Origin of the sequence: Ohtaekwangia kribbensis, from assembly GCF_042676245.1 — a bacterium.
Lineage (GTDB): Bacteria > Bacteroidota > Bacteroidia > Cytophagales > Cyclobacteriaceae > Ohtaekwangia > Ohtaekwangia kribbensis.
Window position 1 is genome coordinate 288,357 of the sequence record NZ_JBHTKA010000015.1, and the last position, 115,343, is coordinate 403,699.

Here is a 115,343-nt window from a genome sequence, read left to right on the forward strand (position 1 = left end):
CGATATAGTAAAGAGTGATCCGTCCGTTAGCTTTATCACAACCGAAAAAGATATGGTAAAGCTGGCCGATCGCAAGTTTGCTGATGAAACCCGGAGCCTTCCGTTATTTTATATTCCGATCGAAGTGAAATTTCTAAAAAATGGACAGGATTTTGATGCGATGATTTTAAATGCAGTTCCTGAATGAGCATAAACCATCTCAAATCATTTAAAAGTCTATTTTTGCGCGTGCGTTTTAAACAGGTAATACTTTTCGTAAGTCTCATAACCATAGGCCCGTGGGCTTATGCGCAGATCGATGCTCCCCGCAGAGGTTCGCGTGTTATCGATGATACTACCAAGCAGGTTTACGGTCCCAAGACTTCGCGCTATTTTTATGAGGAGGACGTGTTGCTGAACAAGCAAACGTATCATTTCATTGATACGACTCCCCGTAACTTCCATCGCTATACCTACATACAGCAGCACGAGAATATGTACCAGGACCTGGGAAATATAGGTACCGCTATGAACCCCATTTTTTACCAGGTGCCCGATGTGATTGGAGTCAGTTCCGGCTATCATCAATACGACCTCGTATGGGATACTGAGCAGGTAAAGTATTACAATACCCGCTCGCCTTATTCGAACATGAAAGTAATTCTGGGAGGAAAGGGCAGGTCTATCACGCGTGCAAATTATAGTCGTAACATCAATCCGCTTTGGAATGTAGGCTTTAATTACCGCGGACTATTTATAGACAAACAGGTGCAACGGGCCGGTAAGGGAGATCGTAACGTATTGTCTAACTATTATGATTTGTATACGGCCTATCAGTCCAAGGACAGTACCTATAGATTATTCTTCAACTTCAGAAGAAACATGCTGCAGGCTGATGAGTACGGAGGTATATTACGAAACAGTACAGACTTTGCGTATGCCGATTACTTCTTTACCAACGCGCAACCGAACCTGACGGAAGCAACCACCAAAGAACTTCGCATGAACCTGCACCTCTTTCATCAGTATGAAGTGGGGAAGGCGCTGCAGGTATATCATATATTTGATCGCTATCGTCAGGCGAATTACTTCCGCGACACACCTGGATCGGAGCCGGAAGATTACTTTGACTATACAGATTTTGATAGCACGCATGTGGATGATGGCGCGAGGTTCAAATTTGTTCGTAACGAGGTGGGTATAAAAGGTAATCTGCTGAAGCTGTTTTACAACGGATACTATGCACTGCGTAACTATAACATGTCCTATAACTATATCAATGCTGGTATGGATTCGTTGGACAATGTTAAGCTGAAAGGCACCGAGAGTTATCTGGGTGGACGCGTTGCGCTTCGACTCGATTCGCTGGGTGAGCTCAGTGGATTGGTTGAAGTAATGCAGACGGGTAATTATCGTCTCGAGGCTAGTCTCAAAAGCCGATGGTTCGAAGCTACGCTGAAGCAGGCGCAATATGCACCTTCATTTATGCAACTGGCATACCGTGGTAGTCACGATGTGTGGTATCCCGCCTTTTCATACTCGACAGACTTCAGTGATGTAAGTGTAACGCAGATAAACGGGTATATACATTATCGGTCCAAAACATTGTCGGTCTCTCCGGGGTTAACCTTTACGCGACTCGGTAACTATATATTTTTCAAGCAGGGAGATTTTGGACTTGACCAAACGGTGCTGCCCGTGCAAACGCCCACGGCCCAGGTTTTTGTAGCACCCGAGATTAATTTGTCGCTGTTAATTGCCGACCATATTCATGTAAAGGGTAAAGCTATATATACCCGTGTACTCGAAAATCCCGAAGATGCTATACAGGTGCCTGACCTGTTTATAAACGGACAACTTGCCTACGAGAATATATTCTTTAACGGTAACCTGGATATGCAGGCCGGTGTAGATGTGCACTGGAAGTCATCGTACTTTGCGCAGGGTTATGATGTACCCACGCAACAGTTTTATGTGCAGCAGAGTTTTACATCACTTCAGTTTCCGCAGATTGATATCTTCCTGAATGCGCGTATCAAACGCGGTCGTATATTTCTGAAGTATAATAACCTGATGCAGGCCATTACCAAAGAAGGATATCTGCCTACGCCTCATTATCCGGGGCAGCGGAGTATATTGGACTTTGGTTTTGATTGGTCGTTTTATGACTGATTATCAGATTTGGAAAATTTGAAGATTGTAAGATTTCAAGATTACAAGATTTAAAGATTATGGTGGTGGGCATAATAATTATGAGGTATTGAATTTTTTAATATCAACGGGATGGAAGCAAAAGATAAATTTACGTTGGGGCTTGAGTTGCCTACGGATCCGCGGTGGATCAATATTGCTGAATTGCATCTTGAAGATATACTGGTAGATCATGCTTATTGTGAGCAAAAGGCTGCCTCATCGGGTATATCGCTCATCATTCAATATCCTGAAAAAGATATACTGGTTGAACGTTTAACGGCTATTGTGGCGGAGGAGTGGGGGCACTTTGAACGGGTGGTTGCCGAGCTTCGGAAGCGCGGCTGGAAACTGGGCAAGCAACGTAAAGATGAATATGTTGTAAAGCTTAATGAGGTAATTCAGAAGGGCGGATCGCGCGAGCAACAGTTGATGGAAAAATTGTTATTGAACGCGTTGATCGAAGCGAGAAGCTGTGAACGTTTTAAGATTCTCTGGAAGAATATACCCGATAAGGAACTGGCGGAGTTTTACCACGAGCTCATGATCTCGGAAGCCGGCCACTATAAAAACTTTCTGCAACTGGCGAAGGAATATATGCCGGAAGATGTAGTGATGAACCGCTGGCACGAGTTGCTGGAGCAGGAAGCGAAGATTGTAGAAAGTCTTGCTGTGCGGGGAGACCGCATGCACTAAGTATATATATTATTTTTATACGTTGCTATAAAGAAAGAAGGGTTGCCGATGAGCAACCCTTCTTCTTTATATTCTTTTAATGACTATAGCTTATTTCGAGCTATCGGCAGGAGCAGTAGTGCCGTCTGCAGGTACTTCGAGAGCAGGAGCCTGGTTAGCAGGAGCTTGTTGTTCGCCAGCTCTTTCCAGGATGCCGTTGTTTGTACCGCTTCTGTCAGCCGTGATAAAGTTTGTAGACAGGCAAAGAACCATGATACCGATGATGAAACTCCAGGTAAGTTTCTCTAAAAGATCGCCTGTCTTTTTTACACCGATGATGTTGCTTGCTGCAGAACCACCGAATTGGCTGGTCAAGCCACCTCCTTTAGAATTCTGAGCCAGAACAACCAGTACTAACAGTACCGAGAAAAGGATGATTAAACCGATAACTAATGCGTACATATTTTATTTTCTTAGATCTTCTATTTGAGCCGCAAAGTAAGCCTTTTTTTGTGGAAACTTCCAAATCAGCTTTTTCAGAACCTCAATTGCCTTGTCTTTTTTTCCTTGTTTTACAAGAATTTCCACCAGGGTTTCAGATACCACGTTGTCTCCGAATTCACCTGTTTTTATAGATGACAAGTCTCCGGAAGGAGGCGTAAAAGGTTTTTCCTTGGTTTGTGTTATGGAAGGCTGCGTCTTGATGAATTGTTCGATGATCTGAAGCTGCTGTTTTTGCTTTTCTCCTTCAGGCGTAAGTTCTTCTTTATTGGCAATTTCCTCAATCAGCTCTTCCCCGGAGTGTTCGGCCTTTTTTTTTCTGCCCTTGCTCTTTGATTCCGGCTCTTCACTGGCTTCGGCTTCATCTTTAGCCTGCGCTGCTTTGGCAAGTTCAATGATGCGTTCTTTCCTGGATTTGGTTTCTTCCGGTTTGGCCTCTTCCTCTTCCTTCGCTTGCATGGCTTTCGCCAATTCTTTAATTCGTTCCTTCCGCGTTTTGGCGGTGCTTACAAACTCAGATGCTTCGTCCTCTTCTTCTTTCTCAGTTTCCTGTACAGGTAATTCCGGCTCTGCATGCTTTGCAACGGTATGACTATCATCAAATAACATTTCGAAATTATGCCTCGCCTGGTTCAGTTTTTCCAGGTCGTGCATTACTTCTTCGGCTAAATCATGTGTCGAAGTGCTGGAAGTATAAACAGGAACGGTAACAGAAACAGGGCGTTCTACCGGGGTAACGTCTGCTATACCAGCGGATGTTGTTGTGTTGGTATAATTAAGAACGATCGTCTCTTCGGTCATTACTTCCTTTAACACACCACGGTCGGCTGCATATACTGCAGCTAATTGTAATTCAGCTTGTTGTGTGCTAAAGCCATGGTCTTTCGCCAAACGGGCCGAGAGCGCGTGCAGCAGTTGGCTATAGGGAAAATTCTCTTTTAACGAGAGTACTTCCCTGGCTTCTTCTACCGAACTATCAGCGTAGTGATTTAAAACTTTTATGAACAGATTTTTTTCCACAGATGTCATGCCTTAAGGTAAAAATACTAAATTTTACCAATTGGCAACGGAAGCATTGAAGATGTCATTGATTATTCGGTCGAAAATCTCTTTAGTCAGCTGTTCTTCTATGTCAGTGAAGTTTTGATCGTTGGTAAAATCCTTGTAAAAAGAGAACGACTTATCCTTAAAGCTCATCGTTTCATCCAGTGTATTCACATAGGTAACTTTCACCGTAATGGTGAGTCGGGTTGAAGAGGCGTTGTTGATCTGGTTCTCGTTACCCGTTGATACCGGAGATATAGGCGTAAGTCTGAAATCAGTGATTTCGCCATCCATTTGAAGTTCGCCACTTTCCTGAACCACGGTCAGGTCAGAGTTCTGAATCAAGTAGTTTTTTAAACTGTTGGTAAACGTCTGGCCCATATTCGCCTGCCCGAGATCGGCATTATTATAGAACTCGGTCATAGATATAGTCTTGGCTGTGGTGCTGGTGCCTGTAAAAGAATATACTCCGCACGACTCCAGTAACACCGTTGCCGCGAGGAGTGTAATAGAAAGTATAAATGATACCGGGTGAATGTTGAGCGGGGTAAGGCGCTTGCCTTTTACATTAATCTTCAAGGTCGTACTGTTTTATTTTTCGGTATAGGGTCCTTTCGGATATACCCAAATCGCGTGCCGCATATTTACGTTTGTTATTATTTTTTCGAAGGGCACGTACAATTAGTTCTTTTTCTTTCTTCTCGATGGAGAGTGAATCATCTTCCGCTTCGTGTGTGATGTCGTGAACATCCTCAACATGTTCGTTGTCATCAATGTGATGATTACCTGCCGGTAAGTTGAGCACGACTGCTTCCGATGGCGATCCGTTCGAAGGCTCCGGATGCATATCTTCAAATAAACCCGGGTGATCTTTCACAAGCTGTGAAGCTTTGGATGGATTCGAAAATGTATCCAACACCAGTTTCTTCAGATCGTTAAAATCCTTCTTCATGTCGAAGAGTACTTTATAGAGTATATCTCGTTCCGACATGCCGTCTTTTTCCGGAGTGGCTCCTTTATAAAGCGCAGGCAAACTTGTTTCTTTGGGAAGATAGCGCTGCAGTATATCTGCATCGATCTCTTTCTGATCAGTCGATAAAACCGAGATCTGCTCCACCAGGTTTTTCAACTGACGGATGTTCCCCGGAAAGCGATACTTCAATAATATATCTTTCGCGTCATCAGTTAACGAGATTGGCTTCACTCTGTATTTTTCAGCAAAGTCGGTCGCAAATTTCCGGAACAACAGTTCTATATCCCGGCCTCTTTCGCGCAGGGGTGGTACATATATAGGTACCGTACTTAAACGATAGTACAGGTCTTCGCGAAATTTACCTTCTTCCACATTGCGCATCAGGTTAACATTGGTGGCGGCTACAACACGCACGTCCGTCTTCTGAACTTTGGAAGAACCTACTTTGATGAATTCGCCATTCTCCAATACACGGAGTAAACGTGCTTGCGTTCCCAGCGGCATCTCGCCAATCTCATCGAGAAATATAGTACCGCCATTCGTTACTTCGAAGTATCCTTTGCGCGCTTCATGGGCACCGGTAAACGAGCCCTTTTCATGACCGAAGAGTTCAGAGTCGATTGTACCTTCGGGTATAGATCCGCAGTTGATCGCAATGAACTGTCCGTGCTTGCGCGGACTGAGGTGATGAATAATTTTGGAGAACGATTCTTTACCGCTTCCACTCTCACCCGTAATTAACACCGACATGTCAGTCGGTGACACCTGTATCGCTACACTAACAGCATTGTTCAGCAACGGAGAATTGCCGATAATGCCGAAGCGTTGTTTTACACTTTGTATCTCTACATCTGAAATTGCCATGAGTCATTATCCGTTAAAAGTATATACTATATTTAAACAACCCAGAGAACACATGGCCGGGTTAGCCGTTGGTAAAGCTGTTGGCAGCCACGGATAATTAGCTGTTCACAACTCGTCCGATTAGTGTTCCTCCGGTGCATTCTTCTACAAATACGTTAACATATTCACCCTTGCGGTGTGTTCCCCTCGGAAAAACAATCACTTTGTTAGATGAATTTCTTCCCTGCAGGTCATCTTCCGAACGTTTCGAAAATCCTTCGATGAGTACACGGTGTACTTTGCCAACATCAAGCTGATTACGGAGTAAAGAGTGTTCGCGTTGCTTGGTTACAACTTCTTCAAGTCTGCGCTTCTTCACATCCAGCGGTACATCATCCTCGAATTTTTTCGCAGCCAATGTACCGGGGCGTTCCGAGTAGTAGAACATATAGGCGAAATCGTATTGTACAATATCCATCAGGGTAAGTGTATCCTGGTGATCTTCTTCTGTTTCGGAGCAGAAGCCGGTAATCATATCAGAAGATATACCACAGTCATCACCCAATATATGACGGATGCTTTTTGCTTTCTCCAGGTACCACTCGCGCGAATAGCCGCGGTTCATCAATTCGAGAATGCGCGTGCTTCCGCTTTGCATCGGTAAATGTATATTCTTGCAAATGTTCTCGTACTTCGCCATGGTATACAGCACCTCGTCCGTAATATCTTTCGGGTGTGAAGTAGAAAACCGTACCCTTAAATCCGGATGAATCTGTGCTACCATTTCGAGCAGGTTGGCAAAGTTCACAACGTTACTGCTGCCATTCTTTTCGAGCCATGCTTTGTTGTTCTCTTCCGGACTCCACTTATAGGAGTCTACATTCTGACCGAGCAGCGTAACTTCACGATAGCCTTTTGCAAACAGATCCGTTGCTTCCGCAACAATAGATTTCGGATCGCGACTGCGTTCGCGCCCGCGGGTGAGCGGCACCACACAGAATGTACACATGTTATCGCATCCGCGCATGATCGATACAAAGGCTGTTACGCCATTGGAGTTCAATCGTACCGGACTGATGTCTGCATACGTTTCTTCGCGCGATAAAAATGTATTAACCGCTTTTTGACCGTCATCAACCTGGCTTATGAGTGTAGGCAGATCGCGATAGGCATCGGGGCCTGCCACCAAGTCTACTATCTTTTCTTCTTCCAGGAACTTGGCTTTCAGGCGTTCAGCCATACAACCCAGCACGCCCACCAATAATTCCGGCTTATGTTTTTTAAGACCGTTGATGTGCACCAGGCGGTGGCGCACTGTTTGTTCTGCCTTCTCGCGGATGGAGCAGGTATTCAGGAAAACAACATCTGCTGTTGCTATGTCAGAAGTGGTGTCGAAGCCCTCCTTTTGTAGAATGGACGCTACGATCTCGCTGTCAGCGAAATTCATTTGACATCCGTAACTCTCTATATATAGCTTCCGCTTGTTTCCGGTATTTCCATCTTTCGAAACATGAATGGTCTCACAGGTTTCGGTATCCTGAGGATTTAAAACATCAAGGTCTCCAATCAAATTCTCCATCGTGCTCAGATTAAGTCGCAAAAGTACAACTTTTAGTCTTTTATGGTGACATGTTGTCATGGGGATTTACAATTTTCGATTTACGATTGTAGATTTCGTCCCACTTAAAAATCAGATTATGGCCTTGATCAAAGCTGTACGCGGGCACGAGCCTAAGTTTGGGAACAATTGTTTTCTGGCAGACAATGCGACTGTAGTTGGGGAAGTAGTGATGGGAGACAACTGCACCGTATGGTTCAACGCGGTAGTTCGGGGCGATGTGCATTCGATAACCATCGGTGATAACACGAATATACAGGATGGAGCCGTGATCCATTGTACCTACCAGAAGGCGAAGACCACCATTGGCAGCAATGTATCCATCGCGCACAATGCCATTGTACACGGATGCACGATCCACGACAACGTACTGATCGGCATGGGCGCTATTGTGATGGACGATGCCGTAGTAGGGGAAAACTCGGTAATTGCCGCGGGAGCCGTGGTGTTGGCCGGAACCGTGGTGGAACCCGGCAGTATATATGCAGGCATGCCGGCCAGGCGTGTTAAAGATATTGGCGATGAGATGAAAGCAGTCATTCAGCGGACTGCCCGTAACTATCCGATGTATGCGGAATGGTTTAAAGTATAGTTAAGGTTTGCGGAAAAATAAACCGTATACACTTCATTTTCTTAACTATATAATTGTGTTTTTTTGAGCTTTTATTTTTAAATTAAAGAACGATTAAGTCGAGTTATGGCAGCAGTAGAAAATCTAGGTTTCAATCCTAAAGTCGTTGAAGATTACCAGGCACGCATGACTGCCCTGGGAAGAACTTATGTATTGGATGAGGAGGACGAAGCTTCGGATGAATATGCACACTTCTATTTCATCGGTAAATTTGAAGGAAAGGATGTCATCTACGATGCCGTTATCTATACCCTGCGTCTGCAACATGAAAGCGAATTATACGAAATTGCTGAACACCGCGCTGCCAAACATTTTCCGGAGTATAAGAAGATAACGTACGATGAAGACGAGAACGGCAATCTCGAAACGCTTGATCCGTTAGAAGAAGAGATCGGTCTCTTTATGGCTGAAGTCATTATGGAGCTCGAGGAGGATGAAACGGTGAAAGTAAAGGAGCATGTAGACATGGACGAGAATGCTGAATTTGGTGTGAGCCTCGATGTTGGTCTTCACGTTGAACAGATCACCGACAAGATCATCGAAAAATTCATTCGCGATTTTAACGAGGATACATTGAAACTCGATCCCACACTTTATTCCTACCAGACTGAGGATCAGGAAGCTGGTTAATTTCATGGCGCACAGTACGGTAAAAGATTTTGTGTAAATTATCAGGATGTCGTATCCTGCCTCCAAAATTTCTGTACATATTTGCGCCCTGAACTCTGATCCTTAAAGAATGAAGAATCTTTCGTTGATTTTAAACATCGTGCTGCTGGTAGCAGTCGCGGTACTATTTTACTTACATTTCTCATCGGCCAAGCCGGCAGCAGCTGAAGGTTCTTCAGTAGCACCAGGCGAACTTACAGTGGCCTATATCAACTCCGACACGGTATTGAAATACTACGATTACCTGAAGGCGCAAAAGACAGTGCTTGAAGACAAGTCGAAGAAGATTGAGCAGGAGTATCGTAACCGCGCCATCGGTCTTCAGAACGAGATCGAAGCATACAAGCGCAATGTAAACAGCATGACACTTGGCCAGGTACGTGCAACAGAAGAAGATCTTGGTAAGAAACAACAGAACCTTCAACTATATCAGCAGAGCCTCGGCCAGCAATTGATGGAAGAAGAAGCAAAACTGAATCGCGAACTATACGATCGCATTACCAAGTTTTTGAAAAAGTATGGTACTGAAAAAGGTTTACAGGTTGTATTGAAGTACGACCCTACCAGTGATGTACTCTTTGCAGGAGAAGCTATCAATATTACCAAAGACGTTATCGATGGTTTGAACACCGAGTATACACAGGAGAAAACAGGTGTACAGGCTGATACTACTGCTGCTAAAAAGTAAGTAACGATAAAAAATCGCAACAGAAATCCGGGCCCGATAAACTATCGGCCCGGATTTTTTTATATTTGACGACTACCTTATGGCAAGTCGTATAGCAAATGTGCTCCGCATCAAGAGCGAAGAACAAAAGCAAATCATCGTGATGCTTTGCACCGGCTTCTTCATGGGGGTGTTCATAGCAACCTACCAGGTAACAGCCGACTCGCTCTTCCTTAACCGCATGGGCGCGTACCTCGACAAAGCCTTTCTCGCGGCCGGTGCGCTGGGTATCATTACAACATCAATCTTCGCGTTTTTTCAGAGCTGGATCCGGTTTACAACGCTAGCCCTGGGCGCAGTTGTTCTTATATTAATATTTACCCTCGGTGCATACTGGCTGCTGCAACATGGCGATCCTGCCTGGCACAACTACTTTGTGTTTGCTTTGTATTGCATGACGGGCCCGATCACCGCCATTCTGCTCTTGAGCTTCTGGGGTATATTTGGTCGCTTGTTCAACTTCAGGCAGTCCAAAAGAATTATCGGGTGGATTGATACCGGGCAATTGATTGCCGCGATCCTCGCCACACTCATTGCCATTCCGTTTACGTCCAAGATCATTCATGATACTGCTGATTACCTGCTGGTGTGTGCCATCAGTATAGCGATTGTATCGGTGTTGTTATTCTTTATATCATCGTCATTCACATTATCAAAGAACAACCCGCGCGAGTTTGGTGCAGGCGTCAGGAGAGAGACCCGGATAAACAAGTTGCTGCGCGATCCGTATATCCGCATGCTCTCTATATTTCTGCTCATCTCCATGGTGATGTTCATGTTCACGCAGTATTCTTTCCAACAACTGGTGCAGATCCAGTACCCAAAGGAACGTGAGCTTACAAACTTTAACTCGTTCTTTACCGGTGCGGTATATGGTATCAGTCTCATCATGCAGACGTTTATCAACCAGCGTATCATCAGCAACTACGGTTTGCGTATATCACTCTTTGTATTGCCGCTTGTCGTTATACTCTTCGCGATCGGGTCGATCCTTACCGGTGGTATTTTCGGATACGAGAAGGTGCTGGGTACAACGGGGTTCCTATACTTCTTCTTATTTGTTGCCTTAACACGTCTCTTCAACTGGACACTGCGTGATTCATTAGAGAACCCGGTGTTCAAATTGTTCTTTATACCTCTGGACAACCGTCTGCGATTTAATATTCAATCCAAAGTAGAAGGGTTGATGAATGAGAGCGCACGTTTCGTAGCAGGTTTGTTGATCTTTGGTCTGGCATTCGTGCCGTTCTTTAAAGTTATACACATCGCTATATTTCTGTTGTTGCTGGCCGGTGCATACTTCTATGTTGTTAACCACATGTATAACGGCTATCGTAACAAGATCCGTTTGAAACTGGAAGGTACCGACATCCAGCAGGAGAAACTTGAAAAAGGTTTATCGCAGGTAACATCGCGACTGGAAAATATGCTGGGTGTTCCCAATCCTTCCAAGGCTGTGTTCTCGTTCAAGTTGCTGGAGAAGATCAACGCAGCGCACGTACCCGCGTGGGTGAACAACCTGATGAAAAACGAGGAGGAATCGGTACGGCTATACGCACAGGACAGAATGAATGAGCTGAAGGGACTTTCCGTTTCCGACAAGTATGTTATCCGTATGGATACTACCAGGATGGATGGTTCCGAAAAGAATGTACTGAGCAAAGAAGATCTTGAACTGATTATTCAGAATGGTGGCGATATAACCAAGACGCGTATCCAGAAGTTAACGCGTTCTGCCAATCCGAATGATCGCCACTATGCGGCCGAGTTGTTGTTGCATACTTCGAAGGAAGAGTATACTTCCTTTCTGATGGAATTGCTGCTGGACAGCGAGCCGCAGGTACGCAACACCGCTATAAAAACATCGATCAAGAAACATAATGCGGAGATCGTCAATGCCATCATTGAGAACCTGGGCAACCCGGTATATAGCAACCAGGCGATGAATGCACTGGTGCAGATTGGTGCTATAACTTTACCGGCTCTTGATACTGCTTTTTACCGCAGTGGCCAGAGTACACAAATGATGTTACGCATCATCCAGGTAATCGGCAGGATAGGAGGGCAGCGCGCCCGCGAAATACTCTGGAACAAAATGGACTATCCCAACAAAGTGATTGTATCGCAGGTGCTGTTGTCGTTGGGTGAGTGCGGGTTCAAGGCGGGTATATCGCAGATCACACGTATCAAATATGTTATCGAATCCGATATTTCGGATATAAGCTGGAACCTCAGCGCCCTATACGAAATTGGTGATGATGGATTCAGCGAGCAGATCAGAACGGCACTGCGTTTCGAAATTCAGAACGACATCGAGCACATCTATACCTTGCTTACCATGCTATACGATACGCGGTCTATCCAGCTGGTGAAGGAAAATATAGATAGTGGTACAGCGGAAGGTATTACCTACGCCATCGAGCTGCTGGATGTATTCTTGTCGGAGCAGTTGAAGCAACGTGTTATACCGATTCTTGATGATGTATCCGATGCCGAGCGCATCAGTCGCCTGGAGTATTTTTACCCGCGGGTAAAACTTGATTCACGATTGGTGTTGAAGTTCCTGATCAACCGCGACTTCACGCAGTCTAACCGCTGGACGAAAGCATGTGTGCTCTTCCAGATCGGTATACGCAAGATCGAAGATTTCAAGCTTGATCTCATTGCGCAATTATTCAATCCTGATCTTTTAATTCGTGAAGTATCGGCCTGGGCGCTTCACAAGATCAGCCCGACTGAATACGAACAAAATTCACGCAGATTAGGTTCCGATGTCAAGTACGAACTGGATACGCGGATCATTCACGCACGCAGAATTATGCGCTTTGAAAAGGTGTTGTTCTTTCAAGACATCAATATATTCAATGGGGTGCCGGGCTTGACGCTTACATACCTGGCCGATCTGAGTGAGGAACTGCGCATGAGGAAAGACGAATCGCTGGTGCTGGACGAACGTTCAAACAATTACTTTTATGTACTGAATACCGGTGTAGTACATCTTTATCAGCGCGGTGAGCTTACATCTGAATTCAAGCAGGGCGAATTTATAGGAGAGATGCTGGGCGTGCATCATTTTATTAATACCAACCTGATTGTTGCCCAGACCGATGTAGTAATTCTGAAGTTTAACAAAGACCAGTTCTACGAGCTGTTGTCTGATAACGTGGCGCTGGCCGATAAAGTGCTGGAGTATATCTGAGTTATACCATGACGAGAGGTAAGAAGATATTTAGTTTGTTTGTAGTGGCATTTGTTATTCTGATTGCGTACGCGAGTTACGACATCAGCCGAAGAACCACTTTTCCGGGATCAAAATCGCAGCTCCCTCAACGCATCAAAGACACTTACCTGCAGGCCGATTCCGCAAAACAGGATACAACTCAAAAAAGGTAACCAGAAAATTTACACTTTTTGATTTTTTTTCAGTGCAACCGGTTGATTCAACGAAAAAAAATTCTACCTTTGATACAGATTAAAGCCAACTATAGACATGACAATCCCCCTTAGTCGAGAACTTCGGGGGATTTTCATTTAATAGCAGTGCAAACACTGGCCCATCCATCTGCAAATAATCCCATTCATCTGCTATATTTTCATATGATCGATTCAGGCATGGTACTTTTTTACTAGTGCTATACCTTTGACTCAAGATTAAAGCCAACTATAGACAGTGATTATCCCCCGGGGTCCAGGACTTCGGGGGATTTTCATTTTTAGTCGAGCCCATAGCTATAGTGAAACCCAACCTGGCCAGTACACGTACCGTTGTGCCACTTGCTTTCCCGGTATCATTGCCCAATATTCTTCGCGAACGTATTTTTATCGCTGATTTTGTCTATCTTTTCTTATGATTAAAAATATACTTAGACCCTCGTATACGATCACTCTCCTGATTCTCGTTGTCGCGGCTTGTGTAGATCATAACCTGAGTTCGTCCTTTATTGTAGAATGCGACAATGGTACAGCAGTGAGTTACTCGAATGTTGTTGCACCTATTATTCAATCCAAATGTGTAATATGTCACAACAGTAGTTCAGGCCTGCCAGACTGGTCTGTGCTGAACAACCTGCAGGAGCATGGTGCCGAGATACAGCGCAGGATAACCTTGCCCTTGACAGATCCTGATAAAATGCCGCGTTCGGGAAGTATAACACAGGAAGAACGCGAAGCCATTTACTGCTGGATTCAGCAGGGAGCCTTAAACAATTGATATACTATATATAGCATGAAGATTGGATACCTTGTGTTGCTGTTCCTGTGTACAGGAGTGTTATCGGCAGCCGCCCAGAATTATACCACGGAAAAAAGTTTTATCTCGTTTTATTCACATGCACCGATCGAAGATATAAAAGCGGAGAATGTGAAGGCCGTAAGCCTCTTCAACACCGCTACCGGTGAAATTGCTTTTTCGGTTCCCATCAAAGAATATCAATTCAGAAAATCATTGATGCAGGAACACTTCAATGAGAAGTATATGGAGTCAGAGAAATATCCGAAGTCTACATTTCAGGGAAAAATTACCGGGTTCAACCCCCAGGCAAAGGGTATACAGCATGTATCAACTTTGGGTAAGCTTACTATACATGGTGTAACTAAAGAGGTAAATATAAAGGGCACCATTGAAAAACTGGTCGATAAGCTGAATATGAAGTCAAGCTTTATCGTGAAGCTGGAAGACTATAATATAGTGGTTCCGCAGCTGCTTCGTAACAATATTGCCGAGCAGGTAGAAGTTACCATTGATTTCGTTTTTAAACCTCAATAATTTTTTTGTTGTTTGCTGTATGAGGATAATTCTGGTATTTACTCTTCTGTTATGGGCACAGGTCGGAAAAGGCCAGCAACGCTTTTTTGTTGACAAAGCTTTGGTAACTTTTTTCTCAGATGGGGTGATCGAAGATATAGCAGCCGAGAATAATAACGTTACCAGTATATTCGATGCAGGGCAGGGGGAGATTGCCTACCTGATGAACATCAAGGATTTTCAATTTGAAAAGAAACTGATGCAGGTGCACTTCAATGAGAAGTATATGGAGTCGGAAAAATATCCGAAGGCATCTTTTCAGGGTAAGATTGTTGGTTTCAATAATACCATTTCCGGTGTACAAAATATAAAGGCCGTGGGCAAGTTAACGATCCATGGTGTTACGCGCGATGTTGAATTACCGGGCACGGCTGAAATGAAGAACAATCAGCTATCACTCAAGTCGAAGTTTACTGTAAAACTTCTAGACTATAACATCAAGGTACCGCAGATCGTGTGGCAAAATATAGCACAGCAAGTAGAAGTGACCGTGGATTTTAATTACAGACCGCTTTAAGCCTGCATTATGAAGAAACTATTTTTACTTCTTTTACTCCCCACCATTTCTTTCGCACAGGATGATCTGCTGAAAGAACTGGAAAAGCAAGATCAGAACACAGACTATACCATTGCCACTTTTAAGGGCACACGCCTGGTAAATGGCCATAGTGTTGAAACAAAAAATGGCGGAACGCTCGAGTTTATATTCGCACACCGCTTCGGAAAATTGAACGAAGGTCTCTATGAAATGTACGGACTTGATCAGGCCTATGTTCGTCTCGGGCTCGACTATGGTATAACCGATAATCTCTCCGTAAGTATAGGTCGTAACTCGGCCGACAAGATCATGGACGGATACCTGAAGTATAAATTGCTGAGGCAAAGCTCCGGGGAGAGAAGTTTTCCGTTCACCATGACATTGTTGGGAGGTACCGCATATAGTATATCTCCGAAAAGAGGCAACGAGCCCGAAGGTTTTAAAACTGTAGATCGACTGGCCTATACAGCACAAGCGTTGATTGCGCGTAAATTTACTCCCAGCCTTTCGTTGCAGATCATGCCTACCTATATTCACAAGAATGCTGTAGATCAGTCGCGGGAAAAGAATGATCAGTTGGCTATTGGTATTGGCGGGCGCATCAAGCTCACACGCAGTGTAGCATTAACCAGTGAGTATTACTATCGCCTTGATCCACCCGATAATGATTTGTTTGAAGCGGGAAGCAAGCGGTATAATTCACTCGGCTTTGGTATAGATATAGAAACAGGTGGGCACGTGTTTCAAATCGTTCTTACCAACACATCCAGTCTTACAGAGCGTACCTTCATTACTGAAACGAAAGGCGATTTCTTTGGTGGCGATATTCACTTGGGTTTCAACGTTACGCGCACCTTTCAGTTGAAGAAGAAAGATGCGAAATAGTCTGCTGCGTTTTTTACTTTTAGGCTCACGAACAGTTTAAACTGTAAAAGCGAATTGTTACTTCTTTCTATCATCCTATACCTCATTGTTACCGTAGCGATTGGTTTCTGGGCGTCACGCAGAGTAAAAAATTCAGGCGATTTTATGCTTGCCGGCAGAAGTCTGCCCATCGTGTTAAGTTCTGCGGCACTCTTTGCTACCTGGTTTGGTTCGGAAACTGTATTCGGTGCCTCGGCTGAATTCCTGGAAGGAGGACTATATGCCGTAATCGAAGATCCATTTGGTGCCTCGCTATGCCTGCTCATCTTCGGGGTATTCTATGCCCGCAGGCTATACAACATGAACCTGCTCACCCTGGGCGATTTTTTTAAAGTACGCTATAATAAAGTTACCGAGTTAACCGCCAGCCTCTTTCTCGCGTTACCGTACCTCGGCTATATAGCCGCGCAGTTGGTGGCCATGGGGTTGATACTCAATGTAGTGATACATATACCCGTGTGGCAGGGCATTGTTATCAGCTCGGTGATTGTTACGTTATATACCTATGCCGGTGGCATGTGGGCTGTATCCATTACTGATTTTGTGCAGAGTATAATCATCATCGCAGGCATGGTGGCGCTGGCGTATATCTTGTCAGAAAAGGCGGGTGGTGTGTCCGTTGTAATCAGTGAGATGCCCCAAGAAGATTTGAAGTTTCTTCCTTCATTCGAGTTCAAAGAAATTGCTGCGTACCTGGCCGCATGGTCGGTGCTCGGCTTAGGTTCTGTGCCTTCACAGGATGTATTTCAGCGGTCCATGTCTTCAGGCTCGGCACGAACCGCGGTGTGGTCGTGTTATATAGCAGCCGGTCTGTACCTCACCATTGCCATGCTGCCGCTATATATAAGTTTATGTACCAAGCATTTATACCCTGATCAGATTACAGGCGATACACAACTTACCTTGCCGAACATGGTGTTGCAGCACACGTCATTGCCTGTCCAGATTCTGTTCTTCGGTTCATTGCTATCGGCCATTATGAGTACAACCAGTTCGGCTATACTGGCACCGGCCGCTATATTTTCAGAGAACCTGGTACGGCCGTTGGTAAAGCACCGCTATACCGACAAACAGTTTTTGATGCTCACCAAAATATGTGTGGTGATTTTTGCCATACTCGCAACTATTATGGCCTGTTTTCGGTCTAATATATACGAACTGGTAGGAGAGTCATCCATACTCAGCCTGGTTTCCCTGTTTATACCGCTCACATTAGGTTTATACTGGAAACGTTCCAGCAGCAAAGGAGCTTTGCTCGCTATGGTGGCAGGTATGATAACTTGGATTATCTTTGAGGCCATTGAAACATCGTGGCCAAGTTTAATGCCGGCAACAGTTGTTAGTTTGCTGGCAATGATAGCAGGCAGTTATGCCTGGCCGCAGGAGGAAGAAAAAGCTGTATGATAAAAATTGAATTAAGTCGTTTGAATGATGCCTTCCACATGGAAGCGCGTAATGAAGCCGGTAAAACCGTGCAGATGGATTCATCACCCGAATCAGGAGGCTCTGACCTGGGCATGCGCCCGATGCAGATGTTGCTCGCAGCCATGGGAGGGTGCAGTGCGATTGACGTTATTACCATTCTGAAAAAGCAGCGGCAGAATTTGAAGGATATCAAGATTACGGTAACGGGCGAGCGTGAGAAAGATGCTACGCCTTCACTATACACCGAAGTGCACGCACATTTTAAATTGTATGGCGATATCGATACGGAGAAAGCGGAGAAAGCGGTAAACCTTTCCATTGAAAAGTATTGCTCCGTAGCAAAAACGCTGGAGAAGACCGCGAAGATTACCTATAGCTTTGAGGTGATCCGGTAACATTTATCACATTATCTGCGTAGCAGTTCACATTTCAGATTCATTTTATTTTCATGGAAGAGAAAAGAAATTTCGAGACCGATGCTATACGTGCGCAGCACCAGCGCACATCCTTTCGCGAACATTCTGTGCCGCTATACCTCACATCAAGTTTTGTATTTGATGATGCAGAGCAGGCACGCGCTATGTTTGCTGACGAAATTCCCGGTAACATCTATAGTCGTTACTCCAACCCGAACACGAACGAGTTTATTGAAAAACTTTGTCGCATGGAAGGAACGGAAGATGGTATCGGTACAGCTTCCGGTATGGCTGCGATGTATAGCAGCATGGCAGCGTTGCTGAAGTCTGGCGACCATGTATTGGCATGTCGCTCGGTATTCGGTTCAACACATCAGATCCTGAATACTATATTCCCGAAGTTTGGTATATCGCACAGTTATGCCGATGTAAATGAACCGGAAACCTGGGAGAAGAAGATACTGCCGAACACACGCATGATCTTCGTAGAGACACCATCGAACCCTGCTCTGGATCTGATCGATCTCGAGTGGCTTGGTAAACTTGCCAAGAAGCACAACCTCATTCTGAATGTAGACAACTGTTTTGCTACACCGTACCTGCAGCAACCTGCCAAGTGGGGAGCGCATATCATTACACACTCGGCTACTAAATTTATGGATGGCCAGGGCCGTGTAATCGGTGGAGCTATATTAGGCAAGAAAGAACTGATCAAAGAGATTCGTTTCTTCACCCGCCACACCGGGCCATCGATGTCACCCTTTAATGCGTGGATCTTATCGAAGAGTCTTGAGACACTGGCGGTGAGAATGGAACGTCATTGCCAGAATGCATTGACACTGGCACAGCATCTTGAAAAACATCCGGATGTTTCGAAAGTGAAGTATCCGTTCCTGCCATCACACCCACAACATGAACTGGCTAAAAAGCAGATGAAGCTGGGCGGTGGTATTGTTACGTTCGAGATCAAAGGTGGCCTTGACCAGGGACGCAGATTCCTGAATTCATTGCAGATGATTTCGCATACACCAAACCTCGGCGATACCCGTACCATTGCTATACACCCGGCATCTACAACACACTCGAAGCTTACGGATGATGAGCGTGCTGCGGTAGGCATCATGCCCGGACTTATTCGTATAGCCGTAGGGTTGGAAGATATCAACGACATCATTGGTGATGTTAACCAGGCCATCGAAGCATCACGCTAAACTATATATTTACGCACGATGAAAAGACCCATCCTAGCGCCATCGATACTGGCTTCTGACTTTGCCAACCTGCAACGCGAGATTACCATGCTCAACGAGAGTGAGGCCGATCTCATTCACGTTGATATCATGGACGGTGTATTTGTACCAAACATCTCCATGGGGTTGCCGGTAGTAGAAGCTGTGAAGCGCCATGCGCGTAAGCCACTGGATGTACACCTGATGATCGTGCAGTCCGAGCGCTATGTAGAGGCTTTTCATAAGGCAGGAGCGGAGATCATCTCCGTTCACGTAGAGGCGTGTCCGCACCTGCACCGTAACATTCAGCAGATCAAAGCGCTGGGTATAAAAGCAGGTGTTGCCATCAACCCGCATACATCCATTACCGAACTTGAAAATATTATAGCGGACATTGATATGGTATGTGTCATGTCTGTAAACCCGGGCTTTGGTGCACAGAAATTTATCGAGCACACGTATACGAAAGTTACTGCGCTCAAGAAGATGATCATTGAATCAAAATCAAATGCTTTGATTGAGATTGACGGTGGTGTTAATCAGCAGAACGCAAAGGCATTACTTGATGCCGGTGCCGATGTGCTGGTAGCCGGTAATTTTGTTTTCAGTGCTGCCAATCCGAAAGAAGTGATCAGCAACCTGAAAGCGGTGCTGGCATAATACATTGAAATGTAGGGAGAATGACGCGCCTATAGCGTAACAACCCGCTGGCTTTCTGCGTATCTTTCGGCAAGATTTTTGAAGTTTGCTACAAAACTCACTGCCATGCAAAAATTCTCCCTGATCATTATACTCGTTGTACTCTGCAGCGCATGCTCGCGCACCGTTACCCGCGTTGATCCTTCACAACAAGTTGATCTGAGCGGACGCTGGAATGATACCGACTCGCGCACCGTTGCTGATAAAATGATATACGATCTGTTCGACTCCGAAACTTTCAAGAATTACGCCAGGCAACTTGGACGTAAACCTGTTATCGTGGTCGGTCCGATTCGTAACAAGACTTCCGAACACATCGATGCGGATAATTACGTAAAGAAGTTCGAAGTTGTGATTCACAACTCTGCTATAGCCGAGATTGTAGAGTCGGGTGAGTTCAGAGATAAACTTCGTACCGAGCGCAGCGAGCAACAAGACTTTGCTTCATCCGCGACAGCGAAACAATTTGGAAAAGAGATCGGGGCGGACCTGATGTTGTTTGGTGAGATGACCTCCGAAACCGATACCTATAACAAGAAGCGTGTGGTAAACTATGTAACCACGTTGTTCCTCACCGACATTGAAACCAGCAAGCGCATCTGGTACGGTCAGGATGAGATCAAGAAGATTGTCAAGAACTGATTGCGTTATCATTGTCTTGCACACATCATGGACAATCTATACCAGCAGATAAAAGCGATTCGCCTATCCGGTACGAGCGTTATCGGACGGATTGTTCTGCTATATATTCCGGTTGCACTACTCATCAGTGGTTGCGCCACCTATTACCAGAAGAACTTTGATTTCAACTATGAGTTTGAGCGGGGCGATCTCCAACGCGCACTCGCTACGCTGGAGAAGAACAATAAGCAGGAGCATGGCCGGTCGCGGTTCATTTACATGGTAAACAACGGCTTGCTACTGTCGATACTCGGTCGCTACGAAGAGAGTAATGCATACTTCGAAAAGGCATTTCTCTTTGGTGAAGATTATCACATCAATTACCTCAACGAAGCGGCTTCCTATTTCACCAATCCGTCTGTAACCATTTATCACGGAGAAGATCATGAGCATTTGATGTTGTTATATTACAAAGCGCTCAATTACCTGAAGATGAACAAGTACGAAGAGGCGCTCGTGGAGTGCAGGCGGCTCAATATACGCCTGAATCAACTCAGTGATAAATATACCTCGGAAGAGAAGTATCAGCGCGATGCGTTCGTCAACACACTGATGGGAATTATATACCAGGCCGACAAAGATTACAACAATGCATTTATAGCCTATCGCAATGCCCTTGAAGTATACGAGAATGATTATGCGAAGATGTTTGGCATGAAGGTACCTGAACAACTGAAGTATGATCTGATCAACACAGCTACCTGGACAGGGTTTACCAAAGAAGCAGATGAGTATAAAGAACGGTTCTGCATTCCGGAATATAAACCGACTACACCCGAAGCTGATCTCGTATTTTTCTGGCACAATGGATTAGCTCCTATAAAAAGTGAATGGAGTATAAATTTTGCCATTGACAAAGGATCGAACAACGGAGTTGTATTCAGCAACCCGGAACTCGGACTGGTGTTCCCCTTTGAGTTAGGGGAGGATGAAGATAAGAAACGATCTGATCTTACTGATCTGCGTGTATTTCGTGTTGCGTTTCCACGATACATGGAGCGCCCGGTATATTACAAAAGTGGCGACCTTACGCTGGGCGATAAAAGTTATCCGCTCGAACTTGTCGAAGACGTTAACCAGGTAGCATTCTATAGTTTGAAGAAACGCATGGTACAGGAGTTTAGTAAAGGTTTGCTGCGGGCTGCACTCAAGAAAGTAACGGAGCAAAGTCTTCGCAAAGAAAACGAAAGTCTGGGGGCTGTGATGGGACTTGTAAACGCCATGACTGAAAAAGCCGACACGCGTAACTGGCAAACCCTGCCGCATAGCATTTACTATTCGCGTATATCACTGAAGGAAGGTGCCAACGAAGTGAAGCTATCGCTGAAGACTGCTGACGGACAAATTACTCCGCATGATTTTACATACCAGGCGAAGAAAGGTCAAACACTTTTTCATACCTTTTCATCGTTAGAGAGTACATCGGCACCATACCGGTATTATTAAACTATGATCATGTATACTTCTGAAGTAAACGATAGCCTGTTCACACATCATAAAATTACCCGCATATACCGGCAGATAGTCCTTGAAGTTGTTAATTCATTCCCTCAAATCGGCAGATTGGCTGTTCAATACGCACCTACCTTTAGGATGATTGGTGAATTTCGTTTACCTTTAATCCCAAAAGCCAGAGTATGAATGGCTTACATTTTTTAACTTTACGCGCCTTAATTCTATTTTTTTGAAGCGTTACGCTGCAATAATCGCCCTGCTCACAGTGATGCTGACAACAGCCTCGGATGTGCTCGCTCAATACGAGAACGAGAAGGACGCTTCTATTCCGCTGGAGTATTTCTATGTAAAGCGCCAGGGGCCCAGCGGACTTCGCAAGATCTTAAGCAAAATTACTTTCGGCTTAAGCACAGGTTACGGTAACACAACGTTCAAGCACAGTCTTGATGGGTTTGGTGTGTTGCAGAATCCGGATTCAATGCCGAAACTATTTCGTCCGGCCAGTACAGCATCCGGATATTCCAATTGGATAAACCGCGTGCAGTCTTCCGGTAACACCGTACAGCCCGGAGCATTTCTCGCGAACTCGGATACAACCGAACTGGGTTTTAAAAGTAAAGCGTTCAACATTCCGATTCGTGCTACCTTACACGTTGAGATCAGTCGCTACAAGATACGTTTAGGTGGAGGTTACTCGTTCGAGTATACCAACGTTGGTGATTTCAAACCGACCAATTACTCCGATCAGATCAGTACATACTCATCCGAAGTATCGAGCTTCTTTCTGAAGAAATACTTTTTGATGGTGGGTGCACCTGTATACCGTTACAACGAATACCTGCTGGTGGTTGATGCCAACGTAGGTGGCTACAAGCTCGGCAGCAAGTTCGACAATAGCGTGATCAAGAAAGGAATATACTTCAACTTTGGTGTAGCGGTTGAACGTGAGATGTCGGAATACTTCAGGTTGTTTGTTCGCCCGTCATACGAGATCAAAGGCTATAAGATCAGCATGCCCGAGAGTGGTCCGAGCATCAGTCACAAACTCAATGCATTCTATATCAACGTAGGGGCTACCTACAGAATACCGGAGCTTCGCAGATGTTTTCTCAAGACTTGTCATGCGCAGATGAATCACGCACATGGTAATCGCGAGTATCGCAGCCGCAGGCATCCGATCTATAAAAAACAGAATCCACATTACGGAGAAAACTATCCGAACCTGATCAAGTATAAAGGCAAGAACAAGAAAAAGCTCAATCCTTACTAAAGCTTTTGATAGGTATATATTTGATTTTTAGCGGTATACATTTACACGTCTTTTGTTGTGTTTCAAGTTTGAAAAACCATCACACCCGCGTGATGAAATACAGTGTGAGTATCGTCCGTTCTGTTTACAAAACACAAACTATAGCTTCGTTGGTAAAGGCTTTTACGCTCGTGTAAAAAAGTCAATATTAACCCGCTTTTTTGAGCCTTAAAGTGGTAACTTTTACTATCTTGCGTGGCTTTAAAAAACGCTTAATTAAGCTAAAAACAAACGATTTTAGATGGCAGAAGAAACTGGTGGTCTGACCCCTGGAAGGCAGAGTATAATCCCGATTAATATCGAAGATGAAATGCGCGGTGCGTACATCGATTATTCGATGTCGGTAATCATTTCGCGCGCGCTTCCCGATGTACGGGATGGATTGAAACCTGTACACCGAAGAGTGTTGTACGGAATGTTGGAGCTGGGTGTAAACTACAATAAGCCCTATAAAAAATCAGCCAGAATTGTAGGGGAGGTATTGGGTAAATATCACCCGCACGGAGATGCATCGGTATACGATACGATGGTGCGTATGGCACAAGACTGGTCGCTTCGCTATACCTTGGTTGACGGACAAGGTAACTTTGGTTCGGTTGACGGAGACTCACCGGCAGCGATGCGCTATACCGAAGCACGTCTTCGCAGAATTGCGGAAGAAATGCTTTACGATATCAACAAAGATACCGTTGACTTTCAACCTAACTTTGACGATTCATTAACAGAACCAACTGTATTACCTGCGAAGATTCCGAACCTTTTGGTGAACGGTTCTTCCGGTATAGCGGTAGGTATGGCTACCAACATGGCTCCCCATAACCTGCGCGAAGTTGTAGATGGTGTTATAGCCTATATAGATAACAACGAGATCACGATACCCGAGCTGATGAAGTTTATCACAGCTCCTGATTTTCCTACAGGTGCATTGATCTATGGTTACTCCGGAGTGCAGGAGGCTTTCCTCACCGGCCGTGGTAAAGTATTAATGCGTGCCAAGGCAGAGATTGTTACATCGCCTACCGGTAAAGATCAGATCGTTGTAACGGAGATACCGTACATGGTGAACAAGGCGCAGATGATCGAAAAGACTGCTGCGCTTGTTAACGATAAAAAGATTGAAGGTATATCCGATCTGCGCGATGAATCAGATCGTGAAGGGTATCGCATCGTGTACGACCTCAAGAAAGACGCGATTCCAAATATAGTCTTAAACAACCTTTTCAAATATACCCAGCTTCAGTCTTCATTCGGTGTTAACAACGTGGCACTTGTAAAAGGCCGCCCGATGACACTGAACCTCAAAGACCAGATCAAGTACTTCGTAGAACACCGTCATGATGTTATTGTACGAAGAACAAAATTCGAACTGGCAGAAGCGGAACGCAGAGCACATATACTCGAAGGTTACCTGATAGCACTCGATCACCTCGATGAAGTGATCACCCTCATTCGTAACTCCAAAGATCCGGATACGGCACGCGAAGGATTGATGTCACGCTTCGGCTTGTCTGAAATACAGGCGAAAGCAATTCTCGACATGCGTCTGCAGCGACTCACGGGTCTGGAACGCGATAAGATACAGCAGGAGTATAAAGAAGTAATGGAACTCATCGATCGCCTGAAAAGTATACTTGCCAACGAACCGTTGCGTATGGAGATCATCAAAAATGAGTTGCTGGAGATCAAAGAACGTTATGGCGATGAGCGCAGAACTACGGTAGTTCACAACGATGATGACATCACGTTGGAAGATATGATACCGAACGAGGAGATGGTAATTACAATTTCCAACCAGGGGTATATCAAGCGTACATCACTATCGGAATACAGAACACAGGGCAGAGGAGGAGTTGGTTCGAAAGGTGTAACCACCAAAGATGACGACTTCACCGAACACTTATTTATAGCGCAGGCGCATAACTACCTGCTCATCTTTACCGATCAGGGTAAAGTATATTGGAAGAAAGTATACGAGATACCGGAAGGTAATAAAACGTCAAAAGGAAGAGCGGTTCAGAACCTGATCAATATAGAGCCGGGTGATACAGTTCGTGCGATCATTAACGTGAAGAACCTGTCGGATGAACAGTATATCAATAACAACTATGTAATTCTGTGTACCGAGGGCGGTACCATCAAGAAGACATCGCTGGAAGAATACTCTCGTCCACGTCAGGGCGGTATCAACGCGATTACCATTCACGAAGGCGATCGCCTGCTGAATGCATCGCTTACCAATGGAAACAACCACATCATCATTGCGAAGAGTGAGGGTAAAGCAGTACACTTCCATGAATCAGATGTTCGTCCGATGGGACGTAATGCATCCGGTGTACGCGGAGTGAGTCTTGATTCTGATACCGATAAAGTTATAGGCATGGTATGTATTAGCCGTGCGGATGCAAACCTGATGGTGGTATCGGAAAATGGTTATGGTAAACGTTCACTCATTGACGATTACCGTATCACGAAGCGTGGCGGTATAGGAGTAAAGACGTTCATGATCACCGAGAAAACTGGCAAACTTGTTGCCATTAAGGAGGTTGTTGATGACGATGAATTGATGATCATAAACCGCTCCGGTATTACCATACGTATCAAAGTCAGTGAATTACGCGTGATGGGACGTGCAACCCAAGGTGTACGCCTCATTAAACTGAACGATGATGACCGTATCTCATCTGTGGAGAAGATACAACAGATTGTAGAGGTTAAGAACGATGCGAGTGATGCGCCTCAACTCCCTCCGCCAAGTGAAATGCCTCCCGCTGTATCCGATGAAGATATAGACGATGATGCGCCTGAAGCGGAAGACGACAACACTGAAAACAATAACCCACAATAAATAAAACCAACAATGAAAAAGATAGCAGTTTTATTACTTCTGGCTATACCAGGAATGGCGTTGGCACAGAAAGAAGCAAAGCCGAATATTAATAAAGCCATGACGGCTCTTAAGTCCGGTAAACTTGACGAAGCTAAATCCATTATCGATGCAGCTACTACCTATGAAAAAACAATGACCGATGGTAAAACCTGGTTCTACAGAGGTGTTATATACGGTGCACTGGATACTACATCAAGCTATAACTCTACTGAAAACCTCGCATCCGTAGCTGCTGAATCTTTAAAGAAAGCAGATGAACTGAGCAAAGGTAAATCATCTACATACTTTGTACAGGATAACAACGGTGGTATGCTGTTGTACGATCAGGCAATTACCAGCATCAGCAACTCTTACCTGGTGAAAGGTGATAAAGCTTTTAACGGTGAAGATTTCAAAGGTGCGTTAAAGCAATTTGAAAAAGGTATAGCTTTCAAAGCAAACAAGCCTGATACTACATTCTATGAGTATGCCGGTTATGCTGCTTACAATGCAGAAGAAAGAAAGAAGGCTACCGATTACCTGGCTAAATATGCTGAGCTGGGCGGAAGAAGAACACAGGCGTTGACGATGCCTGCATTGCTTGCATACGAAGATCAGGACTACGAGTCTGCACTTACCAACGCACAGGCTGTGTTGAAGATCATTCCTAACCACAAGGATATGAAAGCCGTGGAGTTGAACTCACTGATCCAGTTGAAGAAATATGATCTGGCTGCTCAGAACCTGGAAGCAAGTGTAAAAGCAAATCCGAACGATGCACAAAGCTTCTACCTGTTGGGTGTATTGAACACCGAGCTTGGTAAAATGGAAGATGCAAAAGCAAACTTCGAAGCAGCGCTGAAAGTACAACCCGATTATTTCGATGCTCAGTTTAACCTGGCTAACTATTACCTGGTTGAAATTGATAAGACTTCAAAGGCTATCAACGAACTCGGTATAGCTGCAGCAAACGCAAAGAAAAAGCAGGCACTTGTACAGACTCGTGTAAAGCAGAGCGAAGCTGCTATACCTTACCTCGAGAAAGCTGAAAAGATGAAGATACCTTCTAAAGAAGCTGAGATCGAATTACTCCAGAAGCTGAGCTTGTTGTACTACTATATAGCAGACGATAAGAACAACGAACGCGTTACGAAGCGCATGAAGGCTTTGGGTGTTGAAGACTAACCAATAGGAGTTACTAACACTAACTATAGTTATAACTATATAAGGGGGAAGGAGCGAAAAGCTTCTTCCCTTTTTTAGTGACATATAGGATGGTTGACTCATTTTCTACTATCTTTCTAGGAAGTAGAAACCAAACACCCCATGTCAGAAACAGTTATTACCAAAGAACAGAAAAAAACACTTTGGTTCGTTATCTCAGCCTCTTCGGTAGGCACACTCATTGAATGGTATGACTTCTATATATTCGGAAGTCTGGCGACCATATTATCTGAACAGTTTTTTCCCAAGAGTAACCCGACAGCCGCTTTTCTGTCCACACTGGCAACTTTTGCTGCGGGATTTATTGTACGCCCTTTTGGTGCCATTGTCTTCGGGCGATTAGGTGATATTGTAGGAAGGAAATATACTTTCCTGGTAACGCTCATTCTTATGGGCGGCTCCACGTTCGCTATTGGTCTTGTGCCGGGATATGAATCCATCGGTATATTTGCTCCTATACTCGTGCTCGTTCTTCGCCTGTTGCAAGGTCTGGCCTTAGGAGGTGAGTATGGTGGTGCGGCTACCTATGTTGCTGAACATGCGCCCGCTTCCAAACGCGGCTTCTTTACAAGCTTTATACAAACCACCGCTACTCTCGGACTTTTCGTTTCGATCGGTGTGATCCTAGCAGTGCGTGAGTCGATGGACATCGTTGAGTTTAATGATTGGGGATGGCGCATTCCATTTATACTCTCCGCTATATTGGTGGGTGTGTCGGTATTTATACGACTGCGCATGAACGAGTCGCCTTTGTTTGCCAAGATCAAGGCAGAAGGTAAAATATCGAAGAACCCGATCAAGGAAAGCTTTGGTAATAAAGAGAACCTGAAGCTGGTGCTCATCGCTTTGTTTGGTGCAGCAGCAGGGCAGGGTGTGGTGTGGTATACCGGCCAGTTCTATGCCATGACCTTCATTGAAAAGACCTGTAACGTAGAGTTCGTACAAACGCGTAACATCATTGCCATTGCGTTGCTAATAGGCACTCCGTTATTTATATACTTCGGCTGGCTGTCTGATAAAATTGGCCGTAAAATCATTATGATGATCGGGATGATACTGGCGGTTCTGTTATACCGCCCGGTATACAGACAGATGTACCTGCTCACCGACATCCAGTATAAAACTGAAATCCCTTCGGAGAAGAATATCACCAAGACCATTCGTGTTACGGATGCGGGCGATTCGGTTACGGTAAAGAAAACCATTCATGTTTATGATGATGGCAGCAACCAGATATTGACCAACACTGCCATTAAGAGAAAAGCAGGAGAGAAGACTGTTGAAGATAAAAAAGAAGTTACCCTGAGTGGCGAACCTTACTATGCACTCATCGGCCTGGTGCTGGTACAGCTTGTATTGGTTACCATGGTATACGGACCGATCGCTGCGTTCCTGGTAGAATTATTCCCGACACGCATTCGCTATACATCCATGTCGCTGCCGTATCACATTGGTAACGGTATCTTCGGAGGGCTCACGCCATTCATTGCCACGATTTTATTCGAGAACAGTAAGACTGCTTCTACCCCCGCAGGTGATCCGCTGGCAGGATTGTGGTACCCGATCATCGTAGCGGCCATTACATTTGTGGTTGGTATGATCTTCCTCTCGAATAAGCCGAAGGCAGACGTTGACGAATAAATTATCGTTTGGTAACTTAGTGTCTTCCATGTTCTTTGTGCAAGAGATTTAAAAGTCCAATTACACGGAGAACTCAAAGAAGGCACGAAGTTTCTCAGTGTAATTACGGTTAACAGAACGAATAATCGATAACCAATAACGGACAACGAACCAAAGGATGCCATTCACGCCAGCCCATCCCGCCATTGTACTTCCGTTCCTCAACTGGAGGAAGCTGTCGGCAACGGCATTGGTGATTGGCAGCATGTCTCCCGACTTTGAATACTTCTTCAAACTCAGCGTGAACAGTACGCATAGTCACACCGTTGGCGGCATATTTTACTTTGATCTTCCCGTGGTCATTGTGCTGTCCGTAGTGTTTCATTTGCTTGTCAAGCAGAACCTGTTTGCCAACCTGCCTGTATTTTTTCAGCTGCGTTTTCACGATGCCCGTTCGTTTGATCTTATACCGTACCTGCGCAAGCATCCCATTCAGTTTCTGGTCTCCGCTATACTGGGAGCCGCATCCCATTTATTCTGGGATTCCTTCACGCACAACAGTGGATACTTTGCCCGTAACCTGTGGTTCTATAAAGGCACCGCTATACCGTTCGATGGTGTTAACTACCCGCTGTTCTATGCGCTGCAGCATATCAGTACCATTGTAGGGTTGATCTCCATAGCCTGCTATATATACTTTCGTGAACCGCAGCAGCACACTGTTATTACACGGCCTTCTGTCGCATATTGGCTGTTACTGCTATTGATTACTGCAGCGATCGTGCTGATTCGTTTTGCTATATATCCCGATGATTATAACCTGGGCAATGTGGTGGTGAGCAGCATCAGTGGTTTATGTTTGGCGTTGATCATCAATGGTATGTTCCGGTTTCGAAGTATAACAACAGCCTGATGGCAAAGAAACAATCACAATGGGCGCAGGTAGGTAAACGCAAGGTGGAGTTGTCCAACCTCGAAAAGATTCTGTTTCCGGAAGACGAGATACTCAAGGCTGAAGTTATTCAATACTATCTATCCGTTGCGCCTACTATCCTGCAGCACATCAAAGGACGGGCGCTCACGCTGATTCGTTTCCCGGATGGTATACATGGAGAAAGTTTTTACCAGAAGAACAGACCCGATTGGGCTCCTGACTGGCTGGAGTTTGTTACGCTTGGTAAAGAGAAGAAAGACTATATCATTGCTACCGAGCCGGCATCGCTGGTGTGGTTGGCGAATCTTGCCTCACTGGAATTACATCAACTACATGGGCGCAAACCAAATTTTGATTGCCCGGATTACATGGTGTTCGACCTGGATCCACCCGAAGGATATGATTTTAAAAAACTGGTTCCGATCGCGCTTCAGTTGAAAGCCACTATCGAAGCGTACGGATATACTCCCTTTGTAAAAACCACGGGAGGTAAAGGTATACATATATGTTGTCCGATCGAGCCGAAGTGGGATTTCCACACGGTGTTTGAAGCCGCCGAAGCAATCGCAAAACCTTTTGTAGAAGACCTGTCATCGAGTGTAACGCTACAGATCAAAAAGGATGCTCGCAAAGGGCGGGTGTTGGTCGATATATTCCGAATCCGTTCCGGGCAAAGTATAGTATCGCCCTATAGCTTGCGCGGTCGCGTGGGCGCACCTGTGTCCATGCCCCTTACGTGGGATGAACTGACAGAGCTTACCGATCCTAAAATATACTCCATCAAAAATGCCGTGGACAAACTCGAGCGCGATGGCGATGCATGGGAAGGTATAGATGCTTATGCAGTAGAGCTGCATACACACCGAAAGAAAAAGGCAGCGCCTAAAAAATTACCGCCTTCCAAAAAACATAAATCACCCGAACAACTCGAGACCTATACCAAGAAGCGCGATTTCGAAAAGACACCCGAGCCTTCGGGGACTAAACCGGATATAGCAGGAAACAGTTTTGTAGTACACCGCCATCATGCATCGCGACTGCATTACGATCTGAGACTGGAACAGGATGGTGTGTTAAAGTCATGGGCTGTACCGAAAGGACTTCCACCGTATCCCGGAGTAAAGCGACTGGCCGTACAAACCGAAGATCACCCGATGGAATATTTAACCTTCGATGGCAGAATTCCGAAAGGACAATACGGTGCCGGAGAGATGTGGATCTATGCGCTGGGTAAATATCAGATCACCAAAGACAAGAAGGATGGCTTTTACTTCCGATTGAGCAGTAAAGAGATCAGCGGGGAGTATCGCATTCACAAGATGAAAGATAAAGAATGGTTACTCGAACGCGTGGATGAACCGCAGGTCAATTACCTGAAGCAGACCATCGAACCCATGCTTTCAGAGACTGCCGAGAAACCACCGAAAAGCGATGACTATATATTTGAAATGAAGTGGGATGGTATACGTGCGCTCATTGTACTGGAAGACGGGCAGATCACCATGCGCACGCGGAATCATAACGACATCACCAACCAGTTTCCGGAACTGCTGGATGGTAACAAAGCCTTTCGTGCGACTAACGGATTATTTGATGCCGAGATAGTTTGCCTCGATGACGAAGGTAAACCTGTATTCAAACGCGTCATCAACCGGATGTCGAGCACTGGTGAAACGAACATACAGAAACTCACCAGGAGCAACCCGGCCTATTGCTATATATTTGACTGCCTGTACCTGGATGGACGGTCACTCATCCATGAGCCTTTGCTGAAGCGGAAGGAGTGGCTCAGAGATGCTATACGCCCGGAGACCCCGTATCGCATCAGTGAATTTGTAGACGATGGCGATGCACTGTTTGAAGCCGCGAAGCTTCACACACTCGAGGGCATCATGGCCAAACAGAAAACCAGTAAATACTTTCCGGCCAAGCGTAACGACTGCTGGCTCAAGATAAAAGTGCGCCAGACGGCCGAGGTGGTCATTATCGGCTATACCAAAGGCAAAGGCGAACGAGCTGTTACATTCGGAGCGTTGCAAATTGCCGAGCGTGTAGGCGATGCGTTGGAATACAGGGGCAAGGTGGGCACCGGCTTTGATGATGCCACGGTCAAAGATATACTTAAGGAATTGAAGAAGGTCGAACGCATAAAGAAGTCAACAGCCGTAGGAAAATTTGTAGACGCCAACATAACCACGTGGCTCGAACCCATCGTGCTGATGGAAGTAAGCTATTCCAAATTTACGCCTGACCGCATGTTCCGTGAGCCGGTATTTGTACGACTTCGTCCGGATCTTTCGGTGGTAGACTGATATTTACTTATTCACGCAGATCTTGTCCTTTAATTTTGCTTCGGCTTTTAGTCCTAACGCCTCAGCTTTCTTCAGGTCTTCACACGCTTCGGTATATTTGTTCAGGCGGTAGCGTGCAATGGCGCGATTGTAGTAAGCAGGGGCGGAGTCTGGTATATAGATGAGTGCAGCCGTATAGTCTTCAATAGCATCGGCATAACGTTCCTGCTTCAGCAGAACATTCGCGCGGTTGATCCATGCTTTCACAAAGCTCTCCTTCAGATCGATCGCTTTGGTATAGTCTGAAAATGCACCGGTATAGTCTTTCATCCGTTCTTTCACAATGCCCCGACTCAGCCAAATCTCCGGATCTTTCGGTTCGATCTCCAATGCCTTGTTATAGTCATCAAGTGCGCCTTTCAGGTAGCCACCTTCCATTCGCTGATACGCACGTTCGAGGTAAGGCGCCAGCATACTCGAGTCACTGTCGATGGCCTCCTCAAGCGGATCTTCTGATGCTTTTCGTTCTCCCTTTAACCGCTTGAATACAGCGATGTTATGCAATGCCACCGGGTGTTTAGGATTAATGAATAAAGCCTTGTTGAAGTCGTCTAGGGCAGCCGTTGAGTCCTTCATACTTTGCTTCGAAAGACCGCGATTCACATAAAAGTCTGCTTCTTTCGGAGACAGTCGTATAGCCGAATCCAGCCACGCTACCGAACGCTGCAGGTTGTTCTGCTTCTGATCAATAACACCGAGGTAATTATAGATCAGCGGGCGATTGCCACTTTGTGCAGTAGTGATCGGGTTGTTACCGCTGGTACCGGGCGAACGGTTGAAATATAGGGTTTGCGTTGCTCCGGGCGGAACCTTGAGGTAACGTGTGAAGTCTTCGTAAGCCTGATCGTATTTCTTCAGTTGATAACGGATCAGTCCGCGGCTGAAAAGTGCCTCCGGGTTATCGGGCTTGCGTTCCAGATATATACTATAATCGGTGAGCGCTCCTTCGATGTCCTTTAATTGTTCGCGGGTAGATGCGCGGATAAAATAAGCCTCGGTAAACCCGGGGCGTTCAGTAAGACACTGGTTGAGTAATGCGAGGGCTTTGCTATACTCGCCCGCGTCATGCGCTTCCTGTGCCTGTTCAAAAAGTTCTTCGGGACGAACGTTTTTCTGTTGAGCAAACACCACGGTAGTGGCGATGAAGAGGAAGAAAAATGAAAACACTTTCATGACGTGAAATATAACGAAAGAATCATCGCTTTCTTGCAAACCCTTTAGCATCAAATCCTGTTTAATTGATCATGGAAACCACAAAAAAGAGCACTCGAAAATCCGAGAGCAAGGCTTCGGATGAAAAAATAAAGTCAGCATATATAACCTATCTCTTAACAGAAGGTCGCCAGCCGGCATCGATCTTTAAATTCTGCCTCGACAACGGTATGAAGGAGGAAGAGTTCTATAACCACTTCGGGTCGTTCGATGCACTTGAGCGACATATCTGGAAAGGCTTTATTGACAAAACCATTGCCCGACTGCAATCCGATAATTCTTTCAACGAGTTCTCTACACGCGAACAGGTCCTTGCATTCTATTTTACTTTACTGGAAGAACTGCGCGCCAACCGAAGCTTCGTGCTGCAACAACTCTGTCACATCAAAAGGCTTGAGTTAACGCCTGGTTTCCTGAAAGGCTTTAAGGAATCATTCGAAACCTTCTTCGGAAATATACTGAACCAGGGCAAAGGAAAAGGGGAGGTTGCCACTCGCCCGTATCTCGACAAGCGCTATCCGCAACTCTTCTGGCTGCACATGGGTTTTATACTCACCTTCTGGAAAGAAGATGACAGTACAGGTTTTGAAAAGACCGATGCCGCCATCGAGAAATCCGTTAACCTGGCGTTCGATCTGATCGGCAAAGGCGCTGTAGATGCTGCGATTGACTTTGGGAAGTTTCTGTACCAGAACAAAAGATAGAGCCGCGCTGTTAAATACCTGCATGCACACACCTCACTTATAAACAGAGCCTTATTTTCTCTCCCAATATTTATGAAAGAATTTGAGCGTATACCCGTAACCAAAGTCCAGCGGGCCACAAAATTTATAACCACCGGAGCCAAGATCGGAACCAACTACCTGAAGCATTATGGTAAGAAGCTGATCAACCCGGATGTTTCCAGAGATGAGCTGCATGCTGATAATGCGAATGATATATATAATTCACTGAGCGAACTGAAAGGTGGTGCGTTAAAAGTAGCGCAGATGTTGAGCATGGATAAGAACCTGCTGCCAACGGCCTATCAGCAAAAGTTTGCCATGGCGCAATATAGTGCTCCTCCATTATCGTATCCGCTGGTAGTAAAGACTTTCCAGAATCATTTTGGAAAAAGTCCTGAGCAGATTTTCGAGACGTTTACGAAGAAAGCAGTGAACGCAGCTTCGATGGGACAAGTACACCAGGCCACACTCAACGGAAAGAAGCTGGCGGTAAAGATTCAATATCCGGGTGTAGGGGATAGTGTGAAGTCTGATCTCGCGATGGTAAAACCCATTGCACTCTCCATGTTCAACCTGAACCCGGTGGAGTATGACGAGTTCATTAAGGAGGTTGAAGAGCGCATGCTTGAAGAGACGGATTACAGTCTTGAATTGAAACGCTCCATCGATCTGTCGCAGCGAAGCCGCGATGTAAAGAATATAGTCTTCCCGCATTATTATCCTGAATTCTCCTGTCCGAAAATACTTACCATGGATTGGCTCGAGGGTAAAATGCTGGGAGAGGTGATTGGTAAAGAATTACCGGCAGGTGCTGCCGATAAGATCGGTCAGGCTATGTGGGACTTCTATCATTTCCAGATGCACCAGTTGCGTGCTGTGCATGCTGACCCGCATCCGGGTAATTTTATTATTACCAATGACTACAAGCTGGGCATTATCGATTTTGGTTGCGTGAAAGTTATACCGCAGGAGTTCTACAATATATACTTCCGCCTGCTGGATGGAGATTTACTGACGGATAAGAAGAAACGCGATTTTGTATTTGAACAGTTGCGTTTCGTTTACCCGAACGATACACCGAAGGAGCGCGAGTTCTTTATGGGCATCTTTACGAAATTAGTTGAGTTACTGGCGCGACCATTCCGCTCTGAAAAGTTTGACTTTGCCAACGATGACTACTTCAACGAACTGTTTTCATTTGGAGAAACGCTCGCGAATATGAAAGAGCTGCGCGAATCCAAAAAAGCGCGCGGTGTAGGAGAGGCCATCTATATTAACCGAACCTACTTCGGACTTTACAACATTCTGCACGATCTGAAAGCAACCGTAAAAACCGGTTACTAAAAAACAGATCTTTATTCATAAAGTATACATTCTTCACTGATCAAAGAATGTATACTTTTTTCATTTTCAGACTACAGCAGAAACGCATCTGTTTTCTGGAAGAACCACGTGGGCTCATCGTAGAATATAAAATGCTTGCCCGTGTCGGTGATCTCAACCGTAGCATGCTTCACGTTGCTTACCTGTGCCGTATACATGGCTACTGCAGATTCGTGCGTAACGCTATAATTTTTGTAGGCAATCCATGCACCCATTAGCAGCACAGGACATTTGATGGAAGCAACGGTTTCGCGCAAGTCGGTGGACATCATCTCGTACATGACCTTGGCCTGTGTTTTTACATCGGCCTTCTTCGCGATGGCCATCACTTCGTCAATGTGCTGCGGACTTGTGATCATCGAACCCAGAAACATGCGTGTGTTGGCTTCGAATTGTTCCTGTGTTTGTGCGCTCATCATTTTATACATGTTGTCGGCCATTGGCTTGGCGCTTTCAACAGTAGCACCGGGCATTTGTAAGGCGGGCATGAAGGGAACTCCGTCCACCGCGATTACTTTTTCAAACAGGTCGGGAGCGGAAGCGGCAGTCCACAAAGCAATGAAGGCTCCCATACTATGTCCGATGATAACAGGTTTCTTCAGTTTTTTCGTGCGTGTATAGTTGATCACATCGTCTTTTACAGCAGCCAGGAAATTGTCGCGTGTAGCCGGGGCGTTGCCTCCGAAACCCGCCAGCGTTATAATGTGGCATTCGTATTTATCCTGGTAGTGCGCAACGGTTTCCTTCCATACATCACCACTGCAGGTTAAACCGTGAATCAGGATCATCGGCTTGCCACTGCCTTTAACATCTACAGTAAAAAGAGACTGAGCGAACGATGCAATCATGTTGCCCAACAAAAAAGCAATCAGTAATCCAATGGCAGGAAGGGAGAAGATACGTTTCATACGAATTTGTTTTAGTTGATGCACCAAAACAACGCACAGACTACCGGCTCTTAAACTATTATTGACTAACGGTATATACTTATTGACAACCGTAGGGCGAACAGTCCAAGGTGAAGCATCACAGTTCAGGCAACGCCCTGTTCCAACACGAAAAACGGCTGGTCAATGCTTTCGAGCTCTTGGTCAATGAAATGTGAAGTGTAGAGGCGATCTACTTACCTTGCATCACTATGAAATCGAAATCCTCTTTGGGCCAGGTGTTTCTTCGCTACAAGCTTCATCATATCCTGTTCTGGATTTTCTATTTTGTTTTCTGGCTGTCGATATACTCCAGGAGTTATCCGTTTCCGTTGTTGCTGGTCAATACTACCTTATATGCTGTCTTTACCGCTGCTTCGTTTTACCTCATTATATATGTACTGCTACCTCGCTACCTGAACAAGAGGCGATACCTGGCTTTCTTCAGTTTATCCACTATAATTCTCGTAGTTTTTTCAGCGATGCTGGGCGCGGGCCTGTATTGGAACATGCACGACTATGTAACGCAATACAAGATTCAATACGTTCAAACGTCCCTGTATGGCTTTATTAGTATATTCTCGATGGTATGCATGTTGGGAGGAGCGAAGATGTTCAGCGACCGGTTGCGTTCTGAACGACAGCGCCTGGAAGCCGAGCTTCGATATTTGAAAGCTCAGGTTAACCCGCATTTCTTATTCAACGCTATCAACAGCGTATACTTTCTCATCAAGAAAGATCCTGATAAGGCTTCAGAAACATTGATCAAACTTAGCGACCTGCTGCGCTTTCAGTTGTATGATTGCTCGGATGAGAAGATACCCGTTGAGAAAGAACTCGACTACATTCAAAATTATATTGAACTTGAAAAGATACGGAAGGGAGCGCGTGTAAAAGTTGAGTATAGCTGTGAAGGCAACATGAGCGGTTTTCTGATTGCTCCCTTTATGCTGATTCCGTTTCTTGAAAATGCCTTCAAGTATGTGTCCAATTATGCAGACTATGCTAACGTGATCCGGGTAAAACTGGTGCGCACGGAAACAGAGTTTCTGGCAACCTTTATGAATACACACGAAAATGTTCAGCGAAGTGAAGTAGGAGGGATCGGTCTTGCCAACGTAAAGCGCAGGCTGGAGCTGGTATATCCCAATCAACACCACCTTCGCATCGATGAACAACGGGATACCTATACGGCAACCTTATCCTTAAAAGTAGCATGAACCGAAAGATACAAACCCTGGTAGTAGAAGATGAACCGCTGGCGCGCGAAGGCCTGATCAACTATATAAAGGACATTGACTTTCTGGAAGTGAAAGCTGCGTGCGAAAATGCATTGGAAGCCAACCAGGTTTTAACGAGCACGCCCATCGAACTCATGTTCCTGGATATACAGATGCCCAAGATTACTGGTATAGATTTTCTGAAGTCTATCAAAGAACCTCCTATGGTGATCATGACTACGGCCTATCCGAACTTTGCCTTGCAGGGTTACGAACTGGACGTGCTCGACTACCTGGTGAAGCCTTTTCCGTTTGATCGCTTTCTGAAAGCCGTGAACAAAGCGCGCGACTTCTTTGAACTGAAAACAAGAAGTTGTGAACCGGCCACCACCCGCGAAGATTACTTCTTTGTGAAATGCGATTATCGCTACGAGAAGATTCACTTTGACGATGTGTTATATGTAGAAGGCATGGAGAACTATGTTGTGATCCACACCGTCACCAAACAATTTATGACGTTATTAAGAATGAAAAACGTGGAGGAGACGTTGCCGCCATCTTCGTTCATTCGCATTCATAAATCCTATATCGCTTCCGTGAAGGCAATCTCGGCTATTGATGGTAATGAAGTTGTGGTGGGTAATAAGAAGTTGCCGTTGAGCAGGGAGAAGAAAGCCGAGATACTTGAAAAGCTACTCAAGAATTGAACTGGGCCGTTGTCGGGCACGGAATTTTTACTTTACCGTTTAAAAAAAGATGCTGTTTTTGTTTTGATAATAATATTCATTATCAGTACTTTAGTATCGTTCATTTCATTTTTTAAACTAAGTACCCTATGCGTGCCATCTGGAAAGGACACATTCAATTTTCACTCGTAACAATCCCGGTAAGAATTTATAATGCTATAGATTCTGGTCAAAGTATAAGTTTCAATCTGCTATCGAAAGAAGGCCATAATCCGGTGAGTTATGAGAAGAAAGATAAAGTAACAGGTCAGACGTTAAAGACAGAAGATATCGTGAAAGGGTATCAATACGAACCTGGGCAATATGTAATCATCGACCAGGAAGACCTGAACAAAGTAAAACTCAAAAGTGAAAAAGTAATTGAGATTGAAGGCTTTGTAGATACATCGGAAGTTAGTCCTACCCTTTATGAAGCTCCATACTATATTGGTCCAGACGGAGATGTAGCCGCGAAGACCTATGGTTTACTCAGTCATACATTGAAAGAAACCGGAAGAATTGCTGTTGGTAAAGTAGTGTTGCGCGATCGTGAGACACCGGTATTACTGGCTCCTATGGAAGGTGGGATGGTGATGTATCGCTTACGCTATCCAAATGAAGTTCGCAGCATGCGTGAGGTACCTCAGCTTCTGGAAGTTAAACCGGATAAAGAACAACTGAAGCTGGCGAAGACACTCGTGGATTCCATGACCACCAAGTTTGCCAACATCGAAATGAAGGATCATTATACTGAAGCTTTGAAGACTATTATCGATGCCAAGGTAGAGGGTAAAGAGGTTGTTACACGCATCGAAGAAACTCCGAAAGTGGTTGATATCATGACGGCTCTCAAGGCAAGTATAGATGCTGCGAAGAAACCAATGGAGAAAGCCAAAGGCGAAACGGCAAAAAAAGCAAAAGCCGAAAAAGAAAAACCAGCCAAGACTGCCAAACGAAAAGCGAGCTGATACTGTTACTCTGCCACAACACGTTATGCGCTATCAGTTAAACGAAAGCGATACAATAATTACGGGCTGATCCGGTTAGCTAATAAGGAAGCCTGATAACTGTCAGCTAAACAATTAGCAGATAACGTTTAACTTTACACCCGTGGCAAAAATAATCCAATTCAAAGTAGACCATGTTCCGGAGAAATTCGGACCGCAGCCTGCGCGCAGCAACAAGCAGCGCAAGCCGCAGGGTAAGGGTAAAGAATTGGAGAAACTTGGCCAGCTTAATCTCTTCACCGGTGGCAAGGTTGTTCGACTGAATCAGATCTCTGTATTCGAAGAAGCGTTGATGCTCGATGACCAGGGAGACCGCACTACTGCCCGAACTCGCTATATGAAAGCGATCGAAGAACACGACTCGATTGCCGATGCTTACTGTAACCTGGGCATTCTCGAATTCAAGGAAGGCAACAATACCAAAGCCATCGACTTCTTCACGCTGTGTCTGAAAGAAGAGCCACGCCATTTTGAAGCACATTATAATTTAGCAAACCTCTATGCGGAGGTGGGTAATTTTGCCTTGGCAAAAGTACACTATAGCGTATCCATCGAGATCGAACCCAACTTCCCGAACAGCCATTTCAACTTAGGGCTGACGTTAGCCATGAACAAAGAATTTGCCGAAGCTATCAACGCGCTGAAGCACTACCGGCAACTCACTCCAAAAACAGAACATGGCCAGGTAGATGAACTTATCCGTAAGCTGATAAGCACGTAGGAGACCCGCAGATATACACGGATTTATAATTCTTTTTCTATAGTTCCGTTCCAATAACTATCGGGACTGGAAAAGATCACATCGTCCAGATGGTGATGAAGAAGAGGAAGAATCGATACGCCTCCAACGCCAGGAACAATCCAAGAATACCGGCAAAAGCTTTTAGTATTAAACGCTTGCCCTTCTGACCATAAAATGTTCGGGCTGCATAGAATATAAAGTATAGATTGGTAGATACGAAGATGATGGTGAGTGTAAGGTCATTCAGATATACACCATAGGTTGCATGACTCACACGAAAGATTTTGTTGATAAGCGCGAACAGCAACGATAGCCCGATAGCATTTACCGCCAGGTTAAAACTTGTAAGCTCCACAGCAAATGCCACGTGATCGGTAAAGTAACGGTTCTTCTTTCGGAATATAACACTGAGTGGTAAAGAGGCAAGTACGACAAATACTACGATCAGCAGCTTGGCCAGGCTTGTGGTCTTGTCGTTATACATCAATTCGAAACCGGCCATGGTCATACCATCTTTTTTAAGGATGCCGGCAACAATACTCCTGGCAAGTTTACTATGCGGCAGCACATGCAGTTGTGTGTAGAGCGATGAGTTGAACATCTGCAGCACTGGAAAGAGAAAGTATATCAGGTTCAGAATGAAGAACATCTGCAACGGGCGCATATACATCACTCTTCTGCCGTCTACATACTCGCGTGATAAAAAGCCCGGCCTGGATATAGTTGACCACAATGATTTGATAAACCTGTTATCCACGAAAGTGGTGGCGACCAGTACGGTTCCCAGGAACGATTTGAACTTACGGTCTTTAGGCTCAATTACTTTTTCACCGCACAGGTTACAATACAGTCCAACGAACGTGTGGCCACAGCTTTTACACGTGTGTTCTTGCAAGGCGAGGTTATCCATTTCTTCTACAGGCTCTGGTTAGTATCTATACTTGTCAACGTATAATGGATCGGGATGATCACATCAACTATTGCCGAGTGCTTTTAATACCCGATGCGCCCTTACGGTAAACCCCGGTGATGCATAGGGGAGTTGATCTTCGAGTATGATCTTCAGTTCTTTTTTAAGATCCGGTTCTTTTTCAATGATGTTACTCAATACTGTCATGGCGAATACCTTGATCGCAATGGCTTCCTTTTTACTTTGCAGATACTGAAAGCAAAGGTCGGCAACATTACCGTGAAGTGACTTTGGGATCGTGCAGAACTGAAGGAACCGCATGGTGTTTCTCTTCACAGCATCGTGAATGCCGGGCTCTTGCAGGTGCCTGAGTATTCGCTTCAGATGCGGCTTAACCAGGGTCGGATTACGCTCAACACAAAGGTTAAGCGGCCAGGAAGCTCGCTGCGTAATACGATAAGGTCCTTTCAAGAACGTATCAACCAGAACTTTAAAGTGGGTAGGATTATCGTTCACATAATCAGCAATTTTGGTAGCCTGACTTCTAGTATGAGCTCGAAGTAATTCGCGGGTTAAATCCATTGAAAGGTTATTAGATCAATTGACCGTCACTACAGACAGATAAACTTTTCAAAATAAGTGTTTTTGATTTTGACATTTACATTTGGTTAAGATTAAACCATGACCTATGGGAGTACTTTTAGCACTACTGTCTACTGCTTTAGTCCAGATCGGTCTTTGTATCTTTTGTTTCATCCAAAAAGCTCGTTTGAAGGTTAATACTTAATCACAAATATTTTTTTCGGGCACGTGGAGCTTTTGACAATCAAAGAGCTTCACGTTTTTTATTTTGTCGTAATCCTAAAATGATCTATATTCAATCCTCAAGCACGCGCACATGGCAACGTTGAGCATGTCAAAGAAAAAATTATTCACCGCAGATTATGAGATTCATGCATCTATCAAGATGCTATATCCCTATATACAGACTGCGAGTGGTCTTTCTGAATGGTTTGCCGATGACGTCAGGATCAACAATGAAGACAAGTGTTTTACTTTCTTTTGGGATAGTGAAGAACACAAGGCCCGGCAAACAGCTCATCGCACCAATCATTTTGCACGCTTCGAATTTTTACCGGAGAATGATAATGATACTCGCGATCCATCGTACTTCGAACTCCGGCTTGAGTTCAACGAGCTCACACAGTCAGTCTATCTAAAGGTGTTTGATTACTCAGACTTTGATGATCACAAAGAACTTCAGGATCTGTGGGATGGACTGATCGAAACGCTTCGTAAAACCGTAGGCGGTTGATATATTTTCCCGCTCAATAGCTCACTAAAAATTTTTATTCGTTCGCATTGGCTTTATTTTTGAGCTTATGCTCTATATGAAAAAGATAGACAAGCTTGTCTTGGATGCAATCATCGGCCCGTTCCTCATCACCTTCCTGGTCGTTGTCTTTATCCTGTTGAATGTAAACATGTTGAAGTACTTCGATGACATCATCGGGAAAGGGCTGGATTACTGGACACTCGGACAACTGTTTTTTCATTTCGCTGTATTTACGGTACCTACTGCCATGCCATTGGCCGTGCTGCTGTCGTCACTCATCGCCTTTGGAAATTTAGGAGAGCACTTTGAGTTAACAGCCATCAAAGCTTCAGGCGTTTCACTCGTGCGTGTATTGCGTCCGATCTTCTTCTTCGTATTGGTGTTAACGGCTTTTGCATTTTATGCCAACAACGACCTCGTGCCTAAGTCAGCACTCGAAGCCTATAGTTTGCTGTACGATATAAAGCAAAAGAAGCCTGCACTTGATCTTCGTGAAGGAGCATTTTACAACGGCATCAACGACATCAGTATAAAAGTAAACAAGAAGTTTCCCGATGGCATTACGTTAAAAGATGTGATTGTGTACGACCATCGCAAGAATGATGGTAACAAAGAAGTTACGATCGCAGACTCGGGTAGAATGCAAACTATACTCAACGAGCGCTACCTGAAGTTTGAATTGTTCAACGGGTTCAATTATACTGAAGGCGCTAGCAACGAGCGTGAAGTAGTAGGGCAGAAGCGTAACCGGAATTCTGAAACGCTGAGTCGGAGTAAATTTGCTAAGACACAAGTTGTGTTCGACTTGTCATCGTTCCAGATGGATCGCACCGACAAGAAGTGGTTTCAGAGCAATCGGATCATGCGTAATCTGGGGCAGTTGGATGGCGATATTGATTCCATCCGAAGAGAGATCCTGAACCAACGTCTTAATCATTATTTATACCGCCCCAGTTACTTCAGCTATTACCTTCGGAAAGACACAACCATCATGCCGCTGGAAGTATATAAACATAAACTATATAGAGACTCGATCAACAGTCTTCCGTATCGTGATAAGATGCACCCACAAGGTGAGCAGCAACCTCCGCTACCCGCTAAAGTTATAGAACAACCTCCTGCTAAAACCGAGAAGCCGGCAACAACCACGGAGCAACCTTCAACAACGGCCACAGCTAAGATTGAGAAAAAGGTAACAGAGAAACCTGCGGCTGTTAAGAAAGATACAGCACCTCCGACTGCATTTAAAAAACTGGATCGTCCTCGTGCGCTGGAGCATGTGAGGAAGCGGCCGATAAAGAAACCGGCTGTTAAACAAGAAACGAGGAAGACCGAGTCGACAGTAAAGCCTGTCTTGCCCGCTAAAAAATTACCGATGACTGACTCTGCTTTTCGTGCCAAGGTAGATAGCGTATTTAAAATAGAGCCGGCCGCCGAAGTATGGCAAGGTGCAGCCAACACCGCGCGCCAGGTGAAGAGCCAGGTACAGAACGCGAACGGCAGCATCGATAATTATGCAACCGAGCTGCGCATCTTCGAGATTCAATGGCATAAAATTTTTGCGAGCTCTTTTGCCTGCATCGCTATGTTTTTGATTGGTGCTCCGTTGGGGGCCATCATCAAGCGAGGAGGTTTGGGAGTTCCGTTCCTGGTATCGATACTCTTCTTTATAGTATACTATGTATTGACGATGCAAGGGGAGAAGCTGGCCAAGCAGGGAAACCTGAGTATTATTGCCGGAGTATGGATGGCCGATATCCTGTTATTTATCACGGGTTTATTTTTCCTGCGACAGGCTCGCGTGGATGCCAGACTATTTGAAGCTGATTTCTACAGTGTTATCGTAGATAAAATAAAGCGTTGGTTTACACAAAAAAAACAGCGAAACCAGTCGCAACCGGTTTAAGTTGTTTAAAGTTTGTGGTAGTTCTTGGAAAATTCGGCCATTTTGGCTTACCTTTGCCCGCTGAAATAAGAAGATAAAAATAATTTTTTGAGATGTATTTAACTACTGAAATTAAGCAAGGTCTGTTTTCGAAGCACGGCTTTGGTAAGAAGAATGAGGATACAGGTTCTCCTGAGTCTCAAATTGCCCTGTTCACGCATCGTATCAACCACTTGACCCAACACTTGAAAGAGAATAAAAAGGATTTCTCAACTCAACAAGGCTTGATGAAATTGGTAGGTAAGCGTAAGAAGCTGTTAAACTACCTCCAGAATACGAACATCGAACGCTACAGGGCGGTTCTAGCAGATCTCGACCTGAGAAAATAAGAAATCTACATTCCCCGAAGGGAACCCGACCAAAGGTTCCCTTTTTGCATTTTTAAAAAATGAGGTAAACCTGTGTGGGTATATCTCCAACAATCTATTTTATGAAACCGACTGTTATAACAAAAACATGTAAGCTGCCCGATGGCCGCGAGATAACCATTGAAACCGGAAAGCTGGCTCGTCAGGCAGATGGTGCCGTTGTTTTAAAAATGGGTAACACCATGTTGTTGGCTACTGTGGTATCGGCTCAGGATGCCAAAGAAGGTACAGACTTCCTTCCCTTATCTGTTGATTACCAGGAGAAATTTGCTTCTACCGGAAAAGTACCCGGTGGATTTTTGAAACGTGAAAGTAAATTATCGGATTACGAAGTATTGATCAGCCGTTTGGTTGACCGAGCGATCCGTCCGTTGTTTCCTGCAGATTATCACGCAGATACGCAGGTAATGATATATCTTATCTCCGGGGATGAGAGTGCGTTACCCGATGCTCTCGCGGCATTTGCTGCATCAGCTGCATTGACTATATCTGATATTCCTTTCCAGGGGCCTATATCTGAAGTACGCGTTGCGCGTGTTGACGGCAAATTTTTGATCAACCCATCCATGGCTGACAAGAGCCGTGCTGATATAGATCTGATCGTTGCTGCTTCCATCGAAAACATTTTGATGGTAGAAGGCGAGATGAAGGAAGTGAGCGAAGAAGATATGCTGCAGGCATTGAAGATTGCTCACGAAGCAATCATTGAACAATGCAAAGTACAAATTGAGTTTGCAGAAGCAGTTGGTCGTAAAGAGAAGCGTGTGTATAGCCACGAAGTGAACGATGAAGCGTTGCGTGCTGAGTTATTTACTAAATTCTATGACCAGGTTTACGCTGCTGCTGCACGTTTGCTTACCAATAAGAAGGAAAGATCGGAAGCGCTATCGAAGCCACTCGATGAATACCTCGAGTCGTTACCAGAGGATAGCACAATCGATCCGGGAATGGTAAAGCGCTACTATAAAGATATTATGAAGAAGGCTGCGCGTGATCTGGCACTTAACCAGGGATTACGTCTGGATGGTCGTAAGACGCGCGAAATCAGATCAATATGGTCTGAAGTTGATTACCTTCCTTCAACACATGGTTCATCAATATTTACCCGTGGTGAAACACAATCGCTCACAACGGTAACGCTAGGCACCAAACTCGATGAGCAGATGATTGATGGTGCTATGATTTCCGGATCAAGCAAATTTATACTGCACTATAATTTCCCAGGTTTCTCAACCGGAGAAGTGAAGCCGAACAGAGGTCCGGGCAGACGTGAAGTTGGTCACGGTAACCTGGCCTTCCGCGCGTTGAAGCAAGTGCTTCCGCCAGATGAAAAGAATCCCTATACCATTCGTGTGGTATCTGATATTCTGGAGTCTAACGGATCATCTTCTATGGCAACTGTATGTGCCGGTTCGTTGGCGCTGATGGATGCTGGTGTTCCTGTTAAAGGTCCGGTATCAGGTATAGCAATGGGTATGATCTCCGATAGCCAGACGGGTAAATATGCGATCTTGTCTGACATCCTGGGGGATGAGGATCACTTAGGTGATATGGACTTTAAAGTAACAGGCACTGAGCAAGGCATTACAGCTTGCCAGATGGACCTGAAAGTAGATGGCTTAACGTATGAAGTATTACGCGAGGCATTGCTGCAGGCGAAAGAAGGAAGACTTCACATTCTCAACGAGATGAAGAAGACTATGTCAGCTCCGCGTGCCGAACTGAAACCACATACGCCTCGTGCTGAAACTGTCATCATCGAGAAAGAGATGATTGGTGCAGTAATCGGGCCCGGTGGTAAAGTTGTTCAGGATATACAAAACACAACCGGTGCAACTGTCGTTATCGAAGAAGTTAACAATAAAGGAGTAGTGAACGTCTTTGCAAATAGCAAAGAGGTTATGGATGCCGCGTTAAGACGCATTAAAGGCATCGTAGCGGTTCCTGAAGTAGGAGAGGTTTATGATGGCAAGGTAAAATCCATCATGCCGTTCGGAGCATTTGTAGAGTTTATGCCAGGTAAAGATGGCTTGCTCCACATCTCTGAAATTAAATGGGAACGCCTGGAGTCAATGGAAGGTGTGCTGGAAGTTGGTGAGGAAGTGAAAGTAAAACTGATCGAAGTAGACAAAAAGACTGGCAAGTTCCGTCTATCGAGAAAAGTATTACTGCCAAGACCTCCGAAGAAGGAAACAACTGCAGCAGAATAATCGTACACCGGTAATTGACAGGAACTAACTTTTAACAGTATATTGTTAACTAAACGAACGTAAACAGAGCAAGACAGGAACATGAGACAGCTTAAGATCAGTAAACAAATTACCAACCGCGAGAGCCAGTCGCTGGATAAATACCTTCAGGAGATTGGTAAAGTTGACCTCCTTACGCCAGATGAAGAAGTGGAGTTGGCGAAGCGTATCAAAGAAGGTGATCAGATAGCCCTGGAAAAACTCACCAAAGCTAACCTGCGTTTCGTTGTGTCTGTAGCAAAACAATATCAGAATCAAGGACTTTCATTGGGCGACTTGATCAATGAAGGTAACTTAGGTTTGATTAAAGCTGCTCAGCGTTTCGATGAAACCCGTGGTTTCAAATTCATATCGTATGCCGTATGGTGGATTCGTCAGTCTATCCTGCAGGCTTTGGCAGAACAATCCCGTATCGTTCGCCTGCCGTTGAACCGCGTTGGATCATTGAATAAAATCTCGAAGACATTCTCTGAACTTGAACAGAAATATGAGCGCGAGCCTTCTCCGGAAGAACTTGCCGAAGTGTTGGATGTAACAACAGCAGAAGTTGTTGATACCATGAAGATCTCGGGTCGTCATGTTTCCATGGACGCTCCGTTTGTTCAGGGTGAAGAGAACAGCTTGCTGGATGTATTGGAGAACGACAGCGAAGAGACACCAGACTCTGGTCTGATGAACGACTCGCTGAGAAGAGAAGTACAACGCGCACTTTCTACACTGACACAACGTGAAGCAGATGTTATAACGCTGTACTTTGGTCTGAACGGTGAACACTCCATGACACTCGAAGAGATCGGGGAGAAGTTCAATCTGACACGCGAACGCGTTCGCCAGATCAAGGAGAAGGCTATCAGACGCCTCCGTCACACTTCCAGAAGTAAAGCTTTAAAACCTTACCTCGGTTAAAAATCAATATTTTTGAAATATTTTAAGGGTCTCGAATTCCGAGACCTTTTATTTTGTTACCCTATCAAAATAGAATTTATGGCAAAAGAAGAAGTGAAAGTCCTCATCATCGGCTCCGGCCCGGCCGGATATACCGCTGCAATCTATGCAGCACGTGCTGGTCTCAAACCCGTGTTATACACCGGAGGTCAACCAGGAGGTCAGCTTACCACTACGAACGATGTTGAGAATTTTCCCGGTTATCCGGAGGGTATAAATGGTCCGCAGATGATGTTGGACCTTCAAAAACAAGCAGAACGGTTTGGCACCAAAATCAATTATGGTCTGGTTACAGCCGTAGATTTTTCAGGTTACCCCCACAAGGTAACGATCGATGAGAAAGATGAAGTGATTGCTGAGTCAGTGATCATTGCAACAGGAGCAACAGCAAAATACCTCGGGCTTCCTTCCGAAGAGAAGTTCTATAACCGCGGTGTTTCGGCTTGCGCAGTATGCGATGGATATTTCTATCGCGGTAAAGAAGTAGCTGTTGTCGGGGCAGGCGATTCTGCTGCCGAAGAAGCTACTTATCTGTCAAAACTTTGTACCAAGGTGCACCTGATTGTAAGACGTGATGAGATGCGTGCTTCGAAGATCATGCAGAACCGCGTGATGAATACACCAAACATTGAAGTACACTGGAATACAGAAACCGAAGAGATACTGGGTGATGACAGCGGTGTAACGGGAATACGTATCGTAAACAACAAGACTGGTGAGAAGAAGGTAGTTACCTTACAAGGTTTCTTCCTCGCGATCGGGCACAAGCCTAACACCGACATTTTTAAAGACTATATCGAGATGGATGAGACAGGCTATATCAAAGTACAGGCTGGTTCAACCAAGACAAATATAGAAGGCGTATTCGCTGTTGGTGATGCTGCTGATAAAGTATATCGCCAGGCTATTACCGCTGCCGGTACAGGTTGTATGGGAGCACTGGATGCCGAGAAGTTTCTTGTAGCAAAAGAGTTACAAACAGCATAACGGCTTATCAATAATTTGATTTTTTAGTGGCGACTACAGATTGATCCGTGTATCATTATCTGTAGTCGTTTTCATTTATATTCACACATCATTTCCACCTATGAAACTAGATATACTTGTACTTTCTGCACACCCGGATGACGCAGAGCTTGGCTGTGGCGGCACCATCGCGAAGCATGTTGCCTTAGGACATAAAGTAGGATTAGTTGATTTTACTCGGGGCGAGCTGGGTACACGAGGCACGCCTGAGACACGTGCTGTCGAAGCAGCGAATGCAGCAAAGATACTGGGCGTTGAAGTACGCGATAACCTCGGATTGAAAGATGGATTTTTTCAGAATGATCCGGAGCACCAGCTGAAAGTTGTCCAGGCTGTGCGAAAATATAGACCTGATGTAGTGTTGTGTAATGCCGTATACGATCGACATATAGATCATGGTAAAGGAGCGTCACTCGGATATGATGCGTGCTTTCTTGCCGGTCTTGCCAAGATCGAGACAACCGATGAACAGGGGAACAAGCAGGCTGCATGGAGACCTAAAGTAGTATACCACTATATCCAGAGCTTGCTCATCGAACCTGATTTTATTGTAGATATATCCGGGTATTGGGACACCAAGATCGAAGCGATCAAGGCATTCAAGACACAGTTCTTTGATCCGAATAGTAAAGAACCGAATACCTATATATCAAGCCCTGCCTTTTTGAGAATGGTGGAATCACGCGCACTCGAATTTGGTCACGCGCTGGGCGTACAACACGGTGAAGGCTTTACTACGAGACGTTATCCCGGTGTCAATAATCTCCTGGATTTAATATAGTTATATAGTTAGCTTCCTGATTTTTAATCAGGGAGCTAACCGGTATATCTTCCAGGCACCATCAATCTTGTTGAACTGAATACGATCGTGTAGTCGACTTGGTCTGCCTTGCCAGAATTCTATCAGCAACGGATCTACCTCGAAGCCTCCCCATTGGTGGGGCTTCGGTAATATTTCCTGTCCTTCAAATTTCTTTTCCATCTGCTTCACACGCTCTTCCAGAATAGAGCGGCTCTCGATGATGGCACTCTGCGGTGATGACCATGCACCGATCTGTGACCCGCGCGGACGACTTTGAAAATATTCTTCTGATCGTTTTGTGTCGATGCGTGTAGCCGTTCCTTCAATACGCACTTGTCGCTCCAGCTCCGGCCAGAAAAATGTTAACGCACACGCTGGTGTTTTCTCAAGCTCTTTTCCTTTGGAGCTTTGATAATTCGTGTAGAATACAAACTTACTGTTCTCAATACCTTTCAGTAAAACAATGCGGCTAGTAGGTGTTCCGGTAGCATTAATGGTAGCGAGATTCATGGCGTTAGGTTCAGGTACCTGCGCCTGCACAGCCTCGGTAAACCACTTCTCAAATTGTTTAACAGGGTCGCGCTGCACACTCGTAACATCGAGTGAAGCTTTCGAATATTCTTGACGTAAATCTGCAATGGCAAGCATTTCTTTCTAAAATTGAATTGTAAGTTTATATTACCGGAGTATTTCAGCCACTGACGTTTATCAGTGTGCAAACATGATATCCTACCTTTCCTCCGGCCAAAATTAATTTTTAAAGACGCGAAAGAAACAGGCACACTGAAAAAACTTTCCCGACTCTTTATCAATCGATTTAAAGATAATTATAGGTAAGCCTATAGATGATCAGAAATAAAATTTGCACAGGTGAGACTGAAGTATTTTATTCATAGTATTAAACGAATGAAATTTAGTATCAGGCAAGCGTTAAAGAATGGAGTTTTTCAAGTATAAAAATCAACTTAAACCAGAGAAAGGAAGGTTGCTTATATCAGAGCCTTTTCTTCCTGATCCGAATTTTGAGCGCACCGTAGTGTTATTGTGCGAGCATAATGATGAAGGTTCATTTGGTTTCGTAGTAAATAAACCCTCTATATTGAAAGTAAATGAAGTGATGGAGGATATCAAAAAACTCGAAGACATCGTTTATGTAGGTGGACCGGTACAGCAGGATACATTGCATTTCCTTCATCGCAATACAACGCTTGAAGGAGCCGTTAGTGTAGCACAGGAAGTATACTGGGGCGGAGACTTTGAAGGACTTATATCACAGATTGATATGGGGATCATTCTTTCAAAAGACATTCGGTTTTACCTGGGATACAGTGGCTGGGGCCCCGGACAATTGGAAGCTGAACTGGAAGAGGAGTCGTGGATTGTGTGTGATTTTGCTACCGATGAGTTGCTTTTTGATACCGAGCCTGCTATGATCTGGAAGAAAGCGCTGGATAGTATGGGGGGGCGTTTTTCGATATATTCGAACTACCCTGTTGATCCTCGTATGAATTAGGCATTTTTAGTTAAATTTACGCTAAGCGCGTACCATAGAACGATTTATTGACCATGGAAATGGAAAGAGATAAAAGAGAGGAAAATGTACAGGAAGCCGGATTGGCTGAACGCCATGGCGATACGTTACACTCTGAAATAGATTTAGCAGATCATCACGATGCCACAACGGATGAGGTACTGGAAGAAGAGCATATAGACTATAGCCACTTCACCAAGCACGAACTCGCCAACCTGGTAAAGGATCTTGCCAAAGAAGATAACTTTAAACGTGTTGATAATATACTGCGTGAAGTAAAGCCTTTGTACGATGATATGCGTGAGAAGGAAAAGGCAGAAGCGCTCATCAAGTTTATAGCAGCCGGTGGTATAGAAGAAGACTTTGAGTATAAAGGTGATGAATCAGATTTAGTCTTCGATGCAAACCTGAAACTCATTCGCGACAGAAGAACCAATCACCTGCGTCAGCAGGAAGAACGGAAGAACGACAACCTTCGCAGAAAGCAGGAGCTCCTGGAAAAGATACGTGAGCTTGCCGACTCTCAGAATTCAGATGCACAGTTTGAACAATTCAAAGAGCTGCAGAAAGAATGGAAAGGTATAGGCCCGGTACCAAGCGCGCAGGCGAAAACACTATGGGCTAATTACCATGCACTGGTAGATCGCTTCTATGATAATCAAAGTATATATTTCGAACTGAAGGAGCTTGATCGCAAGCGAAACCTCGAAGCGAAAGTTGAACTCTGTGTACGCGCTGAGAAATTGGCAGATGTTGAAATCATCAAAGATGCTATACGTGAGCTTAATGAACTTCACCACGAATTCAAACATATAGGTCCTGTACCGAAAGATGATAAGGAAGTAGTATGGCAACGCTTCAAGGCAGCCTCGGATGCTGTGTATGCAAAGCGTGATCAATACTTACAAAAACTTCAGCAGGAGCTACACGGTAATCTCGATCTGAAAGCAAAGCTCAGCGATGATGTGCAGGAGTATTCTACATTTGATTCCGATCGCATCAAAGAATGGAACCAGAAGACGAAAGATATACTCGAGATCCAGAAGCGTTGGGAAGTGATAGGAGGATTACCGCGCGCCAAAGCAAAAGAAGTTAACAAGAAATTCTGGGGCGCATTCAAGGCGTTCTTTAATAATAAAAATGCATTCTTCAAAAAGCTCGATGAAGAGCGCGAGAAGAATCTGCAGTTAAAGAATGAACTCGTTGAGAAAGCGCACGCGCTGAAAGAAAGTCATGACTGGGAGAAAACTTCCAATGAATTGAAAGTATTGCAGCAGCGCTGGAAGGAGATAGGTCCTGTACCGGAGAAATTCCGCGAGAAAGTATTTAAAGACTTCAAAGATGCCTGCGATTACTTCTTCGATCAGAGACGCACACAGCACGGTAAAATTGAAAATGAGCAGGCCGACAATCTCAGACAGAAAGAAGAGATCTGTACGATACTGGAGAGTCATGCAGCCGCAGGAACGGCCGCTCCGGAAGTATTGAAAGACCTGCAGGATCGTTTTAACGCGATAGGCTTTGTACCGCGAAAAGATATAAGCACAATTCGTAACCGCTATCACGAAGCTGTGGATAAGTTTGTAAGCCACATCCAGGGCTTCAGCGAAGACGATAAGAGCAAGCTTTTACTGGAGAACCAGTTAAGTGACCTGAAGAACGATCCGATGGCAGAACGCAAAATATACCAGAAAGAACAGGCCATTCGTAAGAAGATCAGCAAAGTTGAAAACGACATTGCCCTTTGGAAAAACAACTTGGAGTTCTTCTCGCGTTCACAAAATGCCGAAAGCGTTCGTGCTGAGTTTAACGACAAAATCAAAGAAGCAGGTGATCACCTCAAGCAACTAAAAGATCAGCTAAAACTGCTCAAAACGATTTAGCGCGATCATCAATATCTACATCACACAAAACAAAAAATGCTGAAATCTCTTTCAGCATTTTTTGTTTATATACCTGTATATATAGGCCAAATATAATTCGATGATTTTAGTAGTCTTTCAATCTTAGAATCTTCTAATTTTCCAATCCTAAAATCCATAAAATAAAAAAAGCGGCTCATTGAACCGCTTTGTCTTTCTGAGCCCCCTGTCGGAATCGAACCAACGACCTACTGATTACAAGTCAGTTGCTCTACCAGCTGAGCTAAGGAGGCTTTCACTTTTCAACGCCTTCTGCGTTAATGAGGGTGCAAAAATAAATCAAGAATGGATATCCGCAAATCTTTATTCAAAATTAGTTAAGATTTTTTAGAGATTTTTTGATCTAATATTTTTAGTGTATCCTATTTTTGGTTGACTAAAAATATTAGTTTTGATTGTTAAGTGCTTATGTATATGTGGGATAGAATTCAAGAGAAGCTTCAGATACTCTCGGATGCAGCGAAATATGATGTGTCTTGCTCTTCGAGTGGCAGTAAACGCAGTAACGATTCAAAAGGACTTGGTCACACAACAGGTGCCGGCATTTGTCATAGCTATACAGAGGATGGTCGCTGCGTTTCATTGTTAAAAATTCTGCTGACTAATTATTGCATTTACGATTGTGCCTATTGCGTGTCGCGAAGAAGTAACGATGTGAAGCGTGTCGGGTTCACGGTGAAAGAAGCAGTCGAGCTGACTATAAATTTTTACAGACGAAATTATATCGAAGGACTTTTTCTGAGCTCCGGTATTTTTAAAAATTCAGACTATACCATGGAGCGTCTTGTGCGTGTAGCGAAAACGTTGCGTACGGAATATCGCTTCAATGGATATATACATCTTAAAACCATTCCCGGTTGTAGTGAAGACCTTGTAAAACAGGCAGCATTATATGCTGATCGTCTGAGTGTTAATATAGAGCTGCCGTCCGAAAATAGTTTAAAGGTGTTGGCTCCTGAGAAAAACAAAACGGATATCATTCGGCCGATGTCGTATCTCAGCAACAGTATCGAGGCGTATGCCGATGAAAAGAAAGTAATCAAAAGCACACCGGCATTTGCTCCGGCCGGACAAAGTACACAAATGGTGGTAGGAGCAAGCCCGGAGAATGATTTGCAGGTAATGACCATTGCCGATGCTCTCTATAAAAAATATAAACTTCGCAGGGTATATTATTCTGGTTACGTACCGGTATCCAACGACAGCCGTTTACCACAGCTTGGCACCCCCGTACCGATGATTCGCGAAAACCGCTTATACCAGGCAGACTGGTTAATGCGCTTCTATAAATTTTCATTTCGAGAAATTGTAGATCCCGCACATCCACAGCTTGACCTCGATATAGACCCCAAACTAAGCTGGGCACTGCGCAACCTTCACCTGTTTCCCATTGATATTAACCACGCTGATTACGAAATGATTTTACGCGTACCCGGCATCGGTGTGCAGTCAGCATTGCGAATTATTCAGGGACGAAGGTATAGCAAGCTCGGTTGGGATCAACTGAAACAGATGGGTATAGCGGTAAGTCGTGCGAAACACTTTATAGTCTGTACGAGTAAAGATCATCCGCGTGACATAAACGAAGCGGCCTTGCGACAGCGGATCTTACGGCAAAGTAAATATGCCGCCACGTTAACACCACAACTCTCCATATTCTGAAATGACTCAACTGGTATACGATGGAAGTTTTGAAGGATTACTCACCTCGATCTTTGAGCTATACGAGCGGAAGATAGGAGATGCACGCGTTGTGCGCAATGGCAGCTGGCAGTCTGAGTTAACCGCTTCATATTTGGAAATTATACCCGATCAGAAAAAAGCAGAACGTGTCTGGAACGGTCTCAAACAAAAACTCTCAGTAGATAAACGCAACGAAATATACCAATGTTTTTTGTCGGAGCTTCCGGAGATGGAAGGTACACTGGTCACGTTTATCCGTCACGTCTTCGATAGTAAACATTCCGTTGAGAAAGATTATAGTAACAAATCCGTTCTGGCCATCGAACAGATCGCGCACAAGGTATATCGCGAGAAGCATCGCATGGAAGCGTTTGTACGGTTTCAGCGGACTACTGACGATCTGTATATAGCTTCTATCGACCCCGACTTTAATGTACTGCCACTGATTATCTCACATTTCCAGGAACGTTATGCCGACCAGCACTGGCTTATCTATGATAACAGGCGTAACTATGGTATACATTATAGCAAAGATACCTTCAGCGTGCAGGAAGTGCGGATGGAGTGGGAGGCAATTACACATCATGAATTCCTGCCGGCATCCACCTGTCATGAAGAAGAACTGGTATACCAGTCGCTGTGGAAAAATTACTTTCAGACTATAAATATCCAGGCGCGCAACAATCATAAACTGCACATACGCCATGTGCCTGTGCGGTATTGGAAGTATCTCACCGAAAAGCGCACATCCTGACTTTATGGGGAGCAATTTGCTCATCGATCGGTATACATGGTCACACGCCATTTCCCGGGAAACGGGCATAACATTTTAAAACGTATAGGTATAAATAAATTTATCAACCATTAAACGATTTAACTATGTTACGCTGGGCTGCAATCTTTTTTATCATTGCCATTATCGCGGCAATATTCGGATTTGGCGGAATTGCAGAAGGTGCTGCATCTGTTGCCAAAGTATTGTTCTTCATCTTTATTATAGGCTTTGTTATTGTAATCGCTTTTGGCGCTACACTCTTTAAGAAGTAATAAATGATCGAGGAATGAAAGCGATCGTATGTATAGTCGTAGTGATGCTCTTCGCAGGGGAGAGTTTTTCACAGAACGGTACACAACAAAAAAATAAAGAACTGTCTGATAATCTTCCCCCACCGCATGCTACTAAATCCTCCATGAACTTTAGTAACGTGATCGGGTGGGAGGAAGGTCAGACTCCTCAGGCTCCTCCCGGATTTACCGTTACGCGTTTTGCTGACGGTTTTGAAAATCCGCGTTGGCTATATATAGCACCTAATGGAGATATACTGGTAGCCGAAAGCAATTCCAATTATTCATTCTTGATGCGGATCGGAGGTTGGATCATCGGTGCATCCAAATCTAAAAATATGCGCAAGAGCGCTGATCGTATTACGCTATTGCGTGACACCAATGGCGATGGTAAACCGGATACACGACAAATATTTCTCACCAAACTGAATCAGCCGTTTGGCATGCTCGTGCTCGACAACTGGTTCTATGTGGCCAACACGGATGCAGTGTGGCGTTATCCCTATAAACCCGGGCAACTTTCGATTACCGATAAAGGCCAGAAGATTGCTGATCTGCCTGCCGGTAAAATAAACCAGCACTGGACGCGTAATATCATTGCGAGTAACGATGGAAAGAAACTATATATAGCGGTTGGCTCCGGAACCAACATTGCTGATAAAGGTATAAAGAATGAATACCTGCGGGCTGATATACTGGAGATGAATCCGGATGGGTCAGGGTTGCGGGTATATGCGAGCGGACTGCGTAATCCCGTGGGGATGGATTGGACTAATAATACTCTTTGGACAGTAGTAAATGAACGCGATGGCTTGGGCGATGACCTGGTGCCGGATTACCTCACCAGTGTAAAAGAAGATGGTTTCTACGGATGGCCCTGGATATACCATGGTCGTACGGATGAGCGAGTAACAGAACCGAAGCCGGGTGTACTTGATAAGTATATAAAACCGGATGTAGATGTAGGTGCGCACACGGCTTCACTCGGACTTGCCTTCTATGACAAGAAAACCTTTCCGGAAAAATATCACAGCGGTGCATTTATAGCGCAGCATGGTTCATGGAATCGATCTGTCCTTTCAGGGTACAAAGTAGTTTTTGTTCCGTTTGATGACAACGGTAAGCCTGCTGGTAAAGATGAGGATTTCCTGACAGGCTTTGTCGCCAATCTGGACAAGGAGAAAGTGCATGGCCGCCCGGTATGCGTACGCGTTACACCGGACGGATCGCTGCTGGTGACCGATGATACCAGCAATGTGATCTGGAAAGTGAGTGTCGCCAAATAACAGTAGTAAATTTCTTTTCGAGGGGAATCTTCTGATATCCTGTGCCGTTGACCTCACTATCAGTACAACGGTAACACTATGAGCAAGAATCAGAATATTCCGATACACGGAAGCGAAGCGTTTGGTAAAGTATACTTTGATGAAGGTCCCGGCATGCAGGGTCCGCTAATTCGTAAACACAGCACGGAATATTTTGATATTCACCAGCGATGCAACAGTAAACGTGCTATCGATGTGCATCGTCTCGATTTCTACATGGTATTCCTGGTAACAGAAGGCGAGGGGCTTCAGACCTTTGGTTTACAGGAACACTATATCCGCAAGAATATGTTATGCTTTGTAAGTCCGGATATGATCAGTGCCTGGAAAGCAGAAGGCGATGAACAACGGGGTTACTACTGCTCGTTCTCGGATGACTTCTTCAATCTCGGTCGCGATAACAAAAACTTGCTGCATGAATTACCTTTCTTTCAGCTGGATGGCAATGCAGTACTTCATTTAACCGATGAGCAGACGAAGCATTATCTCGGTTTGTTTGAAATGATGCACACCGAGTATAAACAACGCAACGAGTTTTCCGATAATATACTCCGCGGATACCTGCATGCTCTTCTCAACAAAGCCTATTCACAATACGAATCATTCGATACACAACCAGCAGAATCCAACCGTTCATCTATACGCTTATTGAAATCATTTACCGCCTTATATATGCGCGATTTCAAAACGATAAACAAAGGCAATGCCATCAAACTTAAAAAGATAGCCGACTATGCAGATGAACTAGGCGTGTCTCAAAATCACTTGAATGATACGATCAAAGATCTCACCGGTAAATCGGCAGGACAACTCATCAAAGACCAACTCATCAAGCAGGCAACAATGTGTCTCAAACACTCCCACAAAAGCATAAGCGAAATAGCCTACCGCCTCGGCTATGATGACCCTTCGTACTTTGCGCGCTATTACAAGAGCCAAACAGGACAGACCCCCGCAGAATTTAGAAATAGCTTCTAGCCTCTGGCTGCCTGTTTTAAAATGGCCACTAGCTTCTGGCTACAAGTTGCTAGTAGGTTTTCTTTGTTTGACACTTGGAATTAGTGGTAACATAACTTATAGTTACGCGGCCAACCGGTTCTCATTCCGCAGCCAGTAGCCAGCCACCTTTTTCTCGTGGCTCAAAGCTCGCAGCTTTCCTGTATATTCTCCCTGCCATTCCGTATTTTGTCCTGAACTATAACACGCGCGGCCGGCAATTTTGTGTTCGTTAAATCAAACATTAAAAACGTATGGAATACCGGCAGTTAGGAAACGCAGGATTGCGAGTTCCTGTGTTAAGTTTAGGAACAGGTACCTTCGGTGGTACGAATGATTTTTTTAAGAAGTGGGGCGAAACAGATGTAGCGGAAGCAACGCGTCTCATCGATATATGTCTTGAGCGTGGTGTAAATTTCTTTGATACCGCGAATGTATATTCGTTCGGTGCTGCTGAACAAATTCTGGGTGCAGCATTAAAAGGTAAAAGGAGTGAAGCCCTGATCTCTACCAAAGCAGGATTTATGATGGGCAGCAATACGAATGATAGCGGAGCATCGCGGTATCATTTGATCAGGGAAGTCGAGGCGAGTCTCAGGCGTTTGGCAACAGACTATATTGATGTATACTTCATTCACGCGTTCGATCCACTTACACCGGTAGAAGAAACACTGGCAGCCTTGGACCATCTTGTTGCGAGTGGAAAAGTACGCTATATCGGTTGTTCAAACTTTACAGCGTGGCAGGTAATGAAGTCGCTCGCGACCTCGGAGAAGTATGGTCTTGCGAGATATATAGTATACCAGGGATACTATTCATTGATCGGTCGTGAGTATGAATGGGAATTGATGCCGATGGCGAAAGATCAGAATATAGGACTGATGGTATGGAGCGCGTTAGGTTGGGGACGCTTAACCGGTAAAATTCGTCCAGGCCAACCGTTGGGAGAAGGTCGGATCAAATCCGGAGGTGCTGCCGGAGGACCAGAGGTATCGGATGAATATTTATTCAACGTGATAAGCGCGTTGGATGAAGTTGCGGCCGAAACAGGAAAAAGTATACCACAGGTAGCCATCAACTGGTTACTGCAACGACCTACAGTAAGCAACGTTGTGATCGGAGCCCGCAATGAAAAACAACTCATTGAAAACCTCGATGCTGTAGGGTGGAGCCTCACCGCCGAACAAGTTACCAAACTCGAAGCTGCCAGCGACCAAAAGAAAATATACCCACACTGGGTAGGCATGCGCTAGTTATTTAACGTCATTTCGAGCGTGCGTGCTTTCTATGAAATGTGCATGTCCCGCGAGACCCCCATGTTACAGTTGTTCTCAACATGATGCACTGTATTGGGTAAATTACATCAAGAGCTATTCAATTATATATCCATAAAGAGTATATCAACGAATGCGTTGCTCCGACAAGGGACTTCTCGCATGAAGTATGGATATATGAACATAAAGCGTACGCTCGAAGTGACGTTAAGAGTGTGCATTGACTTTATCCCGCAAGGCAAGCAACCTCGGGTCATTACGCAATCCTTTAAATGCCGGATACTCCAGGAATAAACCGATCGGTGCTATACGTTTCTCAACACACTGTGAGATGTGGTAAAATGCTTTTTCAGTATCGCCTAGGGCAAGCCATATACCTACAAGATCAGCATCGAGTACGGCATCCGGATTTTCTGCCTGTTGTTGCTCGATTTTTCGAATACATTCAAGTGCATTTTCGTTGTGTCCCAATCGCGCGTGTGCATACCCGACACCCATCAGTCCTTTCAATGGATGATTGGTGAGACGATGAATCTCTTCAAACAATTTCAACGCACTTTCCCAATCACCTTTCATACCGGTGGCCCATGCTTTCAGTTCAAGACTGGCACGCATCTGCGGATCGATCTCCAGAATCTTGTTTGCCTGTTTGATAGCGTCATCGTAACGCTCGGCAAATATATACATCTTGCCCAGCGACTGATTGGCTGTAGCAGATAGCGGATCAAGCTTCACAGCCTTCTCCATTACCTCAACAGCTTTATCTTTTTGTTCCGTCTGAATATAGTATAGCGATAACAATTCGTAAGCAGCGGTTGCCCCGGGGTTCAGTTGTAACGCCCGTTGTAATGCATCGTATGCCAGTTGCCAGTTCCAGTCATACAGTAAATATATACCACCCTTGGCAATATGTCCTTCAGCAACCGTACTGTCGAGTTGCAAAGCTTTGCCGGCATAGCCATGCGCTCTTTCAAAAGCCGTGCGCGGCAGCATCTGTCCACTGGCACCAAGTCCGCTATAGGCCATGGCCAGCTTGGCATAGGCCAGCGCATAGTTGGGTTCGAGTTCAACTGCCTGCTGAAAGCATTCAATGGCTTTACGGGTATCGTTCGGTGTTACCTTGTTGGCGAAGTGTAGTCCTTTCAGATAGGCAGTATACGCTTCGGTGTTGCGGGCAGGAGGGGACTTTACTAGTTGTGCAGCCTGTGGTGATGAACTGAGATTTTCCCGAAGCTTATTCGAAATAATATTGCTGATCTCGTCCTGCACTTCAAATATATCTGTGAGGTTACGATCATAATTTTCACTCCACAAATGATAGCCATCGGCAGCATTGATAAGCTGTGCTGTAATGCGAACGCGATTGCCGGCCTTGCGCACGCTGCCTTCCAATACTTTATCAACATTCAATTGAATGCCAATGTCGCGGATGTCAACGTTCTTGCCTTTAAAAGCAAACGCAGAGGTCCGTGATGTAACCTGCAAACCGTCCACTTTGGTAAGTGCATTCAACAGTTCTTCGGTAATACCATCACTGAAGTATTCATTTTCAGGATCGGCACTCATGTTTACAAACGGCAGCACTGCTAACCGGTTTACAGGCTGCCTGGTTTTACCCTGAAGCTCGGCTCGGTCCGGCACAACGATACCGCTATTCGCAATGGCATAGACGCGTACCGGCTTCTTTACATTTTTCATTTCAAAGTAACCCAGCTCACGCCATTGTATATCAGCCTGATTCTTGATCTCATCAAATACTTTCTCCGAAATGAGAATGCTTCCGGGAGCTGCAAGCGATTCAATACGGGAAGCCAGGTTGACGCCATCGCCATAGATCGCTTCATCTTCAATGATAACATCACCGGTGTGGATGCCGATGCGCAGGTCTACTGTCAAGTCCCGTTTCAGTTCGCGTTGAATATCAACCGCGCACGTAACGCTGTCAATGGCGCTGCTGAAGATACTCAGCGAACCATCACCATAATATTGTATAGTCTTACCGTTGTGTTTTTCAACCAAAACCTCGAGCACGTCCTTCAGTCGCTTTCGCTTGGCGCGTGCCAGTTGTTCATTCTCCTGCATCAATGCAGTGTAGCCCGTCATGTCTGCAAAAAGTATAGCCGCCAGTTGTCGCATAGCTGTAAAAATAACATCAGCAACGTTAGAAGGCTAATGCAAATGCATCTATTCCTCCAAATGAAAAAAGAGTATCCGGTAGGGGATACTCTTTTTCAGGTTAACGAAATTTATCAATTACCGATAGTTCAGGGATACGTTGCCATCGGAGGTGAGGCTTACCGGTATACCACCGCCATTTATCTTACCGTGAATATATTTTTCGTCTGATGTGCCGCTGAAGTTATTGAGAGCAACATCCAGCGATTCACCTTTGATGTCCAGATCCAGTCCCATGCTGTCAGGAATGGTGATCGATATATTTCCATCGCTTGTTCGAACAGCCAGTGACTTTTTGAGTTCAAGTATATTTCCGCGAATGTTACCATCGGAAGAGGAAGCTTTTACAGAACCTGCAACATCTGTAAATGCAATGTCTCCATCGGATGTGCTGATGGTAATATCACCGGTTACATGAGACAGCACTATATTTCCATCACTCGTTACTGACTGGGTGTTGCCTTTGATGTCTTCGGCCACAATATTACCATCGCTCGTTCTGGCTTCAACAGCACCGTTGATTTGCTTCACACTGATATTACCATCGGATGTGCGGCCAATCACATCACCGCCAACAGACGAGATCGCTATATTTCCATCGCTCGTTCTGCACTGCTGGCTCAAATCAAGTCCGGTAAGCGAAACGTTGCCATCCGAGGTTATCAGGTCGCAGGACGTTTCTTTCGGTACAGTAATTTTAAAACTAACCTGCATGTGATCTTTCCAGTTGAAACCCTGAATCTTCGGATACTCAACATTGATGTCGAGGCTGTTTCCGGTTTGCAAAACTGTTACCTTCAATTCTTTTTCAAGTTCTTTGCGGCTGATCTGCAATACTTTGTTGTTACGTCTTACAATATATAGCACCTCGGCTTTTTTAGTATTGCCGGCCGATACTTCAATGTTACCATCGGAGGATGATATTTTCATTTTGGCAGGCGTTGCAAGATCATACGACTCTTTAAAAGAGTATTCACCGTTTTGCGACCAGCTCAACGAGATCGACAGGAGATAACAGATCAATAGTGAAGCTATTGTTTTCATGGTATGTGGGTTTATCGGGTTAACTTCATAGGGTCATTCTATACTTTGACTTATGCTGCTAAGGAAAGGTTGCACGGTAACGTATAAAAAGTTTTCAACCAGGATGTCTTGTAATCTCAAAACTATTTTACATACATTTACGTAATTAATCACTATGAAAGGGACAAACCTCGGAGAGTTTGAGGAGATTGTATTGCTGACTATTGCTGCATTGGTAAACGATGCCTATAGCGTTGCCATCTGCGATGAGCTCGAGAAGAACACTGGGCGTTCGGTAAAGCTTGGTGTAGTACATGCCGTGTTGAACCGCCTGGAAGAAAAAGGATTGGTAAAAAGTAAACTGGGTGAAGCAACGAGTACGCGTGGTGGAAAACGGAAACGCTTTTATTCCGTAACGAGCAGTGGTAAAGCTGCGCTGTTGAAAGCAAGAGAGGTGCGCGAACAACTTTGGAATCGTATACCGGATTTTATTCTGAAAGGCGCATCATGAAAGCATCACAACCAACTCCTCCCAAATGGGCAGAACGTCTTCTCTGCTGGTATTGTCGCCCCGCTATATTGGAAGATTTACAAGGTGACCTGCACGAATACTTTGAACGCAATGTAAAAGCCAAAGGCGTAAAGCGTGCGCGGCTCATCTATATACTGGATGTTATTAAGTTCTTTCGAATTTATACTGTACGTAAACCTGAATTCATCAACCTCTTAATTCATTGGATTATGCTTGGTAGCTATATTAAAACATCGGGGCGCAACATTGTGCGCAACAAGCTCTTTTCTGGTATCAACATCATCGGGCTTGCGATTAGCATGTCCGTTGGATTGCTGGTAATCGCGCTTGTATCAGACTTCCGTTCGTATGACGACTTCCACGAAAACAAAGACAGGATATATCGGGTAATCACAGCACACCAGCGTCAGGATGGTCCGCCTATGAACCTGGCCACATCTTCGGTGCTCGCGGGTAAGCGAATCAAAGAGTCCGTTACCGGTATAGAAAAAGTAACGCTGATGCGAAGAGGATTTGGAGGCGATGCAAAAGTTGGCGAATCCGTTATGCCGTTGTCAGGTATATGGGCTGACGAAGCATTCTTTTCCATATTTACGTTTCCATTGATACAAGGTAATCCAGCTACAGCACTGAAAGATCCCTACTCACTGGTGCTTACGGAGACATCAGCACGAAAGCTATTTGGTTCTGAAAATGCGCTTGGCCAATCGGTTAAGTTCGATACGATAAACTATATCGTAACGGCCGTGATGAAAGATATACCCAGGCTGTCGCACATGCATTTTGATGTACTGGTCTCATTCGCTACCGTTGATTTGGTCAAGCCGGATATGGATGGCGGCTTCATGTCATGGAGCAATATATACTCCAATTATACTTATATACTCTTGCCGGAGCATGGCGATGCACAAACCGTACAGGCGAGTATCAATAAGATCAGCACAGCAGAGAACAAGGCATTGGAAGATCAGCGCATCGATTTGAATCTGCAGTCTCTGGGAGAGATTCCGTTCAACGCGCGACTGTCCAACCCGATAGGCCTTGCCATGAATGGTATAGCGTTGTGGATATTGGGGGGATTCGCGATGATTATTATCATGTCTGCTTGCTTTAACTATACCAATCTTTCCATTGCACGTTCGCTGAGACGCTCGCGCGAAGTGGGTATACGTAAAGTAATGGGCGCACGCAAAATGCATGTACTTGGCCAGTTTATAGTGGAAGCCGTGATCATAGCATTGCTGGCATTACTGTTGTCTTCCGGAGTGTTTATGCTATTGCGATCCAGTTTCCTTTCGATGGAACCGAAGCTGCAAACCATGTTGTCGCTCGAACTTTCTCCACGACTGGTCCTCCAGTTTATGCTACTGGCTATAACGGTAGGGCTACTGGCCGGTTTACCGCCTGCATTCTTCTTCGCCAGGATAAATATTATAAAGGTATTGAAAGATATATCATCACTGCAGGTCTTCAGGCACGTAAACATTCGTAAGGCCCTGATCGTGGTTCAATATACTTTCTCGCTGATCTTTATAACGACCACTATCATTGGTTACAATCAGTATAAGGGATTGATCTCGTATGATCTGGGATTCTCTACGGAAAATATAGTGAACATTAAACTGGCTGGCGGTGTAAAAGGCGATCTGCTGGTAAAAGAGTTGAAAGAGTTACCGGAAGTAACCGATATTTCCCGATCGTTGATGGTAACGAGTCTTGGAAATATACATGGCATGCAGGTGAAGTATAAAAATGATTCTTCCGGAGTGTGGCTGAACCTGATTGACGAAAATTACCTGCCACTGCATCAGCATAAATTTCTCGCGGGACGAAATTTGCATGCTATAGCAGAAGGTGCTGAAGAATCGGAAGTAGTTGTAAACGAGCAATTGCTGAAGCGTTTTGATATAGCGAAACGCGATCCGCTAAAGGCGTTGGGTGAAGAGTTACTGGTGGACACCATGAGACTTACCATTGTAGGCGTGGTGAAAGATTTCAACTACGGAACATTGGAAAGTACGATTGAGCCATTGATCATGCGGTATGCATCCATTCAGTATTATGGTAACATCAATTTGCGTGTAAAGACGGAAGACTGGCCCGCCACATTTGCCAGGATAAACGCGATATGGCAGAAGCTGGATAAAGTGCATCCGATGGAAGCAAAGTTCTATAGCGATCAGATTCAGGAAGCTTATAACCAATTCTCAGTAATGGTAAAAGTATTCGGATTCCTGGCGTTCCTCGCGGTATGTATCGCGTCTATGGGATTGTTGGGCATGGTGGTATTTGCTACCGAGACACGCCTGAAAGAAGTTAGTATACGCAAGGTGCTGGGCGCAAGCGAAACGAAACTGGTATATATGCTCAGCAAAGGATTTATCGCGTTACTTGTGATAGCCGCCTGCATTGCGTTGCCAGCTACTTATTTCTTCTTCGATAAAGTTGTGCTTGTGAAGTTTATGTACCATCCACCGATGCGCGTCAGTGAACTGATATTGGGATTCTTCATCGTGATGTTGCTGGCCCTGGTAATGATCGGCTCACAAACATTACGCGCAGCACGAACGAATCCAGCGGAAGTGTTGAAGAACGAGTAACGCTGACTATTATACCGACTGCTGTAGCGGTATGATCTTCTCGCGGATGCGCTTTAACTGGTGAATGTGTCGCTGCGTATGGTATAGTACAAATGACAGGATCTCCAACCGGGTCATGTCTCCCAGTATGTCATGCGCGACAACTTCGTTGAGGTTTAGTGTAGTCGCGGCAGTAAACAGTTTAGATCGCGTTTCTTTTAGCCTGACTATGAGTTCTTCTTTATGGAAGACCTTGTTGTCAGGTATAATGATGTCTGGCGATTTGAATTTTACTTCAAAGTTCAGAAATATACCTTTCAGTTCCGGAGTCTTCTCGTCTGGTATCCGCGCTGTGAATGTTCCATCCTGGCAGATGGTTGCGATAATCGAAGCATCGGATTTACAAAGGTGATCGGCTACCTGCGCAGCCGTCCAGCTGTTTTCAAAAGGAATAAGATTGATCTGTTCCTGGTCAAATGAGGCGATCAGCAGCAGGAGCTCTGTTGTAACAGCTTCAAGTTCTTCCTGTATTTTGGGTTTCATGGCTTTTGTTTTTAAGGTTGATATATAGTTCCTGAATCGAAGCACATCGATTCGGTTCTTCCGTTCGTTTACGATACAAACCTACAGTCATTTTCAGAAACCGTGCGGGTGGAAGTCCGGCAATCTTCATGGTAAAATGCGCCATGTCTGGTAACGGCATTTCGGAGCAATAACCACGCGCTCGTGCAACAACGCCATGGCTACCGGTTTCAGCTCGAGCTTTATTGGAGAAATCTTCGTTTGGGTACACTTTCCAATTTGCCTATCTTTAAATCCGAAAGTTTAGTTGCCATTGGTAAATTAATTTTCCACCCCCAAACTCCACCCATGAAAAATCTCCTTGTAGCTGCATTGCTGCTGTTGGCCGGTAATCTTGCCGCACAGATATCGCGTGTGAAAGACATTAATGACCAGGAAGATCCTGCTATCTCATCCTATATATTCTATAAGACTAGTGCCGGAGGAAAAGTATATTTCTACGCGCGCACGAGTGAGTACAACAACGGCCTGGGCGTAAGCGATGGCACTGAAGACGGTACACACGTTATTTACAAAGTTGAGGTAATGAACTGGAGTACTACCGACTATTTTGTCGCGGTTGGCAATACGGTATATTTTACAGGACGCACTCAAGATGAAGGTGTCGAGCTATGGAAGACCGATGGGACAGAAGCTGGAACAGTGCTGGTGAAAGACATTATACCTGGTTTTGATTCAGGCTATCCTGCCTCTTTCGTCAATGTAAATGGAACCCTATACTTTAGCGCTACTACCCATGAGCATGGTATAGAACTCTGGAAGACCGATGGGACAGAAGCCGGAACTGTAATGGTGAAAGACATTATACCGGGCGCTGAATCCAGCGGACCTTCGGGTTTAATGAATGTAAATGGTACGCTATACTTTCGCGCGGAGACTGAACAAGCTGGTGATGAGCTTTGGAAAAGTGACGGAACTGAAAATGGTACGGTACTGGTGAAGGATATAGCTCCGGGAGATGAAACCAGTTTGCCGGAAGCTCTCACGGCAGCAGGCGATATACTATACTTTACCCCGACCGTTCCCGGCAGCGGAATGGAGTTGTGGAAAAGTGATGGAACAGAGAATGGTACAGTACTCGTGAAGGATATATGGCCTGGTGCAGACGCGAGCTATCCTCAACAACTGACGATGCTGAATGGTATACTATATTTTAAGGCTACAACCAACTTAACAAGCGAAGGACTGTGGAGAAGTGATGGCACTGCTGCCGGAACAACTTTGGTAAAAGAATGGGATTCACAATATATCAGTAATATATATGCGTTCGGGGATCAGCTTGTGCTTCTGATAGACGGTGCGTTATGGAAGAGCGATGGAACTGCAGCCGGAACAAGTCTTGTAAAATTCGTAGCCCCCGATAACGGAATAACATTTAAGGATTTTGTTGCTACAGATAACGCATTGTTATTTATCGTTGATGATGGAACACACGGCTATGAATTGTGGCGTACCGATGGCACAGCTGCCGGTACGGTTATGGTAAAAGATATAGCACCCGGAGAGGAATCAGGTGCGGCTAACGAACTCGTTGTACTCGGAAATATAGCATACTTCAATGGATATACGGCAGAGACCGGTTGGGAGTTGTGGCGGAGCGATGGAACAGAGAGCGGCACCCGAATGGTAAAAGATCTTACCCCGAGCAAAACATTTGCTTCAAGTCCGGGCGGTTTTGTATCGCTGAATGGTGTGCTATATTTTGCTGCGACTGATGCAGACCATGGTGATGAGCTGTGGCGAAGCGATGGCACCTCGGAAGGAACACAACTGGTAAAAGACATCGAACCGGGTGCAACAGGCAGTGCGCCAATTTATATTAATGTTTTTGATAACGCTATATACTTCTTTGCAAAGACAGCCGCGAATGGATACGAGCTTTGGAAAAGTGACGGAACTGCTGCCGGCACAACCCTGGTGAAAGATATGGTGGCAGGAGCAGGCACTAATTTTCCGGGAGAGTTTGTGATCCTTAACGGTACATTGTTTTTTACAACGCTGGGCGGGAATGATACCCGCGAGCTCTGGAAGACTAACGGCACATCTACAAGTACAGTGAAGGTTGCTACACTGGGCGATACGTATGGCGATTACTACATCAACATGCCGGTAGTTAACAATGGCAAGATCTATATGATCGCCCATTCTAAAAATGAAGGCGGAGAGTTATGGGTAAGCGATGGTACCGAAGCAGGTACATTACTTTTAAAAGATATACAGCCCGGTGCCGGTAACAGCTATATAAATTCATTTGTAAGTGCAGGTAACCTGGTATACTTTCTGGCGGAGTCTGCCGGTAATGGTCAGGAACTGTGGAAGACCGATGGCACGGTAGCAGGAACAACACTCGTAAAAGATATTACACCCGGAATCTGGCCAAGTTTTATTGACGGCATGTTTGCTTTTAAAAATCAACTATACTTCAGGACGAACAATGACCTGGAATATAAACTCTGGCGTACCGATGGTACGGAAGCCGGCACCGCAGAAGTAAAAACACTGGCTGATACGGATGAGTTGCTCGCCATATCGAAAGCCGTTGTGAAGGATGACGAGTTTTATTTTACAGTAAGCGATTACCAGGGGGCATTCGCCCTTTGGACCAGCGATGGAACCGGGGCCGGAACAAAGATTGTGCAAAATATACCGGTAGGCAGCGGTTACTACTATACGCGCGAAATACTATTGTTGGAAGACGATATATACTTCTTCATTCAGAATCAAACCGGTTTTTGTGAGTTGTGGAAGAGTGACGGCACCGAGAGCGGTACGGTATTCTATGCCGATGGCGCCAACATATCTTCCGATGCATTTGTACTTGACAATGTGATATACTTTCCAGCAGACCAATGGGATAGTGACTACGAATTATGGAAAGCTGATATAACTATTACGGGTATTGAGGACGAACAGGAGGCAGGTGCACTTCATGTATATCCGAATCCCACGGCAGGGCTGTTGTCTTTTTCCGTAAAGAATCATGAATGGATCGTTTCCGTTGCCGTCATCGATGGGCATGGACGCGCGGCAGAATCATTTATACCACCAGGGCCACAAGTAACATTGAATACTGGAAGGTTACCGGCCGGGGTTTATGTATTGCTGGTGAAGACTGAACGAGGTGTTTACCGCGCACGCTTTGTTAAGAAGTAATAAGCCTTTACAGCGGGAAGAGTGAAGCGCTGTTAGGTTGTACGGCTGCCATGCGTTGCGATCTGGTAAATTTTTGCTGAAGCTCTTTGCCGTGTTCATAGTTGGTGATGATCTTGTTCCAGTTCCGGATATACACAGAGATCATTACCCGGGTTGAGTAGGCCTGCAACGACACCAACGTATACCGCGAACTTTCCTTTTTCAAAAACGGAATGACCAACAAAAATTTGATATAGATTCGCAGCAGGTATAGCAACGACTTCATCATGCGATAGCGAAATATTTTTACGTTCTGATATTTCCAGTCGCAGATAACTTTATAGGGATGCAACACCTCCAGGCACTGGGCACTTTCCTTCAGATACTTTCTATAATATTCTACAGTAATGCGATCGCGCGTAATAAAATGACTGAAAGTAAGTCGTTCGTCATACCAGATGGTGAACCCTGCGATGGCCAGTGCCAGGCACAATTCGTAATCGCCTCCCGAACTCAACTCTTTTCCGAGACGATCCGTCAGCAAACTTCGATGTCCGGATTGAAGAAGCATATCATAAGCCGGTTTTCGGATAACACAACCTGCGCCATATACCGTGCAACGTCTTACCGGTCCGCTTTTAGCTCCCTGACGTCCCGCAGCATATACAGAGAAAGATCGAACCCAGGCCGGAGGGTCTTCTTCAAAAATGAGTGATCCGTTTCCTCCAAGCGCTCCTATATTGGGATGCGCATTCATGATCTCGTATACGGCTGCTATATAATGTGGGTCCAGCCAGTTGTCATCATCACACATTAAAATATAGTCGTACTGCGCACTGGCAAACCCACGTGCCCGTGCATAGCTTAAACCGGGTTGTGGTTCCGGTATAATGCTGAAGGGTTGTGTACATGTATATTTACTCCATTCAGATTGGGCAATGGCCGTTGTATTGTCAGACGATGCATTGTCGATGATAATGAACTCCCAGGGTATAGATTCCGGAACCTGTTGGCCTGCTATATAGCGAATGGTTTCCGGCAATCTGTCGGCTCCATTGTAAGTACAAATAACAACTGATACGCCTGGTTTACTCATCGGTTGAAAATTATTTTTCCAATCATTTTTAACGTCATCCAGGCGATCGGTATATCCTGGTGCATACGCCACGCTTCACGCATTTGTGCCATCGCGCCCCTGCGATCTTTGAACCGTTTCCAGAGCGAACCAGCTGTGCGAAAAGCATAGTATGCATAAAACTTCTTCGCCTTTTGCAATGTCCGTTGCTGTTCGTTGGCCGGCAGGTAATGACTGATCTGGTTCATTACAAATTGCAGGTCTTTCAGATTTTGCGCGGTTGTAAACGACTGTCCTGATATAGAATTATAGTGTCTTCGATACGATGCATATATAGCCGGTGTGTAGGCGAATGGATATTTAGCAGCAATGCGTGCCCACATTTCCCAGTCTTCACCATAATGCACGCCATAGAATGCTCCCAGCTCTTCATATACTTCACGCTTCACGGCAATGGCTACATATTGTACGCGCTGCCGTTCGGCTAATCGCAGCAGCCAGTTTTTCAATATGCCTTCTTCGGTGGCTTCCCGCTCCGGTGTCAAAACTATATTACCGTGCTCATCTATATACTGATAATGACAGAACGCAGCCGCAGCAGCCGGGTATTGCGCAAAGAGATAGCCAAGCTTTTTATAAAAGCCGGGGTGTACCACATCATCGCTGTGCAATAAGTGTATATATCTCCCGGTGGCGCGGTTTATGCAAGTCTCAAAATTGCGCAGACTGCCTACGTTGTGCGATTGACGGAAATAGGATATACGCCCCGAGGCAATTTGCGCAACGAGCGATTGTACATCTATATCTGTGCTGCAGTCGTCTACAACTTCAATCTGCATATTGCTTTCGGCTTCAGCCTGGGTTAATACCGATTCCAATGTTTCTTTCAGAAAGCTGCCGGCATTATAGACCGGTATCATAACAGACCACATGGGTCTGTCTGTTATTGTAACAGGGCTGATGTGAGGGGGAGAGTGGGGAGTTCGGTTTACATCTGCGTAACGGCTATTTATACTCAATCTATACTGTATGTTAGCTGCTATATTAAAATTACTTTATTATTTGAAAATGAAAAATAGTGTTTGATTTTTTTTATTCGCCATCGCAGTGCGTAACTCGTTTTTCTTGTGATATGATTTAATTTCCTTGTTTTCACCAGGAGCCATAAATTGTTGGGCCAGGGTAATTCCTGAAAAAGCTGGTAAACAATGAAGTCGCGTTTAAACCACGCAGCTTCCGCAATATCATTTTCGTTGCGGTTTACATTCGGAGTTTTGCTGATCTGTTCCGTGATCTGTTCCAGTATAGCAAGGCAATCAACAATTTTCGGTATATCATTTAGTGTTGCTATGGGCACAGTATGGTGGCGAAGGCATTCGAGGTATTCTTCCGGAATCGAAAAATCGTTCCCCATATAGTGTCGTAAATTGCGCAGTACATTTTTGCGGTTGGCAACATCATATTCCTTTTTGCGAAGCACGGTATTGAGACTGGTTGGCGAGAGGCGATAGTCCAGCAGGATTTCGCCCAGGTTCGCAATCCGGAATTTTTGCGCCAGCTTCCAGAACAGATCGTAATCTTCCGAGTAAGGCATACTATACATACCAACCTCTTTCACGGCTGCTTTGCGAAACATTACCGTGGGGTGGTATATCCAGCATTCAAAAGTCAGGTTGTAGTAGAAAAAACGACTGGTATATCGCTCCAGGCGAACGTGCTTTCCGGCCGCAGTAACCACACGACACCATGTTGATAGTAATGCACACGCGGAGTCGTGCATCATATAGTCATATTGTTTTTGCAGGCGATCCGGGTAGCTGATGTCATCGGCATCCATGCGAGCAATCAATTCACATGATGCGAGTTCGATGCCACGGTTTAATGTTGCAGCTATACCTACATTGGTTTCATTCCGGACGAACCGGATGCGCGGATCTTTGTACGACTGAACAATTGCTATACTTTGATCCGTTGACCCGTCATCGATGATCAAAAACTCGAAATCGCGGAAGGTTTGCTGCAGTATACTGTCGATTGCCTCGTGTAGATATGAAGCGGCATTATATACCGGCATCAGCACCGTAAGTTTAGGATTGCTCATGCTGCTACGCGGTTAAGTAATTTGCGGGCAATCCTTTTTATTTTACGAACGATGCGGGAAGGTATATCATGAAACACACGAAATCGCAGCGGATGATGATAGGGAAGGAGCGCTTTTTGAAGCAAGGCATTGACTTCGTTATTATGGATCGAATGATTATTCAGGTATTGGGCGAACCACTCGAGATAATATTGTCTCACGCGGTGGTACCGTCCATCCTGGTGCACGTTGAAGACCTGCGAGGCCTGCCGCTGCCGGTACAGGTTGTTGCAACCAGACGATACAAATATAGTTTCATGAAGATATAGCTGTGCGAGAAACGCCTGATCTTCATATACCGCGGTAGGCCCTATAAAATCCTCTACAAACAAAATGTGCTGGTGAACACTTCGTTTTACCATCATCCCGGAAGGACAAGGCGCTGCACCGTGCCCAAGGGGATATAGCTGCAGTATCAGTGCGGGAGGATGATATAGTGTATCCTGCTCATTCGACCCGATCGGTATAATTACATTGCTGCGCTGGGGCGATTGCCAGCTATACCAGTAATTGGATGCTTCCAGCAATGCAGTTGCCTGCGGATGTTGCTGGAAGACGTTGAGTTGATTTTGCAGTTTCTCCGGAAGCCATACATCATCAGCATCCAGGTATGCTATATAGTTTCCGCGCGACTTTGCTACACCGAGATTACGACTTTTACAAACGCCTTTGTTGGCATGATGCTCGTGTTGCAGGTATATAATTTTATCGGGATAGAGATCGGCATAACGTTTCGCTATAGCCGGGCTTGTGTCGGGCGAGCCATCGTCAACCAGAAGTAATTCCCAGTCGGTATAGGTTTGAGCCAGTACACTCAGAATAGTCTCTTCGAGAAATGTTTCTTCATTATAGAAACAGGTGATCACGGAAACCATTGGACTTGCTATACTCATGGCTATGAATTGTTTTGTTGCCATGATTGTATTGCCGCGCGAAGTTCTTCCCCGCCTATATTCTTCACCTGGTAGCGCGGCAGATCGTACAGGTTGCCGGAGTGTGTAACATGGCCTTCGCGTGTCGATACCGCGTAATCAAAACCAAGTTTCTGTGTTATGCCCGGTGTATGCTCGTTGAGACTTCCATACGGATAGGCAAAGCCTGTGATGGGTTTGTGGATGATCGATTGGAGCACCGACCGACTCTCCTGGATTTCGTATCGCTGTTCTTCCGGAGGCAGATGTCCTAATGCCGGATGGTTTACGGTATGCGCCCCGATCTCGAACAACGATGTTTGAGACAGTTCTTGCACCTGCGCTTCATCCATGAGTGTTGGAAGTGATAGAGCGGTGTTGGCCCACCCGTGCAGCTGGTGCATAACGCGCTGCTGTTCATTTATTGCCAGCGGTCGGATGGCTGCCCACAATTCGTAAAATAATTTAAGACGCGCATTGTATAGCGGATGTCCGTAGTGCCATTCGCGTATTTCTTTTTCAGCCGTATCAGAGAGTATATGTGCGGCACCAAGATCGGAGGTAAAGTCTTCGCGTCCAATGTGCAGGTTGATCTTTTCCGGAAGTGTGGGCGTAGCAAGTATCACTTGCTCAAGTTCATCCCACCAGAATGATTTCTTTTCTGCCAGGAATCGCGTGGTGAGATAAAATGTAGCGGGTACGCTATACTTTTCAAGAACAGGCTTAGCCGCTGTAAAGTTATCGCGATAGCCATCGTCAAATGTAATGGCTATATACTTCCGAAGTGATTCATTTGTGCGCGCACGTTCTGTTAATTCGCGCATGGTAACTACCTGAAAAGTATCGCGGATATAGCGCACCTGTTCATCAAAATGTTCCGGACTCACGCAGAGATCCCACGGATCAATATGCGCTGAAGCAATGCGATGATACATGAGTATGATTGCACCTCTTTTGTTTCCGAATATCTTTTTCAGGAATGACGCCATGCTCTACTTTGTTGCTTTTACAGCGATAATTACCTGGTAACTTGGATCGTGCGCATCCAGAAAATCGGCACGAACTTCCGGGAGTCCCATGCCGTATAGAAAAGCCGTTGCCACATACACGTTGCCATAGGTTTGTATATGTACTCCGTCTTCTTCGAAAAGTTCAAGCATTAACCTTCGCATCGATGTATCGGTAAAGGACCAAAGCCAGTAATCTTTCCATTCGCCTTTATCTATATGGCTGATGCCGGGTATGGTAAGCAGGAGGGTACCACCTTTTTTTAAAATACGATGGCAGGTTTTCAGTGCGGCTTTGTAGTCATATATAAAGTGAAGTGTTTGTGTGAGTATAATGCAGTCAAACGCATCCGAAGGAATCTGTGGAGCGTCACTGAGGTCACCGACAAACGTAACGGTATCATTGGCCTGTGCAACATGAAGTACATCGCTTTGTGCTATAGCGCTGCCTCCATAGCGCAGTGTATACGCATTGTCTCCAATCTCCAGCACGCGACCTTTAATAAGGTTGCTGTTGTTGTTCAGGAATTTTTCAATGTAGTAACGATCAACCGGTCCGCCACGATCGTAGCCGAAGTCGCTGCTTACCGGTGAGGTTCGTTCGAGGTCTGCCCATTCTATCGTGCCCGGAGGCGGTATATACTGATGCATATAGCCTCGCTTGTATAAAATTTTCCTGACCGCTTGGGGTAAAGATCTTTTCAGAACGTTCTTCAGTTTCAGCTTCAGTATCTTTGCTTCGAGTCGTAATCCATACGAAGTCTTCAGACGCAGCAGGGCAGAGCGGTCTTTTCGTGACGGAACTTGCTTGGCTTTATATACCTGGCGATAAAGTATATCTCGAAGCTTTCCTGTATAGTATTCTGTCCAGATGGACCGGCCGTTGTTCCAGGCTTGTGTTTCCGCCTGGTTTTTTAAATATACCTTTTGAGACTCCAGTACGTGAAGCGCAGACTTCAGCATAAACGGAATGCTTGCCGACATGTTATTGCCGTGTATGCGATAGGCGGCCATGTTCTTGTCATGACATCCCACCGGATGTTTTCGTGTAATGCGCAGGTATAGATCGTAATCTTCGCAGGCCTTTAGCGAAGTATCGAATTTATATTCATCAAATACCCAACGACTATACATGACTGCAGCATGCATGCCTATATAATTGCCTTGCAATAGATGTATATAGTGATCGGACGTTATGACCGAAAGTTCATCTTTTTCTACCGGGTATTTCCACTCATCTACTTTATCGTGCCAGCCGGATACAAATGCCCATGCGGGATTTTGCTGCAAGTATTCCGCATTGATGCGCAGGGCATCCGGATATAGATAGTCATCCGCATCCAGAAAAACGAGGTAATCACCTTGGCTGTTTTGAAAGCCGGTGTTGCGTGCCGCTGACAATCCCTGGTTAGCCTGGTATATATACCGTATACCTGGAAGCGATTCGCTCACAACTTTGGTATCATCTGTTGAACCATCATCCACTACAATGATCTCTACATTTTTATACGTTTGCTGTTTAACGCTGTCAACTGACTCTGCGAGAAAACGCGCATGGTTATAACATGGGATGATGACCGATACGAGAGGTTGCTGTGACACGGTTTGCTTATGAATGGTTAGAAGGTGTATTTCGATTTTTAAGATAGAAAATTAAACCGGAAAATATTCCGTGCAACTCACGGAATATTGTTGTATATCGCCCTCGGTACAATGGAAAGCCGCGCAGTAAAAGCCAGGTATAATATTTCGGAAGCGCTATAAATAAATGCAGCAGGTCTCCGCGATGTCGGAAACGCTTATACTGAATCAGGATGGCAGCCGTAAATCCGCGCATGTAGAAAAATATCTGGTGCTTCAACGCGCTGAGTGTTTCGCGATGCCGGTGGTAAACAACTGCTCTCGGATTATACTGTATACTATATCCCGCAGCCAATACACGATACCACATTTCCGAATCACCGTTGCAACCGGCAGCACCTACGTCCAGTCGTTCATCAAAATAACCTGTAGCGGTAAATATACTTTTGCGGAAGGCCATGTTAGCGCCCGCACCGATGGTCCAGACCGGAATGCCTTTGGAACGTGTTGCATCAACAAATGTCTGGTCATAACACTTATCAATAAAGCCGCGGTTAAAAGGCCAGTATCGTTCGAAGATCCATTGTGCTTCGGTGTCAAGTTCAGCTGCAAGCACAAGTCCGGTCATTGCTGCTATGGATGGATCATTAAACGTACGGTATACTTCTGCGATCCATTGCGAATGGATAACCGTATCGTCATCGGTATATAATACGATGGAAGCGGTAGCAGCCTGCGCACCGGTATTTCTCGCAATGTCAAGGCCTGCACGGTCTTCGCGTATATACGTCACCTGCGGGAAAGCACGGGCTGTCTCACGTGTGCGATCATCCGCGGAAGCGTTATCAACAACGATTATCTCAACCGGCTTGTGGGGAAGATTCGTCAGGCTATAAAGACATTGCCGAAGACTGTCCGCACGATCTTTGGTGCAGATCACCACGGAGACATCATATATAGCCGGTATATTTTCATGACTAGCAAAGATATTTCTGAACGCATTCCGGAGATCGTACAGTGTATTGGCCTGTGCGGAAGCATTCGCAGTATAATGCTGCAGCACCCACGAGGCTGCATGGGTAACACGCTTCTCAAATGCGGGTGGCGGTAATTCTTCGCCGGGTTTTACAAAGAGATGTCCTATCGGGATTTCATTCCACCAGAGTACTACATAATAGCCCTGATCATACCGCAGCGGTTCGAGCCATGTTTCCTGCTCCGCCAGGTTCAGGTGTATACATTGATAGGGCTTGAACAAATCCATAGAGCAGCTTATGAGAAAGATGGAAGTGGCGTAAGTATTACCGGGAAGTTAGGACGAACATGGCCCATCCACTTGCCATACCAGTTGGTGTTTTCGCGGTAGTCTTCTACATCAAATGCAATACATTCGGAAAGGTAGAATACTTCCGTTGTGGTATCTTTCACAAAGATGATGGAAATATAGTATGATCCATCGTTTAGAAAATTGCCGGGTATAACACAAGTTCCCTGAATGAGCCCCTTGCTATATGCCTGTGGTTTCGAACTCACATCAAATATACATTCACTGCTTTGTGTAAAGAGATGAATACCGGTAACAAGATTTATACCTTCTTCATAATTCTGAAACTCGAAGGTAAGCGTAAGTTGTGTACGGATATCAATGGGACGAAGCGTATCTTCAAGGTCAGGTATAAGCTTAACTGATGTTACCCGTACCGTTGCATTGCCAGGCGCTGTTTCTATATTCGTCCATTGCTGCGACAGCAGGTGTTGCTGAATGCCGCTGAGGTAATGATTGACGACTTTATCGGCTGCACCAATTTTCAGCATGCTACCTTTTTGCAGGAGCATGGCCCGTTGGCAAAGGTTGTTAACGGCCTGCATGTTGTGGCTTACGAATAAAATGGTTCGACCTTCTTTCTTGGAAGCATCGTTCATTTTTCCGAGACACTTCTTTTGAAACTCGGCATCGCCTACGGCTAACACTTCATCTACGATCAGTATATCCGGTTCAAGGTGCGCAGCAACAGCAAAGGCGAGGCGAACATACATGCCCGATGAATAACGTTTCACCGGTGTATCGATGAACTGGCTTACACCGGAGAACGCTACGATCTCATCAAATTTACTTTTGATCTCGGAGCGCGTCATGCCGAGAAAGTGACCGTTGAGGTATATATTTTCGCGGCCGGTCAGTTCATCGTGAAAGCCGGTTCCAATCTCCAGCAAACTGTTTATCCTTCCGCGACCGCGTACCGTGCCTTGTGTCGGGCGTATTACCTTCGAAAGTATTTTCAATAATGTGGATTTGCCGGCACCGTTTCTGCCAATGATAGCAAATGCTTCTCCTTCTTTGATCTCGAAGTTTATATCCCGTAAGGCCCACAGGAAATCGGCTGACGATTCTTTGTCGCGTGATATCTTGAAGAACGGATCTTCCTTGCGAAGTATAGCCTGGTACCACCAGCGTTGTACATCCTGTCGCAGCGAACCCGTACCAATGGTGCCCAGCCTGTATAACTTGGACAGATTCTCTACCTGGATAATCGGATCGTTCACCATGACGTTGGCATTGGGAAATATAGTCTGAAAAGGGAAGATATATACATATAGCTGCTAAACAACATCAATAAGTTTTGACCCCATTTTATTAAACAATATACTTCCAATAAAGAAAATTACAATCACACTGGCAGCACTATAGGCCAGCTGAATACCAGACGTGGTTCCTTCCCCCAGGAATGCCACGCGAAAGAACTCAATTACCGGAACCAGCGGATTATATACCATGATGGCTTTGATCTTATCAGGAACAATGGACAACGGATATATAATCGGAGTAGCAAACATCAGCAAGCGCACGGTGAGCTGGATAAGATTGGTAAGATCGCGGTACTTGGCCAGAAATACGGATAGCGCCAACCCTGCACCCAGTCCTAAACCCGCACTGACGAGAATTGCCAGGGGTACAGCAACCAGGCTGTACAAAAGATTAAATGATACGGTGCCGGTATATAGATTGTACACGTAGAAACCGATGAACAACAGGAACTGTATAAAAAAGCGGATAATGTGAGATGCTGTTACCGAGAAGGGTATAATCAGTCTGGGGAAATATACTTTGGCAAACAAGGGAGCGTTGGCCGTAAAGGTATATACCGTGCCCGAGAAAGATTCGGCAAAGAGATTCCAGATAATGATACCACTGAGGTAAAAAAGTGTTGGCGGTGTCTCATTGGTGGAAATGCCCACCACGCGATCGAAAATAATTACATATAGTAACACCGTTACCAGCGGCTGTATAACAACCCAGGCAGGACCAAGAAGTGTTTGCTGGTATTGCGTCAGGAAGTCTCTGCGAATGAGGCGAAGCAGCAGGTGACGGTAGTTCCAAATTTCTTTCCAGTTCCATTCAAACCAGGCCGACTCCGGCTTAATTTCCCATTGCCATCGCATAAATTGTCTTTGCCTCAAAAACGAATAATTTACGAAGCAATTATCATAAAAGGAAATGTATACCTGGCGTTCCTGAATTATAAATGTTGTCACAGGCTCAGACCACATCGCATGATGACGAGCGATGACCGTATTCCTCACATGAATACCATTTTGATGAAGAGAAGCCGTTGGCAAAAGCCTGCTATGCCGGGCATAATTTTAGGAGGATTGTGGCAAATCTTTTAAGACCGCAGATATGAGAAACTACAGCCAAAAGACCGAGGCGGCTTACCTGACTTCCATCAGACAGAACAACGTAACGCGTGGCCACTATACTGAATGGGAGCAGCCCGGCACGCAGCGATACCGTGGCGATACAGGCAACGCGGTAAATTCTCCGACCGGAAACCGGGTGAATGAAGGTATATATGATGGCGGATACCGCGGAAAGGGCCCACGGAACTATAAACGCTCTGATGAACGCATTCGTGAAATGGTGTGCGATCTTCTGTGTGATGATCCATACCTGGATGCTTCCGATATAGAAGTAGAGGTAAAGAGCGGAGATGTTATACTCACGGGTTCAGTACACGACTGTTTCGCGAAACAATTGGCGCAAGATCTGGCTGAAACTGTATTCGGTGTTGTGAATATAGAGAACAGGATCCATGTTAATCAGGATAGCGCGAACCTGCAAGAGCAGGAGCGTGTTAAACCTGCTATAGTGTAAATGTTAGTTTAGGATTGATCAGCAGGGAAGGAGCAATGATTGTTCCTCTCTGTTGATTTTTTTTATCAGGGTATATATAGTCTGTCACTGAAGGAAATTGATCTTGGGAGTTCGTCACATTCCATGTTATGGTCACGACAGAGCTTGTAAGAAAAACAGTCTGCGTGAATTTTTTTATTGGCGGGTAGCCTACCGTTGTAACAATGATTTTCGTATCAAAATGTAAAGCCTCCGTATCGCACCTACATTCTCTAAGGGAAACACTTAGAACGCATCCGTATTAACTGCAAGCCTGTCTCAAAAGTCAATCAGATCAGACGTCTTTTGCGTGAGACATCACCGCAACCTCACGATTCGTAACAATCCCCAGTAGCGTTATGTATGCTTGTAATTTGGCGAGCATGTTGCTGGTACCGATTGCACTTTTGTATAGTAAGCAACGCGTGACCGCGCGAATACTTCTGCATCTAAGAGATGAAAAGAAAATATAATCAGCGGCAGCGACAGGAGACAAATTAAAACTAAAAGTTACCATGATGTCATTCCAGGAAAAAGTTAGCATCCTTAATCTGATGAAGGACGCGAGACAATCCATCGAACTCACGTACAATAGCAAGATCGTTGAAAAATGTGAGGTCGTTCAGATCATCAATAACCAATACGTCATTGTTCAGCAACGCACGTCCTTCTTCTCGAAGGTGAAGTCATTCCTCAGCATTGATGCTGTTGAAGATATCAGGATAAATTAATAGCACAACGCCAGGGGTACACGTTGTATGCCGGTAACGGGCCCAGCCATGCCGCTGCGCGTGTATCCTTGGGAAATTCCACTCATCCCTATATTTTTTCACTGAAGGATAACTTCCTTTCTGCGGCAACATCTTCGCTGGTATTCTTTACCTTGTACATACTTTGCCCCCAAGCGCGTATGTCACGACTAATACTCACAATCGCCATGCTGGTGTTTGCTTATACCATTGCATTACCACAGGATAAGAAACCGTTTCGCATTGGCGTTGCCGGATTAACACACGGCCACGTTGGATGGATACTCGATCGTGCAGATGATGGAGACATTGAAATAACAGGCATTGCGGAACCGGACCGTGCATTGGGAGAACGGTATTGCAAGCAGTATAAATTGCCACTGACACTGCTATATAGTTCACTGGAAGAGATGTTGGAGAAGACACGTCCAGAGGCTGTTACTGGTTTTAGCAGTACGTTCGAACACCTGGATATTGTAAAGGCATGCGCTCCGCGTCACATTCATGTTATGGTAGAAAAACCGTTGGCTGTAAGCATGGATCATGCGCGACAAATCGAATCGCTCGCCCACAAGTACGCTATAACTGTACTTACGAATTATGAAACCACCTGGTATAGCAGTAACCAGAAAGTGGAAGAGATATTCCTCAAGCATCACACGTTTGGTAAATTACGCAAAGCCGTTATTCATGATGGTCATGAAGGGCCGAAAGAAATTGGAGTCGGTCCGGAGTTTCTGAATTGGCTTACGGACCCGGTTAAAAACGGTGGTGGTGCCCTGATGGACTTTGGATGTTATGGCGCCAACCTGCTCACCTGGCTTATGAATGGTGCGAAGCCATTAACAGTATCTGCTGTTACACAGCAGCTGAAACCACAGGTATACCCGCGTGTGGATGATGATGCAACGATCATTGTTACCTACCGGGAAGGACAGGGAATTATACAAGCGTCATGGAACTGGCCGTTCGGCCGTAAAGATATGGAACTCTACGGCGAACGCGGCTATGTACTGGCAGATCGACAAGGCTCTAAAGTTAAATCTGCAGCCAATAAACCGGAAGAATATATAACAAGTCCTGCTTATGAAAAGCCCTATAGCGATCCGTTCGCATACCTGGCAGCCGTGATACGCGGTGAAATAAAAGTCAGCGCGACAGATTTGTCATCGCTCGAGAATAACCTCATTGTTGTTGAGATACTGGAAGCAGCCAAACAATCTGCACGCGAAGGCCGGGTGGTCAAGCTTGGCAAGTGATATATATACTTTCATGCTTCGGAATCTCTAACTGATTTACTGTGATCACTTTCCTTTCGGAGTAATATCAGCAAGTGCCTGCATCATTTCTTTTTGGATTACGGCATCCAGTTGACTTAGTTTTTCAACGAGGTCTTCATTCACGGCATTCTTGTCGATCTTACCGTCCTGCAGCAAGTGTTGCAGCTCAAATTGTTTTTTAAGAATGGACTGCAGATAGATGGTATTCTGAATGGCATGCTTCAGCAAGTAAAGCTGAAGGTTATCCTGATTCAATTTCGGTAAATCTCCGGTGTTGGTCATGTTCGATGTTATTTCAGGGCCAAATATTTCAAAAAAAAATACTCGTTTCAAAGTTGAAAGGCAGGTGAGTATACGTTCTTTCAAATTAGTACATTTGCCGGCTGTTGTTATAAAATGCGTGTCGTAACTAACCTGGTGGCTTTGTGTTTGATCCTGTCGGCTTGTACTACCCATACGGAGACGAACAAGGCGGCTGTTTCTTTTTACTATTGGCGCACAATCTTTAAACTTACTGCGAACGAACGATACGCATTAGCGCAAAACGGTGTCTCAAAACTATATGTGCGTTATTTCGATGTGGCTTTGCAGCAGGGACAACCCGTTCCGCTCTCGCCCATAACGTTTGACGAAGCGCCTGGCGATCAGCACATCATTCCCGTAGTATATATTCGGAACGAGGTAATGCTCCAGCCTGCGCTGGACGTTGATGATCTCGTTGATAAAGTATTGTCCTATATCCAGCAAATCAATTCAACGCAAAATATTGTCTCAGACGAAATCCAGATCGACTGCGACTGGACGCTGAATAGTAAAGAGGTTTATTTCAAATTTATTGACCTGCTGAAAAAGAAGAGCAACAGAAAACTTTCGGCAACAATACGGCTACACCAGGTAAAGTATTTCAGGAATACGGGTGTTCCCGCTGTTGAGCGCGGTGTGTTGATGTATTACAACATGGGACGTATTGCTCCTGATTCTTCCAACTCTATTTATGATCGTGAGACCGCTCAGCTCTATACTGCAAGTTTAAAGAGTTACCCGTTGCCGCTGGATATAGCGCTTCCGGTTTTTACCTGGGGTATACATGTACGTAATAATACAGTGATTGGCTTACTGAATAAAGTAGATGAGACAAGCTTTCAGGAGGATGATCATTTTAAAATGAAGGAGCCTCCGTTTTTTGAAGTGAATGACGACATTGTAAAAATGGGTTACTACTTTGAGAAAGGTGATCGCATCAAGATTGAATCCGTTCGGCCGGATGATCTTGAAGAAATGATCGAAGATCTTTCGGAGGCAATGACCAGACAACCAGCAGAAATTATTTTTTACGACCTCGATAACTTTAACCTGAAACACTACCAGCATGAGAACCAATTCTTTCAAAAAATTAGCCGTACTCTGTAGCCTTGTGGCGTTTGGTACTTACAGTATACTGTTTGCCTGTGCGGATTACTTTTGGGGATATGATTATGACTCCAACTTTACACCGGAGACTTATGTAGACGAATCGTATTCGCCTTTGTTCTTTGCGCCACAAGATGTGTTTTACAGTATAGGTTTTGAATCTGACTATACCTCGCGTTTTAATCAGGATGTAGTAACGGAATGGTCAGAGTATCTGAAAGGTAAATTTACAACCAAGGAACTCTCATTTCTATTATTGAATGACAGTGCAGATGTCAGAGTTAAAGAAATGTATAGTGCTGTTCAGAAAAAACAAAAGTTACCAATTCCGTATGCACGCCTCAGCGGGGCCGATGCCCAGGTGAAAGGCTTCGTTGAATTTTTATACTATGCGAAGGAAATTGAAATCAGCAGTACAACTCCGCTCAATTCATGGAACTACGAGGAAACACAACCCGCACCGGTTGTTAGCCCCAAGACAATCGCACAGGTTGAGAAATTTTATAATGAGACAACCGATGCTTTTCTGAAGAACCGGTATTGGTTTCAAACGATGAAAGCGTATTTCTATAGCAGCAACAAGCAGGGCTTACTAACGTTTTTTGAAAAGACAAAGAGCAGTGTTCCCCAGAATGTTTTATACTATCGCGGTCTCTCGTATGTAGCCGGAGTATACTATAAGAAGAAAGATTATGCAACGTCTAACTATTTATACAGCGTTGTGTTTGATAAATGCCCCGCGTTGCGAACCGTTACAGCCTATAACTATCATCCACAGGAGCAAAAAGATTTTCAGGCATCATTAGCATTAGCTAAAACTCCGGAAGAGAAATCCGGACTCTGGGCATTGTTTGGTTATTATGCTGACGAGAAAATTGCGATACGCGAAATATACAAGTTGAACCCGGCCAGCGAACACCTGGGCTACCTGTTGACAAGACTTGTCAACAAAGAAGAAGTTCGGTTGAATGATATGGAGTTCAAGTCTGCTACCGTGTATAAACAAACCATGAAGGAGCAGATGGATAAAGATGCTCTTCAATTGGTAAGTTCAATCGCGAAGGAAGAGAAAACCGGTAAGCCGCATCTTTGGAATTTAGCAGCAGGCTATCTCAATATTCTGGCCGGTAACAATACGCAGGCTTTGCAACTGATTGAGAAAGCAGATAAGAAAGGTCCTAAAAGTGAACTGGCTTCGAACCAGATACGATTGCTCAAGCTTATCAATACATTATCAGCCACAACAAAAATGGACGAGAAAGCAGAAGGCAAATTATTACCGGAACTCGACTGGCTATATCATATCAAAGATACAGAGGATGAAGTATTCCGCTATCGAAACGCACTGGGCTGGAGCAAGCGATATATAGCTTCATTGTATGCGGGTCAGCAAAATATAGTTTTTGCAGAGTTGTTTGATGCCAACACTACATTCTATCAGACAGCTTCCAACGCAGAAGCCATGAAAGTATTTCTGCACAAGGCTAACAAATCTCCCTGGGAGAGACTGGCGGAAGGTATCTATGGAATAACCTTATCGGATATATACGAGTATCAGGCAGTGATGAGCGCGTATGCCGGAAAACTTGACGAAGCTATTACATTGATGGAGCAATCAGCCGAAGGCAAAAATGTCGAGCTCTATGGAAATCCCTTTAACGGAAAGATCAAAGATTGCCACGACTGCGATCATGCCGCTCCGCAAAAAATAAAATATACCAAGCTGGCGTTTCTTAAAAAAATGAGAGAGATGCAGTCGTATGTAGATAAAGGCCAGGATGTATATAACAACAGTTTGTTGCTTGGTAATGCATACTATAACATGACATACTTTGGCAACGCGCGTGTTGTATACTATAACGATATCATAAATCAATATGGTAACTATATTGACAAATACTATCAACCTATTCTACTAAGTTGTACCACCGCTAACCAATATTACGAGAAGGCCTTCAACGCAGCAGCGAATGCAGAACAAAAAGCCAAATGTGTATACATGATGGCGAAGTGCGAGCGGAACGCCTTCTATACAAAAGAGTACCACAGCAAGAATGACTTCTGGGGCGAACCCGAAGTTGCATTCCAGGCATGGAACGGCTTCAAAAAATTAAAGACTGAATATTCGAACACGCGCTACTATAAGGAAGTGATCAACGAGTGCGGATACTTTAGTAAATACGCAGGAAATTAATTAGCTGCGAGTCGCGAGAAGAGGGCGCTGGCTACAAGCCACTGGCTGCAAGGTGTTTTATCCAAAGGTAGGTTACTACTGGCTAGCAACGCTGCTTCATGAGATACATCCTGCAGCTGATAGCCTGAAGCCAGCGGCCTCTTACATTCTCGCAGCTCAAAGCTCACAGCTATTTCAATGCGTTACGTTCGGCTCGGGGTTCGTGTTCTTTTCATATACGCGCAGGTCTGTTATCAGGATCGATTCGTTTTTTAGGAGTGGACTTTGTCCTACAGGATTTTGGTCCAATCGTCCTCCGGCAAGGCTTCGGTATAGGCCATACTTGTGGCGTATATAGGAGCTGCCGATGCGCCACATGTCAATGTTTGTGTCTGTATAGTCAATTAATACCTGGCCATCGCTGATGCGGGTAATTTTGCAGGAGTAGTAGCCGTTGTGTGTATAGTGCATTTCTTCGCGTACCTGTACCCATTCATCTTCAAATGCTGATAATGGTATATCGTTTACAACGGTACCCTTACCTGTACTTGCGCCATCGACTGAGTGAATAATCTGCATGCGCTTGTTTGAACCATCGCTGTTGGCACGGGGTGTAATTGTAATTACAGGACTTCCATTATTCGGACCATCCTGTGCTTTTAGCTGATGAATGTGGCAGAAATTCTGTGTCGGTTGGAACCCTGCGGGAAGTTTGAATTTCCATTCGAGTATTTGCCACTCGTTCCAGTTACCTTGTACTTTTGCCCACGTAGTATTGTTGGTAATGGATTTCATTTCGTTACGCTGACGGTCAACAGTGCCGGAGCTGCAACGGTCGCCATCAATCACCGGATCAATATGTATATCAAATCGAAAAACGGATTTATTAAAGTATATATCATTTACAACATCGCCATGTATACCATCGATGTGTCCGCCATAGCCACCGGAGCAATTCGGATGTTCGGAGTAATCGAATCCATATAGTTTCATATAGGTGTTTAATTCGTTGTATGGTTTTCCGGCCATGGCAGCGTCAGCATCCAGCGCGGTGGTAAGTGTATACCCGCGGCAGCCGGGAGCAATCAATGTTTTTTCGATACACGATCTTCCTGATTTTATCCAGCCTTGTGCCGGTACAGCGGAATATAGTGTGTCCAATGTGAATTGAATGATATACTGGTCAGCACAATCAAGGTCATCGAACTTAACAACGTTAGAAGAGGAAGGTGTACATCCGGTCATTCCTTCACTGGCTTCTATCTTTCCTAACCAGTCTGCTCCGTTAATAGAGGCCGCGACTATATTTGCTATTGTGGGGCTGGCATTTTCACAGTTGCCGAAATGAATAGTGAAATGGCCGGGATGTTTGGCAGCATCGTCTTTCGTAATGGTATACGTCCAGGTAGTTCCGGATACTTGTTGGCTTACCTGGTAGTCAGTGTCCGGGTTACCGCGCCTGGCATTCTCCGTTGCTACAGATGATGTTGCCGCATCTTCTTCTGCAGGCGTGAGCAGTTCTTCCTTGCATGCAAATGTGAGTCCCGCTAACAGCATAGCTGATAGGAGGATTCGGGTTACTTGTTTTTTCATTTAGCGTTTGGTTATGGGTTTGTGATAACCTGTTTGCTAAATGACGACTTGGTGATATATACTCCCTTCAGATCAGGGGTGGAAAAAACGTTCAGAGAAAGACAACAAACAGTTCTGCTTATCGGGCGTCATTTCCGGGCGTGCGAATCTCCTGTGAAATGCGCATTCCTCGCGAGAAACCCTCATGTCACGATGCGTGCTAAATGTGATAGCCTGCATTCAAGTATATATTTTAGTGGTGATTTTGTTGCTCCGATCAGGGGCTTCTTGTGGGGAGTGCAGAGATATGATCTAAAAGCGCAGGCTCGAAGTGACGTTAATTCGGAGGCTTTCTGCACTGATCGGAAATCTTTCTCAATTACTCTTTATTGTGCGTATAAACTTTTAATTTTGCGGTTTGCCGCCAGGACCGGGATTGATTTTTTTTGAATTTATACGTGATGATGATTAATAGTACAGAACAGGAAGAGCGCGAGTACCTTGAAGAGATCAAAGAGAAACTTCAACTAACCCTCATACGGGTAGATGATACTGTTAAACAATTCTCCGCTGAACTGCGGCAGAATAAACAATATATCTACGAGAATCAATCGGGGATGGATGAAGCGGATATGGTGGCGGCAGGTCAGTCCATTAACCGCATGGCCTTTACGGGTGAATCGGCTGTTGCTAAAAAACGCAAGCTTTATAAACTTAAAGATTCTCCTTATTTTGGTCGTATCGATTTTATAGCAGGGCAGGAGCGAAGTCCTATATATATAGGGATCTATTCATTTGCGGATGATTCGCAGCGTGCAAACCTGATATACGACTGGCGTGCTCCTATATCCTCCATGTTCTATGATTTTGAACTTGGTGAGGCCTGGTATAAAACTCCGTCCGGTACAATACAGGGCGAAGTGGCGTTGAAGCGTCAGTATAAAATCCGCGAAGGTAAGATGGAGTTTATGATTGAGAACGCGGTAAACATTCACGATGATATTTTGCAGAAGGAGCTGAGCAAGTCTTCGGATGACAAAATGAAAAACATTGTGGCTACGATTCAGCGTGATCAGAATGCAGTGATCCGTAATGAGACAGCGCAGGTCATGATCATCCAGGGAGTTGCCGGTTCGGGTAAAACATCCATCGCATTACACCGCATTGCATTTTTACTATACCGCTTTCGCGATACGATTGCTTCAAAAGATATACTCATACTTTCACCCAACAAGGTGTTTGCAGACTATATATCGAACGTTTTGCCAGAGCTCGGTGAGGAACATATACCCGAGATGGGAATGGATGAGCTGGCAACGGAATTACTGGAAGACAAGTATAGATTTCAAAGCTTCTTTGACCAGGTTTCTGCGTTACTCGAAAAGCATGATGCTGCATTTATTGAACGCATCCGTTTCAAATCAACGTTCGAATTTTTAGGACAACTTAATCGCTATCTCATCCATGTTGAGAATAATTACTTTGGAGCAGCCGAGCAGGAGATACGGGTTGCCGGCATTGTGGTGCCGTGGCCTTTCATTATCGAGCGGCTACGGGCCTATCATCGTTTGCCTATATTCAAGCGCTTTCCGGAAGTGGTGAAAGATGTACTGAACTATGTGCGCAGCAATACAAAACGGAAATTGACCGGTGGTGAGAAAGCTCAGATATGGGAGACTATACCACGCATGTTCCGACTCGGCAGTGCATTTGATCTCTATAAAGATTTTTACAAGTGGATGGGACAGGAGCACATGTTTCGTCAGGGCCCCAACGGTGCATTGGAGTATGCAGACGTTTTTCCGCTTATCTATTGCAAAATCAGGCTGGAGGGTGCCAAGACTTACGATGATGTAAAGCATTTGCTCATTGATGAGATGCAGGACTATACACCGATCCAATATGCGGTGGTGTCACGCTTGTTCCAATGCAAGAAAACAATTCTTGGCGATGTAAGTCAAACGGTAAATCCGTATAGTGCATCTTCAGCAGAAGGTATACAACAAGTATTTCCGCAGGGTGATACGGTGAAGTTGTTCCGGAGTTACCGTTCTACATACGAGATCACAGCGTTCGCGCAGCATATATCCAGCAACCCCAACGTAGTGCCTATGGAACGCCACGGGCAGGCACCGGAAGTGCTGCGGTATAACACGAATCAGGAAGAAGCGCAGGCAATTAAAGATCTGATCGAGCGATTCAGAAATTCTGATCGTCAATCTTTGGGGATTATTTGCAAGACGTTGCAGCAAGCCGAGGATCTATACCAGGATATAAAAGGTCCCGGGGTACATCTGCTCACACCTGATAGCACGTCCTTCTCCAACGGTGTTGTAGTGACAACAGCACACCTCGCCAAAGGATTGGAGTTTGATGAAGTGATCATTCCTTTTGCATCATCACGCAACTATCACACGGATGTGGACAGAAGCATGCTATATATAGCGTGCACACGCGCCATGCACTTGCTTACACTTACCTACTCAAGAGATCTGACTACATTCGTTAGGCAATAATCAAGGGTATATTTTGAACGGTTGCCTGGTAAATTGGTTTTAATAATAGCAGCTGTAGAAATAAGAAAGGGTGGTTAAATTAAACCACCCTTTCAATTTTTATACGTTTTGAGGAGTCATTACTGATTCAATACAGGGTTGTTGATAACCTCTGCTTGTGGAATCGGGAATGTAAGTTCGTCCGAATCAAACGTAAATGATTCGCCAGGGAAGAACAGGTGGTTATCACCTCTCGTTGCTGTCACTTTGTTACGTTTCAATGCCAGGTAAACTTTACCTTCACCCCACAGCTCAATGCGAGTCTGCAGGTAGATTTCATCTTGCAGTGCCTGACCGGTTAATGCATCAACATAATCGTAGTCTTCAATTCTGAGTTCCAACAGATCAGTCAAACTTTCTTTCGCATCAGCCTCCTGTCCAAGTTTAGCATTTGCTTCAGCATTCAACAAGTAGATTTCTTCCATGCGCATGTAAACATAGTCATCAATGATACTGCGCTGACCACCGATTTCATTTTCGTCAAGTTCTTTTGTTCTTTGAGAAGCATAGAACTTGTTGATTGGCCAGTAGAGTCCGTCACCATATACATCAACGAATTGTCCTTTGCGAACATCATCTTCGTGAATCTCAGCGTACAGACCGTTGTCAATTACTTTTGGATCACCAGCCCATGCGTAGCTATAGGTAAATAAATCTACCTGTCCCCACCATGAAACCAGGTCAAGGTTATTGGCAAGTGTCAGATCCACGCCCCAGATCCAGCTTGGGTTAGTAACTTTATTGAACCCGGATTGTGGGTTAAGAAGTGCGCCTGTACCAGCATCGAATCTGGCGAGTACTTCATCCTGGTTGTTCAAACGGAAACCGCTGTTAGAGATGATGTCGTCTGTAATAGACACTACATTTTGCAAGTCAGCGTTTGTACCTCTGGCAGCGTACGCATAAGACAGTAAGCCTTTTGCTACCCAAACGTTTATCTGATCTTTCGATGTTCTGTTGAAACCATCCAGATACGCAATAGCCTGTGTTAAGTCGCTGATGATTAAATTATATACTTCTTCAGTAGTGCTCAAAGGCTGGTTTGGAACTTCCGTGTTGGTATATATAGGAAGGATCTTGTCAGAACCGTCACCATAACCCGCACCATAGAAATGTGCGAGATAGAAATAGGCGTATGCACGCATGGCTTTGGCCTGTCCCATAATGAAGCGTTGTGTATCTTCAGTTTGTTCGGCATCAGTACCACCCAATGCATCAATTACAGTATTAGCAGAGAAGATAATTCTGTAATAATAGCGCCATGGCTGATAGTCGGCATTCTGAGTATAATCTTTTGTAGCCTGGTAACGTGCTACCGTTGAATACCAACCGTAGTTTAACGCACCTAACACCATATCAGAAGCAAGCATATCGCTATAGATATCATATCCTTTCTGACCGAAGTCATCGTGGTTTGTTGTTCCACCCGTCTCCGTGTTATACATAGTAGAGTATAAACCTGCGATGTTACCATTCAACAGGTTCGGATCTTTCTTGGCGGCATCTGCAATTTGCTCCTTTGATAATTGCTCACTTGGCTTTTTATCAAGGAAGTCATCACCACATCCGCTTAATGCAAGCAGAAGGGCTGTACAGGTTATATAGAAATTTAATTTCATGTCCTTAAATTATTGATAGTAAAACGTAGTCTGCTTAGAATTTAACTTTAAGCCCTGCTGACAAAGTTGACAGCGGAGAATAACGATATGTATTCGAGCTTCCTGCTTCTGCAGTAGATGGGTTAAAGCCATCGCGTTTCGACTTGAGCCACAGGTTATCACCTGATACCCAAATGCTGGCAGCATTGATCTTTAAACTACCCAGGATAGAAGAAGGAATGTTATAGCCAAGGCGAACGTTGTTCAATATCAGGTAGCTGGCTTTTGTTACATAGCGGGATGAAACAGAACCTACGTTAGCATCCTGGTTGTTCGATATACGTGGTACATCTGTAACATCGCCTGGTTGTTGCCATCTTCTTGTAATATCAGTATGCCAGTTGTTACCACCGATCAAACCGTTGCTCATCAAGCCTGCATACGCACCATCGTAAGAATATCCACCGATGCTATATAACATCTGCACACTAAGTTCAATGCCTTTAAATCCACCGGAAAGGTTGATAGCACCTCTTACTTTTGGAATTGCAGATTTACCTATATACATCAGCGTTGCCTGTGAGTATGTCTTGGTAGTACCTTTCTTAATGTTTCCTTCCAGGTCAGGGTTTGCATCCAAGAATGTAGGCAATGAAGTGATTTGCTCACCGCTGTTAAACTGACCATCGGCATTCAGATCCTGGTAGTAAACTGTCCACTGACCACGACCGTCATTTGAATCTACACCAGCCCATTCGCGCATATAGAAATCAAAGATTGAGCGGCCCACACCCCAGCCATAGTTACCTTGCGGGTCGATCAGTTTTTCTTTACCCGTTGAAGGATCGATAGGCATATGCGTGATCTTGTTTTTCAGAATCTCTCCGTTTACGGTCAGGTTAATGAATGCATTGTCAGTCTTCAGTAAATGGCCAGTCAGGTCAAACTCCAAGCCTTGGTTTCTTAATTCACCACCGTTTACTTTGATCAACGCATAACCGATAGAAGGACCAACTCTTCTGTCGAAGATCAGATCAGTTGTATTCTTAACATAATAGTCAATAGCACCCGTCAGGAATGTACCTACAGAGAACTCAAGTCCGGTCTGGAACATACGTGAAGTTTCCCATGTCAGATCAGGATTACCTTTCGTTTCGAATGAGAAGGCAGGACCGTTGTTAAGGTTGTCAACATTATAAAGATCGTAACCAGGATAGTAACCTATACCTGCTTGCTCACCGATAAGACCATAGCTGGCTTTCAGTTTCAGTGAGTTCACAATGTTTTGATTTTTCATGAAAGACTCGTTGGTGATCAACCAGCTTGCACCGATCGAACCAAAGTTACCCCACTTGTTTTTTACAAATCGGGATGAACCGTCTCTTCTGGCACTGGCAGAAATAAAGTATGTTTTCTTGAAATCATACGATACTTGAGCGAAGAAGCTTTCCAGTGAATATTCTTCACGGTAAGAATCGATCGGGTTTGAAACAACAGCGTTGTTGAAGTCTTCAGAGTTTGGATCTACCAGGTTGAAAGCAGATACTTCCATGTAGTCCAATGAATATTCAGTTGCTTCGTGTGCAGCCAAAACTTCGAAGCTGTGTTCATCAAATGTTTTGTTGTAACGCAGTAAGTTCAACAAGTTATAAGAGAACATCTCGCTTCTTTCATTGTAGATAGAGCCGTTCTGAGATGCTGAAGAGCCATAGTATTTGTTACCTCTGTTAACATACTTGTTGTTATAGTATTGAAGACCTAAACGGTTTTCAAATGACAGGCCGTTCGTAATGTTAATGTTTACAGAAGCAGCACCGTTCAGTTCATGGCGATCGTCACGTTGTGTATCATACGTGGCATCTGCAATAGCGTTTGTCAGTGAACCGAACTTACGTCCAGCCTCACCGTAGTCAAAGCGTGGACCACCGAAGATAGGATCTTCAATGTTGTTACCTTCAGCATCCTTCATGTACAATGGATAGATAGAAGGGTTGTTATCAACAAACCAGAATATACTTCCGGAGTCTTCACTTTGTCCACCGCGGTTTGTTTTCGTTTTTGCATAACCGAAGTTGATTGAGGTGTTCAACCACTTCTTAACTTCGTGAGTTAAGTTCAAACGACCAGAGAAACGCTGGAAATCAGAGTTGATCGAGTAACCTACATCTTTCAGATATCCGAAAGAAGAATAGTAGTGAGTCTTCTCATTTGATCCACCAAACTTCACGTTTACTTCGTTACGTGATGAAGCCTGGAATGCATGGTCTTCCCAGTTTTCAGGATTGTATCTGCGTGTAACACCAGGTCTTACCGTTCTTGTTGCAGGGTCGATCAGTTCGGCACCATTGGCAACATTCCACATATTATAGTCTGGATCTATACCGGCAGTAGAAAACAGTCTTGCATTGGCATAAGCTTCAGGGTTAGCATTGTTCAACGCAACACCCTGGTTGTAGAGACCTTCCCAGCTAAGACCTATATATTGCTCAGGAGATCTGATAACATCATAGCGTGGTAACAAAGAGAAGTTGGAACCGGATTGGCCATCCACTTCAATGAAAGAATCTTTGCCTCTTCCGTTTCTTGTATTGATAAGGATAACACCGTTAGCACCTCTTGATCCGTAGATCGCAGTAGCAGCAGCATCTTTCAATACAGTAGTTGATTCAACATCGGCAGGGTTGATGGAGTTCAAGTTTCCGGTAAAAGGCACACCATCTACTACATAGAGCGGATCGCGGTTACCATTCACAGATCCGAAACCGCGTATACGTACCGTTGACACAGTTCCAGGCTGACCACTGTTGTTGATTACCTGAAGACCAGCAACTTCACCGGCAAGCGCGCGCGTGATGTTCGGAACATTCTTACGTGTTAGGTTTTCAGCCGATACAACTTTCGCTGTACCTGTAAAAGCCTGTTGGGTTGTGGTAGCATAACCTACTACAACTACTTCCGACAATTGCGTAGCGTCTTGTTCCATCTGAACATCAACGCTCGACTGTGTTCCAATCTCAACATCCTGAGATTTAAGTCCGATAAACGTAAAAGTTAACGTGTTATAACCAGGTCGAACCACGAGGCTATAATTACCATCAGCGTCCGTTACCGTTCCTTCTGTTGTACCTTTTACAACAACATTTACTCCGGGTAGTCCACCTCCGTCTTCAACGGAAGTAACCTTACCAGAAATCGTTCGATCCTGAGCAAACACTTGAATGCTTGCCGCAGCGAACACCAAGGTCAGGATTCCGAGTAGAATTCTTTTCATACTACTTAGTTGGGTTAATGAAAAATTTAATTAGGGTCTCAAACTTATTACAAAATGAATCATGTCAAAAATCATTCATCACAAAATAGATTACTTTCATGTAAATTCATGTCACCCATTTTATGGTATAAAATGGTGTAATATCGACTTTATAGCCTTTTTAAAGAGTTGTGATTGATCGCGGGAAGGGGTAGAAAACGATTTAAAACGATGGCTTCGTCAACGTGATCTTCTTTTTTCAGTGGGGTGATTTTTTTTAAAAAATTATTGAGAAGCATGAAAAAAGTTTTCAGAATATACACATCGAAGGTTAAACGCGCAGTTCGCATTCAATAAAAATGAGATGTCTAATGCCGAACATTTTTTCCCTCTACCGGACAGGCTATACGCAGAGTAACTCGCCTGGGATAGTCTAATAAAGGGTTTTTGATTGGCTGAACAATTGTAACAGACTTTAAAAAACTCCTGTTATGAAATATACTTTTCTGTGTATCCTGGTATGCGTTGCCTTGTTTAACAATGCACGTGCGCAATCTGCAAACGGAAAGAGTAAGCCGGTGTCGGTGAAGATTCTGATCGACAGTCTCGACAGGGCGTTGGATCGCATCTACATATTCCCGGACAAATCGAAGATGATGGGAAGTTATCTCAAAAGCCAAATGAAGAAGGGCGCCTATAAAAATATCTCCGACCCCAAATTGCTGGCTGACAAGATCGGTAGTGATTTACAAACAGTTCATCGCGATGGACACCTTCGCATTCATTACGATCCGGAATTTTTGGCACGTGAAGCCGCACAGCAAAAAAATAGCGGATCGCCTGATTTCACAGAAGCAATCAAACAAGCGAAAGCAGAAAACTTTGCATTTCGTAAAGTTGAGATACTGGATGGAAATATAGGTTATGTACTCTTCCACGGATTCAACGGGTTTATAGAAGAAGCGAAGCCAACGCTTCATGCAGCATTTCGTTTTGTGTCCAATACGGATGCCGTGATTATTGATCTGCGTAATAATGGAGGCGGCAGTCCGTGGATGGTAAAACAGATCTGCAGTTATTTTTACCAAGAGCGCACGCGACTGAATGATATATATGAGCGCAGAAGAAATAAGACCATGGAGTTTTGGGCTGAACCGGAACTGGCCGATACGATGAAACTGTCCATGCCACTATATATACTCACCAGTAAACATACATTCTCTGCCGCAGAAGATTTTACCTATGCCATGCAGGTGAACAAACGCGCTATCATTGTAGGAGAGACAACGGGAGGGGGCGCGCACCCAACGGGACCGGTAGACGTAGGACAAGGTTTTGTGGTTGATATTCCTTTTGCCCGCTCGATAAATCACATCACACAAACAGATTGGGAGGGAACTGGTGTTGTGCCGGATATAGCGGTGGCATCCGATGATGCACTGCCGAAAGCACAGACACTCGCCCTGGAAGCTCAGGCAGCCACGGCTACGACAGATGAAAAGAAAAAGCAGGTACAATGGTCATTGCGTGCACTCAAGGCTCATGAATATACCTCAACCGATAATACTATATATGAAAAGTATGCGGGAACGTATGGAAAATTCAGTGTCACGCTGAAAGAAGCAAAGCTATATCTTCATGACTTTAATGGAAGAACATTTCTCCTGAAGCCCATTGAACGCAGTTTATTCCTGGCAACGGATTGGCTACAGGCCGAGTTTCTCACATCAGCATCCGGTTCAATATCCCTAAAGTTATTGGGGAAACCGGGCTGGGAAGATATATATGAACGAACGAAGTAGCGCCTACATTAGGCAAGCAATTGCTTTTCATACAGGAAATCAAAAATGAGCCTATCTACGTGCGACACCTTTTCAATTTCAGCGTACGCAAGCCAACGAATTTCTTCTATTTCGGAATCAGCTTTTAAGGTACCGTTGTAAGCGCCGGTATAGCAGGTCATTTTTACCTGAGTGCCATCGGTATGGCCATGGGCCAATGCCTGGAAGACGCCTACAAACTGGAGTGTCTCATTTTTCAAATCAACGGTCAGCTCTTCTTTTATTTCGCGACAAAGCGCCTGCTCATCGGTTTCGCCTTGTTCACGTTTGCCCCCGGGTATATAGTATTTATCCTTACCAAATGTTTTTGTAACAAGTATCGTTTTGTTTTTCAATTCGATCCAGGCCAGTTTATCAATTAGTTTCATAGTGTGTTTGAAGTTTGGGTTTGTGAGTTTGTGTACAAAGTTACGGCTGGGGTAACAAATCAAAATTAGAAGGTTTACGGAATATACACGTTGCACCAGGAAAAGAAAATTTCAACTGTGCAGGGAAGGTGGATGGTAGGAAAACCTGTTCAAAAATGTTTTCGACTTTTTTCGAACGCACTTGTTTTTCTTGAAATGTAAAGTATATTTGACGTAAAGTAAACTTTACAATATGAACACAATACTAATTCCACGCCAGTACAAATGGATTGGACTGGCTGTCTTTTTGCTTTCTTTTGTTGGGCTGATTGTTATTGGTATGTTGTATCCGGAAACCTGGGAGCAGTCTGAACCCAGACGGAAAATTGCCAGTGTCCTGATGTTAATCGGATTGTTACTCCTGGTATTATCAAAAGAGCGGGTGGAAGATGAGTTTATAAACGACTGCCGGCTTCGGGCATTTCGCACCGCATTCCTGGCAGGCATCATTTATTTTATACTGGACTCAGCTGATCTTTTACAGGGCGCTGTGATCAAGAGTTCTTTTGGTTTATTGATATTTGAAATCGGTATATACCTCATTATGTTCTATATCTCCAAAACCGGATTAAAGAATGGAGAACAGGGTTAAGAAATATCGTGAGGAAGCGGGTATTACACAGGAAGGACTGGCACAACAAGCCGGCGTAAGCAGGCAAAGTATAATTTCAATTGAGAAAGGACAGTATGTACCCACCACGATATTGGCACTTAAGATCTCAAAATTACTCAAGGCACCGGTAGAAGATCTTTTTGTGCTTGAGAAGAAAGACTGGAAGTAGGAGAGGTGATAATCTTTCCATCATAGCTATACTATAATATTATGGATCAGGGGAAATATATAGTTCGAAATGCCAGGCCGGAAGAGTTTTCTTCTATAGGACAGTTATTGGTGGGAGCCTATTCGCAGTTGGATGGTTTTCCAAAAGAAGCCGAACAACCCTCTTATTACAAGATGTTGGCAAATGTAGGCGACTTTACAGAAAAACAGAATACAGAACTTCTTGTTGCCGTGTCGCCAACAAATGAAATTGCGGGAGCCGTAGTTTACTTTAGTGACATGGCGCAATACGGCTCAGGAGGAACGGCCACACAGGAAAGGAATGCAGCGGGGTTCAGATTATTGGCCGTAAAGGAAACCGCGCGTGGTCATGGTATAGGAAAACTGCTGACGCAGGCATGCATCAGCAAAGCACGGGAGAAAGGTCTTGCACAGGTAATTATTCATACCACTCAAGCCATGCAAACTGCGTAGAAGATGTACGAAGGAATAGGCTTTCAGCGATCTGCTGACCTCGACTTTATACAGGGACAGCTTCCGGTATTTGGTTTTCGGTTGCTGCTATAGCAATTTCAGCTCGTTTCAAAAACATTTGTTCTGATAATAAATATCAAACTTTCAGTATTTACTGAAAATTTGATAAACTTTAAATGGCAACTTCCGTATACAAGAGTACATCGACATTAATTTCTTTCTTATGGAACTGCCTGTCTTAAGTGGAATAATTACACGAAGAATATTGATTAACTACCGAGTAGCCCCGGCTGTGGTCAGAAAGATTTTGCCGGATCACCTCGAGCCACTTATAATCGGTGGATATGCAAGTGCCGGTATATGTTTGTTGAAATTGCATAATATAGGCTTACGATATTCTCCTGATTTCCTGAAGATCGATTCGGAAAATGCAGCCCATCGCATCCTGGTACAGTGGCGTGAAGATGGTCGGGTTCGTTGTGGTGTATATATACCCAGAAGGGATACAGATTCTAAACTAAATGTATGGCTTGCCGGAAGAATTTTTGCGTGGCCTCATTATCCTGCCCAATTTGATACGAAGGAGGATGGTGGACATTACGTTGTGAATGTAAGCAGCGAGGATCATCGTACGAACTTGCGTGTGAGCGTAAAAGCTGGTGGTTCATTTCCGTCCGATTCCATGTTTCGCTCCCTCGAACATGCATCCGAATGTTTCCGGGAATGCTCTATAGGATGTTCACCATCTGCAAATCCAGGACACTTCAAACAAATCCAGCTAAAAACAAAAGGCTGGTCCGTTAAACCACTCGCTATAGAAGAGCTATCATCAACTTTCTTTGAAGATACAACTATATTTCCCCCTGGCACCATATGCTTCGACAATGCCTTACTCATGGAAAATATACCCCACGAATGGCACAGTATATAAACGATTAGGCCAAGCAACAATTTATTCTCACTCCTTACTTCTTAATTACTGCCTCCAAAAAACATGACCACCCCAACCTACGATGTAGCCATCATCGGAAGCGGCATTGCCGGCATGGCCACTGCACTGCGATTGCAGGCAAAAGGATTTTCAACGGTTATTCTCGAAGCACATGGACAACCCGGGGGGTGTGCCGGATTCTTCAAGCGGAAAGGATTTGCTTTTGATGTAGGTGCTACCACGCTGGTGGATTTTGGTGCAACTGGTGTTGGAGGGGAGTTGTTCACGAGTACAAACATACCTTTCCCGGAAGCTGATCTTCTCGATTATAAACTATGGCTTCCCGATAGGGAAGTTGTTATGTATCACGATAAGACGTTATGGAATGCAGAGCGTCTTGCAAAATTTGGTAACACACCGAACCATATTGCATTCTGGAAATTTCTCGACCACATAGCCAGTGTTTTCTGGAACGCAAGCCGAAATGGCATAAAGCTTCCGCTGCAAAGTATATATGATGTGTTGCAGGCTATGCGTGCGGTTGGTGTGCAGAATATTTTTATGGCTCGCTACCTGCATTGGACATTGCTGGACGCGATGAAAAAATTCAACCTGCAAAATGATGTTCCGCTGAGAAACGCGTTGGGTATGCTGGTGGAAGATACGGTTCATAGTACTATAGATAAAGCTCCGCTTATCAATGCAGCTTTAGGTATAACGATTCGCGGTGCAGGACTTCAACGTGCGCAGGGTGGTATGAAAGGTTTGTGGGAACATTTTACAATGCACTACAAGAGGCTTGGTGGAAGACTGGTTGTGGGAAATAAGGTAAGCGAAGTGTCAACGATTGACGCTGTATTTTACCTGCGCGGAAGTAAAGGTATATTTCAAGCCAGGAAAGTAGTGAGTGCTATTCCGGCAGAAGCCACCTATCGCATAGTACCCGATACTATACAAAAGCGATTGGACTCATTTGTAAAGCGCGATGCTAAATCGTTGGGTGGTGCGATCGTTGTGTTTCTCGGTGTTCCGGAAGAAGAAGTGATCAATCAGCCGATCACGCATCATCAACTGTTGCAAAGTTATAATGAGCCGTTCGGTAATGGAAACAATATGTTTATATCGGTGTCTTCTTCGGGTGATATCAAAAGTGCACCTGCAGGATATCGTGCGGTGATGCTCTCAACACATTGCCCGATACAGGAGTGGGAGGGACTAACGGATGAAGCTTATGAAGCGAAGAAGGAATCAATCGGCAATCACCTGCTTAGTCTGGCGAGGAGAGTATATCCAGACCTCGGCAGGAATGCAGTGGTTTATGAAGTAGGTACTCCGCGTACCTATCATAAATATACCGGACGACCGCAAGGTGCTGTCGGAGGTGTACGACAGACTTTTGAAAATTCAAATCTCAATGCGTTACCTCATAACATAGGCGTGCCGAACTTCTGGCTGGCTGGTGATAGCACGTGGCCCGGACTTGGGACAGTCGCGTGTATATTGGGAAGCAGGATTGTTGCCGATCAGGTTTCGGGCTAGCCCTTGACCGCTGTATGTTGATGAGACATTTTGATTCGGCGAAAATGAATCACCCCAAATCATGGAAGTTTACGCAATGGGGATATTACAGATGAACAGTGTAGTATATAGATTGGAGGGCGACACGGTGGAACGTTGGTGATACTTTAACTGAGAGTGTACTTGTTTAGTAAAGAGATCCCTGAAGATAGTTGAGATCGTAAATAAAGAGTAATATTTTTTATAGGGTAATTATATTTCGCTTATAATTGTGGAAGATATTCGCAACCTCTAACCTTAAACTATTCTGTTCATTTTATGTTCCGCTCGTTGATAACGACTATAGCTTTGGTTATACTGATATGTTCATCAGCTTTATCTCAAAAGGTATATACATTAAAAGATCTTTTTACAGATACTGCGATAACCTGGTATGGCATCGACTATACACGTGCTGAGATGGTTGGGACATTTGGCGACAAAGATTTACACAATTACTTTCAGGGTTGGAATACATTGATGTTGGTTGAAACGGAAAAGTACAATGTGGCAGCAGCTTTACAGCGAAGCAAAGTTAACTTTGATATAGCGTCTGTCTCAAAACTCAATTCACTGTCAACCCCCGACATTCGCTTTGTACCAAGCGATAGTGCATTGAGTAAGTCTGATATTGCTGAAATGGTAGGAGCCTATGAAGAAGGTAAAAGTGAGGGTATTGGTATCGTATTTATTGCTGAACGCTACAATAAAGCAAAGAAACAAGGCGTGCACATCGCAGTTGTATTTGACATTGCAACGAAGAAAGTTCTGATTTCACAACGCTACACCACTGCACCTGATGGAATCGGTGTCCGTAATTATTGGGCGCCCACGATACGCTCGGCTATAAAACTGTTGACTTCCAACTATAAAAAGTGGAAGAAGGAGCATGTAAATGGCTAGGAGAATTAATGTCAGGCTTGTGTCTTGATTAGACTATATGACGACAAGATTACTTTTAATATTTATAGCGTTGTTTATTGCTATTTCGAGTTGTAGCCGTGACTATGAAATTAAATACTATGAAAATGGAAATGTGATGTACAGAGCTCGAAAGATAAATGGACTCTTTGATGGTGATTTTGTTACATACTACCCTGATGGTAACCTAAAGTCAAAAGGATATTGGATCAAAGGCTTTGGCAATGGTTATATAGAGCGTTATTTTCAAAATGGAAATCTTGAGGAGAAGGCCAGTTATAGAAATGGAAAACTAAACGGTAAGGTTGAGGTATATCACTCGAATGGTCAAAAACTACTTGATTCCTATTACGTTGATGGAGCGAAGTCAGGTGAGTATAAAGTATTTGATAAAAAAGGGCTTCTTTCCGAAAGACATTTATATTCTGAAAAAGGAGAACTATACTATATCGTTAAATTTGGACCCGATAATATTAAAGAGATGGAGCTCTTCTTTCCTGCTTTTACAGTAGAGAAAAGGACTGGTTCAACAGAAATTACGGTGACCACTAGGGTTAAGTTTGAAGGGAACGCTCATTTATCCCTTGGATTTCGAACAGACGAAAATTTCGAAGCTGTCAATGGACCAATAATTCTATCTGATTCTCTGAAGAATGTTATTTCTATTGACAATAGCATTGACATAAATAAACTGTTCTATAAAATCGAATTTATACCGTCAGCGAATGACACTTTGGACGGTTTTTTGTTTGATAAGCGGATCTTTAAAACAGATACGACTGATGCCTCTATTGATCGTTTCGAAGATATAATTTGATAGACTAGATTGTGAGTCTAAAATTTTGCACAGCAACACGTTAAAGCTTTTCACGATCTGAACAGCATATTAACATTGCTCATTCTTTAATTTTCACTATATTCGTATACGCAGAGCCCATCCACCGCTTCTGAAGAATGAAGCGGCAGATGGGCTTTTGTTTTTGTTCCCTGAAAGCGTGCGTTTCGGCACGATGAATATTCATCGGGGACATCGGTGTGTAACAAAGAGCTATTCTGCAGGAGAAGCAGAAAAAGATTTAGCAGCAAGAACAGTTCTTTAAAGCCTGTACAAGTTGTTCGGCTTTATACTATATCTGGATAGTTTGATTCAGATAGTCTCGGAATTTCCTTTCAATGTTCAACTTTCACGATTTAATGTATAGCAGCGGTGTGTTTGCATCGCAGTCACGATGCTATCATATACACTTATCGCATCATGTATAGCCCTATATATACCATGGAGTAAGCCGAAAATCCAGAGAAAGAGTAGGCAAAATAAAACCCTAACATTTATGGCCAAAAGAACCCTTGAGGAGACATTGAATCTCGATGAGATCCTCGCAGAACAAAAAGAAATGGCAAAGTTCAAAATTTCTGATGCTGACTATCATGAAGTGAGTGCAGAGATAATCGAGTATGTTTCACCCGGACAAAAAGCAATGGGATGGTTGCGTGAGCTTCCTGACTTCCGTGATTATAACATCAACACGGATATAGATGCAGTGGACGAAAAAAGAAAAGCAAAAGGCGTACGTAGCGGAGTAAAAGAAATGGCGTTGGAGGTAGGTGTTTTGAATGCGCCTTCGCTTCCAGCAAGTGCTAATCTGACACAGTGGTTTTCTCCGATTGAAGATCAGGGCTCATTGGGTTCCTGCACAGCAAATGCAGGTGCTGGTGTAATTGAATATTTTGAACGAAGGGCCTTCGGGAATCACATCGATGCCTCACGACTTTTCCTTTACAAAGCAACGCGTAACTTGTTGAATTGGACAGGAGATACAGGCGCATATCTGCGTACAACGATGGAGGCACTGACGGTATTTGGAGTGTGTCCTGAAAAATATTGGCCCTACCGCATAACCGGTTTTGATTCCGAACCAACTGCTTTTTGCTACTCCTTCGCACAGAATTATCAGTCGATCAGTTATTTCAGACATGATACACCCGGTATAAATCCAAATGATCTGCTACAGCAAATCAAAGCATGGATTGCTGCAGGTATACCAGCCATGTTCGGATTCACTTGTTATACATCACTGAACCAGGCAAGTACCAGTGGAAAAATTCCATTCCCTTCTCCGGGAGAAAACGTAATTGGTGGTCATGCTGTAGTAGCAGCAGGTTATGATGATCGCATCACGATCACAAATCGTAACAATGGAGCTAAGACAACGGGAGCTCTATTAATCCGCAATTCATGGGGCACTGGCTGGGGAAATAATGGCTATGGCTGGCTGCCGTATGAATATATACTAAGACGCCTCGCTGTGGATTGGTGGTCGCTGATCAAAGCAGAGTGGATCAACACGAGAAACTTTGGCTTGTAAGAGTTAATTCTTGAAAATCCATCATGATATATTTCTCATGATGGATTTTCTATGTTAACGAATTAGTTAATATTTGTAGGATTGAAAAAGGAACAACCACAGACGCGGCATTCATTGATGTCAATCGAATTGCCTTATTTAGTTGTACAAGGTAGACGATTCCATTTCCTTACGCTGCTATGCATTGCGGTTGTTATTTTTTATAGCAAGAAGCTCATTAAGAACAATTGAAAATTTCAGACTAGCGAGGGACGGCAGGACAGTAAAGGCTGTTGTTACAAACACTGAGAAGGTTGGTGAAAAGGGAACTGTCTCGGTAACGTTTAAATACGTTGTTAGTGGCAGGGAGTTTTTGAGTACCATGTCCAATGAACCTTATCAGATAGCTGACAGCGTTTACCTTCTTTATCTTGAAGATTCACCAGAGATAAGTCGTACCTATCGATTTATCAGTGAGAATTATTCAACAGAAATTCGACTGCCGCAGTAAGACGTTGTCTCATCTCATTCGAAATGCGCTTTTAACATCGTATTAATCGGGTAAATAAAAAAGTGTAATTACACGTGATTACTCTGCTCTTCATGCAAAGGCAAACGCACCCGAAACAAAGAGCCTGCTCCAGGTTGGGACTCTGCGGTAATTGTGCCGTGCAACGCTTCGATCTGTGCTTTGATCAAATATAGTCCTATGCCACGACCTTCTACGTGCGAGTGGAATCGTTTATATAGTTTGAAAAGTTTTTCCTGGTATAGATTGGTGTCGAAACCAAGTCCGTTGTCGCGAACTTCGATGATGGCATGGCCGTTTACGTGCTTGCTGGTGGCCGTTACGATAAGTTTACGGTCAGGTGATTTGAATTTAATAGCGTTACTCAGCAGGTTATAAAATGTACTTTGTAACATGGCACGCACTGTTGTGATGTTGGGTAACGCGCTGAAGTCGTAGGTGATTTCTTCATGGCCGGTAATGGTGTCCTGTAGCAGACTTATACTTTGTTTCCATTCTTTTTCAAAGTCAACTGTTTCAAGATAGCGGTCAGGGTCGTTGCGTAAGTCTAATACTTTGCTCAGGTCTTTGATAATCAGGTCAAGTTCTTCTGCAGTCTTCACCATCATATCGATCCATTGTTTCGCCTGCGCAAGCTCCTGTTCAGTCTGTGCTAACCCGGCAAGTCCTAACAGTCTTACTACGGGGCCACGCAGGTTATGAGACACTGTATAGGAGAATTGCAACAATTCGTTGTTATAGCGCACCAGCTCTTCATTGGTCGTGCTTAGCTCTTGTGTTTTCTCAGCTACAATTCTCTCCAGGTTTCGGTTCAGGTCACTTATACTCTTGTTACTTTCCGTGAGCTTGTTGGATTGTGCCTGGATCTCTTCATTCTGCTCCGATACTTCCTGGTATAAATGTTTCAGCTCGGCATTCATGTCCTGGAGTTTATGCGCCTGCGCCTGTATACGTTTGTTCTTGTCAGTGATAGTTACATTGAGAACTTTAATTCTCCGGTAGAACCGATAATATAGGGTGGCGACTATAGCCAGTAACGCAATGCAAAATATACCCGCGGCAATCAATATATACTGTTGTCTCAAACGTGACTCTTGCAAGTGAATTTTGTCCTGGGCAAGTTGTTTGTCTTTTTGCAGTTCTTTAATGTTCCGGTCGCGTTGCTCGATCTCCTGCGTTTTTTCAAGGTTAATAAACCTGCGTGCAAGATCTGTTCGGTGAATGGAATCTTTCAACGCAGTCGCCATCATGGAATACTGTAACGACTCTTTATACCGTTGTTGTACTGCCAATAAATCTCTGCGTGTATTGTAATTGAGAATCAATAACTCATTTGCGTGTGCCAGGCGGCAATATTGTTCTGAAAGATCAAGTAGCTGTGCCGCGTTTTTATAGTTACCCAGATGCGTATATATATCCCCGGTTCCCCAGCGTGAACGTGCCAGTCCGTATGGATAGTTTGAAGTCTCCGCGCGTTCCATGCTTTGCTGGTACAGGGCTAGGGCAGATGTGTATCGTTGTTGGCGAGCTTCCAGGTAGCCGAGGTTCATCAGCACTTCACTCAATCCTCTGTCATCTTGTAAACGGGTATATAACTGTGAAGCAGAATCGAGTGATGCCTTTGCAGCGCTATATTTATGCATATCCGTGAGTACTGCACCTTTCAGCATGAGTGCTTCTGCAAGATCACCTTCAAGTTGTCGTTTAGGCCCATCCCGCAATGCTTCATTCGCAAGACGTAGCGCTTGTGTCATATCGCCAAGATGAAAATTTACCCATCCGATACGATTACGAATAATATAAGTGTCGGCTTCAAAGCCATGTTCTTTACTAAGGCGGAGTGCATCGTACAAATTATTGAGCGCCAGTTCGTATTCCCCTCGATCGGAAAACACTTTTCCCATGTCGGTGAGCAGCGTTATATACTTACGGATTAGTGATTTGCTGAAATAGTAATTGCGAGCTGAGTCAAACAAAACAAGTCCTTCGTCAAATTTACCTTTCCGAAAGAGTATAAGCGCGCGCAGGTGACGGATGTCATGAAGGTCTTCTTTGTCTTCGGTGTGATCGATCACCAACCGCTCGGCTTCGTTCAGAAGACTTTCAGTTTCACCAATCTCCCCGGAAGCAAGAATGTTACCTGCTTTCAGAATCAACGCATCGGCCAGTAGTATATCATCTTTCAACAATCTCCGTATAGCAATAGCACGGTCGAGGTAAATTTGTTGCTTGTCATATTGATACCGCTGCCCGTAAAGTGCGCTCATGTTCCGGTATATCTTGGAAAGCGTTAAGGCATTGGTGCTGTCTTTGAAAATAGTATAGGCTTGTTCGAAGTAATATAGCGCAGAGTCTTTTTCGACTTCTTCCAACGAGCAAACACCGAGTTGTAACAGAGTATATCCCTGGTTGGACCGATCGCCAGCTTTAATAGACAACGTGAGACCACGATGCAGGTCTATATGCGCCTGTTTGAATTCCCCAGATAGATATTCATATACGCCACGATAGGTATGCGCTATAGCTTCGCCTTTTATGTAGCCGATCTGTCGGCTGATGCGAATGGCTTCATCACCATAACGAATTACTTTGGCGTTGTCGTGCGTAATAAATTCGTATGTGAGTTGATTCAGGATATTTACCCTTTCTTCGTCAGCGGTTTGCAGAAGGCGTTTTTCCAGGCTATCCGTAATCTTTGATTGGGCGGCAGCAACGCAGAAAAGCAAGCTCAGGAAGCAGATTAGAACGAAAGCCTTGCCACGATTCATGCCCGGATAGGTAAAACGTTATCGACAAAATTAAGCGGATTCGAACACTTTAAAAAAACGGTACGATGAAAGTAATTTTCTGGTGTTCCAGTGTGTGTTTAGACGGATGAACGCTGCTATACAACTACCCGCGTAAGATAGGGGATTGCAGGTCTATTTTAAAATTATTTGAAAAAACTTGATATCCGGCTTAAATTTCCACGATTAGAAAGTCTTTGATAAGGTCCGTATCAACCGGAATTTCCTGATCATCCAACGTAATATCGAGCCGTGTGCGTGCCGGTTCAAATTCCTCGCGTATCAGGTCCAATACATACCGGAAAAAGAATTCAGGAGATACATCTGCCACCGTTATCACTCTGCTATATTTAGCAGATTCGATATGACAGAAAAATCCTTCGGAATTTTTTAGAGTAAAGCGCAACACCAGTAAAGTCTCATGATTTACCATCAGAAAGTTGGGTTTGTTTTTTTTATGGACAGGTGGATTGCGAGCGGGAAGATGCTGTAAATGTCCTAAGAGTTTATAAAGAATCCTACGATAACGGCTGTTAAGTTTGTCTGAACTATACCAATCGACCAAAAAACTGTACGAATGGAACTATTGGCAGATTAATGTACTGTGAGGTGATCCTATAATATACTGTTAACATTAGATTGGCGGTGCAATAAATTTTTATTGGATCGTTGCACAATAAAATCTTATTCCGAGAATTGTAAGTATACTTCCTGTTGGACGTCAATATATCTTGTTATGGAATATATAGTATACATAATCAATAGATTAATGTAAAAGTATATATAGTTAGCCGGCATGTATACAATGGAAGTATAAATTTACTTCTTTTGTACATCGATATATAAATAACGTTTATCAAATGAAGATTATTGATTTGTCAAAGCCCGTTCAGTTCAATCGAAACGATCCCTGGTTTATGCGTGTTAAGATCAAACACAAGCCACATGGTAAAGCAAAGTGGCTCATCCGATTGCTGGGTTTGCCGTTCCGTTTGTTCCCGCAAGGCTTTGAAGGCTGGGCCGATGATACAATTGAGAAGATGGGCGTACATGCCACCACGCACATTGATGCGCCCTGGCATTATTCGCCTACATGTAATGGCGAGCCAGCCAAGACGATCGACCAGGTGCCCTTGGAGTGGTGTTACAATGATGGTATTGTGATCGACATGAAACACAAGGCTGATTTCGATGCGATCACCGTAGAAGACATTGAAAACTTTTTGACAAGAGAGAACCTGGCGTTGCGTGCGGGTATGATCGTATTGATAAAGACTGGTCGTGATAAATTTAACGGCACCAAAGATTTTCCCTATATCGGTACAGGCATGAGTGCTGAAGCAACAGCATGGCTAATCGACAAAGGTATAAAAGTAATGGGCATTGATTCATGGGGTTGGGATCTGCCGCTGACGTATCAGATCCGAAAGGCAAAGGAGAACAACGATCGCAGTACTTTTTGGAAGGCTCATCTTGTAGGACAACAGAAGGAGTACTGTCACATGGAACAACTCGTAAATCTGGATGCGTTGCCGTATAGCGGGTTCAAAGTTGCCGTGTTTCCGTTGAAGATCGTTGGTGCCTCGGCTGCTCCGGCCCGTGTTGTTGCCATGCTCGATTAATGGACTTCTGCGATAGTTTTTGGTAATTGTTTTTTTAGTGCAAAACCACTTTGATAACTTAGTTGCAAAGAGGCTGGAACCGTTTGAGTAAATGTTTTTTATCCGGAAAAAGTATTCTCCGTTATTTATAAAGTATATACTTTTTTAAGATGTTTTGTGTGGATGCGTTTCAGCTCTTTGCCGGATTTCTGACATATTTCTGTTCTAGTTTATATTTATACAACCAAACGAAACATGGATACCATGCTCAGAAGGAATTTAATTTACTTTTTAGTATCAGTGGTTGCACTGGCTTCGTGTACGCCCAGGAAGACCGATCAACAGACAACATCAGCAGACACTACGGCACACATCAGCGATGACTCGTTACTCACACTTGTAGAAGCCCGAACCTTTCAGTATTTCTGGAACGGTGCAGAGCCTACCAGTGGCGCTGCCCGTGAACGCTTTCATGCCGATAACGTCTATCCGGAAAATGATAAACACATTGTTACTTCCGGAGGAACAGGTTTTGGTGTGATGGCTATTCTTGTTGGCATTGAGCGCGGGTTCATTACACGTGAACAAGGCCTCGAACGACTCACACACTTTATAACATGGCTCGAAAAAGCAGATCGCTTTCACGGTGTATGGCCCCATTGGTGGAATGGTGAAACGGGTAAAGTAAAACCGTTCAGTCCGAATGATAATGGCGGTGACCTGGTTGAGACATCGTACCTGTTGCAAGGTTTATTATGTGTACGACAATACTTCAAAGAGGGTAATGAACAAGAGAAAGCATTAGCCGGTCGTATTGATAAACTCTGGCGCGAGGTTGAATTCGACTGGCATCGTAACAACAAACAGAATGTTTTATACTGGCATTGGTCACCCGATAAGGCGTGGGTTATGAACTTTGCAGTAGAAGGTTATAACGAATGTCTCATCATGTATATACTGGCAGCGGCCTCGCCAACGCATGGGGTACCCGCAGAAGTATACCACGATGGTTGGGCGCGTAAGGGAGGTATACGTAACGATTCAACGCATCAGCAATATGGTTATCACCTCGACCTTCGTCACAACGGTGCGCAACAATATGGAGGTCCGTTGTTCTGGTCTCATTATTCATACCTTGGGCTGGATCCGCATAATCTCAAAGATCGCTATGCTGATTATTGGACACACAACCGTAATCACACCTTGATTAACTACAGATATTGCGTTGAAAATCCGAAGCAGTATAAAGGCTATGGTGAAAACAGTTGGGGATTAACTGCCAGCTATTCAATCAACGGTTACGCTGCTCACAGTCCTGCTGAAGATTTAGGAGTTATTTCTCCTACAGCCGCGCTTTCTTCATTTCCTTATACACCGGAAGAGTCCATGAAAGCCTTGAAACATTTTTACTTTGATCTTGGAGACAAGACATTCGGTGAGTACGGTTTCTATGATGCTTTCAGTGAACATCACAACTGGTACCTGCCGCGCTACCTGGCTATTGATCAAGGTCCTATAATTGTGATGATCGAAAATCATCGTTCAGGCTTGCTATGGAAATTATTCATGTCAGCCCCCGAAGTACAGCAAGGTCTTGATAAACTCGGCTTCACGAGATAATGTTTATGTGTTTTAAGTGTGTAGGTGTGTACGTGTTTATGTTTGAAAGTTGATATATGTTTACGTTCGGTTGTGTTAGGGTGCTGCCGTGTTAATGTGTTGAAGTATACACACGACTACACGTAGCATCTATACACTTAATACAACTGCATTCCTAAACACGTAAACGCCTAAACACATAAAAAGCATGCGCTTTGTTTCTTCGGGTATTCTCTTGCTGTTATTTGTTTGTTCCTGTCAGCAGCGCGATGATGCCATGTATCAGAAGGTAAAGGAGGAGTTGTCTTCTGATTTTTTTGAGACACTATATTCCAATACATATTATGATCTGCTGGATCGTATTGAGGCTGACGGATTTCTGCAGGAGTCTCGAACCGGGCAGTATGATGGCATGTATGCTCGCACAGTGGGAGCAATGGTTCCGTTATTGCTGGAGACAGGTGAATTAACGCATGCTGAACATTTAATTAACTGTGTCTTTGATGCCATGACTACCAATGGCATGACGCGTGTGCCACATGTATTGGATCGAAAGCAATACCTCGATAAACCGGCAGATTCTGTTAACAACCCGTATCGGATTGTAGGGCGCACAGACCAGATCGATGGACAAGCGCACGTCATCCTGGCGTGGGCAAAATTAGCATTATACCGCGGCGAAACGAGTTTTGAAAATCGCACATGGCGTATAGCCGCTGCGTTGATGGACAGATCAGTTACAAAGCCTTACTTTGGCCTGGAAGAAAAGGGAGCCATTCCTGATCTGATCTATAATTATGCCTTTGAACATTCGCGACTAGTACCGAGCAGCTATAATTTACTGACGCAGTGTTTTGTCGGAGCTGCGCTTGAGTCTATGATCGCAGTGGCCAAACGCAGAGGCGAAAGCGATGCAGCTTCCCGCTGGCAACAGAAACTGGATATACTTCGGGCTGGCATTGAGAAACACTTTGTGCAAAATGCCGATGGTAAAGATGTTTACTATGAATTGTTGCTGAATGAAAACAATGAACATATACCTTTCCACGGAATGGGTTGGGTAAACTTATCACCGGTAGCGGCACAGTGGGAACCGTTGCGTCATGATGTTATGGTAAATACGGTAGCAGCGTTACGAAGAAGTATACAGACATGGAATGGTATAAAATGGATGCCTACGGATTCATGGCCCACTGGTGAATTCTACGGGCAAATGATTGGTAAAGGTATAGCATGGGAAATGGAGTATGCCGCACGTGAAAAGGAGTGGACAAGATTACATGAGATATGTTCGATGCTACGGATTATCCAGCACCAACAGCCTATATACATGGAGAATGCATACCTCGCGAACGGAATGCAGCAGGATATATATACTTTAACCAAAGCGGAACTGAAGAACCTGGAACAAGGTGTTTGGAAGATTGTTGATCCCGGCAATGGTGAGCAGGTAGCGTGGTGGTGCTGGGCAATGGCCCGACTTCGAAAACAAATGCGACTTCCGGTTGTACCAAAAAGAATTACGCCACTCACAGCAGATTCATCTCGCGCGTTAAACAAAAGTAGACACGGTTTGATCTACTCGTATTTCCGGAGCGATAAAAATAGTAAGCCCTTTCATTGGATAAATGATGTACCCACGATGGTAGAACCACAGAGTCAAATGCATGTGCCGGAAGCTCTTTCGGACGAAACATTCGGCTTGGCGTGGAAAAGCTATATAGCTATAGATGCTGATCACGATTATCGATTCTTTTGCTACGCGGCAAACTCCATGCGTGTATTAATTGATAATGATATTGTGGAGCAGGGCAGAGCCATCTATTTAACGAAGGGATACCATGCGATAACATTTCAATATGACCATGTATTGCCAGATGAATCAATCGAAGTGTATTTTCAGCAAGGTGATCAGCCGATCCGTGAAATTCTCCAACCTGAGAAGTTGTTTTATTCCGTGTCTACGCGAGAACGCAGCGCTCCACCGCTGATTGACCCGGCTATACCGGAGATTGAAACAGGAGAGTCTATAACTGTCTCGCTGCAAGCCTTTGACTCAACAGCACGTATATACTATACATTGGACGGAAGTGAGCCGACAGATAATTCAGCCCGGTATACAAAGCCTTTCAAAATAGGTCACGCTACGGTAGTGAAAGCTGTTGCGATTCAGGAAGGACTAGAGAGAAGTGAAACTGCTCTCGTCCATTACGAATCTATACCGAAGAAAATGTTGGTAACACTTCAATATCTACCGCATGCTAACTATACTTCCCGCGGACAAAAAACGCTAACCGACAAACTTACCGGTTCACTACACGGTCGTGACGGTCGTTGGCTTGGATTTGAAGGAACGGATTTCAATGCCGTGCTCGATCTGCGAAGTATAAAGGAAGTAAAATCGGTTAAAATTAATTTTCTGCATGATCAATCTGCATGGATCTTTGCACCGGTCAAAGTATATTTCTCCCTATCGACCGATGGAAAGAAATATAAACCTGTGTTGCAGGAGGAGTTCGATGCCGTCACAAAGGCCGAGAAATCTACTATTAAAACATATGAAGCGATCTTGAGAGAAAAATCAGCGCGGTTCATCCGTATAGAGGCAAAAAATGCCGGTCCTATGCCGACATGGCACTCTGGAGCTGGTGGTAAGGCTTGGATTTTTGTGGATGAGATTGAAGTTGCTACAGATGATCAGTAATTGAGTTGTTGAATTTATAATCCTTATAAAGTAAATGTTTGCTCCATGACGGGCGAGGTTAGTCCATTCGGACAGTACTATTAAAAATTATTTATCGTTATGGAACTTGATTCTTGTTGTCACGTAAAATCAAGCAATATTCGTTAATGAACCCACTCAAATCGTATGCATGTATTTTTTAAATTGCCGTTAACGCTTATAGTTCTATGTGTGACGATCTCTGGTACAACGTTACAGGCGCAAGGCTATAGATTGTCAGTTGACATGCGAATGCTTCATCAGCCCGAATCGGTCGCGATAGGAGGAAGGCGAATGATTTATTATGAGCTCGTGCTTACAAATTTTTCCAGTGATACAATAGCGCTCCAAACCCTCCGTGTGGTCACGGTGCGTGACTCAGTTCTGGTTGCTTCGTTTACTTCTGAAGATTTAAAAAAACGATTTGCGAATATCCCGACCGTTGCAACAGGAAATCCGGATACGTTATTACTGCGTCCGGGCGCTGCCAGTATACTATACATTGAGATTGCTGGTGAAAAATTAACCGATCCAATACGTCATGTGATGGAAGGAACGCTGCTTTCAAGAGGAAAGAAGTCCATGATTCGAATACAGGACGAAGGTTGGACAGTGAAGCATACTCCCATTATTCTTGGCGCACCGTTGCGCAATGGTCCGTGGGTAGCTATATATGATCCTGCATGGGCACGTGGACATCGCCGGGTAATCTATACCATGAATGGAAAAGCTCGTATACCCGGGCGTTTTGCTATTGATTTCATACTGCTCAACGACAAAGGACAATACACCAAAGAGAATGAAGACGTTATTGCCAACTGGTATGGCTATGGTGTTGATGTTCTTGCGGTAGCAGACGGTACAGTTGTTACAGTGCGTGACGATTTTCAGGAGGTCAAAACAGTTTCAGCACATCCTGCAGTACCCGCTGAAAAAGCTACCGGTAACTATATTGTGTTGGACATCGGCAATAACCATTTCGCATTCTACGAGCATCTAAAACCTGGTAGTATACGCGTAAGACCCGGACAAAAGATACGAAAGGGTGACGTAGTCGCTTCACTTGGTTTTACAGGACAAACGACCGGACCTCACCTTCATTTTCACGTTGCTGATCGTAATTCTCCCTTGGGAGCAGAGGGTATACCTTTCGTCTTTGAGAGCTTTAGTCAACTTGGAGTATATAACGATCTCAGCAGAATGGGACAGCACCGTTGGGACACCTCCGGAAATAGTAATGGGAAAAAGATTGCCAACGAGCGCCCTGTACCGAACGCGGTTGTTCAGTTTACAAAGTAAAGAAGTTAATACGATCTGGTGGCAATACAATTTGCGAGTATAGCTGGAAGACTATCAATACGGGTATATTTTATGTCTCCACCACTGCTGTAGAATATATACTTATTGTCTGGCGAAATATAGGGGCAATAGTCGCGGGAGCTCGTGTTAATGGCCTCATTAAAATGATCAGGCTCTCTCCAGCCATTTGTTGTCTTTACCGACCAGTATAGATCAGCCTTGCCGAGACTGCCGCGTCTGCCGGATGAAGTAAATATCAATGCAGCACCATTTGCTGTTATAAAAGGATCATACTCCGATTGACTTGTATTGATGGTACTGCCCATATTTCGAGGTTCAAGAAAGATGTTGTTTTGGTATTCGCTAAAGTATATATCCTCTTCTCCATATCCACCCTTGCGGGATGAAGCGAA

Annotated in this window: 97 protein-coding genes and 1 tRNA gene (2 of these 98 cut by a window edge); 67 read left to right on the forward strand and 31 right to left on the reverse strand. The window is 44.5% G+C overall.

Going from position 1 to position 115,343, the window contains the following annotated elements; genetic code table 11:
* The 3 genes from lpxK to miaE form a co-directional block, all read left to right on the forward strand.
* A protein-coding gene (gene lpxK, locus ACFQ21_RS28045; protein WP_377585569.1) for a tetraacyldisaccharide 4'-kinase crosses the window boundary here: on the forward strand, positions 1–187 show its 3' end. It extends 845 nt beyond the left edge of the window; 187 of the gene's 1,032 nt are visible here — the last part of the coding sequence; its start codon lies beyond the left edge, outside the window; its stop codon occupies positions 185–187.
* Positions 184–2,151 carry a putative porin gene (locus ACFQ21_RS28050; RefSeq protein WP_377585572.1) on the forward strand — a complete coding sequence of 656 codons (1,968 nt, stop codon included), beginning with the start codon at positions 184–186 and terminating at the stop codon, positions 2,149–2,151. Before lpxK ends, ACFQ21_RS28050 begins: the two co-directional genes overlap by 4 nt.
* A 111-nt stretch (positions 2,152–2,262) precedes the next feature.
* The gene (miaE, locus tag ACFQ21_RS28055) at positions 2,263–2,865 is read left to right on the forward strand and encodes a tRNA-(ms[2]io[6]A)-hydroxylase (protein WP_377585574.1); all 603 of its coding nucleotides are present in this window, start codon (positions 2,263–2,265) and stop codon (positions 2,863–2,865) included.
* Between the two features lie 90 nt (positions 2,866–2,955).
* On the opposite strand, the gene secG is transcribed toward miaE, so the two are convergent.
* From secG to miaB, 5 genes are all read right to left on the reverse strand, one after another.
* Entirely contained in the window at positions 2,956–3,306 is a 351-nt protein-coding gene (secG, locus tag ACFQ21_RS28060; RefSeq protein ID WP_377585577.1) for a preprotein translocase subunit SecG, read from the reverse strand.
* 3 nt (positions 3,307–3,309) lie between these two features.
* A complete protein-coding gene (locus ACFQ21_RS28065; RefSeq protein WP_377585579.1) occupies positions 3,310–4,374 on the reverse strand; it encodes a hypothetical protein in 1,065 nt (354 codons plus the stop codon).
* A 24-nt stretch (positions 4,375–4,398) separates the two neighbouring features.
* Positions 4,399–4,968 carry an LPS assembly lipoprotein LptE gene (gene lptE, locus ACFQ21_RS28070; RefSeq protein ID WP_377585582.1) on the reverse strand — a complete coding sequence of 190 codons (570 nt, stop codon included), beginning with the start codon at positions 4,966–4,968 and terminating at the stop codon, positions 4,399–4,401.
* Positions 4,958–6,226, reverse strand: coding sequence for a sigma-54 interaction domain-containing protein (locus tag ACFQ21_RS28075; protein ID WP_377585584.1), 1,269 nt, complete (start codon positions 6,224–6,226; stop codon positions 4,958–4,960). The genes lptE and ACFQ21_RS28075 overlap by 11 nt, the downstream gene beginning before the upstream one ends.
* 97 nt (positions 6,227–6,323) lie before the next feature.
* Positions 6,324–7,784 (reverse strand): tRNA (N6-isopentenyl adenosine(37)-C2)-methylthiotransferase MiaB, encoded by a 1,461-nt coding sequence (gene miaB, locus ACFQ21_RS28080; protein WP_377585587.1) that lies wholly within the window; start codon positions 7,782–7,784, stop codon positions 6,324–6,326.
* A 118-nt stretch (positions 7,785–7,902) separates the two neighbouring features.
* Here miaB and ACFQ21_RS28085 point away from each other — a divergent pair, with 118 nt between their 5' ends.
* From ACFQ21_RS28085 to ligD, 21 genes are all read left to right on the forward strand, one after another.
* On the forward strand, positions 7,903–8,415 hold the full coding sequence (locus ACFQ21_RS28085; protein ID WP_377585590.1) for a gamma carbonic anhydrase family protein: 513 nt from the start codon (positions 7,903–7,905) through the stop codon (positions 8,413–8,415).
* A gap of 105 nt (positions 8,416–8,520) precedes the next feature.
* The gene (locus ACFQ21_RS28090; RefSeq protein WP_377585593.1) at positions 8,521–9,084 is read left to right on the forward strand and encodes a hypothetical protein; all 564 of its coding nucleotides are present in this window, start codon (positions 8,521–8,523) and stop codon (positions 9,082–9,084) included.
* A gap of 109 nt (positions 9,085–9,193) precedes the next feature.
* Positions 9,194–9,811, forward strand: coding sequence for an OmpH family outer membrane protein (locus ACFQ21_RS28095; protein ID WP_377585596.1), 618 nt, complete (start codon positions 9,194–9,196; stop codon positions 9,809–9,811).
* Positions 9,812–9,890: 79 nt separating this feature from the next.
* On the forward strand, positions 9,891–13,049 hold the full coding sequence (locus ACFQ21_RS28100) for a cyclic nucleotide-binding domain-containing protein (RefSeq protein ID WP_377585598.1): 3,159 nt from the start codon (positions 9,891–9,893) through the stop codon (positions 13,047–13,049).
* A gap of 8 nt (positions 13,050–13,057) precedes the next feature.
* Positions 13,058–13,243: a hypothetical protein gene (locus ACFQ21_RS28105; RefSeq protein WP_377585601.1), complete on the forward strand. Its 186-nt coding sequence runs from the start codon at positions 13,058–13,060 to the stop codon at positions 13,241–13,243.
* A gap of 454 nt (positions 13,244–13,697) precedes the next feature.
* On the forward strand, positions 13,698–14,060 hold the full coding sequence (locus tag ACFQ21_RS28110) for a hypothetical protein (protein WP_377585603.1): 363 nt from the start codon (positions 13,698–13,700) through the stop codon (positions 14,058–14,060).
* A gap of 15 nt (positions 14,061–14,075) precedes the next feature.
* Positions 14,076–14,615, forward strand: a complete 540-nt coding sequence (locus ACFQ21_RS28115) for a YceI family protein (RefSeq protein ID WP_377585606.1) — start codon at positions 14,076–14,078, stop codon at positions 14,613–14,615.
* Positions 14,616–14,634: 19 nt separating this feature from the next.
* Complete coding sequence (locus ACFQ21_RS28120) at positions 14,635–15,171, forward strand: YceI family protein (protein WP_377585609.1); 537 nt, start codon at positions 14,635–14,637, stop codon at positions 15,169–15,171.
* Between the two features lie 9 nt (positions 15,172–15,180).
* Positions 15,181–16,077: a DUF5777 family beta-barrel protein gene (locus tag ACFQ21_RS28125; RefSeq protein WP_377585611.1), complete on the forward strand. Its 897-nt coding sequence runs from the start codon at positions 15,181–15,183 to the stop codon at positions 16,075–16,077.
* Positions 16,078–16,131: 54 nt separating this feature from the next.
* Entirely contained in the window at positions 16,132–17,520 is a 1,389-nt protein-coding gene (locus tag ACFQ21_RS28130) for a sodium:solute symporter family protein (protein WP_377585613.1), read from the forward strand.
* A complete protein-coding gene (locus ACFQ21_RS28135; protein ID WP_377585616.1) occupies positions 17,517–17,936 on the forward strand; it encodes an OsmC family protein in 420 nt (139 codons plus the stop codon). Before ACFQ21_RS28130 ends, ACFQ21_RS28135 begins: the two co-directional genes overlap by 4 nt.
* Before the next feature lie 53 nt (positions 17,937–17,989).
* The gene (locus ACFQ21_RS28140; protein WP_377585619.1) at positions 17,990–19,168 is read left to right on the forward strand and encodes an O-succinylhomoserine sulfhydrylase; all 1,179 of its coding nucleotides are present in this window, start codon (positions 17,990–17,992) and stop codon (positions 19,166–19,168) included.
* A gap of 18 nt (positions 19,169–19,186) precedes the next feature.
* Complete coding sequence (rpe, locus tag ACFQ21_RS28145; RefSeq protein WP_377585622.1) at positions 19,187–19,846, forward strand: ribulose-phosphate 3-epimerase; 660 nt, start codon at positions 19,187–19,189, stop codon at positions 19,844–19,846.
* Between the two features lie 105 nt (positions 19,847–19,951).
* A complete protein-coding gene (locus ACFQ21_RS28150) occupies positions 19,952–20,527 on the forward strand; it encodes a penicillin-binding protein activator LpoB (protein ID WP_377585624.1) in 576 nt (191 codons plus the stop codon).
* Positions 20,528–20,554: 27 nt separating this feature from the next.
* Positions 20,555–22,012, forward strand: a complete 1,458-nt coding sequence (locus ACFQ21_RS28155; protein WP_377585628.1) for a COG3014 family protein — start codon at positions 20,555–20,557, stop codon at positions 22,010–22,012.
* A gap of 238 nt (positions 22,013–22,250) precedes the next feature.
* Positions 22,251–23,291 (forward strand): hypothetical protein, encoded by a 1,041-nt coding sequence (locus ACFQ21_RS28160; protein WP_377585631.1) that lies wholly within the window; start codon positions 22,251–22,253, stop codon positions 23,289–23,291.
* A 280-nt stretch (positions 23,292–23,571) separates the two neighbouring features.
* Positions 23,572–26,175: a DNA gyrase subunit A gene (gene gyrA / locus ACFQ21_RS28165; RefSeq protein ID WP_377585633.1), complete on the forward strand. Its 2,604-nt coding sequence runs from the start codon at positions 23,572–23,574 to the stop codon at positions 26,173–26,175.
* 12 nt (positions 26,176–26,187) lie between these two features.
* Positions 26,188–27,381: a tetratricopeptide repeat protein gene (locus ACFQ21_RS28170; RefSeq protein WP_377585636.1), complete on the forward strand. Its 1,194-nt coding sequence runs from the start codon at positions 26,188–26,190 to the stop codon at positions 27,379–27,381.
* A gap of 141 nt (positions 27,382–27,522) precedes the next feature.
* Positions 27,523–29,061 (forward strand): MFS transporter, encoded by a 1,539-nt coding sequence (locus ACFQ21_RS28175; protein ID WP_377585639.1) that lies wholly within the window; start codon positions 27,523–27,525, stop codon positions 29,059–29,061.
* Between the two features lie 157 nt (positions 29,062–29,218).
* Positions 29,219–29,953 (forward strand): DUF4184 family protein, encoded by a 735-nt coding sequence (locus ACFQ21_RS28180; protein ID WP_377585642.1) that lies wholly within the window; start codon positions 29,219–29,221, stop codon positions 29,951–29,953.
* On the forward strand, positions 29,953–32,286 hold the full coding sequence (ligD, locus tag ACFQ21_RS28185; protein WP_377585645.1) for a non-homologous end-joining DNA ligase: 2,334 nt from the start codon (positions 29,953–29,955) through the stop codon (positions 32,284–32,286). The genes ACFQ21_RS28180 and ligD overlap by 1 nt, the downstream gene beginning before the upstream one ends.
* Before the next feature lie 3 nt (positions 32,287–32,289).
* On the opposite strand, the gene ACFQ21_RS28190 is transcribed toward ligD, so the two are convergent.
* The gene (locus ACFQ21_RS28190; protein ID WP_377585647.1) at positions 32,290–33,498 is read right to left on the reverse strand and encodes a tetratricopeptide repeat protein; all 1,209 of its coding nucleotides are present in this window, start codon (positions 33,496–33,498) and stop codon (positions 32,290–32,292) included.
* A 71-nt stretch (positions 33,499–33,569) separates the two neighbouring features.
* Here ACFQ21_RS28190 and ACFQ21_RS28195 point away from each other — a divergent pair, with 71 nt between their 5' ends.
* Both ACFQ21_RS28195 and ACFQ21_RS28200 read left to right on the forward strand, forming a co-directional pair.
* The gene (locus ACFQ21_RS28195; RefSeq protein WP_377585649.1) at positions 33,570–34,241 is read left to right on the forward strand and encodes a TetR/AcrR family transcriptional regulator; all 672 of its coding nucleotides are present in this window, start codon (positions 33,570–33,572) and stop codon (positions 34,239–34,241) included.
* A gap of 72 nt (positions 34,242–34,313) precedes the next feature.
* The gene (locus ACFQ21_RS28200) at positions 34,314–35,606 is read left to right on the forward strand and encodes an ABC1 kinase family protein (protein WP_377585652.1); all 1,293 of its coding nucleotides are present in this window, start codon (positions 34,314–34,316) and stop codon (positions 35,604–35,606) included.
* Positions 35,607–35,677: 71 nt separating this feature from the next.
* On the opposite strand, the gene ACFQ21_RS28205 is transcribed toward ACFQ21_RS28200, so the two are convergent.
* On the reverse strand, positions 35,678–36,553 hold the full coding sequence (locus ACFQ21_RS28205) for an alpha/beta fold hydrolase (RefSeq protein WP_377585655.1): 876 nt from the start codon (positions 36,551–36,553) through the stop codon (positions 35,678–35,680).
* 230 nt (positions 36,554–36,783) lie between these two features.
* On the opposite strand from ACFQ21_RS28205, the gene ACFQ21_RS28210 reads away from it, so the two are divergent.
* The 4 genes from ACFQ21_RS28210 (at position 36,784) to ACFQ21_RS28225 (ending at position 40,244) form a co-directional block, all read left to right on the forward strand.
* Entirely contained in the window at positions 36,784–37,791 is a 1,008-nt protein-coding gene (locus ACFQ21_RS28210) for a sensor histidine kinase (protein ID WP_377585658.1), read from the forward strand.
* Positions 37,788–38,498 (forward strand): LytR/AlgR family response regulator transcription factor, encoded by a 711-nt coding sequence (locus tag ACFQ21_RS28215; RefSeq protein ID WP_377585661.1) that lies wholly within the window; start codon positions 37,788–37,790, stop codon positions 38,496–38,498. Before ACFQ21_RS28210 ends, ACFQ21_RS28215 begins: the two co-directional genes overlap by 4 nt.
* Positions 38,499–38,626: 128 nt before the next feature.
* Positions 38,627–39,484, forward strand: coding sequence for a non-homologous end joining protein Ku (gene ku, locus ACFQ21_RS28220; RefSeq protein WP_377585664.1), 858 nt, complete (start codon positions 38,627–38,629; stop codon positions 39,482–39,484).
* 142 nt (positions 39,485–39,626) lie between these two features.
* Complete coding sequence (locus ACFQ21_RS28225) at positions 39,627–40,244, forward strand: tetratricopeptide repeat protein (RefSeq protein WP_377585667.1); 618 nt, start codon at positions 39,627–39,629, stop codon at positions 40,242–40,244.
* Between the two features lie 76 nt (positions 40,245–40,320).
* Here ACFQ21_RS28225 and ACFQ21_RS28230 read toward each other — a convergent pair whose 3' ends face one another.
* Together ACFQ21_RS28230 and ACFQ21_RS28235 are read right to left on the reverse strand one after the other, a co-directional pair.
* A complete protein-coding gene (locus ACFQ21_RS28230) occupies positions 40,321–41,175 on the reverse strand; it encodes a DUF3667 domain-containing protein (RefSeq protein WP_377585670.1) in 855 nt (284 codons plus the stop codon).
* Between the two features lie 63 nt (positions 41,176–41,238).
* The gene (locus tag ACFQ21_RS28235) at positions 41,239–41,757 is read right to left on the reverse strand and encodes a hypothetical protein (protein ID WP_377585673.1); all 519 of its coding nucleotides are present in this window, start codon (positions 41,755–41,757) and stop codon (positions 41,239–41,241) included.
* A gap of 331 nt (positions 41,758–42,088) precedes the next feature.
* Between ACFQ21_RS28235 and ACFQ21_RS28240 the strand changes: the two genes are divergently transcribed.
* The 7 genes from ACFQ21_RS28240 to bshB1 all read left to right on the forward strand — a co-directional run bounded on the left by ACFQ21_RS28240 (position 42,089) and on the right by bshB1 (position 49,825).
* Positions 42,089–42,490 (forward strand): START-like domain-containing protein, encoded by a 402-nt coding sequence (locus tag ACFQ21_RS28240; RefSeq protein WP_377585676.1) that lies wholly within the window; start codon positions 42,089–42,091, stop codon positions 42,488–42,490.
* Between the two features lie 76 nt (positions 42,491–42,566).
* Positions 42,567–44,417, forward strand: coding sequence for an LptF/LptG family permease (locus ACFQ21_RS28245; protein WP_377585679.1), 1,851 nt, complete (start codon positions 42,567–42,569; stop codon positions 44,415–44,417).
* A 92-nt stretch (positions 44,418–44,509) separates the two neighbouring features.
* Positions 44,510–44,785 carry a 30S ribosomal protein S15 gene (gene rpsO, locus ACFQ21_RS28250; protein ID WP_377585682.1) on the forward strand — a complete coding sequence of 92 codons (276 nt, stop codon included), beginning with the start codon at positions 44,510–44,512 and terminating at the stop codon, positions 44,783–44,785.
* Positions 44,786–44,886: 101 nt separating this feature from the next.
* On the forward strand, positions 44,887–47,034 hold the full coding sequence (pnp, locus tag ACFQ21_RS28255; protein WP_377585685.1) for a polyribonucleotide nucleotidyltransferase: 2,148 nt from the start codon (positions 44,887–44,889) through the stop codon (positions 47,032–47,034).
* An 81-nt stretch (positions 47,035–47,115) separates the two neighbouring features.
* Positions 47,116–47,979, forward strand: coding sequence for a sigma-70 family RNA polymerase sigma factor (locus ACFQ21_RS28260; RefSeq protein ID WP_073130761.1), 864 nt, complete (start codon positions 47,116–47,118; stop codon positions 47,977–47,979).
* Between the two features lie 78 nt (positions 47,980–48,057).
* Positions 48,058–49,005: a thioredoxin-disulfide reductase gene (gene trxB / locus ACFQ21_RS28265; protein ID WP_377585689.1), complete on the forward strand. Its 948-nt coding sequence runs from the start codon at positions 48,058–48,060 to the stop codon at positions 49,003–49,005.
* A 100-nt stretch (positions 49,006–49,105) separates the two neighbouring features.
* The gene (bshB1, locus tag ACFQ21_RS28270) at positions 49,106–49,825 is read left to right on the forward strand and encodes a bacillithiol biosynthesis deacetylase BshB1 (RefSeq protein ID WP_377585692.1); all 720 of its coding nucleotides are present in this window, start codon (positions 49,106–49,108) and stop codon (positions 49,823–49,825) included.
* Between the two features lie 27 nt (positions 49,826–49,852).
* On the opposite strand, the gene pdxH is transcribed toward bshB1, so the two are convergent.
* On the reverse strand, positions 49,853–50,494 hold the full coding sequence (gene pdxH / locus ACFQ21_RS28275) for a pyridoxamine 5'-phosphate oxidase (RefSeq protein ID WP_377585694.1): 642 nt from the start codon (positions 50,492–50,494) through the stop codon (positions 49,853–49,855).
* 289 nt (positions 50,495–50,783) lie between these two features.
* Here pdxH and ACFQ21_RS28280 point away from each other — a divergent pair, with 289 nt between their 5' ends.
* Both ACFQ21_RS28280 and ACFQ21_RS28285 read left to right on the forward strand, forming a co-directional pair.
* Positions 50,784–51,359 (forward strand): YqgE/AlgH family protein, encoded by a 576-nt coding sequence (locus tag ACFQ21_RS28280; RefSeq protein WP_377585696.1) that lies wholly within the window; start codon positions 50,784–50,786, stop codon positions 51,357–51,359.
* 53 nt (positions 51,360–51,412) lie between these two features.
* On the forward strand, positions 51,413–53,260 hold the full coding sequence (locus ACFQ21_RS28285) for a DUF349 domain-containing protein (protein ID WP_377585699.1): 1,848 nt from the start codon (positions 51,413–51,415) through the stop codon (positions 53,258–53,260).
* A gap of 199 nt (positions 53,261–53,459) precedes the next feature.
* Here ACFQ21_RS28285 and ACFQ21_RS28290 read toward each other — a convergent pair.
* Positions 53,460–53,532: transfer RNA gene (locus tag ACFQ21_RS28290), tRNA-Thr, on the reverse strand.
* A 181-nt stretch (positions 53,533–53,713) separates the two neighbouring features.
* Between ACFQ21_RS28290 and ACFQ21_RS28295 the strand changes: the two genes are divergently transcribed.
* From ACFQ21_RS28295 to ACFQ21_RS28320, 6 genes are all read left to right on the forward strand, one after another.
* A complete protein-coding gene (locus ACFQ21_RS28295) occupies positions 53,714–54,961 on the forward strand; it encodes a putative DNA modification/repair radical SAM protein (RefSeq protein ID WP_377585702.1) in 1,248 nt (415 codons plus the stop codon).
* 1 nt (position 54,962) lies between these two features.
* Positions 54,963–55,736 (forward strand): TIGR03915 family putative DNA repair protein, encoded by a 774-nt coding sequence (locus ACFQ21_RS28300; protein WP_377585704.1) that lies wholly within the window; start codon positions 54,963–54,965, stop codon positions 55,734–55,736.
* 125 nt (positions 55,737–55,861) lie between these two features.
* Positions 55,862–56,029 (forward strand): DUF1328 family protein, encoded by a 168-nt coding sequence (locus tag ACFQ21_RS28305; RefSeq protein WP_377585708.1) that lies wholly within the window; start codon positions 55,862–55,864, stop codon positions 56,027–56,029.
* Positions 56,030–56,043: 14 nt separating this feature from the next.
* The gene (locus tag ACFQ21_RS28310) at positions 56,044–57,333 is read left to right on the forward strand and encodes a PQQ-dependent sugar dehydrogenase (protein ID WP_377585711.1); all 1,290 of its coding nucleotides are present in this window, start codon (positions 56,044–56,046) and stop codon (positions 57,331–57,333) included.
* Positions 57,334–57,411: 78 nt separating this feature from the next.
* Entirely contained in the window at positions 57,412–58,350 is a 939-nt protein-coding gene (locus tag ACFQ21_RS28315) for a helix-turn-helix domain-containing protein (RefSeq protein ID WP_377585714.1), read from the forward strand.
* A 272-nt stretch (positions 58,351–58,622) separates the two neighbouring features.
* Complete coding sequence (locus ACFQ21_RS28320; RefSeq protein WP_377585717.1) at positions 58,623–59,621, forward strand: aldo/keto reductase; 999 nt, start codon at positions 58,623–58,625, stop codon at positions 59,619–59,621.
* Between the two features lie 228 nt (positions 59,622–59,849).
* Here ACFQ21_RS28320 and ACFQ21_RS28325 read toward each other — a convergent pair whose 3' ends face one another.
* Together ACFQ21_RS28325 and ACFQ21_RS28330 are read right to left on the reverse strand one after the other, a co-directional pair.
* Complete coding sequence (locus tag ACFQ21_RS28325; protein ID WP_377585720.1) at positions 59,850–61,778, reverse strand: adenylate/guanylate cyclase domain-containing protein; 1,929 nt, start codon at positions 61,776–61,778, stop codon at positions 59,850–59,852.
* 117 nt (positions 61,779–61,895) lie between these two features.
* Entirely contained in the window at positions 61,896–62,861 is a 966-nt protein-coding gene (locus tag ACFQ21_RS28330; protein WP_377585723.1) for a DUF4097 family beta strand repeat-containing protein, read from the reverse strand.
* Positions 62,862–63,015: 154 nt separating this feature from the next.
* On the opposite strand from ACFQ21_RS28330, the gene ACFQ21_RS28335 reads away from it, so the two are divergent.
* Together ACFQ21_RS28335 and ACFQ21_RS28340 are read left to right on the forward strand one after the other, a co-directional pair.
* Positions 63,016–63,351, forward strand: a complete 336-nt coding sequence (locus ACFQ21_RS28335) for a PadR family transcriptional regulator (protein WP_377585726.1) — start codon at positions 63,016–63,018, stop codon at positions 63,349–63,351.
* A complete protein-coding gene (locus ACFQ21_RS28340) occupies positions 63,348–65,972 on the forward strand; it encodes an ABC transporter permease (RefSeq protein ID WP_377585729.1) in 2,625 nt (874 codons plus the stop codon). The genes ACFQ21_RS28335 and ACFQ21_RS28340 overlap by 4 nt, the downstream gene beginning before the upstream one ends.
* Before the next feature lie 9 nt (positions 65,973–65,981).
* Here the strand turns inward: ACFQ21_RS28340 and ACFQ21_RS28345 are convergent, their stop codons facing one another.
* Positions 65,982–66,494 (reverse strand): DinB family protein, encoded by a 513-nt coding sequence (locus ACFQ21_RS28345; protein WP_377585731.1) that lies wholly within the window; start codon positions 66,492–66,494, stop codon positions 65,982–65,984.
* 327 nt (positions 66,495–66,821) lie between these two features.
* On the opposite strand from ACFQ21_RS28345, the gene ACFQ21_RS28350 reads away from it, so the two are divergent.
* Positions 66,822–69,686 carry an ELWxxDGT repeat protein gene (locus ACFQ21_RS28350; RefSeq protein ID WP_377585734.1) on the forward strand — a complete coding sequence of 955 codons (2,865 nt, stop codon included), beginning with the start codon at positions 66,822–66,824 and terminating at the stop codon, positions 69,684–69,686.
* 7 nt (positions 69,687–69,693) lie between these two features.
* On the opposite strand, the gene ACFQ21_RS28355 is transcribed toward ACFQ21_RS28350, so the two are convergent.
* The 9 genes from ACFQ21_RS28355 to ACFQ21_RS28395 all read right to left on the reverse strand — a co-directional run bounded on the left by ACFQ21_RS28355 (position 69,694) and on the right by ACFQ21_RS28395 (position 79,838).
* A complete protein-coding gene (locus tag ACFQ21_RS28355; RefSeq protein WP_377585737.1) occupies positions 69,694–70,833 on the reverse strand; it encodes a glycosyltransferase in 1,140 nt (379 codons plus the stop codon).
* Complete coding sequence (locus tag ACFQ21_RS28360) at positions 70,758–71,672, reverse strand: glycosyltransferase family 2 protein (RefSeq protein ID WP_377585739.1); 915 nt, start codon at positions 71,670–71,672, stop codon at positions 70,758–70,760. Before ACFQ21_RS28360 ends, ACFQ21_RS28355 begins: the two co-directional genes overlap by 76 nt.
* A 107-nt stretch (positions 71,673–71,779) precedes the next feature.
* On the reverse strand, positions 71,780–72,841 hold the full coding sequence (locus ACFQ21_RS28365) for a glycosyltransferase family 2 protein (RefSeq protein ID WP_377585742.1): 1,062 nt from the start codon (positions 72,839–72,841) through the stop codon (positions 71,780–71,782).
* Positions 72,838–73,797 carry a glycosyltransferase family 2 protein gene (locus ACFQ21_RS28370; protein ID WP_377585745.1) on the reverse strand — a complete coding sequence of 320 codons (960 nt, stop codon included), beginning with the start codon at positions 73,795–73,797 and terminating at the stop codon, positions 72,838–72,840. Before ACFQ21_RS28370 ends, ACFQ21_RS28365 begins: the two co-directional genes overlap by 4 nt.
* Positions 73,776–74,780, reverse strand: a complete 1,005-nt coding sequence (locus ACFQ21_RS28375; protein WP_377585748.1) for a polysaccharide deacetylase family protein — start codon at positions 74,778–74,780, stop codon at positions 73,776–73,778. The genes ACFQ21_RS28370 and ACFQ21_RS28375 overlap by 22 nt, the downstream gene beginning before the upstream one ends.
* 3 nt (positions 74,781–74,783) lie before the next feature.
* The gene (locus ACFQ21_RS28380; RefSeq protein ID WP_377585750.1) at positions 74,784–76,400 is read right to left on the reverse strand and encodes a glycosyltransferase; all 1,617 of its coding nucleotides are present in this window, start codon (positions 76,398–76,400) and stop codon (positions 74,784–74,786) included.
* A gap of 7 nt (positions 76,401–76,407) precedes the next feature.
* Positions 76,408–77,643 carry a glycosyltransferase family 2 protein gene (locus ACFQ21_RS28385; RefSeq protein WP_377585753.1) on the reverse strand — a complete coding sequence of 412 codons (1,236 nt, stop codon included), beginning with the start codon at positions 77,641–77,643 and terminating at the stop codon, positions 76,408–76,410.
* An 8-nt stretch (positions 77,644–77,651) separates the two neighbouring features.
* Positions 77,652–78,926 carry an ABC transporter ATP-binding protein gene (locus ACFQ21_RS28390; RefSeq protein ID WP_377585756.1) on the reverse strand — a complete coding sequence of 425 codons (1,275 nt, stop codon included), beginning with the start codon at positions 78,924–78,926 and terminating at the stop codon, positions 77,652–77,654.
* Between the two features lie 54 nt (positions 78,927–78,980).
* Entirely contained in the window at positions 78,981–79,838 is an 858-nt protein-coding gene (locus ACFQ21_RS28395) for an ABC transporter permease (RefSeq protein ID WP_377585759.1), read from the reverse strand.
* Positions 79,839–80,058: 220 nt separating this feature from the next.
* Between ACFQ21_RS28395 and ACFQ21_RS28400 the strand changes: the two genes are divergently transcribed.
* The 3 genes from ACFQ21_RS28400 (at position 80,059) to ACFQ21_RS28410 (ending at position 82,558) form a co-directional block, all read left to right on the forward strand.
* Complete coding sequence (locus tag ACFQ21_RS28400) at positions 80,059–80,532, forward strand: BON domain-containing protein (protein ID WP_377585762.1); 474 nt, start codon at positions 80,059–80,061, stop codon at positions 80,530–80,532.
* Positions 80,533–81,065: 533 nt separating this feature from the next.
* On the forward strand, positions 81,066–81,281 hold the full coding sequence (locus tag ACFQ21_RS28405; RefSeq protein ID WP_377585765.1) for a hypothetical protein: 216 nt from the start codon (positions 81,066–81,068) through the stop codon (positions 81,279–81,281).
* 179 nt (positions 81,282–81,460) lie between these two features.
* Positions 81,461–82,558 (forward strand): Gfo/Idh/MocA family protein, encoded by a 1,098-nt coding sequence (locus ACFQ21_RS28410; protein ID WP_377585768.1) that lies wholly within the window; start codon positions 81,461–81,463, stop codon positions 82,556–82,558.
* 45 nt (positions 82,559–82,603) lie between these two features.
* Here the strand turns inward: ACFQ21_RS28410 and ACFQ21_RS28415 are convergent, their stop codons facing one another.
* Complete coding sequence (locus ACFQ21_RS28415; RefSeq protein WP_377585771.1) at positions 82,604–82,912, reverse strand: hypothetical protein; 309 nt, start codon at positions 82,910–82,912, stop codon at positions 82,604–82,606.
* Between the two features lie 63 nt (positions 82,913–82,975).
* On the opposite strand from ACFQ21_RS28415, the gene ACFQ21_RS28420 reads away from it, so the two are divergent.
* Together ACFQ21_RS28420 and ACFQ21_RS28425 are read left to right on the forward strand one after the other, a co-directional pair.
* Positions 82,976–83,989: a hypothetical protein gene (locus ACFQ21_RS28420; RefSeq protein WP_377585773.1), complete on the forward strand. Its 1,014-nt coding sequence runs from the start codon at positions 82,976–82,978 to the stop codon at positions 83,987–83,989.
* Entirely contained in the window at positions 83,949–86,183 is a 2,235-nt protein-coding gene (locus ACFQ21_RS28425; RefSeq protein ID WP_377585776.1) for a hypothetical protein, read from the forward strand. The genes ACFQ21_RS28420 and ACFQ21_RS28425 overlap by 41 nt, the downstream gene beginning before the upstream one ends.
* Positions 86,184–86,357: 174 nt before the next feature.
* Here ACFQ21_RS28425 and ACFQ21_RS28430 read toward each other — a convergent pair whose 3' ends face one another.
* The gene (locus tag ACFQ21_RS28430; RefSeq protein ID WP_377585779.1) at positions 86,358–87,755 is read right to left on the reverse strand and encodes a hypothetical protein; all 1,398 of its coding nucleotides are present in this window, start codon (positions 87,753–87,755) and stop codon (positions 86,358–86,360) included.
* Positions 87,756–88,195: 440 nt separating this feature from the next.
* Here ACFQ21_RS28430 and ACFQ21_RS28435 point away from each other — a divergent pair, with 440 nt between their 5' ends.
* Positions 88,196–90,250, forward strand: coding sequence for a HelD family protein (locus ACFQ21_RS28435; RefSeq protein WP_377585782.1), 2,055 nt, complete (start codon positions 88,196–88,198; stop codon positions 90,248–90,250).
* A gap of 119 nt (positions 90,251–90,369) precedes the next feature.
* On the opposite strand, the gene ACFQ21_RS28440 is transcribed toward ACFQ21_RS28435, so the two are convergent.
* The gene (locus ACFQ21_RS28440) at positions 90,370–91,908 is read right to left on the reverse strand and encodes a RagB/SusD family nutrient uptake outer membrane protein (protein WP_377585784.1); all 1,539 of its coding nucleotides are present in this window, start codon (positions 91,906–91,908) and stop codon (positions 90,370–90,372) included.
* A gap of 34 nt (positions 91,909–91,942) precedes the next feature.
* Positions 91,943–95,158 carry a SusC/RagA family TonB-linked outer membrane protein gene (locus tag ACFQ21_RS28445; RefSeq protein WP_377585787.1) on the reverse strand — a complete coding sequence of 1,072 codons (3,216 nt, stop codon included), beginning with the start codon at positions 95,156–95,158 and terminating at the stop codon, positions 91,943–91,945.
* A 470-nt stretch (positions 95,159–95,628) separates the two neighbouring features.
* On the opposite strand from ACFQ21_RS28445, the gene ACFQ21_RS28450 reads away from it, so the two are divergent.
* A complete protein-coding gene (locus ACFQ21_RS28450; RefSeq protein ID WP_377585789.1) occupies positions 95,629–96,939 on the forward strand; it encodes a S41 family peptidase in 1,311 nt (436 codons plus the stop codon).
* 8 nt (positions 96,940–96,947) lie between these two features.
* Here ACFQ21_RS28450 and ACFQ21_RS28455 read toward each other — a convergent pair whose 3' ends face one another.
* Positions 96,948–97,346 carry an NUDIX hydrolase gene (locus ACFQ21_RS28455; protein WP_377585792.1) on the reverse strand — a complete coding sequence of 133 codons (399 nt, stop codon included), beginning with the start codon at positions 97,344–97,346 and terminating at the stop codon, positions 96,948–96,950.
* 232 nt (positions 97,347–97,578) lie between these two features.
* Between ACFQ21_RS28455 and ACFQ21_RS28460 the strand changes: the two genes are divergently transcribed.
* The 8 genes from ACFQ21_RS28460 to ACFQ21_RS28495 all read left to right on the forward strand — a co-directional run bounded on the left by ACFQ21_RS28460 (position 97,579) and on the right by ACFQ21_RS28495 (position 104,415).
* Positions 97,579–97,977, forward strand: coding sequence for a hypothetical protein (locus tag ACFQ21_RS28460; protein ID WP_377585794.1), 399 nt, complete (start codon positions 97,579–97,581; stop codon positions 97,975–97,977).
* Positions 97,961–98,167 carry a helix-turn-helix transcriptional regulator gene (locus ACFQ21_RS28465; RefSeq protein ID WP_377585797.1) on the forward strand — a complete coding sequence of 69 codons (207 nt, stop codon included), beginning with the start codon at positions 97,961–97,963 and terminating at the stop codon, positions 98,165–98,167. Before ACFQ21_RS28460 ends, ACFQ21_RS28465 begins: the two co-directional genes overlap by 17 nt.
* A 41-nt stretch (positions 98,168–98,208) precedes the next feature.
* Positions 98,209–98,640, forward strand: a complete 432-nt coding sequence (locus ACFQ21_RS28470; protein WP_377585800.1) for a GNAT family N-acetyltransferase — start codon at positions 98,209–98,211, stop codon at positions 98,638–98,640.
* A 223-nt stretch (positions 98,641–98,863) separates the two neighbouring features.
* Entirely contained in the window at positions 98,864–99,571 is a 708-nt protein-coding gene (locus ACFQ21_RS28475) for a DUF2071 domain-containing protein (RefSeq protein WP_377585803.1), read from the forward strand.
* A gap of 63 nt (positions 99,572–99,634) precedes the next feature.
* A complete protein-coding gene (locus tag ACFQ21_RS28480) occupies positions 99,635–101,110 on the forward strand; it encodes a phytoene desaturase family protein (protein ID WP_377585805.1) in 1,476 nt (491 codons plus the stop codon).
* A gap of 297 nt (positions 101,111–101,407) precedes the next feature.
* The gene (locus ACFQ21_RS28485; protein WP_377585808.1) at positions 101,408–102,031 is read left to right on the forward strand and encodes a hypothetical protein; all 624 of its coding nucleotides are present in this window, start codon (positions 101,408–101,410) and stop codon (positions 102,029–102,031) included.
* A 37-nt stretch (positions 102,032–102,068) separates the two neighbouring features.
* Positions 102,069–102,866 (forward strand): toxin-antitoxin system YwqK family antitoxin, encoded by a 798-nt coding sequence (locus ACFQ21_RS28490; RefSeq protein ID WP_377585811.1) that lies wholly within the window; start codon positions 102,069–102,071, stop codon positions 102,864–102,866.
* A gap of 514 nt (positions 102,867–103,380) precedes the next feature.
* Positions 103,381–104,415 (forward strand): C1 family peptidase, encoded by a 1,035-nt coding sequence (locus ACFQ21_RS28495; RefSeq protein WP_377585814.1) that lies wholly within the window; start codon positions 103,381–103,383, stop codon positions 104,413–104,415.
* A gap of 558 nt (positions 104,416–104,973) precedes the next feature.
* Here ACFQ21_RS28495 and ACFQ21_RS28500 read toward each other — a convergent pair.
* Positions 104,974–107,691, reverse strand: a complete 2,718-nt coding sequence (locus tag ACFQ21_RS28500; protein WP_377585816.1) for a tetratricopeptide repeat protein — start codon at positions 107,689–107,691, stop codon at positions 104,974–104,976.
* Positions 107,692–107,881: 190 nt separating this feature from the next.
* A complete protein-coding gene (locus ACFQ21_RS28505) occupies positions 107,882–108,142 on the reverse strand; it encodes a hypothetical protein (protein WP_377585819.1) in 261 nt (86 codons plus the stop codon).
* A 427-nt stretch (positions 108,143–108,569) separates the two neighbouring features.
* Between ACFQ21_RS28505 and ACFQ21_RS28510 the strand changes: the two genes are divergently transcribed.
* The 4 genes from ACFQ21_RS28510 to ACFQ21_RS28525 all read left to right on the forward strand — a co-directional run bounded on the left by ACFQ21_RS28510 (position 108,570) and on the right by ACFQ21_RS28525 (position 114,930).
* A complete protein-coding gene (locus ACFQ21_RS28510; RefSeq protein ID WP_377585822.1) occupies positions 108,570–109,331 on the forward strand; it encodes a cyclase family protein in 762 nt (253 codons plus the stop codon).
* Positions 109,332–109,574: 243 nt separating this feature from the next.
* Positions 109,575–110,930, forward strand: a complete 1,356-nt coding sequence (locus tag ACFQ21_RS28515) for a glucoamylase family protein (RefSeq protein WP_377585824.1) — start codon at positions 109,575–109,577, stop codon at positions 110,928–110,930.
* Positions 110,931–111,117: 187 nt separating this feature from the next.
* Positions 111,118–113,613 (forward strand): chitobiase/beta-hexosaminidase C-terminal domain-containing protein, encoded by a 2,496-nt coding sequence (locus tag ACFQ21_RS28520; protein ID WP_377585826.1) that lies wholly within the window; start codon positions 111,118–111,120, stop codon positions 113,611–113,613.
* Positions 113,614–113,778: 165 nt separating this feature from the next.
* Positions 113,779–114,930, forward strand: a complete 1,152-nt coding sequence (locus ACFQ21_RS28525) for a M23 family metallopeptidase (protein WP_377585829.1) — start codon at positions 113,779–113,781, stop codon at positions 114,928–114,930.
* Positions 114,931–114,935: 5 nt separating this feature from the next.
* Here the strand turns inward: ACFQ21_RS28525 and ACFQ21_RS28530 are convergent, their stop codons facing one another.
* Positions 114,936–115,343, reverse strand: partial view of a hypothetical protein gene (locus ACFQ21_RS28530; protein WP_377585832.1) — the 3' end only. Its footprint extends 471 nt past the window's final position; 408 of the gene's 879 nt are visible here — the last part of the coding sequence; the start codon falls outside the window, past its right edge; its stop codon occupies positions 114,936–114,938.

What these genes read in the sequence shown, in the direction of transcription:
- ACFQ21_RS28050 (WP_377585572.1), top strand. Translation starts at nt 184, where the DNA reads ATGAGCATAAACCATCTCAAATCATTTAAAAGTCTATTTTTGCGCGTG.
- miaE (WP_377585574.1), top strand. Translation starts at nt 2,263, where the DNA reads ATGGAAGCAAAAGATAAATTTACGTTGGGGCTTGAGTTGCCTACGGAT.
- secG (WP_377585577.1), bottom strand. Translation starts at nt 3,306, where the DNA reads ATGTACGCATTAGTTATCGGTTTAATCATCCTTTTCTCGGTACTGTTA.
- ACFQ21_RS28065 (WP_377585579.1), bottom strand. Translation starts at nt 4,374, where the DNA reads ATGACATCTGTGGAAAAAAATCTGTTCATAAAAGTTTTAAATCACTAC.
- ACFQ21_RS28075 (WP_377585584.1), bottom strand. Translation starts at nt 6,226, where the DNA reads ATGGCAATTTCAGATGTAGAGATACAAAGTGTAAAACAACGCTTCGGC.
- miaB (WP_377585587.1), bottom strand. Translation starts at nt 7,784, where the DNA reads ATGGAGAATTTGATTGGAGACCTTGATGTTTTAAATCCTCAGGATACC.
- ACFQ21_RS28085 (WP_377585590.1), top strand. Translation starts at nt 7,903, where the DNA reads ATGGCCTTGATCAAAGCTGTACGCGGGCACGAGCCTAAGTTTGGGAAC.
- ACFQ21_RS28090 (WP_377585593.1), top strand. Translation starts at nt 8,521, where the DNA reads ATGGCAGCAGTAGAAAATCTAGGTTTCAATCCTAAAGTCGTTGAAGAT.
- ACFQ21_RS28095 (WP_377585596.1), top strand. Translation starts at nt 9,194, where the DNA reads ATGAAGAATCTTTCGTTGATTTTAAACATCGTGCTGCTGGTAGCAGTC.
- ACFQ21_RS28100 (WP_377585598.1), top strand. Translation starts at nt 9,891, where the DNA reads ATGGCAAGTCGTATAGCAAATGTGCTCCGCATCAAGAGCGAAGAACAA.
- ACFQ21_RS28105 (WP_377585601.1), top strand. Translation starts at nt 13,058, where the DNA reads ATGACGAGAGGTAAGAAGATATTTAGTTTGTTTGTAGTGGCATTTGTT.
- ACFQ21_RS28110 (WP_377585603.1), top strand. Translation starts at nt 13,698, where the DNA reads ATGATTAAAAATATACTTAGACCCTCGTATACGATCACTCTCCTGATT.
- ACFQ21_RS28115 (WP_377585606.1), top strand. Translation starts at nt 14,076, where the DNA reads ATGAAGATTGGATACCTTGTGTTGCTGTTCCTGTGTACAGGAGTGTTA.
- ACFQ21_RS28120 (WP_377585609.1), top strand. Translation starts at nt 14,635, where the DNA reads ATGAGGATAATTCTGGTATTTACTCTTCTGTTATGGGCACAGGTCGGA.
- ACFQ21_RS28125 (WP_377585611.1), top strand. Translation starts at nt 15,181, where the DNA reads ATGAAGAAACTATTTTTACTTCTTTTACTCCCCACCATTTCTTTCGCA.
- ACFQ21_RS28135 (WP_377585616.1), top strand. Translation starts at nt 17,517, where the DNA reads ATGATAAAAATTGAATTAAGTCGTTTGAATGATGCCTTCCACATGGAA.
- ACFQ21_RS28140 (WP_377585619.1), top strand. Translation starts at nt 17,990, where the DNA reads ATGGAAGAGAAAAGAAATTTCGAGACCGATGCTATACGTGCGCAGCAC.
- rpe (WP_377585622.1), top strand. Translation starts at nt 19,187, where the DNA reads ATGAAAAGACCCATCCTAGCGCCATCGATACTGGCTTCTGACTTTGCC.
- ACFQ21_RS28150 (WP_377585624.1), top strand. Translation starts at nt 19,952, where the DNA reads ATGCAAAAATTCTCCCTGATCATTATACTCGTTGTACTCTGCAGCGCA.
- ACFQ21_RS28155 (WP_377585628.1), top strand. Translation starts at nt 20,555, where the DNA reads ATGGACAATCTATACCAGCAGATAAAAGCGATTCGCCTATCCGGTACG.
- gyrA (WP_377585633.1), top strand. Translation starts at nt 23,572, where the DNA reads ATGGCAGAAGAAACTGGTGGTCTGACCCCTGGAAGGCAGAGTATAATC.
- ACFQ21_RS28170 (WP_377585636.1), top strand. Translation starts at nt 26,188, where the DNA reads ATGAAAAAGATAGCAGTTTTATTACTTCTGGCTATACCAGGAATGGCG.
- ACFQ21_RS28175 (WP_377585639.1), top strand. Translation starts at nt 27,523, where the DNA reads ATGTCAGAAACAGTTATTACCAAAGAACAGAAAAAAACACTTTGGTTC.
- ACFQ21_RS28180 (WP_377585642.1), top strand. Translation starts at nt 29,219, where the DNA reads ATGCCATTCACGCCAGCCCATCCCGCCATTGTACTTCCGTTCCTCAAC.
- ligD (WP_377585645.1), top strand. Translation starts at nt 29,953, where the DNA reads ATGGCAAAGAAACAATCACAATGGGCGCAGGTAGGTAAACGCAAGGTG.
- ACFQ21_RS28190 (WP_377585647.1), bottom strand. Translation starts at nt 33,498, where the DNA reads ATGAAAGTGTTTTCATTTTTCTTCCTCTTCATCGCCACTACCGTGGTG.
- ACFQ21_RS28195 (WP_377585649.1), top strand. Translation starts at nt 33,570, where the DNA reads ATGGAAACCACAAAAAAGAGCACTCGAAAATCCGAGAGCAAGGCTTCG.
- ACFQ21_RS28200 (WP_377585652.1), top strand. Translation starts at nt 34,314, where the DNA reads ATGAAAGAATTTGAGCGTATACCCGTAACCAAAGTCCAGCGGGCCACA.
- ACFQ21_RS28205 (WP_377585655.1), bottom strand. Translation starts at nt 36,553, where the DNA reads ATGAAACGTATCTTCTCCCTTCCTGCCATTGGATTACTGATTGCTTTT.
- ACFQ21_RS28210 (WP_377585658.1), top strand. Translation starts at nt 36,784, where the DNA reads ATGAAATCGAAATCCTCTTTGGGCCAGGTGTTTCTTCGCTACAAGCTT.
- ACFQ21_RS28215 (WP_377585661.1), top strand. Translation starts at nt 37,788, where the DNA reads ATGAACCGAAAGATACAAACCCTGGTAGTAGAAGATGAACCGCTGGCG.
- ku (WP_377585664.1), top strand. Translation starts at nt 38,627, where the DNA reads ATGCGTGCCATCTGGAAAGGACACATTCAATTTTCACTCGTAACAATC.
- ACFQ21_RS28230 (WP_377585670.1), bottom strand. Translation starts at nt 41,175, where the DNA reads ATGGATAACCTCGCCTTGCAAGAACACACGTGTAAAAGCTGTGGCCAC.
- ACFQ21_RS28235 (WP_377585673.1), bottom strand. Translation starts at nt 41,757, where the DNA reads ATGGATTTAACCCGCGAATTACTTCGAGCTCATACTAGAAGTCAGGCT.
- ACFQ21_RS28240 (WP_377585676.1), top strand. Translation starts at nt 42,089, where the DNA reads ATGTCAAAGAAAAAATTATTCACCGCAGATTATGAGATTCATGCATCT.
- ACFQ21_RS28245 (WP_377585679.1), top strand. Translation starts at nt 42,567, where the DNA reads ATGAAAAAGATAGACAAGCTTGTCTTGGATGCAATCATCGGCCCGTTC.
- rpsO (WP_377585682.1), top strand. Translation starts at nt 44,510, where the DNA reads ATGTATTTAACTACTGAAATTAAGCAAGGTCTGTTTTCGAAGCACGGC.
- pnp (WP_377585685.1), top strand. Translation starts at nt 44,887, where the DNA reads ATGAAACCGACTGTTATAACAAAAACATGTAAGCTGCCCGATGGCCGC.
- ACFQ21_RS28260 (WP_073130761.1), top strand. Translation starts at nt 47,116, where the DNA reads ATGAGACAGCTTAAGATCAGTAAACAAATTACCAACCGCGAGAGCCAG.
- trxB (WP_377585689.1), top strand. Translation starts at nt 48,058, where the DNA reads ATGGCAAAAGAAGAAGTGAAAGTCCTCATCATCGGCTCCGGCCCGGCC.
- bshB1 (WP_377585692.1), top strand. Translation starts at nt 49,106, where the DNA reads ATGAAACTAGATATACTTGTACTTTCTGCACACCCGGATGACGCAGAG.
- pdxH (WP_377585694.1), bottom strand. Translation starts at nt 50,494, where the DNA reads ATGCTTGCCATTGCAGATTTACGTCAAGAATATTCGAAAGCTTCACTC.
- ACFQ21_RS28280 (WP_377585696.1), top strand. Translation starts at nt 50,784, where the DNA reads ATGGAGTTTTTCAAGTATAAAAATCAACTTAAACCAGAGAAAGGAAGG.
- ACFQ21_RS28285 (WP_377585699.1), top strand. Translation starts at nt 51,413, where the DNA reads ATGGAAATGGAAAGAGATAAAAGAGAGGAAAATGTACAGGAAGCCGGA.
- ACFQ21_RS28295 (WP_377585702.1), top strand. Translation starts at nt 53,714, where the DNA reads ATGTGGGATAGAATTCAAGAGAAGCTTCAGATACTCTCGGATGCAGCG.
- ACFQ21_RS28300 (WP_377585704.1), top strand. Translation starts at nt 54,963, where the DNA reads ATGACTCAACTGGTATACGATGGAAGTTTTGAAGGATTACTCACCTCG.
- ACFQ21_RS28305 (WP_377585708.1), top strand. Translation starts at nt 55,862, where the DNA reads ATGTTACGCTGGGCTGCAATCTTTTTTATCATTGCCATTATCGCGGCA.
- ACFQ21_RS28310 (WP_377585711.1), top strand. Translation starts at nt 56,044, where the DNA reads ATGAAAGCGATCGTATGTATAGTCGTAGTGATGCTCTTCGCAGGGGAG.
- ACFQ21_RS28315 (WP_377585714.1), top strand. Translation starts at nt 57,412, where the DNA reads ATGAGCAAGAATCAGAATATTCCGATACACGGAAGCGAAGCGTTTGGT.
- ACFQ21_RS28320 (WP_377585717.1), top strand. Translation starts at nt 58,623, where the DNA reads ATGGAATACCGGCAGTTAGGAAACGCAGGATTGCGAGTTCCTGTGTTA.
- ACFQ21_RS28325 (WP_377585720.1), bottom strand. Translation starts at nt 61,778, where the DNA reads ATGCGACAACTGGCGGCTATACTTTTTGCAGACATGACGGGCTACACT.
- ACFQ21_RS28330 (WP_377585723.1), bottom strand. Translation starts at nt 62,861, where the DNA reads ATGAAAACAATAGCTTCACTATTGATCTGTTATCTCCTGTCGATCTCG.
- ACFQ21_RS28335 (WP_377585726.1), top strand. Translation starts at nt 63,016, where the DNA reads ATGAAAGGGACAAACCTCGGAGAGTTTGAGGAGATTGTATTGCTGACT.
- ACFQ21_RS28340 (WP_377585729.1), top strand. Translation starts at nt 63,348, where the DNA reads ATGAAAGCATCACAACCAACTCCTCCCAAATGGGCAGAACGTCTTCTC.
- ACFQ21_RS28345 (WP_377585731.1), bottom strand. Translation starts at nt 66,494, where the DNA reads ATGAAACCCAAAATACAGGAAGAACTTGAAGCTGTTACAACAGAGCTC.
- ACFQ21_RS28350 (WP_377585734.1), top strand. Translation starts at nt 66,822, where the DNA reads ATGAAAAATCTCCTTGTAGCTGCATTGCTGCTGTTGGCCGGTAATCTT.
- ACFQ21_RS28360 (WP_377585739.1), bottom strand. Translation starts at nt 71,672, where the DNA reads ATGTGGTCTGTTATGATACCGGTCTATAATGCCGGCAGCTTTCTGAAA.
- ACFQ21_RS28365 (WP_377585742.1), bottom strand. Translation starts at nt 72,841, where the DNA reads ATGAGCAATCCTAAACTTACGGTGCTGATGCCGGTATATAATGCCGCT.
- ACFQ21_RS28370 (WP_377585745.1), bottom strand. Translation starts at nt 73,797, where the DNA reads ATGGCAACAAAACAATTCATAGCCATGAGTATAGCAAGTCCAATGGTT.
- ACFQ21_RS28375 (WP_377585748.1), bottom strand. Translation starts at nt 74,780, where the DNA reads ATGGCGTCATTCCTGAAAAAGATATTCGGAAACAAAAGAGGTGCAATC.
- ACFQ21_RS28385 (WP_377585753.1), bottom strand. Translation starts at nt 77,643, where the DNA reads ATGGATTTGTTCAAGCCCTATCAATGTATACACCTGAACCTGGCGGAG.
- ACFQ21_RS28390 (WP_377585756.1), bottom strand. Translation starts at nt 78,926, where the DNA reads ATGGTGAACGATCCGATTATCCAGGTAGAGAATCTGTCCAAGTTATAC.
- ACFQ21_RS28400 (WP_377585762.1), top strand. Translation starts at nt 80,059, where the DNA reads ATGAGAAACTACAGCCAAAAGACCGAGGCGGCTTACCTGACTTCCATC.
- ACFQ21_RS28405 (WP_377585765.1), top strand. Translation starts at nt 81,066, where the DNA reads ATGATGTCATTCCAGGAAAAAGTTAGCATCCTTAATCTGATGAAGGAC.
- ACFQ21_RS28410 (WP_377585768.1), top strand. Translation starts at nt 81,461, where the DNA reads ATGTCACGACTAATACTCACAATCGCCATGCTGGTGTTTGCTTATACC.
- ACFQ21_RS28420 (WP_377585773.1), top strand. Translation starts at nt 82,976, where the DNA reads ATGCGTGTCGTAACTAACCTGGTGGCTTTGTGTTTGATCCTGTCGGCT.
- ACFQ21_RS28425 (WP_377585776.1), top strand. Translation starts at nt 83,949, where the DNA reads ATGAGAACCAATTCTTTCAAAAAATTAGCCGTACTCTGTAGCCTTGTG.
- ACFQ21_RS28430 (WP_377585779.1), bottom strand. Translation starts at nt 87,755, where the DNA reads ATGAAAAAACAAGTAACCCGAATCCTCCTATCAGCTATGCTGTTAGCG.
- ACFQ21_RS28435 (WP_377585782.1), top strand. Translation starts at nt 88,196, where the DNA reads ATGATGATTAATAGTACAGAACAGGAAGAGCGCGAGTACCTTGAAGAG.
- ACFQ21_RS28440 (WP_377585784.1), bottom strand. Translation starts at nt 91,908, where the DNA reads ATGAAATTAAATTTCTATATAACCTGTACAGCCCTTCTGCTTGCATTA.
- ACFQ21_RS28445 (WP_377585787.1), bottom strand. Translation starts at nt 95,158, where the DNA reads ATGAAAAGAATTCTACTCGGAATCCTGACCTTGGTGTTCGCTGCGGCA.
- ACFQ21_RS28450 (WP_377585789.1), top strand. Translation starts at nt 95,629, where the DNA reads ATGAAATATACTTTTCTGTGTATCCTGGTATGCGTTGCCTTGTTTAAC.
- ACFQ21_RS28455 (WP_377585792.1), bottom strand. Translation starts at nt 97,346, where the DNA reads ATGAAACTAATTGATAAACTGGCCTGGATCGAATTGAAAAACAAAACG.
- ACFQ21_RS28460 (WP_377585794.1), top strand. Translation starts at nt 97,579, where the DNA reads ATGAACACAATACTAATTCCACGCCAGTACAAATGGATTGGACTGGCT.
- ACFQ21_RS28465 (WP_377585797.1), top strand. Translation starts at nt 97,961, where the DNA reads ATGGAGAACAGGGTTAAGAAATATCGTGAGGAAGCGGGTATTACACAG.
- ACFQ21_RS28470 (WP_377585800.1), top strand. Translation starts at nt 98,209, where the DNA reads ATGGATCAGGGGAAATATATAGTTCGAAATGCCAGGCCGGAAGAGTTT.
- ACFQ21_RS28475 (WP_377585803.1), top strand. Translation starts at nt 98,864, where the DNA reads ATGGAACTGCCTGTCTTAAGTGGAATAATTACACGAAGAATATTGATT.
- ACFQ21_RS28480 (WP_377585805.1), top strand. Translation starts at nt 99,635, where the DNA reads ATGACCACCCCAACCTACGATGTAGCCATCATCGGAAGCGGCATTGCC.
- ACFQ21_RS28485 (WP_377585808.1), top strand. Translation starts at nt 101,408, where the DNA reads ATGTTCCGCTCGTTGATAACGACTATAGCTTTGGTTATACTGATATGT.
- ACFQ21_RS28490 (WP_377585811.1), top strand. Translation starts at nt 102,069, where the DNA reads ATGACGACAAGATTACTTTTAATATTTATAGCGTTGTTTATTGCTATT.
- ACFQ21_RS28495 (WP_377585814.1), top strand. Translation starts at nt 103,381, where the DNA reads ATGGCCAAAAGAACCCTTGAGGAGACATTGAATCTCGATGAGATCCTC.
- ACFQ21_RS28500 (WP_377585816.1), bottom strand. Translation starts at nt 107,691, where the DNA reads ATGAATCGTGGCAAGGCTTTCGTTCTAATCTGCTTCCTGAGCTTGCTT.
- ACFQ21_RS28505 (WP_377585819.1), bottom strand. Translation starts at nt 108,142, where the DNA reads ATGGTAAATCATGAGACTTTACTGGTGTTGCGCTTTACTCTAAAAAAT.
- ACFQ21_RS28510 (WP_377585822.1), top strand. Translation starts at nt 108,570, where the DNA reads ATGAAGATTATTGATTTGTCAAAGCCCGTTCAGTTCAATCGAAACGAT.
- ACFQ21_RS28515 (WP_377585824.1), top strand. Translation starts at nt 109,575, where the DNA reads ATGCTCAGAAGGAATTTAATTTACTTTTTAGTATCAGTGGTTGCACTG.
- ACFQ21_RS28520 (WP_377585826.1), top strand. Translation starts at nt 111,118, where the DNA reads ATGCGCTTTGTTTCTTCGGGTATTCTCTTGCTGTTATTTGTTTGTTCC.
- ACFQ21_RS28525 (WP_377585829.1), top strand. Translation starts at nt 113,779, where the DNA reads ATGCATGTATTTTTTAAATTGCCGTTAACGCTTATAGTTCTATGTGTG.